98 protein-coding genes, 1 tRNA gene and 5 pseudogenes (1 of these 104 only partly in view) are annotated in these 114,387 nt (G+C 68.5%); 41 read left to right on the top strand and 63 right to left on the bottom strand.

Features of this window, described 5'->3' with window-relative positions:
- Positions 1–2,186, top strand: partial view of an RNaseH domain-containing protein gene (locus ACWD04_RS18970; RefSeq protein ID WP_451133276.1) — the 3' portion only. Its footprint begins 799 nt before the window's first position; only the last 2,186 of its 2,985 coding nucleotides appear in the window; its start codon lies beyond the left edge, outside the window; the stop codon is at positions 2,184–2,186.
- 198 nt (positions 2,187–2,384) lie between these two features.
- Here the strand turns inward: ACWD04_RS18970 and ACWD04_RS18965 are convergent, their stop codons facing one another.
- From ACWD04_RS18965 to ACWD04_RS18925, 9 genes are all read right to left on the bottom strand, one after another.
- Positions 2,385–3,206 (bottom strand): DUF317 domain-containing protein, encoded by an 822-nt coding sequence (locus ACWD04_RS18965; protein WP_451133520.1) that lies wholly within the window; start codon positions 3,204–3,206, stop codon positions 2,385–2,387.
- A 357-nt stretch (positions 3,207–3,563) separates the two neighbouring features.
- Positions 3,564–4,085, bottom strand: a complete 522-nt coding sequence (locus ACWD04_RS18960) for a hypothetical protein (RefSeq protein ID WP_451133274.1) — start codon at positions 4,083–4,085, stop codon at positions 3,564–3,566.
- A 479-nt stretch (positions 4,086–4,564) separates the two neighbouring features.
- Positions 4,565–5,587, bottom strand: a complete 1,023-nt coding sequence (locus ACWD04_RS18955) for a glycosyltransferase family protein (protein ID WP_201104473.1) — start codon at positions 5,585–5,587, stop codon at positions 4,565–4,567.
- Between the two features lies 1 nt (position 5,588).
- A complete protein-coding gene (gene serS, locus ACWD04_RS18950; RefSeq protein ID WP_201104471.1) occupies positions 5,589–6,881 on the bottom strand; it encodes a serine--tRNA ligase in 1,293 nt (430 codons plus the stop codon).
- Positions 6,874–7,584: a histidine phosphatase family protein gene (locus ACWD04_RS18945; protein ID WP_356532329.1), complete on the bottom strand. Its 711-nt coding sequence runs from the start codon at positions 7,582–7,584 to the stop codon at positions 6,874–6,876. The genes serS and ACWD04_RS18945 overlap by 8 nt, the downstream gene beginning before the upstream one ends.
- Positions 7,581–8,417, bottom strand: a complete 837-nt coding sequence (locus ACWD04_RS18940) for an aminoglycoside phosphotransferase family protein (protein ID WP_307823863.1) — start codon at positions 8,415–8,417, stop codon at positions 7,581–7,583. Before ACWD04_RS18940 ends, ACWD04_RS18945 begins: the two co-directional genes overlap by 4 nt.
- 89 nt (positions 8,418–8,506) lie before the next feature.
- Positions 8,507–9,757: a methionine adenosyltransferase gene (locus ACWD04_RS18935; RefSeq protein WP_201104511.1), complete on the bottom strand. Its 1,251-nt coding sequence runs from the start codon at positions 9,755–9,757 to the stop codon at positions 8,507–8,509.
- A 77-nt stretch (positions 9,758–9,834) separates the two neighbouring features.
- Positions 9,835–10,101, bottom strand: coding sequence for a hypothetical protein (locus ACWD04_RS18930; protein ID WP_451133539.1), 267 nt, complete (start codon positions 10,099–10,101; stop codon positions 9,835–9,837).
- The gene (locus ACWD04_RS18925; protein WP_451133518.1) at positions 10,029–10,712 is read right to left on the bottom strand and encodes a phosphotransferase; all 684 of its coding nucleotides are present in this window, start codon (positions 10,710–10,712) and stop codon (positions 10,029–10,031) included. The genes ACWD04_RS18930 and ACWD04_RS18925 overlap by 73 nt, the downstream gene beginning before the upstream one ends.
- Positions 10,713–10,998: 286 nt before the next feature.
- Between ACWD04_RS18925 and ACWD04_RS18920 the strand changes: the two genes are divergently transcribed.
- Entirely contained in the window at positions 10,999–12,273 is a 1,275-nt protein-coding gene (locus tag ACWD04_RS18920; protein WP_327390257.1) for a transcriptional regulator, read from the top strand.
- Here the strand turns inward: ACWD04_RS18920 and ACWD04_RS18915 are convergent.
- Complete coding sequence (locus ACWD04_RS18915) at positions 12,254–12,913, bottom strand: HAD family hydrolase (protein ID WP_201104459.1); 660 nt, start codon at positions 12,911–12,913, stop codon at positions 12,254–12,256. The genes ACWD04_RS18920 and ACWD04_RS18915 overlap by 20 nt on opposite strands.
- 325 nt (positions 12,914–13,238) lie before the next feature.
- Between ACWD04_RS18915 and ACWD04_RS18910 the strand changes: the two genes are divergently transcribed.
- The 6 genes from ACWD04_RS18910 to ACWD04_RS18885 all read left to right on the top strand — a co-directional run bounded on the left by ACWD04_RS18910 (position 13,239) and on the right by ACWD04_RS18885 (position 21,309).
- Positions 13,239–14,714 (top strand): ATP-binding protein, encoded by a 1,476-nt coding sequence (locus ACWD04_RS18910; protein WP_451133516.1) that lies wholly within the window; start codon positions 13,239–13,241, stop codon positions 14,712–14,714.
- A 63-nt stretch (positions 14,715–14,777) separates the two neighbouring features.
- Positions 14,778–17,549 carry a Z1 domain-containing protein gene (locus ACWD04_RS18905; RefSeq protein WP_327390258.1) on the top strand — a complete coding sequence of 924 codons (2,772 nt, stop codon included), beginning with the start codon at positions 14,778–14,780 and terminating at the stop codon, positions 17,547–17,549.
- On the top strand, positions 17,546–18,556 hold the full coding sequence (locus ACWD04_RS18900) for a PD-(D/E)XK motif protein (RefSeq protein WP_201104453.1): 1,011 nt from the start codon (positions 17,546–17,548) through the stop codon (positions 18,554–18,556). The genes ACWD04_RS18905 and ACWD04_RS18900 overlap by 4 nt, the downstream gene beginning before the upstream one ends.
- Positions 18,549–20,558, top strand: coding sequence for an AIPR family protein (locus tag ACWD04_RS18895; protein ID WP_201104451.1), 2,010 nt, complete (start codon positions 18,549–18,551; stop codon positions 20,556–20,558). Before ACWD04_RS18900 ends, ACWD04_RS18895 begins: the two co-directional genes overlap by 8 nt.
- 36 nt (positions 20,559–20,594) lie before the next feature.
- Complete coding sequence (locus tag ACWD04_RS18890) at positions 20,595–20,924, top strand: hypothetical protein (RefSeq protein WP_201104530.1); 330 nt, start codon at positions 20,595–20,597, stop codon at positions 20,922–20,924.
- Positions 20,842–21,309, top strand: a complete 468-nt coding sequence (locus ACWD04_RS18885) for a very short patch repair endonuclease (RefSeq protein ID WP_451133514.1) — start codon at positions 20,842–20,844, stop codon at positions 21,307–21,309. Before ACWD04_RS18890 ends, ACWD04_RS18885 begins: the two co-directional genes overlap by 83 nt.
- On the opposite strand, the gene ACWD04_RS18880 is transcribed toward ACWD04_RS18885, so the two are convergent.
- Positions 21,306–23,243, bottom strand: a complete 1,938-nt coding sequence (locus ACWD04_RS18880) for a DNA cytosine methyltransferase (RefSeq protein ID WP_307823861.1) — start codon at positions 23,241–23,243, stop codon at positions 21,306–21,308. The genes ACWD04_RS18885 and ACWD04_RS18880 overlap by 4 nt on opposite strands.
- A gap of 607 nt (positions 23,244–23,850) precedes the next feature.
- Here ACWD04_RS18880 and ACWD04_RS18875 point away from each other — a divergent pair.
- The 7 genes from ACWD04_RS18875 (at position 23,851) to ACWD04_RS18845 (ending at position 35,150) form a co-directional block, all read left to right on the top strand.
- Positions 23,851–24,477, top strand: coding sequence for a hypothetical protein (locus tag ACWD04_RS18875; protein ID WP_201104447.1), 627 nt, complete (start codon positions 23,851–23,853; stop codon positions 24,475–24,477).
- Positions 24,478–24,776: 299 nt separating this feature from the next.
- Positions 24,777–24,953: a hypothetical protein gene (locus ACWD04_RS18870; protein ID WP_451133269.1), complete on the top strand. Its 177-nt coding sequence runs from the start codon at positions 24,777–24,779 to the stop codon at positions 24,951–24,953.
- Between the two features lie 330 nt (positions 24,954–25,283).
- Positions 25,284–25,994 carry a hypothetical protein gene (locus tag ACWD04_RS18865; protein ID WP_327390262.1) on the top strand — a complete coding sequence of 237 codons (711 nt, stop codon included), beginning with the start codon at positions 25,284–25,286 and terminating at the stop codon, positions 25,992–25,994.
- A gap of 624 nt (positions 25,995–26,618) precedes the next feature.
- Positions 26,619–28,322 carry a TIGR02677 family protein gene (locus ACWD04_RS18860; RefSeq protein ID WP_451133267.1) on the top strand — a complete coding sequence of 568 codons (1,704 nt, stop codon included), beginning with the start codon at positions 26,619–26,621 and terminating at the stop codon, positions 28,320–28,322.
- Positions 28,319–29,647 (top strand): TIGR02678 family protein, encoded by a 1,329-nt coding sequence (locus ACWD04_RS18855; RefSeq protein WP_451133265.1) that lies wholly within the window; start codon positions 28,319–28,321, stop codon positions 29,645–29,647. Before ACWD04_RS18860 ends, ACWD04_RS18855 begins: the two co-directional genes overlap by 4 nt.
- On the top strand, positions 29,644–33,891 hold the full coding sequence (locus tag ACWD04_RS18850; RefSeq protein ID WP_451133263.1) for a TIGR02680 family protein: 4,248 nt from the start codon (positions 29,644–29,646) through the stop codon (positions 33,889–33,891). The genes ACWD04_RS18855 and ACWD04_RS18850 overlap by 4 nt, the downstream gene beginning before the upstream one ends.
- Positions 33,888–35,150, top strand: a complete 1,263-nt coding sequence (locus tag ACWD04_RS18845) for a TIGR02679 family protein (protein WP_451133261.1) — start codon at positions 33,888–33,890, stop codon at positions 35,148–35,150. The genes ACWD04_RS18850 and ACWD04_RS18845 overlap by 4 nt, the downstream gene beginning before the upstream one ends.
- Positions 35,151–35,286: 136 nt before the next feature.
- Here the strand turns inward: ACWD04_RS18845 and ACWD04_RS18840 are convergent, their stop codons facing one another.
- From ACWD04_RS18840 to ACWD04_RS18830, 3 genes are read right to left on the bottom strand one after another with little or no spacing between them, the layout of a single operon-like run.
- A complete protein-coding gene (locus ACWD04_RS18840) occupies positions 35,287–36,447 on the bottom strand; it encodes a hypothetical protein (RefSeq protein WP_451133259.1) in 1,161 nt (386 codons plus the stop codon).
- A 38-nt stretch (positions 36,448–36,485) separates the two neighbouring features.
- Positions 36,486–37,931: an N-6 DNA methylase gene (locus tag ACWD04_RS18835; protein ID WP_451133257.1), complete on the bottom strand. Its 1,446-nt coding sequence runs from the start codon at positions 37,929–37,931 to the stop codon at positions 36,486–36,488.
- Between the two features lie 53 nt (positions 37,932–37,984).
- Positions 37,985–38,197, bottom strand: coding sequence for a hypothetical protein (locus ACWD04_RS18830; RefSeq protein WP_451133255.1), 213 nt, complete (start codon positions 38,195–38,197; stop codon positions 37,985–37,987).
- Between the two features lie 1,206 nt (positions 38,198–39,403).
- On the opposite strand from ACWD04_RS18830, the gene ACWD04_RS18825 reads away from it, so the two are divergent.
- Complete coding sequence (locus tag ACWD04_RS18825; RefSeq protein ID WP_451133253.1) at positions 39,404–39,742, top strand: MerR family transcriptional regulator; 339 nt, start codon at positions 39,404–39,406, stop codon at positions 39,740–39,742.
- A gap of 435 nt (positions 39,743–40,177) precedes the next feature.
- Here ACWD04_RS18825 and ACWD04_RS18820 read toward each other — a convergent pair whose 3' ends face one another.
- From ACWD04_RS18820 to ACWD04_RS18810, 3 genes and pseudogenes are all read right to left on the bottom strand, one after another.
- Entirely contained in the window at positions 40,178–40,537 is a 360-nt protein-coding gene (locus ACWD04_RS18820; RefSeq protein WP_451133251.1) for a hypothetical protein, read from the bottom strand.
- Between the two features lie 135 nt (positions 40,538–40,672).
- Positions 40,673–40,801: pseudogene (locus tag ACWD04_RS18815) on the bottom strand (4-oxalomesaconate tautomerase); the annotation flags it as partial.
- 348 nt (positions 40,802–41,149) lie between these two features.
- Positions 41,150–41,707, bottom strand: coding sequence for an NAD(P)H-dependent oxidoreductase (locus tag ACWD04_RS18810; RefSeq protein WP_451133249.1), 558 nt, complete (start codon positions 41,705–41,707; stop codon positions 41,150–41,152).
- Between the two features lie 117 nt (positions 41,708–41,824).
- Between ACWD04_RS18810 and ACWD04_RS18805 the strand changes: the two genes are divergently transcribed.
- Complete coding sequence (locus ACWD04_RS18805) at positions 41,825–42,478, top strand: TetR/AcrR family transcriptional regulator (protein ID WP_451133247.1); 654 nt, start codon at positions 41,825–41,827, stop codon at positions 42,476–42,478.
- On the opposite strand, the gene ACWD04_RS18800 is transcribed toward ACWD04_RS18805, so the two are convergent.
- Positions 42,453–43,700: a damage-control phosphatase ARMT1 family protein gene (locus tag ACWD04_RS18800; protein ID WP_451133245.1), complete on the bottom strand. Its 1,248-nt coding sequence runs from the start codon at positions 43,698–43,700 to the stop codon at positions 42,453–42,455. The two genes, ACWD04_RS18805 and ACWD04_RS18800, sit on opposite strands and share 26 nt — an antisense overlap.
- A 182-nt stretch (positions 43,701–43,882) precedes the next feature.
- Here ACWD04_RS18800 and htpG point away from each other — a divergent pair, with 182 nt between their 5' ends.
- Both htpG and ACWD04_RS18790 read left to right on the top strand, forming a co-directional pair.
- Entirely contained in the window at positions 43,883–45,796 is a 1,914-nt protein-coding gene (htpG, locus tag ACWD04_RS18795) for a molecular chaperone HtpG (RefSeq protein WP_451133243.1), read from the top strand.
- A gap of 358 nt (positions 45,797–46,154) precedes the next feature.
- Complete coding sequence (locus ACWD04_RS18790) at positions 46,155–46,949, top strand: SGNH/GDSL hydrolase family protein (RefSeq protein WP_451133241.1); 795 nt, start codon at positions 46,155–46,157, stop codon at positions 46,947–46,949.
- A 43-nt stretch (positions 46,950–46,992) separates the two neighbouring features.
- On the opposite strand, the gene ACWD04_RS18785 is transcribed toward ACWD04_RS18790, so the two are convergent.
- Positions 46,993–47,829, bottom strand: coding sequence for a class I SAM-dependent methyltransferase (locus tag ACWD04_RS18785; protein ID WP_451133239.1), 837 nt, complete (start codon positions 47,827–47,829; stop codon positions 46,993–46,995).
- 90 nt (positions 47,830–47,919) lie between these two features.
- Here ACWD04_RS18785 and ACWD04_RS18780 point away from each other — a divergent pair, with 90 nt between their 5' ends.
- Entirely contained in the window at positions 47,920–49,788 is a 1,869-nt protein-coding gene (locus ACWD04_RS18780; protein ID WP_451133237.1) for a S9 family peptidase, read from the top strand.
- 62 nt (positions 49,789–49,850) lie between these two features.
- On the top strand, positions 49,851–50,633 hold the full coding sequence (locus ACWD04_RS18775; RefSeq protein WP_451133235.1) for an SURF1 family protein: 783 nt from the start codon (positions 49,851–49,853) through the stop codon (positions 50,631–50,633).
- 117 nt (positions 50,634–50,750) lie between these two features.
- Here the strand turns inward: ACWD04_RS18775 and ACWD04_RS18770 are convergent, their stop codons facing one another.
- The 7 genes from ACWD04_RS18770 to ACWD04_RS18740 form a co-directional block, all read right to left on the bottom strand.
- Entirely contained in the window at positions 50,751–52,169 is a 1,419-nt protein-coding gene (locus tag ACWD04_RS18770) for a hypothetical protein (RefSeq protein ID WP_451133233.1), read from the bottom strand.
- Complete coding sequence (locus tag ACWD04_RS18765) at positions 52,166–52,741, bottom strand: SigE family RNA polymerase sigma factor (RefSeq protein ID WP_451133512.1); 576 nt, start codon at positions 52,739–52,741, stop codon at positions 52,166–52,168. The genes ACWD04_RS18770 and ACWD04_RS18765 overlap by 4 nt, the downstream gene beginning before the upstream one ends.
- A 359-nt stretch (positions 52,742–53,100) precedes the next feature.
- Positions 53,101–54,165, bottom strand: coding sequence for an aspartate-semialdehyde dehydrogenase (locus tag ACWD04_RS18760; protein ID WP_451133231.1), 1,065 nt, complete (start codon positions 54,163–54,165; stop codon positions 53,101–53,103).
- Positions 54,162–55,433: an aspartate kinase gene (locus ACWD04_RS18755; RefSeq protein WP_451133229.1), complete on the bottom strand. Its 1,272-nt coding sequence runs from the start codon at positions 55,431–55,433 to the stop codon at positions 54,162–54,164. The genes ACWD04_RS18760 and ACWD04_RS18755 overlap by 4 nt, the downstream gene beginning before the upstream one ends.
- Positions 55,434–55,672: 239 nt before the next feature.
- Positions 55,673–56,332, bottom strand: coding sequence for a DUF5063 domain-containing protein (locus tag ACWD04_RS18750; RefSeq protein ID WP_451133227.1), 660 nt, complete (start codon positions 56,330–56,332; stop codon positions 55,673–55,675).
- Positions 56,333–56,415: 83 nt separating this feature from the next.
- On the bottom strand, positions 56,416–57,015 hold the full coding sequence (recR, locus tag ACWD04_RS18745; RefSeq protein ID WP_383574365.1) for a recombination mediator RecR: 600 nt from the start codon (positions 57,013–57,015) through the stop codon (positions 56,416–56,418).
- Positions 57,016–57,075: 60 nt separating this feature from the next.
- Complete coding sequence (locus ACWD04_RS18740) at positions 57,076–57,414, bottom strand: YbaB/EbfC family nucleoid-associated protein (RefSeq protein WP_359476962.1); 339 nt, start codon at positions 57,412–57,414, stop codon at positions 57,076–57,078.
- A 361-nt stretch (positions 57,415–57,775) separates the two neighbouring features.
- On the opposite strand from ACWD04_RS18740, the gene ACWD04_RS18735 reads away from it, so the two are divergent.
- On the top strand, positions 57,776–58,558 hold the full coding sequence (locus tag ACWD04_RS18735) for an SLATT domain-containing protein (RefSeq protein WP_451133225.1): 783 nt from the start codon (positions 57,776–57,778) through the stop codon (positions 58,556–58,558).
- Between the two features lie 64 nt (positions 58,559–58,622).
- Here ACWD04_RS18735 and ACWD04_RS18730 read toward each other — a convergent pair whose 3' ends face one another.
- The 7 genes from ACWD04_RS18730 to ACWD04_RS18700 all read right to left on the bottom strand — a co-directional run bounded on the left by ACWD04_RS18730 (position 58,623) and on the right by ACWD04_RS18700 (position 66,879).
- Complete coding sequence (locus ACWD04_RS18730; RefSeq protein ID WP_451133223.1) at positions 58,623–59,273, bottom strand: hypothetical protein; 651 nt, start codon at positions 59,271–59,273, stop codon at positions 58,623–58,625.
- A 110-nt stretch (positions 59,274–59,383) separates the two neighbouring features.
- Positions 59,384–60,100 (bottom strand): GntR family transcriptional regulator, encoded by a 717-nt coding sequence (locus ACWD04_RS18725; protein ID WP_451133221.1) that lies wholly within the window; start codon positions 60,098–60,100, stop codon positions 59,384–59,386.
- A 92-nt stretch (positions 60,101–60,192) separates the two neighbouring features.
- The gene (locus tag ACWD04_RS18720) at positions 60,193–61,566 is read right to left on the bottom strand and encodes an aminotransferase class III-fold pyridoxal phosphate-dependent enzyme (protein WP_451133219.1); all 1,374 of its coding nucleotides are present in this window, start codon (positions 61,564–61,566) and stop codon (positions 60,193–60,195) included.
- Between the two features lie 398 nt (positions 61,567–61,964).
- Positions 61,965–63,422 carry a helix-turn-helix domain-containing protein gene (locus tag ACWD04_RS18715; RefSeq protein WP_451133509.1) on the bottom strand — a complete coding sequence of 486 codons (1,458 nt, stop codon included), beginning with the start codon at positions 63,420–63,422 and terminating at the stop codon, positions 61,965–61,967.
- 584 nt (positions 63,423–64,006) lie between these two features.
- Positions 64,007–64,198 carry a hypothetical protein gene (locus ACWD04_RS18710; protein WP_451133217.1) on the bottom strand — a complete coding sequence of 64 codons (192 nt, stop codon included), beginning with the start codon at positions 64,196–64,198 and terminating at the stop codon, positions 64,007–64,009.
- Positions 64,199–64,284: 86 nt separating this feature from the next.
- The gene (locus tag ACWD04_RS18705; protein ID WP_451133215.1) at positions 64,285–65,178 is read right to left on the bottom strand and encodes a glycoside hydrolase family 19 protein; all 894 of its coding nucleotides are present in this window, start codon (positions 65,176–65,178) and stop codon (positions 64,285–64,287) included.
- Between the two features lie 417 nt (positions 65,179–65,595).
- The gene (locus ACWD04_RS18700) at positions 65,596–66,879 is read right to left on the bottom strand and encodes an adenylosuccinate synthase (protein ID WP_359476878.1); all 1,284 of its coding nucleotides are present in this window, start codon (positions 66,877–66,879) and stop codon (positions 65,596–65,598) included.
- Positions 66,880–67,065: 186 nt separating this feature from the next.
- On the opposite strand from ACWD04_RS18700, the gene ACWD04_RS18695 reads away from it, so the two are divergent.
- The gene (locus ACWD04_RS18695; RefSeq protein ID WP_451133213.1) at positions 67,066–67,902 is read left to right on the top strand and encodes a diacylglycerol kinase; all 837 of its coding nucleotides are present in this window, start codon (positions 67,066–67,068) and stop codon (positions 67,900–67,902) included.
- Positions 67,903–68,345: 443 nt separating this feature from the next.
- Here the strand turns inward: ACWD04_RS18695 and ACWD04_RS18690 are convergent, their stop codons facing one another.
- The 14 genes from ACWD04_RS18690 to ACWD04_RS18625 all read right to left on the bottom strand — a co-directional run bounded on the left by ACWD04_RS18690 (position 68,346) and on the right by ACWD04_RS18625 (position 82,675).
- Positions 68,346–69,551 (bottom strand): cytochrome P450, encoded by a 1,206-nt coding sequence (locus tag ACWD04_RS18690; protein ID WP_451133211.1) that lies wholly within the window; start codon positions 69,549–69,551, stop codon positions 68,346–68,348.
- A gap of 9 nt (positions 69,552–69,560) precedes the next feature.
- On the bottom strand, positions 69,561–70,229 hold the full coding sequence (locus ACWD04_RS18685) for a response regulator (RefSeq protein WP_451133209.1): 669 nt from the start codon (positions 70,227–70,229) through the stop codon (positions 69,561–69,563).
- A complete protein-coding gene (locus tag ACWD04_RS18680) occupies positions 70,226–71,545 on the bottom strand; it encodes a histidine kinase (protein ID WP_451133207.1) in 1,320 nt (439 codons plus the stop codon). The genes ACWD04_RS18685 and ACWD04_RS18680 overlap by 4 nt, the downstream gene beginning before the upstream one ends.
- Before the next feature lie 74 nt (positions 71,546–71,619).
- Positions 71,620–72,495 (bottom strand): alpha/beta hydrolase, encoded by an 876-nt coding sequence (locus ACWD04_RS18675; RefSeq protein ID WP_451133205.1) that lies wholly within the window; start codon positions 72,493–72,495, stop codon positions 71,620–71,622.
- A gap of 115 nt (positions 72,496–72,610) precedes the next feature.
- Entirely contained in the window at positions 72,611–73,807 is a 1,197-nt protein-coding gene (gene kynU, locus ACWD04_RS18670; RefSeq protein WP_451133203.1) for a kynureninase, read from the bottom strand.
- The gene (locus tag ACWD04_RS18665; protein WP_451133201.1) at positions 73,800–74,648 is read right to left on the bottom strand and encodes a tryptophan 2,3-dioxygenase family protein; all 849 of its coding nucleotides are present in this window, start codon (positions 74,646–74,648) and stop codon (positions 73,800–73,802) included. Before ACWD04_RS18665 ends, kynU begins: the two co-directional genes overlap by 8 nt.
- Before the next feature lie 154 nt (positions 74,649–74,802).
- Entirely contained in the window at positions 74,803–75,216 is a 414-nt protein-coding gene (locus ACWD04_RS18660) for a DUF3151 domain-containing protein (protein ID WP_451133199.1), read from the bottom strand.
- A gap of 3 nt (positions 75,217–75,219) precedes the next feature.
- Positions 75,220–76,728: an MFS transporter gene (locus ACWD04_RS18655; protein WP_451133197.1), complete on the bottom strand. Its 1,509-nt coding sequence runs from the start codon at positions 76,726–76,728 to the stop codon at positions 75,220–75,222.
- 241 nt (positions 76,729–76,969) lie between these two features.
- Positions 76,970–78,001 carry a class II fructose-bisphosphate aldolase gene (gene fbaA / locus ACWD04_RS18650; RefSeq protein ID WP_387391552.1) on the bottom strand — a complete coding sequence of 344 codons (1,032 nt, stop codon included), beginning with the start codon at positions 77,999–78,001 and terminating at the stop codon, positions 76,970–76,972.
- 166 nt (positions 78,002–78,167) lie between these two features.
- Positions 78,168–78,707, bottom strand: a complete 540-nt coding sequence (gene pyrE, locus ACWD04_RS18645; protein WP_147958720.1) for an orotate phosphoribosyltransferase — start codon at positions 78,705–78,707, stop codon at positions 78,168–78,170.
- Between the two features lie 30 nt (positions 78,708–78,737).
- Positions 78,738–79,532 (bottom strand): aldose epimerase family protein, encoded by a 795-nt coding sequence (locus ACWD04_RS18640; protein WP_451133194.1) that lies wholly within the window; start codon positions 79,530–79,532, stop codon positions 78,738–78,740.
- Positions 79,533–79,562: 30 nt separating this feature from the next.
- Positions 79,563–80,351 (bottom strand): SRPBCC domain-containing protein, encoded by a 789-nt coding sequence (locus ACWD04_RS18635; RefSeq protein ID WP_451133192.1) that lies wholly within the window; start codon positions 80,349–80,351, stop codon positions 79,563–79,565.
- Between the two features lie 84 nt (positions 80,352–80,435).
- Positions 80,436–82,034, bottom strand: coding sequence for a polyamine aminopropyltransferase (locus ACWD04_RS18630; RefSeq protein ID WP_451133190.1), 1,599 nt, complete (start codon positions 82,032–82,034; stop codon positions 80,436–80,438).
- 119 nt (positions 82,035–82,153) lie between these two features.
- Positions 82,154–82,675 carry a DUF2617 family protein gene (locus tag ACWD04_RS18625; protein WP_451133188.1) on the bottom strand — a complete coding sequence of 174 codons (522 nt, stop codon included), beginning with the start codon at positions 82,673–82,675 and terminating at the stop codon, positions 82,154–82,156.
- Positions 82,676–83,379: 704 nt separating this feature from the next.
- On the opposite strand from ACWD04_RS18625, the gene ACWD04_RS18620 reads away from it, so the two are divergent.
- Positions 83,380–84,570: a pyridoxal phosphate-dependent aminotransferase gene (locus ACWD04_RS18620; protein WP_451133186.1), complete on the top strand. Its 1,191-nt coding sequence runs from the start codon at positions 83,380–83,382 to the stop codon at positions 84,568–84,570.
- Between the two features lie 72 nt (positions 84,571–84,642).
- On the opposite strand, the gene ACWD04_RS18615 is transcribed toward ACWD04_RS18620, so the two are convergent.
- The 3 genes from ACWD04_RS18615 to clpB all read right to left on the bottom strand — a co-directional run bounded on the left by ACWD04_RS18615 (position 84,643) and on the right by clpB (position 89,498).
- On the bottom strand, positions 84,643–85,209 hold the full coding sequence (locus tag ACWD04_RS18615; RefSeq protein ID WP_451133184.1) for a YbjN domain-containing protein: 567 nt from the start codon (positions 85,207–85,209) through the stop codon (positions 84,643–84,645).
- Between the two features lie 70 nt (positions 85,210–85,279).
- The gene (locus ACWD04_RS18610; RefSeq protein ID WP_451133182.1) at positions 85,280–86,548 is read right to left on the bottom strand and encodes an MFS transporter; all 1,269 of its coding nucleotides are present in this window, start codon (positions 86,546–86,548) and stop codon (positions 85,280–85,282) included.
- Between the two features lie 349 nt (positions 86,549–86,897).
- Positions 86,898–89,498 (bottom strand): ATP-dependent chaperone ClpB, encoded by a 2,601-nt coding sequence (clpB, locus tag ACWD04_RS18605; protein WP_451133507.1) that lies wholly within the window; start codon positions 89,496–89,498, stop codon positions 86,898–86,900.
- Positions 89,499–89,633: 135 nt separating this feature from the next.
- Here clpB and ACWD04_RS18600 point away from each other — a divergent pair, with 135 nt between their 5' ends.
- Positions 89,634–90,035, top strand: coding sequence for a pyridoxamine 5'-phosphate oxidase family protein (locus tag ACWD04_RS18600; RefSeq protein WP_451133180.1), 402 nt, complete (start codon positions 89,634–89,636; stop codon positions 90,033–90,035).
- A 143-nt stretch (positions 90,036–90,178) separates the two neighbouring features.
- On the opposite strand, the gene ACWD04_RS18595 is transcribed toward ACWD04_RS18600, so the two are convergent.
- On the bottom strand, positions 90,179–90,499 hold the full coding sequence (locus ACWD04_RS18595) for a Rieske (2Fe-2S) protein (protein WP_099173435.1): 321 nt from the start codon (positions 90,497–90,499) through the stop codon (positions 90,179–90,181).
- Positions 90,496–90,816: a hypothetical protein gene (locus ACWD04_RS18590; protein ID WP_451133178.1), complete on the bottom strand. Its 321-nt coding sequence runs from the start codon at positions 90,814–90,816 to the stop codon at positions 90,496–90,498. Before ACWD04_RS18590 ends, ACWD04_RS18595 begins: the two co-directional genes overlap by 4 nt.
- A 101-nt stretch (positions 90,817–90,917) precedes the next feature.
- Here ACWD04_RS18590 and ACWD04_RS18585 point away from each other — a divergent pair, with 101 nt between their 5' ends.
- Both ACWD04_RS18585 and ACWD04_RS18580 read left to right on the top strand, forming a co-directional pair.
- Positions 90,918–91,928 (top strand): helix-turn-helix transcriptional regulator, encoded by a 1,011-nt coding sequence (locus tag ACWD04_RS18585; protein ID WP_451133176.1) that lies wholly within the window; start codon positions 90,918–90,920, stop codon positions 91,926–91,928.
- A 188-nt stretch (positions 91,929–92,116) separates the two neighbouring features.
- Entirely contained in the window at positions 92,117–93,127 is a 1,011-nt protein-coding gene (locus ACWD04_RS18580) for a LuxR C-terminal-related transcriptional regulator (protein ID WP_451133505.1), read from the top strand.
- 53 nt (positions 93,128–93,180) lie between these two features.
- Here ACWD04_RS18580 and ACWD04_RS18575 read toward each other — a convergent pair whose 3' ends face one another.
- From ACWD04_RS18575 to dnaK, 4 genes are all read right to left on the bottom strand, one after another.
- Complete coding sequence (locus tag ACWD04_RS18575; RefSeq protein WP_451133174.1) at positions 93,181–93,627, bottom strand: heat shock protein transcriptional repressor HspR; 447 nt, start codon at positions 93,625–93,627, stop codon at positions 93,181–93,183.
- A 1-nt stretch (position 93,628) separates the two neighbouring features.
- Positions 93,629–94,819 carry a molecular chaperone DnaJ gene (gene dnaJ / locus ACWD04_RS18570; protein ID WP_451133172.1) on the bottom strand — a complete coding sequence of 397 codons (1,191 nt, stop codon included), beginning with the start codon at positions 94,817–94,819 and terminating at the stop codon, positions 93,629–93,631.
- Positions 94,820–94,912: 93 nt separating this feature from the next.
- Positions 94,913–95,566, bottom strand: coding sequence for a nucleotide exchange factor GrpE (grpE, locus tag ACWD04_RS18565; RefSeq protein ID WP_451133170.1), 654 nt, complete (start codon positions 95,564–95,566; stop codon positions 94,913–94,915).
- The gene (dnaK, locus tag ACWD04_RS18560; protein ID WP_451133168.1) at positions 95,563–97,410 is read right to left on the bottom strand and encodes a molecular chaperone DnaK; all 1,848 of its coding nucleotides are present in this window, start codon (positions 97,408–97,410) and stop codon (positions 95,563–95,565) included. Before dnaK ends, grpE begins: the two co-directional genes overlap by 4 nt.
- 294 nt (positions 97,411–97,704) lie before the next feature.
- On the opposite strand from dnaK, the gene ACWD04_RS18555 reads away from it, so the two are divergent.
- The 3 genes from ACWD04_RS18555 to ACWD04_RS18545 all read left to right on the top strand — a co-directional run bounded on the left by ACWD04_RS18555 (position 97,705) and on the right by ACWD04_RS18545 (position 101,860).
- The gene (locus tag ACWD04_RS18555) at positions 97,705–98,370 is read left to right on the top strand and encodes a sugar transferase (protein ID WP_451133166.1); all 666 of its coding nucleotides are present in this window, start codon (positions 97,705–97,707) and stop codon (positions 98,368–98,370) included.
- 92 nt (positions 98,371–98,462) lie between these two features.
- On the top strand, positions 98,463–100,730 hold the full coding sequence (locus tag ACWD04_RS18550; protein WP_451133164.1) for a heterodisulfide reductase-related iron-sulfur binding cluster: 2,268 nt from the start codon (positions 98,463–98,465) through the stop codon (positions 100,728–100,730).
- A 203-nt stretch (positions 100,731–100,933) separates the two neighbouring features.
- A complete protein-coding gene (locus tag ACWD04_RS18545) occupies positions 100,934–101,860 on the top strand; it encodes a Yip1 family protein (RefSeq protein ID WP_451133162.1) in 927 nt (308 codons plus the stop codon).
- An 83-nt stretch (positions 101,861–101,943) separates the two neighbouring features.
- Here ACWD04_RS18545 and ACWD04_RS18540 read toward each other — a convergent pair whose 3' ends face one another.
- Together ACWD04_RS18540 and dcd are read right to left on the bottom strand one after the other, a co-directional pair.
- Entirely contained in the window at positions 101,944–102,444 is a 501-nt protein-coding gene (locus tag ACWD04_RS18540) for a phosphoribosyltransferase (RefSeq protein WP_451133160.1), read from the bottom strand.
- Positions 102,445–102,450: 6 nt separating this feature from the next.
- Complete coding sequence (dcd, locus tag ACWD04_RS18535; protein WP_451133158.1) at positions 102,451–103,026, bottom strand: dCTP deaminase; 576 nt, start codon at positions 103,024–103,026, stop codon at positions 102,451–102,453.
- A 477-nt stretch (positions 103,027–103,503) separates the two neighbouring features.
- Here dcd and ACWD04_RS18530 point away from each other — a divergent pair.
- The 3 genes from ACWD04_RS18530 to ACWD04_RS18520 all read left to right on the top strand — a co-directional run bounded on the left by ACWD04_RS18530 (position 103,504) and on the right by ACWD04_RS18520 (position 106,219).
- Positions 103,504–103,574: transfer RNA gene (locus tag ACWD04_RS18530), tRNA-Gly, on the top strand.
- Between the two features lie 369 nt (positions 103,575–103,943).
- Positions 103,944–105,836 (top strand): hypothetical protein, encoded by a 1,893-nt coding sequence (locus tag ACWD04_RS18525; RefSeq protein ID WP_451133156.1) that lies wholly within the window; start codon positions 103,944–103,946, stop codon positions 105,834–105,836.
- Between the two features lie 2 nt (positions 105,837–105,838).
- Complete coding sequence (locus tag ACWD04_RS18520; protein ID WP_451133154.1) at positions 105,839–106,219, top strand: hypothetical protein; 381 nt, start codon at positions 105,839–105,841, stop codon at positions 106,217–106,219.
- Positions 106,220–106,318: 99 nt separating this feature from the next.
- Here ACWD04_RS18520 and ACWD04_RS18515 read toward each other — a convergent pair.
- Positions 106,319–106,936: pseudogene (locus ACWD04_RS18515) on the bottom strand (tyrosine-type recombinase/integrase); the annotation flags it as partial.
- A gap of 2 nt (positions 106,937–106,938) precedes the next feature.
- Between ACWD04_RS18515 and ACWD04_RS18510 the strand changes: the two are divergent.
- Positions 106,939–107,971: pseudogene (locus ACWD04_RS18510) on the top strand (helix-turn-helix domain-containing protein); the annotation flags it as partial.
- Between the two features lie 449 nt (positions 107,972–108,420).
- On the opposite strand, the gene ACWD04_RS18505 reads toward ACWD04_RS18510, so the two are convergent.
- The 4 genes from ACWD04_RS18505 to ACWD04_RS18490 form a co-directional block, all read right to left on the bottom strand.
- Positions 108,421–109,281 (bottom strand): hypothetical protein, encoded by an 861-nt coding sequence (locus ACWD04_RS18505; protein ID WP_451133152.1) that lies wholly within the window; start codon positions 109,279–109,281, stop codon positions 108,421–108,423.
- A 177-nt stretch (positions 109,282–109,458) separates the two neighbouring features.
- Positions 109,459–109,971: a hypothetical protein gene (locus tag ACWD04_RS18500; RefSeq protein ID WP_451133148.1), complete on the bottom strand. Its 513-nt coding sequence runs from the start codon at positions 109,969–109,971 to the stop codon at positions 109,459–109,461.
- Positions 109,972–110,048: 77 nt separating this feature from the next.
- A complete protein-coding gene (locus tag ACWD04_RS18495) occupies positions 110,049–110,789 on the bottom strand; it encodes a WXG100-like domain-containing protein (protein ID WP_451133146.1) in 741 nt (246 codons plus the stop codon).
- Entirely contained in the window at positions 110,786–111,139 is a 354-nt protein-coding gene (locus ACWD04_RS18490) for a hypothetical protein (protein ID WP_451133144.1), read from the bottom strand. The genes ACWD04_RS18495 and ACWD04_RS18490 overlap by 4 nt, the downstream gene beginning before the upstream one ends.
- 504 nt (positions 111,140–111,643) lie before the next feature.
- On the opposite strand from ACWD04_RS18490, the gene ACWD04_RS18485 reads away from it, so the two are divergent.
- The 7 genes and pseudogenes from ACWD04_RS18485 to ACWD04_RS18455 form a co-directional block, all read left to right on the top strand.
- Entirely contained in the window at positions 111,644–111,883 is a 240-nt protein-coding gene (locus tag ACWD04_RS18485; RefSeq protein ID WP_451133142.1) for a transposase domain-containing protein, read from the top strand.
- Positions 111,884–111,887: 4 nt separating this feature from the next.
- Entirely contained in the window at positions 111,888–112,643 is a 756-nt protein-coding gene (locus ACWD04_RS18480; RefSeq protein WP_451133140.1) for a hypothetical protein, read from the top strand.
- 120 nt (positions 112,644–112,763) lie between these two features.
- Positions 112,764–113,114: pseudogene (locus ACWD04_RS18475) on the top strand (transposase); the annotation flags it as partial.
- Between the two features lie 78 nt (positions 113,115–113,192).
- A complete protein-coding gene (locus ACWD04_RS18470) occupies positions 113,193–113,441 on the top strand; it encodes a hypothetical protein (protein ID WP_451133503.1) in 249 nt (82 codons plus the stop codon).
- The gene (locus ACWD04_RS18465; protein WP_451133138.1) at positions 113,438–113,839 is read left to right on the top strand and encodes a DNA-binding protein; all 402 of its coding nucleotides are present in this window, start codon (positions 113,438–113,440) and stop codon (positions 113,837–113,839) included. The genes ACWD04_RS18470 and ACWD04_RS18465 overlap by 4 nt, the downstream gene beginning before the upstream one ends.
- Before the next feature lie 168 nt (positions 113,840–114,007).
- Positions 114,008–114,196: a hypothetical protein gene (locus ACWD04_RS18460; RefSeq protein WP_451133136.1), complete on the top strand. Its 189-nt coding sequence runs from the start codon at positions 114,008–114,010 to the stop codon at positions 114,194–114,196.
- Positions 114,193–114,387: pseudogene (locus ACWD04_RS18455) on the top strand (IS3-like element ISRhosp1 family transposase); the annotation flags it as partial. The gene ACWD04_RS18460 and the pseudogene ACWD04_RS18455, both read left to right, overlap by 4 nt.

Below are 114,387 nucleotides of genomic sequence, written 5' to 3'. Positions count from 1 at the left end.
ACGCGATGTCTCGCCTGTCGGTGAAGATGGCCACCTACACGGCCGAGCCGAATCCCGTACTGAATCTCGACGCACACATCCGACGCGTCAACAACACGGTGATCCATGCCAGCACCGTCCTCGTGGACCAGGGAGCGGACAGGCCGCTCATGTCCGTGTCCCTGGACGGGCGCGGCCTGCGGCAGACGAACAAGCACGCGCTGGAAATCCTGGCGAAGATGAGCGCCGACCGGTCATCGCTCACTGCTATCGAGAAGCGCGTCGCCGACGAGCGCAACCGGCTGAATGCCAAGGACGAGAACGGCAAGCGGATCGACATCCTGACGCCGCCACCTGGTGCGATCAGGCCAACCATGCCCAAGACAGACTCCTTCGCCGTCGGAACCGGCGCCGGCATCTACCACCTCTCGCTGCTGCGGAACCACGTCCAGCGCGTTCTCGGCGACACAGCCTCCCTGCTCGACCTCAAGTCGAAGGGCAATGTCTTCGGCAAGCGTGCCCACGAGCCCGCCACCACCGCCCAGGCGAAAGAGAAGAAGCAGAAGAAGCAGGACGGCGAGTACGTCGATCTCATCGGCAAGCCCTCTCCCGAGGGCATCCACCGTTCCATTGAGGCGGCCGGGTACAAGAAGCTCCGCATCTTGTGCCTGTGGTACCGGGAAGCGACCCTCACCCGGATGATCCACGGCCTTGCCCACCCTTACGGCCTCGATCCCCACGACATCGACCCTGACCCCAGCGGAGAGAAGTCCTTTCCGCTCGCCGATGGCGTCGAAGCTGTCTTCTGCAACGCCGAGGCCCTGCTGGAGCACGGCCCCGGTACTCAGCGCACCGCCGACGTCCAAACGATCATCAGTAACTTCGCAGAACCCGGGGTTCTCCTCGCCGCGTGGTGCGAAACGGAGATCCCGGTGCGCGGCGAGGAGCACGAGGGCATGAAATCCGCCGAGGTGAAGGCCGCCCTTGCGGAGAACGATGCCAAGCACCAGGTCGTGCGAGAACTCGCCAAGGCCGCAGTGCCGTCTCAGTTCCTCGTCGGCCGCGAGTACGACTCCTTCACCAAGACCTTCAACATCATCAAGAAGCCCGCGAAAGCGTTTGAAGACCACCGCGTCTACATGGGTGTGCTGGACCTCTACCGTTCATGCGGCGTCGTGGACGACCGCTTCGAGCGTGCCCTCTATCCCGACGACGATCCCTACCCGCTGCCCCGCATGGCGTTCTGCGGCATCCACATCCGCAAACAGGCAACAGACCGCAAGTACAAGGGCGCACCCAAAAGGATCATCACCGCCAGTGCGATCGTCCCGTCTCCTGAACCGGGCGGCCCCTGGCGCATGATCGGTTGGAGCAACATCCACCCGCGCTGGGAGCACTACGCCCTCGCGCAGAGCAACTTCCACGCCGCCAACTACCCCCTTCACACAGAGAACGGGGACAGCGACTTCCAGCGCTGGGCGCAGGCCGGCGATGACGTCCGCACCGCCCTCCAAGAGCTCCACGACGAACTCGACGGTCTGCCCTATGCCCTGATGATCGACGGCCACGCGAGCCGCCGCGTATGGCCTGGCCTTCACAACAACAAGCAGGGCCTCGGGAAGGATCCCGACGACCCGCGCCTTTGGCTTCCCGCAAGCGGGCTACCTCAGTCCTGGAACCCGGCCAGCATCATCCGCATGAACTGCGCACAAGCAGAGATGCCCCGTCTGGTCGCCGTCACCGAGAAGCAGAAGAACGGCCAAACCGTCCCGCTCAAGACCTCCAGCGACCTGTACTACCCGGAGGACCGTCCCGAAGGTCACCCGTGGTTCCTGTTCACCGAACCACGCAACTACGGCAAGAAGCGCCACGGTCAGTGGAAGACCCGCTGGCGGGCCAAACCCGGAAAGGCATCGAAGAACGCCGACGAACGCAAGGAAAACGAACTCAACTCACCGTGGTACAGCATGACCACGCGGGAGATCACCCCCATGCACACGCGGGTCGGCTACGACAGAGAGACTCTCGCGGTCGCCGCGGCACGGCTCAGCCACCAGGCACTCTCCTGGGCAGACCGGACGCGATACCCCGCCCCGCTCCACGCCGCGCTCCAGATGGACCTTGGTCACCCCCAGTACCGACGCTCTGAGCCGAAGGACCCCGAGAGCATCGAGATTCTGAAGGAGGCCAGCGGCACTGGCCTGTAGAACATCAGCTTCAGCAAAGGGGCGGGCCCCCTTCGTGCTATGGCACGGCCGCATCGGTGGACCTCGACCCACTAGAGCTCGAGGATCAGCCGATATGCGCCCGAGTCACACTGATATGACCGCGATGGCGACCAGCACACACCGAACTCGAACGTAGGGTCACCCAACTGGCCCGGCTTCATGGCGCGGGAGTACGACTCAGCTGGCGGGGGCACGCAGGAGCCGGTCCCGTGTGCTCTCCGGCAGCACCCGGCGTAGAACCGGTGCTGTGGAGCTGAGCGAGGAGGCGAAGGCGGCAACAAGGCCGTGCGGCACGCTGGCACTGAACGACGCAGCCCACAAGCACGAGGCATCCATCCCGAGCTCAGCCCACGCCTGCCAGCCCGTCGCACCCGGCTCTTCCGCCTCGACCATCAGAGCGCGGGGGTCGGAGTCCTGGATGAGGGGCGGCACCTCGCCGAGGCTGAGGCGGGAAGTGAAGGTGGGATGCATCGCCGCCGCATGCGGTTGATCGGCGTCACGCAGCCAACCATGCGCAGCGACCGAATCGAGCACCACCTCGGGGCCGGCGGACACAGCGCTGGGCTGGCCGCATGCGTCGAGCGCCACGAGAAAGTCGGCGATGAACTCACCCGGGACGTCGCGGGTGAAGTAGGCGGACCAGTCCGCGAGCGGACTGCTCACATCCGAACGGGCCGACACCTGCCACGCGATCGGCAGCCCACCAAGATGGAATGGCTCGTCCGGCAGGACCCACTGAGCCCACCGAAGGCCGTCGGGACTGATGTGCAGGACCGTGCTGCGCAGCACCTGATGGTCCTCCAGCGGCTCGTCGAGCTCACGGCGCCCGCGAACGACGGTCAGGCTCGTCCAGCCGATGTCGGCGAGACGGTCCGCGACGGCATCGTAGGGACGTCCGTCATCGCCGGCCAAGTGCCGGGGACCGACCCAATACGCGGACGAAGCATCAATCGCAACGGATGGATCGAACGGGAAATCCGGACTCAGGAGCGCCTCCAAAGGCATGGGAGTAGATCTTCTGCCCGCAGAGGAAGCGGGCGGGGTGCCAGGGGGCGACACGGCAAAGTAATCGGCGGCGGGAATCCAGGGCTTACCGGAGCCACTGCCATTACTCCGAACCACGTGACCTGAAGATCTCCGGGAAGGTCGTTTACCTTGACATGCCTTGCCCCGCGTGGCCAGTCTTTCTGCGAATAATCCTGTCTGCCGCCGGCGAACTCCGCTTTTCCAGCGAGAGGTTCGGGTGTCGGTCGCGGTTCGGTGGTTAAGGTGCCAGTGGCTATTTGACGCCTGCTTTGCGGAACCGATCGGGGAAACTGCCCCAGGTGAGTGGCTCGATCCGCCAGGGATTTTCCGTCAGATGCCCAGTTCCTGCTCGATCGCCATGGTCACGGCTGGCCATGGAACATTCGGTTCACCGAACAGTCGCCAGTAGCGGTACGACGCGCGAACCAGGGAGCTGACGCCCAGCCTCGCCGCGTCGGGGTCGACCGTACCGATCACCCGGCGGGTGATTCCACCAGCCCCTCGCGCGGCAGGACGAACGCCGTGCGCGAGGAGAAGAGTGGCCGTGCGGACGGCATCCAGAGTCGGCGGTGGCGACAGGGACGCGAATCTACCGAAGACAAGGTCGTTCCACCCCTGCCTCGTCCGTGCCCAGGCCAGGCGTTCCAGCCCGGTGCCGAGGTCTACTGCCATGCGCGCGGGGTTGTCGACGTTCCAAAGGAGGACGATGTCGCCGAGTGGCAGGTCGAGGTGGTTGAAGCGAAGGGTGATGCCTTCGACTTGGCGGCGCCTCCATGCTGAAAGCTTGCCGTGGATGCTGATGTGGCGCGCGTGGAAGCCTAATTGCGACAGCACGCTGAGCCAGCCGTCCAAGATGGCTCCGTACTCGTCCAGGCGCTGAATCGGCTGGACACGGGAAACGTTGACGAACGAGGTCAGAAACCCTTCCCGGAGGGCACCCGATGTGTCCCGCTGCCCGGTGAATCGGACAACAGGCTGTGGCAGGAAGCCGCTACGGTATGTCAGCGGGCGCCCGTCCTTAAGGAGGGGGTCGAGAGCTTGGACGGCTGAGATCGTCAGCTCGGTCTCGCGGCCCCATCGAAGTGGCAGACAGGCGGCCTGTGGGACGCTCTGAGCCGCGAAGCCCGCCTTCAGCCCCGCCAGCAGCTCCTCCCACGACGGGGCGCGGCGAGGAGGGCAGTACGGAGATCCCCTGTGCGCGTGCTCGATCGTGATCCGCCCGTCGGAGGCAGAGAACTCCCATTGATTACCGAGGACTTGCCGTAGCACTGCAGGTAAGTCGTCCTCCGGAGGGGTTGACGCTCCGAGCGCGTGTTCCCTGGTCCAATGCGTCAGCATGACCGAGTCGACATCGCCGTGAAGTGGCGGGCCGGATCGAAGCGATGCATCCCGATCTCCTGGACCTCCGTGTGGTTGAGGTCCTCGGCCTGTTCGATCGCCAGGGCCAGAAGTTCCGATGCTGTCTCGTCGCTCTGGTCAGGGTGGGCCACCGCAATCACGCCCGTCTGATCGCACAGGGCCGCCTCGGCGCAGGTTCCCTCGCGCCACGTGAGCGCGGCCATGGGGGTGCCGGCACGGAGAGACTCCCCGAAGACTGCGGCGCCAGCCTCCACATACGTACGGGCGTAGGTGTAGACGAAGACGGAGGCGTCGCGGATAGCGGCGGTCTTGGCGGGGCCGCCGAGTTCGCCGACCCACTTCACGTGGCTGGCGCTGAAGAGGCGTTCGTGGCGTAGCACGTATGCCTCGTCGAAGACCGGGCCGACGATCTGTATTCGGCGGCCGAGCATCTGGGCGGCCCGGACTGCGATGTGCGGCGCCTTTTCCTCGTCTATGCGGCCGAGCCACACGAGGTCACTCCCTGCCACCGCCAGCGGCTCGTCCTCATCCAGGCCGAGGTGGACAGCGAGTTCAGGGATCGGCTGATGCTCTGCGTACCGCTCGATCATCTCGGGCGAGTAGCAGTAGAGCCGTGACCGCTTGCCGTCGAAGGCCGTGTCGGCGTGCCGGAAGACGGGTGAGTGCTGGAACGTGGCGACGTCGCAGTTCAGCTCGTTCCAGGTGCGCGTCCAGGCCGGCAGCGACGGGTATTCGTGCCCCCCGATCAGCAGGTCGTATCCGGCGCTTCGCAGATCGCGCGAGGCGAGCGATCCGGTGATGATGTCCTCTAGGCGGACCGGCTTGCGGACCCAGTCGTGCTCCAGGTCAGTGAGCCAGCCCGGCCCAAGAAGGTGTACGTCGGCGCCTGCGGCTCGGGCGCCTACGGCGACCGCCCACAGCCATCGTTCGATCCCGCCGTATCCGGCGGGTGGAAAGGCGTAGCTACCAGGGAAGTCGCAGACGCCGACGAGCACGTTATGCCTCCGGTGTTCCGTCCGCCGAGATACGGCGGAAGCCGAGGTACGGGAAGAGCGATTCGGGCAGGACGAGGGAGCCGTCCTCCTGCTGGGACTGTTCGAGAAGCGCGGCGACGGTTCGGCCGACGGGGAGGCCGGAGCCGTTGAGCGTGGCGACGAGCTTGGGCTTGCCGTCCTCACCGCGGGTGCGAATGTTCGCGCGGCGGGCCTGGAACGTGCCGAAGTTGGAGATCGAGGAGATCTCGCGGTACGTGTTCTGGCTCGGGATCCAGACCTCGATGTCGTACGTGAGCTGGGCGGAGAAGCCCGTGTCGCCGGCAGGGAGAGTGACGACCCGATAGGCGAGGCCGAGTTCCTTCAGGCACGCCTCGGCATGGCTGACCATCTTCTCCAGCTCGGCGTCAGCGTCCTTCGGGTCGACGATCCGGACCATCTCCACCTTGGAGAACTGGTGCTGGCGGATCAGGCCCCTGGTGTCGCGCCCGTACGATCCGGCCTCCGAACGGAAGCAAGGCGTGTGCGCGGTGAGCGCCAGTGGCAGCTCGGCGGGAGGGATGATCTCGTCGGCGTAGAGGTTGGTCAGCGGCACTTCGGCGGTCGGGATCAGGAACAGCTCTCGGTCGGCGACGCCCGTCTTGAACAGGTCCTCCTCGAACTTCGGCAGCTGCCCGGTGCCGGTCATGGTCTTGCGGGTGACCAGGTAGGGGACCGCGTACTCGATGTACCCGTGCCGGCGGGTGTGGAGGTCGAGGAAGAGCGTGGCCAGGGCGCGCTCCAGCGCTGCTCCGGCGCCGCGGGAGACCGCGAAACGGGGGCCTGAGAGCTTCGTCCCCCGTGCGAAGTCGAGGATGCCGGTGGTCTCGCCGAGGTCGACGTGGTCCTTCGGCTCGAACGGGAACGCGGGCGGTGTGCCGACGCGCCTGACCTCGACCGCGAACTCATCGGAGTCACCATCGGGTGCCGCATCGTCCGGCAGGTTCGGAATGCTGAGAAGGAGGTCGCGGAGCTGCTCCTGGACCTTCTCCTGCCCGGCCTCGATCTCGCGGATCTCGTCCTTCAGCTCGCGAGCGCGCTCCTTCAGTTTGGCGATGTCACCGCCCTGTTTGGCCGTCTGCTGGACCTCGCTCGCCACCCGCTTCGACTCCGCCCGCAGCTCGTCGGCCGAGCGGATGTTCTGGTTACGCCGGGACTGGAGGTCCTCCAGCGCGGGCAGGTCCAGTGTGTAACCGCGACGAGCGAGCCGACGAACCGCTTCGGCACCCATTTCAATCAGGGCGCGGGCATCATGCATGAGGAAGATCCTTCTGATCCGGCGAGTGGGATGCGGATTCGACGGTAGCAACCGCCGAGCCTCCATCGATCCGCAATATGGACGCGCCACCGTGGTCGTCGGCTTCTTGGTGCGCGTCTCGGTCGAGATCACTCAGCAGCGCCGTGATCCAGACGGGCAGCTCGTCGTCAGCTATGGCGATTGGCTCGACGTAGGGCGCCTCTGGAAAGAAGAGCGGCATGGCCTCGTTCGAGCAGCGGCTCTTGTGCCAGAGGAGCACGGAGATCAGCAGGCCATGCCCCACGAGGACACGGGGCCCCGGGTGCTCCAGGGCAGCGAGCACTCCCGTGAGCATTCTCCGGATGCCCTCTCGCTGAGATTCGGTTCCGCCCTCTGGGCGCTTGGCCGTGCCATGGCCGTCAAGCCAGACCGCGTATTCCAGGAACGGGCTGCCTTCGAAGATCCCGTAGTCGAGTTCGTTCAGGTGAGGGTCGATGACGAGCACCGCTGCGGGAACACCCATCAACAGAGACGCTGTCTGCTGAGCGCGTGGGAATTCGCTGGTCAGCCACGTCCGCACGGTGTGGAGAGGGAGGGTCGACCAACCTCGGCTCAGCGACTGCCGCCCCTCCTCAGTCAACTGGATGGGCTTGGACGGGTCGCCATTGACCAGATACCGCCTGCTGTAGTTCGTCTGCCCGTGGCGGAGGATGTAGGTGGTCACGAGTCCCTCCTTGGGATCGACGGTGAAAGTTTGGAGAGCACTCCCGACATGCGTTGTGCCCTCGGGTCTCCGGCCTCGATGTAGAAGAGGAGTCCGTCGACGGCCAGTGCTCTGCACCATGGCGCGAGTACCGGAACGGGGATTCGGGAGATGCGGGCGGCAGAGGCGAGCCGCCTGTCGGTTCCATGTCCGAGGTCGTAGTAGACGGTCCAGAAGGCCCAGTCGAACACCGCGTCGCCCACCATAGGCAGAGGATCGAGCAGGCGTGGGAGGCCCATCCAGTCGAAGGGCACGTTCTCGCGGTACAGGTCCGCGTGCAGGACGGTCGTGCGGCCTGCGTCTTCCTTCAGGTCGGCAAGTGACGGGCATACGGCGTCGATGAGGGGACGCCATGCACCGAGGCGGACTGTCTGTATCCGTTGCTCGATCCGGGGCAGCATTTCCGTTCGCAGATGGTCTGCGAGCAGAGGGAGGCCGGTGGGCCGGTTTCTGCGCCGACCAAGGGTGTGCAGCCCTTGGAGGGCGGCGGCAACCATCTGCATTTCGCGTGCTGGCCGCTCCGCACCACCGGGGCGGCCCCCCACCAGTTCCAGTGCGGCAACCCCAAGATCGTTAGCCATCTCGACAACGTCCGCAGTGGGGCCGCCGGCCCACAGTTGCAGCGCGCTGATCTCGTGCCGGTACCGAGCAGGGTCAGTCCATGCCTTGAGGAGCAGCGGACGGCCGTCGGAGGAGGTCGCCAACGCGATCACAGAGGCGTGTCCGGCGTCGTAGTAGCCGCCGAGGGAGAGCTTCCAGCGCTCTGCGGCCTGTTCCAGCAGACCAGGCGCCACGTCCAGCCAGGCTTGGACCCCTGGCCCGTAATGCGCGAGCAATCGCTGTCGGCACCCTGTGGGAATCTCTCCGAGCGTCCGCGTCCTCATCAGCTCAGCACGATCCCGTCAGAAACGAGCTCATCTGTGAGGGCCGGGAACTCGCCGAGAGCCTCCGTGACCAGCGCCTGCACCTTGTCGACCTCGGCGTCAGGCGAGGACAGGCGGACGAGGATGCGCCAGGGTTGATCGAGCCGCTGGCCTGTGGTGCTCACCAGATGAACTTCGGCGTGCCCTCCGGTTGCCTCGTGAAGCCGGCTGGCGAGTCGCTGCGCAGCCACGTTGTAGAGCTTGCCGACGTGGTAGACGGGATTCTTGCCATTGGCACCCTCCAGGTTCATCGGCCGTAATGGCGTGATCAGCCCGTTTACGCGGTTGCCGCGCCCCACCACGCCCTCGTCACCGGATTCGATCGAGCTGCCGGAGTAGGTCAGGTACAACTCGTCCTTCTCCGGGACATCGCGTGCGTTCAATCGGAAGCGGGCCTTGGAGCCGGGCAGTCGAAGGTCGGCAAGCCGGTAGCACTCAGCGAGGACACTCTCGGTGTTTCCGACGTACTCCGCACGGCTGCCGACGTGGCGCGACTTCTGGGGGACGCACAGCACGACGTCCGCCTGCTCGCCGTCCCAGTACCCCATGAGCTTGACGTCCGAGCCGCACCACGCGCGCGGGAGGGTGAACTCGCTCTCGCCGGAGAAGTGGTCCACCAGCTCACGGACGAAGGACTCGAAGGGGTTCTCCGGCGCCCAGCCAGTGCCGAGGGAGGTGTCGTTCGAGAGCCGCACACGCCGCTCGCGAAGATCGTCTATGGAGCGTGGGTTGAACCAACGGGTTCGGTCCGGCACCGCGTCGCCGGTGAGGACGGCGCCTGGACTCGAATTGCTGGTGATGTTGAAGGTGATGTCGAGGTGCTCCGAGACCTCGGCGAGCCGCTCGGCGAAGAACGCCCGAACCTCGGCTTCCACGATCTCCGTGACCGGGATGCGCTCTCCAGCGCAGGCTGGTGCCGCCCTCCCGTTGACCAGGACCCGCACCGGCGACGTCATCCCACCTCCCCCGTAGCGGACCTCGCTGGCCCCACCGAGGAGGGCGAGCTTGTCGAAGTTGTGGTGCAGCACGGCGCCGAAGCGCTCAACGGTGTAGCGGCTGTAGGCGCGCGACAGTCGCTCGGCAAGATGGTCGGCAAGGGTGTCCGGGTGGCCGAGTCCTTTGCGTTCCACGATGGTCGTCGCGTCCGGCTGGGCCATGCCGGTGTCGATGACGAGATGGCTGTTGTCGATGGTCGTGCTCGTACGAGGCATCACGAACTCCCGTTCAAGGGGGCAGAAGCGGATGAGTACAGGCGTCAGCACGCCTGGACGAGCGATGAAGCGTGGATTCAGCGAGGAACGCCGGCACTGCGGAGGCGGAGGATGGCGTGAGCTAGAGACTTGTACGCCGAGGCGGCCTGCTCTTCGGCCGCAAGTCGGTATACATGGTGGGCAGTGACGCGGCCGGTGTCGTCGGGACGACGCCGGTCGAGCCAGAGGAGCAGTCGCCAGGCGAGAACCGGCCCGCTGAACGGCAGTCGGGTCACGAGATCGATCGGGATACGTCCGGGTGGCACGCCCTCGTACAGCAGGTCGCGTATGAGGTGGAAGACCACGTCGGTGTAGTCCAGGACGGCCGGCCCACGGGCGCTCGCCTCCCAGTCGACGACGTGCAGGCGAGCGCCATCGACAGTAGGTGCTCGGCCTTGAGGTCACCGTGCAGGTGAACGACCGGGTGCGCATCAATAGCTTGAAGGGCCGTGCGCAGCACCACCCACCAGGGCAGTCGCTGACAGCGAGGAGAGAGCTGGTCCAGAAGGAACTGGCGGGGCGAATCAAGATCGGCATGCCTCGCTTCCCACCCGGATCCTGAAGTGAGACCAGCAGTGGACCGGTGCAGTCGTCCACTCACAGCCACGATGTGACCGATGTATTCCTCAATTGCCTCGTGCGTGCCTATCGAGCACGGCGTCCCAGCCACCGACCGGAAAGCTGTCCACGATCCGGCTTCACCCCTCCCCGTGGCCAGGACGGGTGGAACCGGGATTCCCCGTAGGATGGCGCGCTTGATCGTCGCGACCTCGCGCCGACGCCGGCCCTCGGGATCGACGCCCACGTAAACCTTCAGGAATGCACTGCCGTCCGTGGCGCGCCGCGTTTCGGAGTACGGCTTGAGGGCTGCCGGTCCGAACGGGCCGAGATCATGCTCGATCCACGGCTCCCCCATGTTTGCGCTGCCCATGTTTCTCACCTCCATCCTGCCGATGCCACTGTGAGTGAGCTGGTCGTCACCGCCGCCAACGTGGCTGTGCCGGGTAGTCGCTGTTCGCAGCCGCTTGCTGCTGGGCTTGCGGAAGTGCCATCATCCTGGTCCGCCAGGTCCTATTCGAGGGCCCTGACAGGTCATCAAGAGGACAACTACAGGGCTTTCTTGCTTGCCCTTGGATGATTTTGCGCCGTGGCGGGGACATCGCGTGTCACTCTCTGACGAGAGTTCATCCCCGAGGAGATCCATGTCCCGTCCCGCTGGCAACACCCGACTCAAGGCCGCCCGCATGGCCGCCGGATACAACTCCCAACAAGCCCTGGCTGACGCCATCACCAAGGCCGCACCCAAGCTCGGCATCCGAGGACTGGCCGTCGGCGTCCGACAGATCCGACGCTGGGAGTCCGCCACACCGCCCTGGCCCCAGCCCGACGTTCACCGAGTCCTGACCCACCTGTTGGGCCAGAGCATGGAGGACCTCGGCTTCACCCCGCCCTGGGGGGTTGAAGGGCGCCAGCCCGAAACGACAGCCAGCCATTCCTCACACCGACGCCTGCCCAGAGCGCGGCTGGCCTCAGTCCCCGCTCAGTCCACCACCGCGACGCAGCCGGTCACCGTTGGCAAGGACTTCGAGGCCGTCACCCGTTCCCACCGACACCTGTACTGGTCGGTGGCGCCGGCCACCCTGCACCCAGCAGTCATGGAACACGCCCGGCTCGGTTGTGCTCTGCTGCCCGAGACAGCGAACCCCACCCGCAGGATCCTCGCTGCTGCCCTGGCCGAGTCCTACCTGCTCGCCGGCCGCATCGAATTCTTCGACCTACGCCAGCCCGACCAGGCGTCCGACACCCTCCTGCGCGCACTCCAGGCCGCAGGCGAAGCAGACGACTCACTCCTCGGATCGGCAGTCCTCGCTCACATGGCCTTCATACCTGGGTGGGCAGGAGACAAGGATGCGGCGGTCGAGCGCATGGTCGCTGCCCGCACCTACGCACGCCGCGAAGACGCCTCCTCGGAACTCTGGGCCTGGCTGGATGCCGTTGAGGCCGAGTGCGAGACCCGCTGCGGGAATCCGCGGACCGCGCTACAACTGATCAGCCACGCGGAGGACACCCTCGCGGCAGGCTCCGATCACCCCACACCGATCTGGATGGACTGGTTCAGCCCCGTCCGCCTGGCTGCCTTCAAGGGAAATACACAGCTCAAGGCCGGCCACTTGCCCCAAGCGCGGGAAACCCTCGGCCAGGTCCTCGACGACCTGCCGCCTACATCCGACAAGCAACGCACCGTCATCCTCGGCGACCTCGCCGCGGTCGAAGCTGCGGACAACCGACCTGAGGAAGCATGCCGGTACGCAACCCAGGCGCTCGACCAACTCGCCGTCACCTGGTACGCCACCGGCATGGACCGCGTCCGCGAGGTCCGGCGCACGCTCACTCCCTGGCAGAACGAGCAATGCGTCCGTGACCTCGACGACCGCCTCTACGACTGGGGTACGACAGTCAGCGCTCTCCAGCGTTGAACTTAGCGATCTTCTCTGGCAGCTCCGACAACGAGTCGATCCGCATCGTCGTAATCGCGTCGGCGTCCGGATCACGCTGCTGGATCGTGCCCCAGGGCCCACGCCTGATCAGCGCGGTTAGCAGGCCCGCCTGCACCGCCGGGCGGATGTCGTTGTCGAGCCGGTCACCGACGTACAGAATCTCGCCCGGCTCGGCAGGCGTCGCATCGATGACGTGCTCGAAGAAGGCCACATCCGGCTTCGAGGCTCCCCAGTCATCGCTGGTTGCGATCAGATCAGAGGGCAGATCCAGGCCGCGCAGTAGTCCGCCGGCCCGGACGGTCTGATTCCCTGCGATGCCCACCCACAGGCCCGCGTCTCGCAACGCTGTCAGCGTGGGCCGCACATCCAGGTAGAGATCATCTTCACCAAACCACTCAGGCTTCCCTGCCGCCGCACGCTTCTCCCGTGCCTCAGCCAGATCGAACCCGGGCTGGAACTCCTGGAACGTCTCGCGGTAGTCCCGCCCCTGCGCGATGACCGCTCCGAACATCGCCGCGAAGGTATGCCGCGGCACCCCCAGCCAGTCCGCCCAGGTTCCGTATTCCCGGGTCTCATTGACGAGGCACTCACCGACGTCGAACACCACAGCACGAATCATGCTCGGAAGATTAGACGGTGCCGGCCGCGTAGAGGCGGACACGGAGACGGTCCTCCTGGCCGAGGTTACGCAGGCGCCTCCAGACCGAAGCCTGTCGAGTGTTCAGAGTCCGGGGTCAAGGTTCACGCTAACTCAGTCCGGAACCACCAGCATTCGCCCCATGTCTCCATTATCATCAGTCCGGGCGGGGAGTTGTCGTGTGCGTAAGCCGACAGAGCAGAGGGCATTCCCCGGTCTCTGCGGTGTTCGCTCGCTTGGTTCTCTGGATCACGGGGCTGCCGCACACCGTGAAGGGACCCTGTCGGGGAGCATGCTGGAACCACCCATGACGTACGACATCGCGGCCCCTGAACCCGCAGGCATGGTGGCCTCGCTCAGCTCTTTGGGTTACTCACTGCCCGCTGCCATCGCGGACCTCGTGGACAACTGCATCTCGGTGGACGCCCGCAACATCGACGTCGAGTTCACCTGGGCAGGACAGGACTCGTGGATCGCGGTCATCGATGATGGCTGGGGCATGGCTGTTGAGGAACTCGTCACGGCCATGACCGTCGCGGCTCGCGGGCCCGCGACGACGCGCTCCTCCACCGACTTGGGTCGCTTCGGTGTCGGTCTGAAGTCGGCCTCGTTCTCACAGGCGAGGCAGCTCACCGTGTCCACCGCCACCGCCGGGGAGTGGCACACCCGCACGTGGGACCTCGACATCGTCGAGCAGTTCGGCGAATGGCGACTGCTCCACGGAGCCGACGACGCCACCACAGCTGTGCTTGACAAGGTCCGAGGCGCCGCCGACCACGGCACCGTCGTGCTCTGGCGACGGCTCAACGGCTACCACGGCGGCGCTTTCAGCGAGGACGACGAGCACACCCAGAAGCAGTTCTACGCCGAGGCGGTCCGCGCGGAGTCTCACCTCGGCATGGTCTTCGCCCGATTCCTCACCGGGAGCCGACGCCGTAACCTCCGAGTCTCCGGGACCTCGGTTGAACCTTGGGATCCGTTCATGGGCAACCACCCTTCGGTTCAGCGACTCCCCACTGAGGAACTGCCGATCGGCGGCCGTTCTGTACGGGTCGAGGCGTTCATCCTCCCAAGCGCCCACCGGCTCACATCGGAGGAGTACGCCAGAGCCGCGGGACCACAGGGCTGGCTCGACCAGCAGGGGTTCTACGTCTACCGCCGGAACCGCCTGATCTTGGCGGGCGACTGGCTGGGGCAACGTGGGATGCGACGCGAGGAGAAGTACAACCTGGCTCGGATCGCCGTCGATATCCCGGCCGAGACGGACGCCGAGTGGGGCGTCGACGTGAAGAAGTCGAGCGTCATCCCGCCCGTCGGTCTCCGCCCGCATCTGAACCGCATCGCGCGGCAGGCGCGGACAAGAGCCGCGGACGTACTGCGGCACCGAGGGCAGGTCGCTGCGCGTACACACGGCGATCCCCTGTCGTACGCATGGACCGTGCGTCGGCCAGATGGCAGGGTCACGTGCAAGATCAACCGCAGCCACCCACTAGTTCAGGCAGCTCTGAGACCTGGCGGCAACACCGCGTCCGACGTGCGCGCGTTGATCCGTCTCTTGGAGGAGACGGTGCCCGTTGCCGCCCTCCGTGTGATGCACGAGACGGACACCAGCGACGACCCGGAGCCGTTCGGTGGACCGGGGCCCGCCGACGCCGCCGCTATCGAGGTCGCGCAGCGCATCTACGAGTCGTTGGTCTCCGGCGGCCGTTCACCGGCTGCCGCGCGCGACAGATTGCGCACCATGCCGCCCTTCGACCAACTACAGGGCTTCTGGAACAAGTAGTCCCGCTGACAGTGGTCGCCTCTACTCTCCTCGATACCGTTCTCGTCCAGCTGGAGGTCCCACGTGACAGTCGAACCCGACGACCCCATGGCCAAGGCCAAGCGCCTAGTTCTCGGATTCCTGCCGCAGGACCGTCAGCCCAAGCCGGAGGAGGTCCAGAACGCGGTCAACGCCATCTTTGGAATGCTGGCCGCCCAGGGTGAGGGCCTTGACCGGGACCAGCTGGCCAAGGAGATCGAGGCCATGACCGCCGTGTTCCAGGAGCGGTCCTCGGGCCTCATGGACCCCAAGGGGCACGAACCGTGGCTTCCCGAGGCGAAGAACGACCGTGACTGGGACTTCTGGGAACGCTACCGGCGCTACCTCGAGGACGTGGCGAACCTACCGCCATGGGTCGTGAGGCGACTCGACCAGAGCTCCGACGACGTGCTGAGCCAGCTGGAGGACCCGCGCCGCGCCGGTTCCTGGAGTCGTAAGGGCCTCGTGATCGGCCAGGTGCAGTCCGGCAAGACCGGGCAGTACATCGGGCTTGCAGCCAAGGCCGTGGACGCCGGCTATCGGCTCGTCGTGGTGCTCGCCGGCATCCACGACGACCTCCGCAGCCAGACCCAGCTACGGATCGACGAGGGACTTCTGGGTTTCGACACTCAGCACTACAGGCGGTCCAACGAGGTCGGCAAGTCCCGGCTCATCGGCGCGGGCCGGATGCCGGGCGCGAAGAAGCTCGACATCGCCTCGCCCACGAACAGTACCGCAAAGGGTGATTTCGGCAAGAAGACCGCCTCCCACACCAACTTCCCTCTCGGCAGCTTCCCTGTGGTACTCGTCGTCAAGAAACACTGGAAGCTTCTCGAGTACGTGCGCAACTGGGTGCTCGACGTTCACGGGGCCGAGGACGAGAACGGCAGGAAGGTCGTGAAGGACCTTCCCATGATCGTCATCGACGACGAGGCCGACAACGCCTCGATCGACACGACCAAGGACGACGACGCGGACCCGACGAAGACCAACGCCGCGATCCGTGATCTCGTCAACGTCTTCGACCAGTCCGCGTACGTTGGATACACGGCCACCCCATTCGCCAACATCTACATCAACCCTGAGGCGAACAACGAGAAGGTCGGGGAGGACCTCTTCCCGGCGAGCTTCATCCGCAGCCTGCCTTCTCCTTCCAACTACCTCGGTCCTGAGCGGGTCTTCGGTCTACAGGTAGACGATGACGACGAGGAGGACACACCGCCCCTGCCACTCGTGCGTCATGTGAAGGACGCTGAGCTCTGGCTTCCTGCCAGGCACAAGTCGGGCCACGTCCCCAGTGACAAACTCCCCCAGTCCCTGCGAGAGGCGATCCTCTCGTTCGTGCTGGCCTGTGCGGCCCGGCGGGCCCGCGCGCAGACGAAGGTGCACAACTCGATGCTGGTGCACGTCACCCGCTTCACTTCAGTACAGGGACTGGTACGGGATCAGGTCGACGACTACCGGCATCTCCTCATCGACACGCTCCGGGACAGGTACGGCAAGGGCCCCGCGCTCCGTGAGGAGCTCCAAGGGCTCTGGGAGCGGGACTTCGTGCCCACCACGGATCAGTTCCCAACCGACGAGGCCGAGCCCCTTACATGGGATCAGGTTTCGGTGGAACTCCTGGACGCTATCCGGAAGATCCAGGTCAAGGCCGTGAACGGCACGTCCAAGGACGCACTCGACTACTACGAAAGCCGCAGGAGTGGTCTTTCCGTGATCGCCGTCGGAGGGCAGAAACTCTCCCGCGGCCTCACCCTGGAAGGTCTGACCGTCAGCTACTACCTGCGCTGGTCAAAGTCGTACGACGCCCTCCTCCAGATGGGGCGGTGGTTCGGGTACCGGCCGAAGTACGAGGACCTGTGCCGTCTGTACACGACGCCCGAACTCCAGGATGCCTACGTGGAGGTCACGGCCGCCACTGACGAACTTCGCCGGGAGGTAGAGGAGATGGCCACACTCGGCCTCGAGCCAACGGCGTTCGGCCTGAAGGTTCGATCTTCGTCACTGGGGCTGACAGTGACCACACCAAACAAGATGCGCAAGGGCACGAAGATCCTTCTCAGTTACTCCGGCGAAGGGCCGGAAACCGTGATCTTCAAGCTCGCCGACCGGACCGTCGCTCACAACTTCAAGGTACTTGAGGACTTCGTCCGACGACTCGACAGCACTGCCGAGCCGGAGGTGACACCAAAGGGCGACAACCTTCAGTGGAAGGGCATTGCCCCTGAGTTGGTCTCCGATTTCCTCTCCGACTATGAGACCGACCCCATGGCACAGCGGGTCCGACCGAGGCTCATCGCGAAGTACATCAACCAGTGCGCAAGGGTGGGAGAGCTGACCGACTGGACGGTCGTTCTGATTAACAGCACGACGTCGAAGTCACGGCAGGATATCGCCGGACACACCGTTGGCACCGTGACCCGCGCATCGCTCAAGGACGACTTCGAGAGCGAGGGCAGGTACACGGTCCGCCGAGTCATCAGTCCTCAGGACGAGTTGCTTGGCCTCAACGAGGCCCAGGAGAACAGGGCACGCGAAGCTGCGCAGAAGGCTGCGGAGGAGGCGGAGAAGGCTGCGGCGCCTCAGAACCCGTCGGGCAAATACATCCGACGCCAGCGCCGTCCCGATCAGGGCCTGCTGCTGATCTACCCCATCAAGCCCGTCACTACCACTGGCGTCGCGTCAACGACACCTCTCGTGGGCTTCCAGGTGAGCCTCCCTTACTCGAAGCACCAGTCCAAGACCGAGTACGTTGCCAACTCCGTCTGGCTCCAGGACGACATCTACTCGATCGTCGAGGAGGACGAGGCGTGACCGTCACCGAGGACGAGTGGCGTGAACTGGAGAGTCCCCAGAACGCGCCAGGGCGGTCCCGACTCCGCCTGTACCCGGATTCCCCGCTCGACATCTTCCTCACCGTGTCTCATCCCGGCCGACAGCGCATGCTGGTCCTGAGGGCCGATGCCCGCTCCGTCGACCCGATCGTTCGGTCGGTGGGGCGTCTCCCCCGGGCTGCCGGAATCGAGATGAGCCTCAGTGCAGTGTCCCGTGTCGAGTACGAGCTCCAGGTGATCCTTACCGCGAACGAGCTGCGTGAGGTGTTCAACCCTCTCGTCAGCGACGTCGCAGACACGGCGAAGGCTGCTCCGGCAGCCACCGAGGCCCTGGCAGCCGCCGTGGACCGATTCGGGAGGTGGCAGGACCTCCTGCGTGCCGTCGGCAGGGACGGGCTGAGCGTCGAGGCGCGTCGCGGGCTTTACGGCGAACTCCTCGTACTGGGCGACGTCCTGTTGGCCTCACTGGCTCAGTCCGAGGCTGTCGAGGCTTGGACTGGGCCCACGGGGACCAACCAGGACTTCCAGCTGCCCGATGTGGCGATCGAAACCAAGGCCAGCGCAGCGAAGCGCCCCCGCAGCATTCGCATCGCGAGTGAGCGGCAGCTGGACGGGACCGGAACCCCCGCCCTCCTTCTCTCGCTCGTGGCGATCGATGAACGACGCGGTGGGTCGGGGGAGAGTCTGAACAGGAGGGTGGACGGAATACGTCAGCAGCTCACGAATCCCTCTGCCCGGGCCCGTCTCGATGGTCTGCTCATCCAGGCTGGCTACCTCCCCGGGCACCGCGACCTCTACGACGAGCCCCGGTACACCCTCCGGGACATGCGCTTCTGGCATGTACGGGAGGACTTCCCGAAACTGGTCGAGTCGGATCTTCGTGAGGGCGTCAGCGACTGTGCGTACCACTTGAGCACCTCAGGTCTGGACGCTTACCGCGCGACGGCCGACGAAGTGAAGGAACTGATCGGGGGATCCCATGGCTGAACTCGACTTGGCCGAGTTCTCGAGGAGCCTCGTCGCCGACGTCCAGGCGACCGCCGACGCCGAGGGCACGACCACCCCGGAGGCGTTCACACGTCAGGTCTTCGAGGACCTGGAGCAGGCCGGCGTCGTGTCCAACACCTTCACCGCGTACCACAAGGCGCGGGGCCACGAAGTGCACGGTTACGGCATCGGTGAGTCCGGCGAGTCCCTGGACCTGTTCGTGACGGACTTCCAGCTGACGCCGCTGGAGACCAAGCTCACCAAAGCACAGACCGAGACGGCCTTCAGGCGGCTTCTTACGTTCGTGCTGCGTTGCCGGGACGGACTACAGCAGGACATCGACGAGTCGTTCGACGTGTATGACATGTGCTCGGCGGTCGAGAAGGCACTCACCGAGGTGCAGCGAATCAGACTCTTCCTGCTCAGCAACCGGGTGAGCACTTCGGCCGAAGTCCCGGCCTCGGACTTCGACGGCCTCCCGGTGGACCATGAGGTATGGGACCTGGCACGGCTGCACCGTCATGCGACGTCGGGCGCCCTCGGGGAGCCAATTGTGGTGCCGTTCGACCCGCCACTCGCCTGCGTCTCAGCTCCCAGCTCGGAGGAGGACCACTCCGTAGTCCTGGCGGTCATACCCGGGCAGTTGCTCGCTGAGCTGTACTCCGACTACGGCACCCGGCTCCTCGAGCTCAACGTCCGTTCCTTCCTCCAGACCCGCGGTGCGGTCAACCGCGGTATCCGCGAGACGTTGCTGCACTCACCGGGCCGGTTCCTGGCCTACAACAACGGGATCACAGCGACGGCATCCCAGGTCGACTTCGTGAGGGGACCGGACGGCGAGCCCACCCATATCTCAGGTGTCCACGGCCTTCAGATCGTCAACGGCGGTCAGACAACGGCCTCGCTCCACTACGCGCTGAGTCGCGACAAGGCCGATCTGTCCCACGCCCGAGTCCAGATGAAGCTGACGGAGGTATCGCCCCAACGGCTCGGGGAGATCGTTCCGAAGATCTCGGAGTACTCCAACACACAGAACAGGGTGACCCAGGTCGACTTCAGCTCCAACCATGACTATCACGTGGAGATCCAGCGGATCACCCGCTCTCTGTGGGCCCCTGCGACGGACGGCAGTGGCCAGGAGACCCACTGGTTCTACGAGCGGGCGCGAGGCCAGTACACGGACGAGGTATCGAAGGCCCGCACCCCGGCCAGACAGCGACAGTTCAAGCAGCTGAACCCCGTGAGGCAGAAGTTCACGAAGTCGGAACTCGCCAACTTCGTCCACTCGTGGAACCAGTTGCCGTACCTCGTGAGCCGGGCAGCGCAGAAGAACTTCGTTGAGTTCATGCTCCGCATCGAGGAGGCTCCGCCCCGCGTTGACGTCCAGTACTGCCAGCGCGTGATCGCGATGGCCATCCTGTTCAAGGCGGTGGACCGGGTCGCTGCCATCCACGGAGCGGGCAGCCACAAGAGAGCCATCACCACCTACACCACGGCCCGGTTGTCCCTGGCAACGGAACGGCGGGTCGATCTCGACCGGATCTGGCGGGAGCAGGGCGTATCGGCGGTGCTGGAGGCCGCGATCCACGACCTGTGTCCACGCGTCATGCGTGCTGTGACGAGCCCCTTGGAGGGCAACCACGTGGGTGAGTGGGCCAAAAAGGCGGCGTGCTGGGACGCAGTGTCCAGGGTGTCCTGGAAGGCACCACGCGCGCTGTCTGCGGAGCTGTTGGACCATTCGTTGGACGAGGCTGCACTCGCCGGCGGTACCGGCACCGACGAGGGAGCGGGAGAGGAAGCGGCCCTGGTTCCTGCTGACGAGTGGTACGCGATCGAGCGCTGGGCCAAGGAGACCCGCAACCTCGAGCCCTGGCAGCGGCAGCTGGCCCAGTTTGTCGGAAGGCGACTCGAGCTGGACCAGGAAGTTCCCGAGACGCAGGCTGTCCAAGCCCTGCACGCTCGCAGCGAGGCGCTGCGCCTGGGGTTCAATCCCGGCCAGTAACTGGTGGGTTCGTGTCTGAGGCACGAACCCACCGACATGTCAGAGAGTTCCCTGCTTGATCAGGTCCTTCATGGCGTCTTCGGCTCGCCTGAGGACGATCCTCCCGTCACCGTCACTGAACGCGACAAGGTCGGCACCTTGCGAGATGCCGGCCTCGGCGAGCAACCCGAGGGGAAGATCGACACGGCCGTGGTCGTCTACGTGAAGCTCAGCTGGTTCCCGAAGCATGGAGGAGAGTGTGGCATCTTCGCTGCAGAGCTTGGAACGGGCTGGAGCAACGGATATGTCAGACGCGAGCAACACGCCAGGTGGACGATGGGTCCGCACGGAGAAAGGCGATCACCTGCGCGGACGACGCGCCCGTGACACCGCGCCCGAGGTGGCGCTTCGGAGAGCTGTGCACCGGCTCGGGCTCCGCTTCCGGCTTCAGCGCAAGGTTGCGACTCGCTGCACGGCAGATTTTGTCCTGCCGCGGTATGGCATCGCCGTTTTCGTCGACGGATGCTTCTGGCACGGTTGCCCCACCCACGGACCTGCGGTCTTCAGGGGACCGAATGCCACCCTGTGGGAGGAGAAGATCGCGACGAACAAGACGCGGGACCTCCGCAACACCAAGGCAGCGGAGGCAGCCGGGTGGACCGTGGTGCGGATCTGGGAGTGCGAGATCCGACGCGACGCTGAGGGGGCTGCTCAGCGGGTGGTGGCGATTGCGGACTCACAAGGGCGCGGAGGATCGCCGCCGATCCACTAGTTCTGGGTGACGGCCAGCGTCAGCAGGTCGTCAGACAGCTCCTCGCGGCGGGCGCAGCTGGCGACGAGTGGACACTCCGAACACACCGGTTGGTCCTCCCTGCACAGGTCCTTACCGATGAGTCGAATCGCCCCCATGCGAAGTGGTGCGTCCTTGCCCGCGCCCACGAGCTTGACCAGGTTGACTCGGCCGTCGCTGAGACGGTTCGCGTGATCCGTCTCGACACCGTTCATCCGAGCTGCGACCCGTAGCGTCCCCTGGCCGACCAACATGAGGTCCTCGCCGATCAGGAGCCGGTAAAGAGAAACCTCAGCTGGCTTCATGGCCAGCTTGGCGGGGACGTCGAACCGCTTGTTCCACTGCCAGTCGTAGGGCTTCTCCACCAGCGGTTCCAAGCGGTCCACGCGGGCACGGATGGTCGTCGTGGGAGCCGCATCGACCAGTTTCTTGAACAATGCCGCGGTGAGCGTCTTCGACTTTTTGACGACGGTCATCAACTCCGCCATCGCGACCGGTTTGATCTTCGCTCCGGACAGAATAGCCACCACAGCGGCATGAAGCGGCACCGGTGTCTCGCTGGGAAGCTGATACCAGTCCCCGCCGTCGCGCCTCTGTTCCGCCCACTCCGTGAGGCCAGTCCTCACCTCCCGCCAATGGGGCTTCAGCCCGGCGGACTCCGCGGTGACCTCACCAACAGGCTTCAGTACCGAAGCGGCGGCCTCACCCAGCAGAGGGGGTACGGCGTTCCCGATCTGCCGGAAGGCGTCGCTCCGAGTACCGGCGAACCGGAACCGGTCCGGGAAGGTCTGAACGCGCGCTGCTTCGCGTACCGTGAGGGTCCGCCACTGCTCCGGATGGATGTACCAGTAGCCATCCTTGGCGATGTGCGCGGTGATCGTACGGCTGAGTTTGTCCCAAGCCAGCTTCTTGTACTTGTCCGTGTACTTGTCCGGGCTGTACCGCTGGTACTTCCGCTCCTTCTCGGTCAGCTTCTCCTGAAGCTCCGAGTACTTGGTGTCGGAGTCCATAACCTGGAAGATCCGGTAGTCGTCCTCGCGGACCCTCCGGGTCATGTGATCCCAGACCATCCCGCGAGGCGCCTCTTCGCGCATCTTTCTGGCAAAGCCGGACAGGTTGCGAGGCTTCCGATACTTCAGCTCCCGCTGTCCGATCCGCTCAGTGGGAACGACCTCCAGCTCGGGCAGGTCCCCGATCGCGTCGTGCAGGGTGGTGCGTTCCGGGTCGGGCTTCCGCCAGGTGAAGTCGTCGACGTCCTTCCTGGCCAGGAGGATGAGACGCTTTCGGTGCTGTGGAACGCCGTAGTTCCACGCGTCAACGAGCCGCACCTGCGTCGCGTAGCCGAGCTCCTCCAGCTCCTCCTCGATAGTCCGGATGACGAAGAAGTCGTCGTGAAGCCCCATGTCGGGGACGTTCTCCATGAGTACCACCCGGGGGCCGATCCGCTTGACCATGTCCAGGTAGGCGCTCCACAGCTCCTTCCGGCGGTCCTCTGGGTCGCGGCCGTGGAACTTAACGAGGTCCCGAATCTTGTTACGCCCGGCCCTGCTGAAGGGCTGGCAGGGAGGGCCTCCCGCCACAAGGTCGATCTTGGCGGGCTTGAGGATTTCCTCGAGCCTGTCGCGCTCCGCGGGGTCACCGAGATCTATCTTCAGGCTGAGGCCCGGAAAGTTCGCCCTGTGGGTGTCCAGCGCGCGTTCATCGAGGTCTACAGCTGCTGCGGTGGTCCATCCCGCCAGCTCGATGCCGGAGCTGAGGCCGCCGGCTCCCGAGAAGAGGTCGACAGCCAGCCTCTTGCCCTTACCGAAGTCTCCCAGCCAGTCCTGGAAACCCTCCGGGACGCAGCTACCCGGGTGCGGATTCAGCTTGAGGTGGTCACTGCGTTCAAGAGGTACGCCGTAGTGCCCCTTCTTCACAGCACAACCCTCCATACGCATGACATGAACGAGCACCAGGACATCACAGACGCACTGGTAGAAGCAAGGATTTCAACGAAGTGGACATCTGCGAAACCTGCTGCTCACTTGCCACGCTTCCCCAGGCAACGACGCGAATCCTCAAGATCCCCATGCCCTGCTCCCGAACTGGACGGTCCGGAGCGCTCCGAGGCGACCAATCGTAAACGACCGTGAGGTCACGGGCCGAATCTGTTCAACGAGGCGACCGCAGGGGCGACACGGTCATGCGTTCCCCTTGCTCGGCTAGCCAGCACAGATAGCCGTGGTCTGGGGGTGTAATGCGCAAGCTCTGATCCGTGCTGGAGCAGCTCGGAACGTGAGGCAAAGCACCGAGCCGCTCCCTCGCTGACGGCGTTCGCTCTCACGGTAGCGACTCCAGCCCTCGAAGCACGCAGGGACAACAATCGAGCACACTGAGTGATGCCCTGTTCGCGCGCGCCGCCCCGCACAGTCACGACAGTTAACGCTCACGGCAGTGGATCCTTGGCCCGCCGTCTCGGTCGAAATTCCCAGCAAGGGGACCCGAAGCAACCTGCACCGCCAGCCATTCCGACATGATTGGCGAATGATCCCTGAGTTCGAGGTAGAGATCGGCTACGACTACGAACTAGTCGAACTGCGGACCGATTTGACCGCTGAGGACGTGGCTGCTGGCTTCGTTGAGCACCACGACTATGAGTGCCTCGGCCTGCCCAGCTGGGAAGAAGCTGCGGAGTGCCTTGCCAGGGAGGCCGAGATCCTGGAGCAAGCTGCCCGTTCCAGCGCCCCGGACGGCATCGATACGATCCTGGTCGCGGTCCAGGAAGAGGATGACGTGGGCTTCGCCGAACTCATGTCGGAATTCCGCTGGAACGATGTCGGAGTGGCCGGCGTGAGCCTTGCCCTCAGTGCAGCTCGGACCGCCACTTTCTACTCCTGCGCCAGCGGGCTCGGCCATCACCATGCCAAGTACCCGACGGTAGGCGTCGTCCCGGACGCAGAGCGCGCGGCCCTGCTAGCCGAACTCGCGGAACGCGCAGGCTGTGGAATCGGCCAACAACGGGGCCGCTGGTACCTGTACGCCAGGTCTGTGACCGCCTTTCACGCTCTGGGCCAGTCGATCTTGAAGCACCGAGAAGCTTTTGACACCCTTCCGCAACCAGGTTGGGCTGATGGGCTCGAGGAAGAACTCGAGCGGATCAACGACTTCTGAGCGGCGGTTGGATCGACGCAGATGTGCCTGGCGCGGCTCTCACCAGCAGCCAGCGTCGCGTGGGCCGAACATAACGGTCAGGCTGGGGTGATGTCCTCGCCGATCAGGTCGCCAGTCTCCGGTAGCAGGCTCTGTTCCGTAATCGGTGGCGACGAGCGGGTGTGATAGCCGCGAGGTTGCAAAGATAGAACCGCAGGTCAATTGGGGGTTGCTCCGCTAACCCACTGCTGGTCCAAGGTATCCCCGCCTTCGGGCAGACCACACGACGACCGTGTGGCGAAAGGGCAAAGGATCAGTTCATGGCCAACCACCGAACCGACAACAGAACACCGGCGAGCAAGCGGCGGCCACCCTATGTGGAGATCCGTGTCGGCGGCTTCCGGCTCACCGTTCAACGCCTGCCCGCGCGGCTGTTGGCGACTCTCGGGCTCGTCATCATCACGTACCTGGTCGGCGGGCACCCCTGGATGCTTTGACCAGGGGGAGGTTGGCCCCGCGCACGCGTGAGCGCGGGGACATACTGGCGCGTGCCCCTCGGGCTTGACGGCGCCCCCGTCGTTTGAGCAGCAGGTGACGGGGGCGCCTGGGGTGACCAGTGCTGCGAGGAGGGGCCTCCCAACGACGCAGGGCGCCTAAAGTCCAGTCATCGGTCCGAGTCGGCATCGGAGCCGACCGAAGTAGATCCGGGCCGACAGGCTTACGGCTCCCACCGTGCGATCAGAACGTCACCAGTAAGCCTTCGCGCTCCACGGTCAGTGCCCTCTGTCACTCTGAGGCACCCCATACCGTCGTCGCTGGAGGAGAACGTGATCCCTGATCTCGGTCCGCTGGTCATCAGTCGCCGAAGCGGCGACGAGCCGATACGAGTCGACGGCGAGACCGTGGCCACCCTCGGTGACTTCTGGCGCTGGGCATGCTCCGACCTGGCCAACAACACCATGCGCGGTGTTCTGGCTGAGTACCTCGTCGCCACGGCACTGGGCGCTGCCGCCGGCACCAGAACCGAATGGGACACGGTCGACATCCGGACCGCCGAGCAGTGGCGGATCGAAGTGAAGTCGGCGGCCTACTTGCAGTCGTGGAGACAGTCCAAACCATCCGAGATTTCCTTCTCCATCGCGCCGGCCACAGGTTGGGACGCGCAGACCGACGCGACATCGGACGACGTACTTCGCCGCTCGGACGTGTACGTCTTCTGCCTGCTGCACCACCAGGACAAGCAGACCCTCGACCCTCTCGACCTTGGCCAGTGGACCTTCTACGTGCTGTCCACCCGAGTTCTGGACGACCGGTGTCCAGACCAGAAGACGATCAGGCTCTCCAGCCTCCAGCGACTACATCCCGTGCACACTGATTTCTCCGGCCTGAGCAAGGCAGTGGCCGACTGCGCTGACAATCACAGGCCATGCCCCGAAGGCCCGCCCGCCGCCACCTTGGCCCTGGGAGCCATTTGGGAGCCAACCCACTCCCCAAGCCCCTGCCACACCGCGCAAGACCAATCGGGACCACGCTTCTGACCAGGGCAAACGGCATACGCGCTGGCTAGATCAGTAACCGACCCTCATTCGGGACGAAGAGGTCGTGGGTTCAAATCCCGCCACCCCGACAGCTGAAACACCAGGTCAGGGGCCTGATCCACTTAGTGGGTCGGGCCCCTCGCGCGTTCCCGGGGCCGTCTTGGGAACGTACCTCAGGACCCGGCTCCCGGGAAGCCGCCGATGAGCTGCCGAGCAGAAGCTCGTCGATACGCCTACGGGGCGGACGCCCAGCAGAGCCGGCTCGCGGTCAAGCAGCGGACTCCACCCCCGCGGGGCAGAATCCTCCGGCGGGTCGAGGAGCGTGAAAGCGCAGTCTCCCGGACGCCGCCCCCAAGCGCTGGACCATCAGAGCGCCAAGGAGCGCAGACCCCGCCTCGACGAGGTAGGGCCAGACCGCAGCGTCGCCCCGTCCAGCAGTCTGGCCAGCGAGGCACAGCACGAGTAGGGCCCGAAGTCGGCCATTGGCTGGAACCGGCCTGCCGCGAGCAGGTTCATGCTTCCAGAGGGAGGGTGGACGAGCGCTGAGCCACCCTTGAACTGCCTCCCCGACCAATTCCGGCCACCCCGCATCGCCCGTCGGACCCTCCACGTAACCTCGCAGACATGGAGGAACCCGCACCCGGCACACCGCCGGAACCCGGCGACGCGCCCTCGGCACCCGACGCCGACGAGACGCGCCGTCGCCTCGACGCATACGCGTACCTCAGCGCGCCGGAGCGGCTGGAGTACCTCGCGATCATGCGGGTCTTCTGCGGCACGCTCCTGGCTGACCTGGCCGTCCCGGACGTGATGGCGAAGCTGCGCGAGGGCGGCGGGCCCGCCGCCGGACTCGACGCCGACCCCCTCACGGCGCGGCTGGAACAGCTGGTGAAGTGGGGGAACCTGCTGCGCGGCAGCCACACCGTGAAGGCATCCAGCATCACGGAGTACCAGCGTTCGCGGGCCCGCTACCAGCTGTCGCGGCTGGGCGAGCGCGTCCAGCGGGACGCCGACGGTGTGCTGGCCGAGGCCGACGCCGCCCGTGAGGTGAGCAACGAACTGCTCGCCCTGGTCGAGCGGGGGCTCCGGGAGCTGGCCGAGCTGGTCGCCGCACCGGGCGGACTCGCCCCGCAGGACGGGCTGGAGCGGGTCAGCACGTTGTTCGTACAGTTCGCCGGGTTCGCGGACTCTGTCCGGGACTTCTACGCCTACCTCGGCCAGGTGCTCGCCCGGTACGACCTGGACAGCGGCGAGTACCAGGGCTTCAAGGAACTCCTCCTGGACTACGTCGAGGCCATCACGGAGGACGTGTCCTTCCGCGCCCCCCGCATCTCGGCAGCGTTGGACGCGCTCTGGCCCCACCTCCCTGGCCTGTTGGAGCAACTGAACGCTCACGCGCAGGGGCTCGCCGGGCTGCCGACGCAGAGCGAGAGCCGTACAGAGACCCGCGTACAGCGCAGCCGGGGTCGCGAGCTCGCGGACTGGGAGGGGCTGCGGGGCTGGTTCAGGGACACCGACGGGCAGGGCAGCCAGGTCGACCAGCTGCGCGACGCCACCCTGCGGGCCCTTCAGTCGCTGCTGGCCAACGCCAAGCGGATGCTGCGCTCGGCCACCGGCGAGATGTCGCGGCGCCGGGACCTGTTGCGGCTGGCCCGGTGGTTCGACGAGGCCGCGCCGCAGGACGCGCACGACATCGCCGTCGCCGCCTTCGGGCTGTACGGCGCGCGCCACCTGGGCATACCGCCCGCCGCGGACGAGGTAGTGCCCGCCTACACCAGCTGGTGGACCGGCCCGGTGGTCGAGGTACCGGTCGCGCTGCGCGAGAGGGGCAGCCGCGCCCAGCGAGGCCGGACGGCGTCGGTGGAGGACCATTCCGCGCAGAAGGAACGGCTGCGGGAGGCGGCGCGTCAGCGGGCCGCTGACAGAAGCGCTGCGGCGGACGAGCTGTGCAGTGCGTCCGCCCGTTTCGACGGCGTACGGCTCACTTCGGCGGCGCTCAGCCTGCTCCTGGAGCTGCTGGCCACGGCGCTCGGGAACGCGCAGCTCAGGCGGCGCGCCGAGGCGGACGAGCGGGAGGAGCGGGGCTTCGGGCTGGACGCCGCGTGGAGCGAGGACGCCGATCTGGGCATCCGGCTCACGGTGCACCGTACGGCGGGAGCGCGCACGCTTCTCCGCTCGGCCGACGGGGATCTGCTGCTGGACGACCTGGAGCTGGTGGTCCACAGGACGGCCGTCTCGGCGGAAGGAGCGGAGCCGACCGGCAGCGAGACTCCTCCCCCTCGGTCGCACAGCGCGCCCGTCGGCGGTGCGGAGATGAGCGTGTCATGACGCTTCCCTCCGCCCACGACGTGGCTCTGGCCACCGAACGCCGTACCGCGGCAAGGCTGTTGCTCGCCCACCCGCTGGTCACATCGGACGGCCCGCACGCCGACCTCTTTCCGCTGGTCCGCAGGCACGCCGACTGGCTGGGCGGCCGGTTCCAGCAAGTGCTCGGCTACCGCCTCCTGGTCGACAGCTCCTACGCCCGGCTGTTCAAGGCCGGGCTCGGAGCCCGGTCGGGGCACCGGCTCGTGCGGTCCACCGGCACACCCTTCACACCGCATACCTACGCCTGCCTGGCGCTGGCCCTGTCGGTGCTGGTCACCGCGCCGGAGCAGCTGCTGTTGTCTCAGCTCGTCGCCGACATCCGGGCCGCGGCGGCCGATGCGGACGTCGAGCTGGAAGAGACCGGACGGGTGGCCGGGAAGCGGACGCTGGTCGCGGCTCTGCGGCAGCTCGTCGAGTGGGGTGTCCTGATCGAGACCCACGGCCACGTGGGCGTCATCGCCCAGGAGGCCGACGGGGAGGCGTTGATCACGGTCGACCGGGAGCTCGCCCGCGTCATCGTGGCCGGACCCCTCGCCCAGTCGCGGGACGGCGCCGACCTGGTCCGCCAGGCGGCGGACCCGGGGTTCGGAGGACCGCGCACCTACGTGCGCCGGATGCTCGTCGAGACCCCTGTCGTCCACCTCGATGAACTGACCGACACCGAACGTGACTGGCTCCGCACCCGCCAGCGCCGGGAGGCCCAGGCGTTCCTCGAACTCCTGGGCCTGGAGACGGAGATCCGCGCCGAGGGAGTGGCCTTGGTCGACCCCGAGGAGGAGCTGACCGACATCCACCTGCCTGGGACGGGGACCGTCGCCCAGGCCGCGTTGCTGCTGGTGGAACGACTGGTGGAGCGGCTCCGACCGGCGGAGCCCGGACATCCCGCGACCGGCGGTGTTCTCGTCGTCGGGGTCGCCGTTCCGGACGGTGCGGTGGATGAGCTTCTGGCCGAACTGGTCGCCGAGTACGGGCAGCGCAGCAACTGGCAGCGCGGCTACCTCGAAGACCCCGATGCCCTGCGTGAAGCCGTGCTGGACCTGCTCTCCCGTATGCGCTTGATCACCCCTGCCGGCCCGCTTCGATCCGAGGGCGAGGGGCTGCCGGAGGCGTACGCCGGCGAGCTGCCGGAAGGCCGCCAGGTCACCGACGTCCGCGCGGCCAGGCCCGGTGGCAGCGAGGGCTGGATCCTGCTGGCCTCAGCAGCCCGATACGCCACCCGCGTCACCGTGCGGACGGCCGGTGAGTGGCCCGGTTCCACCGACACACAGCAGGAGTTGCCGCTATGACCGCCGATGCCCGTGGTCTCGTTCCACTTCCGCGTTCAGGTCACGCGCCGACGGCGAGCACCCGCTTCCGGCTGCACCGGGCGGGCATCCAGAACGTCTGGCAGTACGACGAGCAGGAGTTCGCCTTCGGCGACGGGCGGCTGCTGCTGCGCGGCAAGAACGGGGCGGGCAAGTCCAAGGCCCTGGAGATGCTGCTCCCGTACCTCCTGGACGGCGACTCCCGGGCCCTCGATGCCACCGGCACCGGGCGGACGACGCTCGCCTGGCTGATGCTGGACGGCTTCGAGCAGACCAACCGCCTCGGCTATCTGTGGGTGGAGTTCCGAGGGACGGACGAGGCCGGCGACCACCGCTATCTGACGCTCGGCGCCGCGATCCGTGCCTCGAAGTCGGCGCAGAAGGCGGTGCCGACCTTCTTCGTCACCCCGCTGCGCGTCGGCGAGGACCTGCACCTGGTCGAGGCGGGCAAACCCCTTGCCGTCGACCGGCTCAAGGAGATCGTCGGCTCCGGCAACACGACGGACCGAGCGGTCGAACACCGTGCCCGCGTGGCCCGGGACCTCTTCGGGATCACGGACGCGACGCGCTACCGCAACCTCACCCAGCTCCTGCACCGGCTACGGCGGCCCACGGTCGGGGACCGCATCGAGCACGGCGGTCTGGCCGTCCTGCTGAGTGAGACCCTGCCCGGACTCGACGAGGACGTGGTCGAGAAGGTGGCGCGCAACCTCCACGATCTGGACACCGTGCGGGCCGAACTGGGGCGCCTGGAACGTACCGACGCGGCCTTGCGCACCTTCCTCTCCGACTACCGCCGCTACCTCGCCGGGGTCCTGCGCTCCGCGGCGCGGGACGTGAGCCGGGAACTGGACACTCTCTCCGAGCGCCGCCGGAACGCCGGGGACGCCGCGCAGCACACGAGCGTCCTGAAGGAGCGCGAGAAGGAATCGGAGGAGGGGCTGAGGACACTCCGCGAGGAGGAGGAGTCCGCCCGGACGGAACTCGCCGCTCTGCACGACAGCCACGCCTACCGCAGCCTGCGCGAGCTGTCGGAGCGCCGCAGCACGGTGGAGGCCCTGCACATCACGGCCATGACCGCCTTCGCCGCGTTGCGCGGCGCGCACGAGGCGGAGGAGAGCGCGGCCGAACGGCTGGACGAGGGCGGCGAGGAGTTGGGCACCCGACTCACCGAACTGGCCACGGAGCACCGGGAACTACTGGTCCAGGCGGAGCGGGCGGTACTTCCCGCCGCGCATCTCGGCGAGGCGGTCGCTCTGCCGCGCATCGTCCGTTCCTCGTCGACACAGACGGAGCTGACCAGCCCGGACGGGGAACCGCAGACCGTACGGCACCGACCGGTGGTGCGCGTGGACACGGCGACGGCCGAGGCCGGGCTGCGGTCCTGGCAGGGACAGCTGGGAGCCGCCGAGACCGTCGTACGGAACCGGCAGCGGATGGTACAGGAGGTGGTCCGCCTCTCCTCGCGGGCCGACGATGCGCGTAGTGGCGCGGTGCGGGCCGACGAGACGCGGGAACGGCTAGAGGGCGAGGCGGAGGAGGCCGCTGACCGTCTCGAAGCCAGCCGTCAGAAGGTCGCTGAGGAGAGCCGGGAGTACGCCGGCGAGGTCGCCGTGTGGGTGCGCGAGACGCGGACCGCAGCGGGGCCCGAGTGCCCGCCGCTGGATGCCGTCCGCTCGGAAGTGGCCTGCGCGGCCGACTCCGACGCGTCGTTTTCCTCCCGCACGCTCCCGGCCGGCATCGACACCCACGCGCGACGGACGGCACACCTCGCTCTGGAGCCGTACGCGGACGCCCTCACCCGGCACCGCGACACCCTGGCGGTCGGCGCCAGCCGACTCGGCGAGGCGATCGACCGCCTAACGGAGGAGAGGCGGGCCTGGGAACTCCGTACGGACCCGGAGCCTCCGGCCCCGTACCACCGCAGCGCGGCAAGAGACCCGGCCGGCGGCACACCCTTCTACCGGCTGGTGGACTTCGCCGAGCACCTGACGTCCGCCGACCGGTCCGGTCTGGAGGCGGCACTGGAGGCGAGTGGCATTCTCGACGCGTGGGTCAGCACGGGCGGCGCCCTTCTCGACCCGCTCTCCGGGGACGCCCTTCTCGACGCGGCTCCGGCCCACGACCCGCTGCCGGTGGCGCAGACCCTCGCCTCGGCCCTGCGACCGGTCGCGCAGCCGGAGGGCGGCATCACATCCCAGCAGGTGGAGCACCTGCTGTCAGCCATCATGCTCGCACCGGTCGCGGGGACGACGGCCGCGACTACGGTCCACTTCGACGGTAGCTGGCGGCTGGGAGCCCTCCGAGGGCAGTACCACAAGAGCGCCGCCGAGTACGTGGGCGCGGCGGTGCGGGCCGAGACCCGGCGACGGGCACTGGCCGAGCTGGAAGACCGGCTCGGGCAGACGGAACGACAGTTGGCCGAAGCCCGTACCGGGCTCGCCGCGGCCGATTCCCGGCGACGGGCCCTCACGCAAGCGGAACACGATTTCCCTCGGGCGCAGCGGCTCTCCGACTCCTGGAACACGCATGCTTCGGAGGAGAGGACGGCGCAAGCACTCGCGGCCAAGGCGGCCGAGGCGGCGCGCCAGGCGGAGGAGGCCCGCGCTCTGGCCGTTTCGACGCGCTCCGAGGCGGACGCCACCGCGACCGCCCATGACCTGCCCACCGACAGCGCCGCCCTGGACCGCGTGCGCACCGCCTTGGCCTCGCTGCTCACCGGCGTCGGCCACCTGCGCAGGGCGGTCAACGGTACGGTCGCCCGGCTCGGCGGAAGTCAGGCGGACGACCGGCGGTACGCGGGGGCCCGCGAGAAGCGAACGGAGGCGGAAGAGAGCTACCGGCTTCGCCACCGGCAACTACTCACCGCGCAACAGGATCTGCGGACCCGGGAGGCCGCTGTCGGATCGTCCGAGGAGAAGATCCTCGCCGACGAACAGGCGGCCAAGGACCGTATCGCGAACGCCGTGAGGGCCATCCCGGCGAGAGAGCGCGACCACAACGGATTGCGCGACCGACGTGTGCGGGCGGAGGAGAAGGAGGAGCGCCTACGCGAGGAACTGGCGGACCAGGAAGCAGCCGTGATCGATACCGGCCGCGCACTGCGCGGTGCTCTCAGCCGTCCGGAAGTCGTCATCGGAGCGGGGTTGGATCGTACGTCCCTCCCCGATCAGGTACCGGACGACCCGGGCTCCAACGCACGCGACCGCCTGCGCGCACTGCGAGCGCTGGCGGAAGCGGTGGATCGGAGTCTCGGCCGCAACCGGGAAGAGGTGTCCGACAGCCTTCTCCTCAAACGGCACACAACGCTGCGTGATCAACTGGCGGGCGGCTACGACGCACAGCTCGACGAACACGACGGCATCAAGGTGTGCCGCCTGCTCGACGACCACGGTTCGCACGACGTCGCGGTCGTGGGCGAGCGGATCGCCGTGGAGGCCGCCGAGGCGCGAGGACGGCTCACCGAACGCGAGAGTGAGGTGTTCCAGCGCTTCCTGACCGGCGAGCTCGGCGACCACCTCTCCACGCAGGTCATCACGGCGGCCAACCTGGTCGCGGCCCTCAACGACACGCTGAAGACCGTACGGACCTCACACGGCCTCGGCGTGGAACTCCTCTGGAAACTCAACGATGACGCCGACGCCGACGTGCGGGTGGCCGTCGAACTGCTGCGCAGCCCGTCGAGCCTCCGGACGCGCGAGCAGACCGAGCAACTGCGCGACGTACTGCAACGCCGCATCGAGGACGCCCGCCGCGCCGAACTGTCGGCCGGCTACACCGCCCACCTCCGCACCGCGCTCGACTACCGCGCCTGGTTCACCTTCCACACCTTCGTGGTCGAGGACGCCGCCCCCGGACGCAGAAGGAAGCTGACCGGCCGCACCGGCTTGAGCCAGGGAGAGCAGCGGGTGCTCTCATACCTTGTGCTCTTCGCCGCCGCAGCCGCCCACTTCACCAGCCTCGCCGACTCGGCCCCGCACGCGCCACGGCTGATCCTCCTGGACGACGCCTTCGCCAAGGTCGACGAACCCACGCACGGGCGGCTGGGCCGCATCCTCGTCGATCTGGACCTCGACTTCGTCCTCACGAGCGAGCGGCTGATGGGCAATTGGGCCGAGGTCCCGTCCCTGCACATCTACGAGTGCCTGCGCGACCCTCATGTGCGCGGGGTGGCCACGTTGCACTACACGTGGAACGGCCGCCACCGGCGTCTGGAATCGGTATGAGCGGACTTCCACCCGCCACACGCGACTGGCTGGCAGGCCCCGGTCTCGTCCGGCTCTGGAGCGCGGCACGTAAACGCCTGGAGGGCAACGGCGTGCGGTCCACCGGCTCCCTCCGGCTGACAGCGGTAAGCGCCCAGGAACGGAACGACCTGTCACTCCTGCTGGGCAAGCCCCTCACGGGTACGGCTGTGCCCGTGAGACTCGACGCGCTCGACGAACGCCTGCGGACCTCGGCCGCCGGGCTCGGGCTCAGGGAGGTCCTGGAGGAACTCGGTCCTCCGCTCACCGATCGCCGCACGGCCCGCGAGGAGAACGCGGCGCAACGGCAGCACCTCTGGTCATCGTTCGCCGCGTCCCTCGACGCCTCTCCGCTCGGCGGGCAGGAATGGACCCGGCAGTGGTCCGACGTGCTGCGCCGCACCGGTGTTCCGAGAGGCGTCATGCCCGAAGCGGCGATACGGACGCTTCAGCAGGCGGTCCGGGTCCTCACCGTGCTGCTCGATCCGGAACACGCCGGTACACGGGGCCGCGGCGAGCTGGCCGCGGCGGTGACCGGTTCGGCGCACGGCCTGGACGACGGCACCTGGCTCGCCCGCCTCGTCCAGCGCGGCATCGCCTTGGCCCACAGCACGGACCTGCCGAGCAACGCAGCCGGCCGTCGCGCGTTGTGGCGGCTCGTCTCGGTCACGCCGGACGAGGTCTCCAGCACCGTGCTGACGTACGGCCTCCGCCCCATCGGCGAGGACTGGCGTGCGAGATCACTACGGGAGCGGGCCGATCACCACGCCGAGACCCACCTGACACCCCGAGATCTGCTCGACCTGCGGCTTCATCTACCTGCCGGAACCGTCGTCCACATCTGCGAGAACCCACGCGTGGTGGAGGCCGCAGCGGATGCAGGCTGTTCCAAAGCCTTGGTCTGCACCTCCGGCAGCGCCGCGACGGTGGTCCTTACTCTTCTCGACGCCCTCACTTTCACCGACTGCCGCTTCGCCTACCACGGCGACTTCGATTGGCCGGGCATCGCGCTGGCCAACCGGATCATCCGCCGCTACCAAACCCTGCCGTGGCGCATGGCCGCTGACGACTACGAACGCCTCGCCGCTGCCGGCCAGGAGCGGGATGCTCCTCAACTACCTCTCAGCGGCAACCCGGTGGGTGCAGACTGGGACCCGGGACTCGCTCCTGCCATGAGCGCCCTGGGCGTCGCTCTCCATGAGGAGGCCACGCTCGACCTGCTGGTGGAGGACCTCGCTTGAAGCGGCACCCGACGGCCTGAGCGGTCACTCACGCGTGGCAGCGCCTCCACCCGTACGGCCTGCGCGCAATCTCCTCCCGCCCAGCTGAGGTACTGCTCCGAAGACCACGGGACGCGACCGAGAAGACGTCACGCGGTCATCGGCTGCCACTCGTCTCCTCGTGGCCGCAGGGTGGCTGGACAACCGCGCCTGAGGAAATCTCCCGCAGCAGCGTACCCAGAAGTCCGTCCAAGGACTTGTTCTCATCGAGCACCTGCTGGGCCACCTTGTGCAGGGGTTCCGCAACACGGTGGAATCGCTCTCTTACATCCAGGTCCGGCCAGGAGACAGGGAGTCGACCGAAGGCACGCTGAGTGATTTCGCGCGCAAGCCGGCCTTGAGCCGCATCGGCGAGCTCCGCGCCGCGGGAGCGCAGTTCGTGCAGGAGCCACCATCGGTCCACGGGATCGGCGGGACATACCGAGAGCACACTTCGCCCAGCTGCGGTGGGCAATGACGTGACGACGGCCCGCCCACCCGCCGCCCGAGTGGCGATCAAAATCGTGCCCGGGTCGCATACGACGCCGGGTTCGGCAGGGCCTTGCTGATCTGTGGCTCCGATGTACGGCAGAGGGGCGTTGAAAATGTCGGAGGGTGCGACCCAGGTGGCGTGGACGCCGTCGTCACCGACGTGGGCCGGAGCTGGTCTTCCGGTCCGCGCGCGGGCGATCTTGCCGAATTCGGTGACAGGCCAGGACGGACGGTGTCGTGTCCAGACCCCGTGATAGGCATCGGCGAGTTCCATCGCGTCAGCGGCGATGCTCAGATTGAGGGCGGTCTTACCCTCGATGAGGGTGACCAGTTCGTCGATCCGTTCACTCTGGTCCCGTGGCGGCAACAGGACGGGCATCTTCCTCAACGCGTCCAGACTCAGCGTCGGTTCGACGTGTGCGCTGACGTGGCGGTCGATCCACGCCCTGGCTCGTGGCGTCCGCAACCAGATTCTCAGCCACCGTGTCACAAAGGGGCTTTGGGACCTGATGATGCCGACGCTCCGGGTCGCGACCCACCCCTCATGCTCCTCGGTGACCAGAGCCGCATCACCTGCCCGCCGAACAAGCACGACGACCAAGTCGTCCCGCCGAAGCGCTGCCCGGGTCTTCCCTGACTCGGCCGTGCCCGCTCGACCGGGTTGCTGGGTGGTGATACGACCGTGCCGGATGTCGCCTGTCCGGACGACTCCCTGGTGGTCCGGCAAGTCACGGTCACTGATGCCGTAAGTGACGTACAGGTCCTCGGCAGCGTCGGCGAGCGGCATGCTCCTCCACCTGCCGGCCCGGGTCACGGAGTCAGGTTTCACAGCTCATCCAGAACACGTCGGAGGTCAAGCTCCAGCGCGTGGGCCCGGCCGAACTTCTCGTACAGCCCCTCTCTGAGTGCCTCTACGCGGTACAGCCCCGTCGGATCACCGTTGTCCAGCTCGGAGGTGTACAGAGGAGGCAGCAGATCATGGTCCCGTGCAGCGACCTCCTTGACCGACCTGGAGACACACCAGCCCGGCTCGTCCTGGTAACCAGGCCGCGTCGTGCCTTCCGGCAGCGACGGGCCTCGCCACGCGGCCAAGGTGTCGAGGATCTTCCTCACGCTCTCAGGAGCTAGTCGCCACTGGCGGCTGCCCGGTACCAGTTCCTTGGCCTTTCGGGCATCGATGAACAAGAACTGGCCCCGCCGGTCTTCGCTCCCCCAGCCCCTGTGCGGGCTCTTGTCACGATTTAGCAGCCACAGACAACTGGAGTTGCGTGTGTGGGGAAAGATTCCGGGCGGTAGCGTCACAACGCTCTCGACGAGATCTCTGCGTACGAGCAGCTCACGAATCCTCCGCTCGGCAGGCCGCAACCCGGTAGCCGCACCGTCAGCCATCAGAAATGCGGCCCTGCCCTGTGGGGCAAGAGCATGCACGAAGTGCAGAATCCACGCGAAGTTGGCGTTGTCTCGCGGCGGCGGCGCCTCCTCCGGCCAGCGCGGATCGTTCCGGATCGGGTCACGGGGCAGCCAAGGATTTATGTTGAACGGTGGATTGGCCAGCACGATGTCGTACTGAGCTTCGGCGGGTAGCGCGAGGCTGTCGACGGGCAGCCCCAGATCCGCCTGGATGCCCCGCGCAGCGAGGTTCAACCGCGCAATCTGGAGCGTGCTCGCGTGCAGGTCGCGGCCCGTCAACGCCACGTTCGTACGCAGTCCCGTCTGCTCGCGCACCTGCCGTTCGACTTCGACCAGCAACCCGGCGGACCCGCACACCGGATCAAGGACCCTTTGCCCGTCGTGCGGAGCTACCGCCGCAACCAGCAGACGCGCGATGTCGTTGGGAGTGAAGTAGTGACCGCCCTTGGCCTGAGCCGCCGACAGATCCTCCAGGCACTGTTCGAGCAGGTCGCCTACTCGTTCCACGCGGTCGACGGCCCCGATCAACTTCCTCAGGTCGCTGTCGACCGTAGCCGGGAGAGACGGCACGAAGTCCCGGCGCATGTCCACCCCATCCGCACCGAGCCCCGCCGGCAGCCATACGGACAGACACTCCTGCACGTAGGGGCCCAGAGGTTGAGGCTTGCGCGTCTGCGCGACAAGCCAGGGCCAGGAGGGTCCGCCGCCCCCGCCCCAGATGTCCTTGGACTGCTCCCTCGCCCGGTTGCGTAGGTAGATCAGACCAATAACGGTCCTGCACGCGTCCTGCGCGTTCAGGCGATCGGCCAGACCACGCGTCAGGCGCCGTACTTCGAGCCGCGCCCCGCCCTCTGCTCCCATGCCCGCTCCTCCCCTCGGCCGTACTCCGCTCTCGCCCTGGCGTTCGCCCACGACTACATCAGTCCAATCGTGGACATGGCCATCAGACCAAGAGTCAGCGTGGCTGCGAAAGTTGCCGCCCCCGCACGAATCGCGCCCGCCATGGCCGCGCCGCCGATCTTCGACACAATCCCACCCAGCAGTGCGGTGATCACCGCAGATTGCGCCACAAGTGTCATGAGCAGCAACTTGTACCCCATGCCAGAATCCCCGTTCTCGATGCCCATCACAGGACCAACAGACGCGGTTGACCGCCTGTTGGGGCCGACTTCGCTTAGCCGACTGACAGGAACCGTAGCGACCCAGCACCACTCCACGCACGAAGCACACGGTTTGGGTTTTCTCTAGGCGCGCGCCCAGAAGACAGGCTGGTTCGACTAGAGCACGCCATTTGGGTATTACGCCATATCCGATGAACCCCGGCAGATGCCAGAGGTCCGCGCGAGGCGAGGGAGGGGGCGGGTCGTTCGGGAGAAATCCGGGAGCAGACCTTGGCCGGGGTCGCCCGGCCGGATGGGGCTCGACTGCTCCGCCCACGGCCTCACACGGATGCGAACCTGTCGGCGCCTGACCGGCACGGGCGTCCCGCCGCTCCCCTCACATATGAGGTGGGGTCCGGCGGCCTGCGGTGCGCCGCCGGCGTAACGACGCCTTGTCGGTGCGGGCCTCCCTGGCCGGCCTGGGAGCGCCGCGCACCTGTTCAGTGGTCGGGGTCGACTATCTCCCTGCCTGATTCCGGAAAATCTATGGCGGTCGAGGTAGACATTGCGCGGCGGCGTGGCTATGGTTTCTCTTGTAGCCGAGATCGAGCAAGGCCCGGCAGAGATGAACTGCCGGGCAGCAGTACCGCAGTTGCAGTGCGCAGGACGGTGCGGTGGTGGAGTTTCGAAGCCAGGGTTGTTGCAGGACGGCGACGGGACTGACGACCGGACCGGGAGGCCCGCAGTGATCAGGGGCCGCCATGAGCAGTACCGCAGTTCACGTAGTAGCAGCACCTCGGTGAAGGCGTCGGCTACGGACGCGCGCACCAGGAAGTTCGGCAGTGGGGTTCCAAGCCAGAGCAGACGCAGGACGGGCGACGGGGCTGGCTGCCGAAGAGTGGCGCTGTCACAGGCACCACCGGTTGGTTCGCATCACCAGCAGTACGCAGTACCCCGCTAGGTAAGTGATTGTCCAGAGGGAAGAACGGAGGAGCCAGGCACCATCAGGATCGCCCGGGCGGAAGCCTAGAGCCCGGGTACCGCAGGACATCGATAGTGAGGTGGTCTCCGGTCAAGCAACCGCGATCCCCGCATCCCCGACCGCAGCTTGGTCGGGTCAGCGGAAACAGAAGGCCGGCGCGATAGCAGGGCCGGCAGATGGTGAAGCGTTTCCTTCGGGGCCCTGGTGCCATTGGCGCCAGGGCCCCTCCACGCGTTCCACAGAGAGGTGCAATGACAGCAGACGACTCGTTCGGCCGTCTCGATGACGACGACTACCCCGCCTACACCATGGGCCGGGCCGCGGACATGCTCGGGACCACCCAGGGCTTCCTGCGTGCCATAGGCGAGGCCCGCCTGATCACCCCACTCCGCTCGCAGGGCGGCCACCGCCGCTACTCCCGCTACCAGCTGCGCATCGCCGCGCGCGCCCGGGAACTCGTCGACCAGGGCACACCTATCGAGGCCGCCTGCCGCATCATCATCCTCGAGGACCAGCTCGAGGAGGCCCAGCGGATCAACGCCGACTACCGCCGTGACGCCGCCGCGGGGAACGCGTCACCCGCCGGCTGAGGTGGTGCGTGCCCTCCGGATACCGCACCGGCATCAACTCCACCTGAACCTTTCGTCCGCGCTCGGGGCGTACGGCTGCCCGGCGCAGGCCCTGCTGTCCACCCCGTTCGCACGAAGAGGGGGGCGTCTGCCTTCAGACGAAGCCGAAGGACCCGGGGCACAACGCGATCCGGGCCGCGCGGCAGCGCTGCGCGGCCCTCCTCCGAACCGTTCAGCGCCCGCCCCGCCTGAAACGCTATCGCTCCCGTCTGATGCTGACGCGTACCTCGTAGCACGGGCCCGCATCCCTCGGGGTGCGGGCCCTGCTACGGACATTCCAGGCCTGTTTTCATCGCCTGCGTCCGCACCGGATCCGCCGCGACAGATCTGCTTCCGCGTTCGTCGGTCCGCTCTCGCACTTTCCCGCGCCGCTACACTTCTGCGCGCCGCATGGGGTCAGTGATCGGAGTAGCTGAAGTCGCCCATGGTCCAGGCACTGACGTCGCTGATCGCCACGCGATACATCCCGCCCGTCTCCGGAATCCCCACCGTGCCCTGCAGAATCCGCGCCACATGGAAGTGCAGATACGTGGGCGGCTCGTTCTCGCGTGTCGCGGCGGTGAAAACGGCCGAGAAATCGCTCAGCCGGGCGGAGTCCGCAAGGACCTCCGACACCCGCTGCCTCCAGGCTGCTTCAGGAGCCAGCCGTCCCGTGATGACAGCGCCACCGGCGACCACGGTCAGGGACATCTGATTGCTGTGCCCGGACTCGACCAGGGTGGCGACGTCAACGAGCAGTTCGTCAGGCTTCGACATGAGAGACGATTCTAATCATCACCCGTCCGGTCGGCTTGATGCAGCCGTCCTCGGGCAGCCGGCAGCGAGCGGCCCCGGCTGAGCGGAGCGACGCAGGGCAGCTGCTGAGCTCGGGACCCGCCCTGCGTCGTCGCGCAGGGGGCTGGTTCCCCGCGCGCATTCGATCACCACCGGCGCGGCGGTTCCGGGCACCCCGGAGATCTGCGCCACCCAGGTGTGGTCGACGCGCCCGCCGGGGGTGGGGAAGGTAGCCGTGGCCAGGTCGCGCCTACTTCCCGGCCGACGACCAAGGTCGCGGTCGTCGCCCTTCGACGTGCTGCCCCGCATCAGGATGCAGCGGGCCTCCGCCGGTTCGCCGGTCACGCCCCTGCCTCCCGCGTGTGGTCCTCGTACGAGGTGTACCGCACACCCAGGGCTTCGAGCTTCTCGCGCAGTCCGAGGGGTCCCGCCCGCGTCGGGCCTCCAGGAAGGCCGAACGCGCCTCGGCCTCCTTGGCCTTCCCCTGCTGCACAGGGCTTCGAACCCACCAGCGCAGAGAGTTCAGCCATGACAACCGACTCGGCGGTACGAGGACGGCTGCGCGGCACCTGGGCACGCCGCCGCACGGGTGGATCAGGCGGCCGCCACGGTGCCCTGCGCGACCTGGCGGAGCACCTCGGTCAGCGAGGCGACGACCTCGGCGTCGTCCGCGGGGTGGAGCTCGGCGAAGCGGGTCACGGAGCCGGGGATGGAGAGCTTGGCATCCGCGAGGACTGCTCCACCCGCGAGTCCTGCCGCCTTGCGGGCCTCGTCCTGGGCCCATGCGCCACCGAACTGGCCGAAGGCGGTGCCGACCACGGCGACCGGCTTGGCGGTCAGGGCGCCGGCACCGTACGGGCGGGACAGCCAGTCGATGGCGTTCTTCAGGACGGCCGGCATGGTGCCGTTGTACTCGGGCGAGAACAGCAGGAACGCGTCGGCCCGGCCGGCCGCTTCGCGCAGCTGTGCGGCGGCAGCGGGAACGCCGCCCTCGACGTCGATGTCCTCGTTGTAGAAGGGGACGTCCACGAGGCCCTCGTAGAGCTCCACCTCGACGCCCTCGGGCGCGTGCTTGACGGCGGCCTCGGCGAGCTGACGGTTGTGGGAACCGGCGCGGAGACTGCCGACGAGGGCGAGGATGCGTACAGACATGAGGGAAGCTCCCGGGAGACGGAGACTGCAGAAGTAAGCGGACCACGGTCCGTTTAAAGTTGTACCACCTAAACGGACCGTGGTCCACTTACGACTGCCCAGGGCTACCCTGAAGCCATGACCGCTCCCCTCCCCCCGCTGCCCAGGCCGCCCGACCCCGGCGAGGCGCGCACGAATCTCACGCTTGCCGCCGCCGGCGAACCGGAGCTGCTGCGGGCGGACGCGGCGCGCAATCGAGCGCTCCTGCTGGACGCCGCCTCCCGCCTGCTGACCTGCTGCGGGCCGGCGAACCTCACCATGGAATCGGTGGCCACCGCCGCCGGGGTCGGCAAGGGCACCGTCTTCCGGCGCTTCAAGGACCGCACAGGTCTGCTCATCGCGCTCCTCGACCACCGCGAGGCGCTGTTGCAGGCCGCCTTCCTCTCCGGGCCGCCTCCCCTGGGCCCCGACGCTCCGGCGGCCGAGCGGCTGCACGCGTTCGGTCCCGCCCTGATGCGCCATGAACGCGATCACCATGAGCTGATCCTGGCCTCGCGCACGGACCCGCTGCGGACCTTCACCGTCCCCGCGCAGCGGCTGAGGCTCAGCCATGTCACCCTCCTGCTGCGCCAGGCGGGGGCGGCGGGCGAGCCCGATCTGCTCGCGTACACCCTGCTCGGGTCGATCGACACCTCCCTCGTCCATCACCTGACGTGCGAACGCGGCCGGAGCATCGACCAGTTGGAACAGGGCTGGCACGAACTCCTCACTCGGTACGGGGTGCCGCGCTGAGCGTGGCCCCACCGCCCTGCTGTGCTCGCACCTGGATCAGGGCGTGCGTGCCGCTGGTACGCCATGCCCGGCCGGACCGTTCCAGACCTTCCAGGGTCCACGGGTCCAGGCCCACGACGACATCGGACTTCAGCGTACGGAGCGCCGCGACGGCCCCGGGGAAGTACGCCGTGAGGCGAGCGAACGGTGTGGTCGCCGGCCACAGCCGGTCACCCACCAGGCGCCGGTAGTTGAGGTCGCCCTTCAGGATGGTCAGCGCGGCGGTTCCGAGCTCCGCCCGGAGGTCCTCGGGCATCCGCTCGTACGGGAACGGGGCGCAGAAGAACGGGTGCGTACGCACCTCGATCCGGCCGGTGCCCATGGCTTCCCGGACCCGTCCGCCGATCGTGCCCGCCTCACCGGGGGCCCGCCGCAGCCGGCGCACGCAGTCGACGACGTCGGCCGTCATCGCGTCGGAGACGTAGTACGGGCCCGGCTTCACATGGAGCACCACCCGCCCGGCGTGGCCGTGCTCGAGCAGGTGATCGATGAGGACGAGGTCGGGGATCAGCTCGCGTCCGGTGTTGTCCGCGATGACGGCGACGGTGGCCGGGGACCCGGACGGCAGGAGCGACCACAGCGCCGCACTGTCGTCGGCGACCAGGCCGGGGACGGGCTCGCCGGGAGCGGATTCGCCCGTCGGGCCACGGAAACCGAGATCGGCGCGGTTGCCCCAGAGCGAGGCCTGAAGAAGCGCAGTCGCCCGATCGGCTGCGGGGGCTGCGGCCAGGTCGTCCAGGGAGCGGAGCTCCTCCTCGACCGTGCCGCCGCGGAGTTCGGCACGCTTGAAGGGGGCGAAGGGGTCGATGCCCCGCCACGGGCCCTCGCCGAAGTAGCCGACGGCCTCCAGGAGCCTGCGGTAGAAGTAGCTCTCACCCCAGAGGAACGGCGCGTCGAACCACGAGCGCCCGAAGTGCTCCCGCCCCCACGCCGACCAGAGCTCCCGGTCCGCGCTCCCCGGACCGGGCGGTTCGACGACGCCGTGCACGATCTCGTGCAGCAGAGCGTCCAGGGCGCGGTGCTGGCGGGGACCGTAGGGGAAGGCTGCACGCACCTCTTCGACCAGCGCCGGATGGCGCTCGGCCATGACGCCCCGGGCGAAACTGCCCGGCTCCCGGCACGTGATCACAGGGGGGAGGCCGAGGCCCTCCACGGCCTGGGAAGTCGCTCGCGTATCGCCCATGCGTCCAGTCTGCCCGGTGGGCGAGCCGTGCGTCCTGGTGCGGGTGCGGGTGCGCGTGCCGCCGCCCGCGGCGGGCATGGAGCCGGCAACGGCCTTGTCCGAACCGGCACATGGGTGGCCCGGCGCCTGGTTACGATATGCAGCGGTTCAGACTACTAACCCAGGAAAGGGAACCCGCACCCATGCCGGCCGAGACGTTCGAGTTTCAGGTAGAAGCGCGCCAACTCCTGCAGATGATGATCCATTCGATTTATTCGAACAAGGATGTATTCCTGCGTGAGCTCATTTCCAATTCTTCGGATGCGCTGGACAAGCTGCGACTGGAAACTCTCCGGGACGACACGCTCCAGGCAGACTCGTCCGACCTCCATATCGCCATCGAGGCCGATCAGGACACCCGCACACTGACCGTGCGCGACAACGGCGTCGGAATGTCGCACGACGAGGTCGTGCAGCTGATCGGGACCATTGCCAATTCCGGTACTGCGAAATTCCTCCAGGAACTGAAGGAAGCCAAGGACGTCACCGCATCCGAGGATCTCATCGGGCAGTTCGGCGTCGGGTTCTATTCGAGCTTCATGGTCGCCGACGAGGTCACCCTGCTGACCCGGCGCGCGGGCGAGGACACCGGCACGCGCTGGCAGTCCAGCGGCGAGGGCACCTACACCGTCGAGTCCGTCGACGACGCCCCGCAGGGCACCTCGGTCACGCTGCGGCTCAAGCCCGAGGACACCGAGGACAAGCTCTTCGACTACACGTCGCCCTGGAAGATCCGGGAAATCGTCAAGCGCTACTCGGACTTCATCACCTGGCCCATCCGCATGGCGGCCGCCGGGGGCGAGGAGGGCGCCGAGCCCGAGGTCGAGACGGTCAACTCGATGAAGGCCCTGTGGGCCAGGTCGAAGGACTCCGTGACCGATGAGGAGTACAGCGAGCTGTACAAGCACATCAGCCACGACTGGACCGAGCCTCTCGAGACCATCCGCATGCAGGCGGAGGGAACCTTTGAATACCAGGCTCTGCTCTTCCTGCCGTCCCACGCGCCGCAGGACCTGTTCATGCAGGACCACAAGCGTGGAGTGCAGCTCTATGTGAAGCGCGTATTCATCATGGATGACTGCGAAGCGCTGATGCCGACGTATCTCCGCTTCGTGAAGGGCGTGGTCGACGCACAGGACCTTTCGCTCAACGTGTCGCGCGAGATCCTTCAGCAGGACCGCCAGATCGAGATGATGCGGCGCCGTCTGGTCAAGAAGGTGCTGTCGACGGTGAAGGACATGAGGGCCGGCACCCCCGAAAAGTACGGGACGTTCTGGAAGGAATTCGGCCGGGTCCTCAAGGAGGGCCTGTTCCAGGACTTCGAGAACCGCGACGCGATCCTGGAGATCTCCTCCTTCTCCTCCACCCAGGACGAGCAGGAGCTGACCACCCTGCGCTCGTACGTGGAGCGGATGAAGGAAGGCCAGGAGCAGATCTACTACATGACGGGCGAGTCGCGTGCGGCCATGGAGAGCTCGCCCCACATGGAGGCCTTCCGCGCCAAGGGCTTCGAGGTTCTCCTGCTGACCGACCCGGTCGACGAGGTCTGGGTCCAGTCCGTTCCCGAGTTCGACGGCAAACCGCTCCAGTCCATCTCCAAGGGCGAGGTCGACCTGGACACCGACGAGGAGAAGAAGGAGGTCGAGGCCGAGCGTGAGAAGCAGCAGCAGGACTACGCCGGTCTGCTGACCTGGATGACGGAGCAGCTCGGCGACACCGTGAAGGAGGTGCGCCTCTCCTCGCGGCTCACCGTCTCGCCGGCCTGCATCGTCTCGGACACGCACGATGTCACTCCGGCTCTGGAGAACATGTACCGCGCGATGGGCCAGGAGGTGCCGCAGATCAAGCGAATCCTCGAACTCAACCCCTCGCACGCGCTGATCAGCGGGCTGAAGAAGGCGCACGCCGAGCAGAGCGGCGAGGAGGGAGCCGGCACCGAACTGAGCGAGACGGCCGAGCTCGTCCATGGGCTGGCGCTCCTCTCGGACGGTGGCGAGCTGAGCGACCCCTCGCGCTTCAGCAGGCTGATGGCGGACCGCCTGGAGCGCACGCTGTAACGCTTCGCCCCGCCCCTCGCACTGCGGCCGCCAGGTTTCCTGGCGGCCGCAGCCGTGAGCGGTGCGCGGGCAGTTGTGACGGCAAGACGACGACGGGAAGAGGCTGCCGTTTCGAACAGATGGCGCCACCGAGGTGACTCAGAGGAGTCGCGAGAGGTGTCGGGGACTCCGTAACTTCACCTTTTCCAGGGGCCGTCAGAGGTTTATCTACGCGCGGAGCGTCGCCTACCGAACGATCCTTCGGGCATATCAGACGACTTTCCCTCGAGCCATTACCGCCGAGTACCGAGAGCTGCTAGAAACGTGCTCGCCCCACGAACTCCCCACTCGTCCCCCACGTTTCGAAGGGCTGGCAGCCATGTCAGTACGAACCTTCCGGGCATCCCTCTCCGCTCTCGCGCTCGCCGCCGTGGTCACCCTCGGCTTCGCGCAACCGGCGTCCGCAGCCGGCGAGAGCTACGTCGCTCTCGGTGACTCCTACTCCTCCGGAGTGGGCGCCGGTAACTACACCTCGGAGAGCGGCGACTGCAAGCGCAGCACCAACGCCTACCCCTACCTCTGGAGGAACGCGAACGCGCCGTCGTCGTTCGCGTTCGTCGCCTGCTCGGGTGCGACGACGGCCTCCGTCTCCAGCGGCCAGCTGGGCGCACTGAGCTCGTCGACCACGCTCGTGAGCGTCACAGCCGGCGGCAACGACGTCGGGTTCGCGGACGTCATGCAGACATGCGTCCTGCAGAGCGAGGCCAACTGCGTGAACCGCGTGAACACAGCCGTCTCCCAGATGCAGAACTCACTGCCGGGCGGTCTCGACTCCCTCTACAGGGGCATCCGTACACGTGCTCCGCAGGCCCAGGTGGTGGTGCTGGGGTACCCGCGCTTCTACAAGCTGTCGGGCACCTGCGTCGCCGGCCTCACGGAGACCGAACGCGGAGTGATCAACAACGCGTCGGACGTGCTGAACGGGGTACTCGCCAAGCGGGCTGCCGACGCGGGGTTCACGTATTCCAGCGTGGTGGACGAGTTCACGGGGCACGAGCTCTGCTCGGGTGCCGCGTGGATCCACAGCGTGACCGTCCCGGTCGCCAACTCGTACCATCCCAAGGCCATCGGCCAGTCCAACGGCTATCTGCCGGCCTTCGACTCCGTGGCGTAACGCGCGTGGAGCGGCCCCGCCCGGCGGGCGGGGCCGCTTGCCGTCAGCCGCCGATCGGCCGCGTCGCCTTGATCGAGTACATCATCGGAATGCGCGGGCGATCGGCCGGGAAGCGGTAGTAGCCGTCCGCATGCCGCACCAGCGCCGGGTAACGGGCGAAGAGCGAGGCATCGTGTTCGTGCAGGAACTCGATCCGCAGCCCGGCAGCCGCCAGTGCCGAAACGACCTCGCCCACGGGGTGCTGCCACTCGACGCTGCGGTTGTGCACGGTGGCGGCGTCGACGTCGGCGTACGTGCCTGGCGACTCGTCCACCCAGGGATCGGGGCTGAAGTAGTCGTACGCGATCGTCGAGCCGGTCTCGTCGTCCAGACAGTCGGTCAGGGGATGGAACTCCGCCAGGTAGAGGAAACCGCCGGGCGCGACCAGCGAAGCCACGACTTCCGCCCAACGGGGCACGTCCGGCAGCCAGTTCAGCGCACCCAGTCCGGTGTAGACGATGTCGTACGCGGAGTCCGGCACGGCCTGGACGGCGTCGTACACATCGGATGCGACGAAGACGGCCCGCTCCGGCGGCAGGCCCAGCGAACGGGCCAGGCCTCGGGCGGCCTCGACGGCGGGCTCGGAGAAGTCGAGGCCCACGACCTGGGCGGCACCGTGGCGGGCCCAGGACAGGGTGTCGAGGCCGATGTGGCACTGCAGATGCAGCAGCGTCCGGCCCGTCACGTCACCGACCTCCGCGAGCTCGAAGCCGCGCAGTGCGTCCTTGCCCGCCCTGAAGGCATCCAGGTCGTAGAAGTCGCCGGCCGCGTGGATGGCCACGCGTTCGTCCCAGCGTGCGCGGTTGGCCTCGTGCCAGTCCTCGGGCATCGGTGAGTACATGCCGGGAAAGTTACCCACAGGCCGGGGGTGCGTGCGAACAGTTATCCACAGGCCACCCGGGGGTAGGGCCGCATCGGGTTTGATGGGGTCATGAGCGACACACAGAACGACGCGTCCGTACCGGAGCGGGAGCAGGAGCCGCCGCAGTGGGAGCAGCGCTTCCGCGCCGCGCGGGTGTCCCTGCCCGACTGGGCCGAGGACGCTCCCGACCGCGCACTCTTCGTCTCCAACGCCACCGGCACGTACGAGCTGTACGCGTGGGACCGGAGGACCGGGAAGCAGCGCCAGGTCACGGACCGGCCCAACGGCACGACCGACGGGGTGCTGACGCCGGACGGCCGGGCCGTCTGGTGGTTCGCCGACACCGACGGCGACGAGTTCGGGGTGTGGATGCGGCAGCCCTTCGACGGCGGTGCGGACGAGCCGGCCACGCCCGGACTGGAAGCCTCCTACCCGGCCGGGCTCGCGATCGGCCGTGACGGCTCGGCGGTGGTCGGCCGCTCGACGGACGAGGACGGCACGACCGTCCACCTGGTGCGCGCCGGAGCCGAGCCGGTCGAGATCTACCGGCACCGGGAGTCCGCCGGGGTCGGTGACCTCTCCCACGACGGGACGTTGATCGCCCTGGAACACACGGAGCACGGCGACGCGATGCACTCCGCTCTGCGCGTGGTGCACCCCGACGGATCGACGGTCGCCGAGCTGGACGACACCGAGGGCGGCACGAAGGAGCTGGGCCTGTCGGTGCTGGGCTTCGCGCCGGTGGCCGGTGACACCCGGCTGCTGGTCGGGCATCAGCGGCGCGGGCGGTGGGAGCCGATGATCTGGGACCCGGTGGCGGGGACGCAGACGGATCTGCCGGTCGATCTGCCCGGCGACGTGGGCGCGGAGTGGTATCCGGACGGGTCCGCTCTGCTGATCGAGCACAGCTTCGAGGCCCGCAGCGAGCTGTGGCGGTACGAGCCGGGCGCCGCGGGGCCGGTGCGGGTCGAGACCCCTTCCGGGACGGTCTCGGGCGCCACGGCCCGTCCGGACGGCGCTGTGGAGTATCTGTGGTCGTCTGCCGCCCAGCCGCCGGCCGTGCGGTCCACGACGGGCTCCGTCGTGCTCGACCCGCCTGGTGCGAAGGCTCCGGCCTCGGTGCCGGTGCGGGACGCCTGGGTCGACGGCCCCGGCGGGCGTATCCACGCCCTTGTGCAGACTCCGGCCACCGGTGACGGCCCGTTCCCCACGGTCTTCGAGATACACGGTGGGCCCACCTGGCACGACAGCGACGCCTTCTCATCGGGACCCGCCGCATGGGTGGACCACGGTTTCGCCGTCGTGCGGGTCAACTACCGCGGATCCACGGGCTACGGCCGCGCCTGGACGGACGCACTCAAGCACCGGGTCGGGCTGATCGAGCTCGAGGACATCGCGGCCGTCCGGGAGTGGGCGGTGAAGTCAGGGGTCGCGGACCCCGAGCGGCTGGTGCTGGCCGGCGGTTCGTGGGGCGGCTATCTGACCCTGCTCGGGCTCGGTACGCAGCCGGATGTCTGGGCCCTCGGGCTGGCAGCTGTTCCGGTCGCCGACTACGTGACCGCCTATCACGACGAGATGGAAGCGCTGAAGGCGATGGACCGCACACTGCTGGGCGGGACACCGGAGGAGGTGCCCGAGCGCTTCGAGGCCTCGTCCCCGCTGACCTATGTGAACGCCGTGCGCGCGCCGGTTTACATCTCCGCCGGCGTCAACGATCCGCGCTGCCCGATCCGTCAGGTGGAGAACTACGTGGACCGCCTCGCGGCCCGTGGAGCGGTCCACGAGGTGTACCGCTATGACGCGGGGCACGGCTCGCTCGTCGTGGAGGAGCGGATCAAGCAGGTACGGCTGGAGCTGGACTTCACGCTGCGCCACCTCGGACGTGCACAGGCCGAGGGCCAGGAGGAAGGGCGGGTGGAAGACCGGCCGACGGCATAAGGTCCGGATAAATGGTGCACCCCGCCCCGGGGGCCCGGAGCGGGGAACCGTACCGTAGAGGGGTGTACCGGTTCCTGCTGACCCCGCGGTGGTGGGGGATCAACCTCTTCGTCGTGCTGGCCATCCCGTTCTGCGTGTTCATGGGCACGTGGCAGCTCGGCCGTTTCGAGGACCGCGTGCGGACGCACGAGGAGGCCGAGGAGCGCCCCGATCCGGGTACCCGCTCCCCGAAGCCGCTCGACGAGCTGCTCCCCGTGAGCACGGAGACCTCCGGCCGCCCCGCCGTGGCGACGGGGACGTACGCCGACCAGTTCCTGGTCCCCGGCCGCAAGCTGGACGACCGCCACGGCTTCTACGTGCTGGATCTGCTGCGCACCGACAGCGGCAAGGCACTGCCGGTCGTGCGGGGCTGGCTGGCGGGTACCCCGGGAAGCACCGAGATTCCCTCTGCGCCTGTCGGCGAGGTCACCGTGACCGGCGATCTGCAGGCCTCCGAGAACAGCGGCACCACCGGCGTCGACCTCAGCGGCGGGCTTCCCGAGGGCCAGCTCGGCATGATCAGCGCCGCGTCCCTCGTGAACCTCGTCCCGTACGACGTGTACGACGCCTGGGTGACCCTGGCCGAGCCGCATGCGGGTGGCACGGGCAGCAGCGGGATGAAGCCTGTTCCCGCGGCCGCGGCGCAGGGCAGCGGTCTCGACCTGAAGGCCTTTCAGAACCTCGGCTACACCGGCGAGTGGTTCGTCTTCGGCGGCTTCGTGCTCTTCATGTGGTTCCGGCTGGTGCGCCGCGAGGCGGAGGCCGCGCGCGACGTGCAGCTGGGGCTGGCGGCCGACGCCGACTGACGGAGCGGTGCCCCGCGACCGGAACGGATGCGCATACGTGCAGGGGCCCTCCGGAATTCGGGAGTTCAGGAGGGCCCTTACCCGTGACGGGGGCCAGGCTACGCACCCGTGACCCGGCTACGAGGCGTCCAGTACGCCCGTGCGGTAGATCGTGCCGGCGCACGCGTTGGCGATCGTGGTCTCCGCGGTCGGCGCCCCCGCCTCCGGGGTATGCGTGACCGCGATGCTGCCGTCCGCCGGGCCCTCTTCCGCACTGCCGGAGTGCGCCTCGGTGTCCGTCGTCCCCACGGCAGTATCTGTGCCCTCGCCGGGGCCGCCTGCACCGCCGGCACCGCCGCCCCCGCCCCCGTCGCCGTCCGTAGGCGTAGGGCTGGGCGAACTGCCTACGGTCGGACAGGTGTCCGACGGCACCCAGGCGAAGCGCACCTCATACGTCATCGTCGGCTTCAGGAGCACGGTCCCCGGCTCCAGCGACGGATCGGGCAGCCCGGCCGCGGGGTCGCCCGCGGTGTGCTGCACCACAGTGATCTTCAGCGGGTCGGCAGCGCCCACCGCCTGGAAGTCGACCGTGCCGTTACTGGTGACCGAGCAGGCGTCGCCGGACGTGTTGGCGATCCTGAAGGTCCCGTACACCGTGCCGTCTGCGTCGGCCGCGCCCGCATCGGCGGAGGCGACCCCGAGCTGGTCGGGCTCGCAGACCGCGCTGGCGGCCGCGGGGAGTCCCGGCGGGGCGCCCGGGTCCGCGGTCCCGCTCTTCTCAGTATCCGGGTCCGACCCCCGTGTCGGGGCCGTGGGGTTGCCGGTCTCGCCCTCGACACCCTCGGTCTGCCGGTCCGCCGGGCCTGCCGTCTTTCCGGCGTCGGATTCGGCGCCCGCGTCCTCGCCGCTGCCTCCCTGGGCCTGCTGGCCGTGGCCGGCGATGGCTGGGTTGGCGGTGGCCGATCCATCCGAATTCGCCACATGGACGAAAGCGGGTACCGCGGTCCCGATCAGCAGCGCCGCAGCCGCTGCACCCACCACACCCTGCCGCCGCCGGGCGCGCCGGGCGGGCACCGCGCGGTACAGATGACCGAGGGTGCCGTCGGAGGGCTCAAGACCCTGGACGGCGCCGTGCAGCATGCGGCGCAGCGCGTCCTCGTCCATGCCCCCGCCGCCTGAGCCGTCGAGACCGCCGGAGCCTCCGCAGACACCGTCTCCGCCGCCTTCGCCGCCGAAGAGCTCGGTCAGCGTGCCGCCACCGTCGGATCCGGCGTCATGACCGGCCGCGTCATGACCGGCCGCGTCGTCACCGGCCGCGTCGTCACCGTCCGCGTCGTCACCGGCAGAGTCGTCACCGGCAGAGTCGTCACTGCCCGAGTCCGCACCTGAGGCGGCGGGTCCTGAGGCGGCTTCCGCGCCGTCGGCTGCGTCGGTTTCAGCGTCGTGCTTCCGTTCACCGTCCCGCTCCGCATCGGTGTTCGGGATGTCCTCCGGTCCTTGGTTCACAATTCCGTTTCCAGTCCGGTCATCGTCGTGCCTGTGCTCGCGCCCGCTCATGCCTGCGCCTCCATCACGACACGCAGTGCCGCGATGCCTCGGGAGCCGTACGCCTTCACCGAGCCGAGCGATATCCCCAGTGTCTCCGCGACCTGGGCCTCCGTCATGTCCGAGAAATAGCGCAGCACCAGAACCTCGCGCTGGCGGCGCTGCAGCCCTTTCATCGCCTTGATCAGCGCGTCCCGCTCCAGCTGGTCGTATGCGCCCTCCTCCGCGCTCGCCATGTCGGGCATCGGCTTCGAGAGGAGCTTCAGGCCGAGGATGCGCCGACGCAGTGCCGAGCGGGACAGGTTGACCACGGTCTGGCGGAGATACGCGAGCGTCTTCTCCGGATCGCGCACCCGGTTCCGCGCCGAGTGCACCCGGATGAACGCCTCCTGCACCACGTCCTCGCAGGACGCGGTGTCGTCCAGCAGGAGTGCCGCGAGGCCCAGCAGCGAGCGGTAGTGGGCGCGATAGGTCTCGGTGAGATGGTCGACCGTCGTTCCTGCCGCCACCGTCTCCTCAGCGCCCTCGCGCTGCGAAGGCAGCTGGGCGGGTCGCGCAGCGGGCATGGGCGCTATCACCGGCATACCGCCGGGTGCGCGGGGCCTCCGGAGCGGACGCACCGAAGCGCCACGCAACGGGCCCACCACTGTGATGTCGAGAACCTCTGCCACGCCAGTTGGACACGCTTCCCCCCGTCAGGGTTGTACGCGTACGGCACCGCGTTCGATGCTGTGCGACATGCCCTCATTCGTACCTGCTCTTCCCCAAATGCCCCGAAAACGCATCCAGTCACGCAAGAAGTGACGACGTAGACGCGTCACATCCGCGTAGCGGTTGCGGAGTACCAGGAGATCATCGTCGGATATGACAACGCCCCAGCTCAAAAGATTGAGACCAGCAACTTACCCACAGGGCGTACACAGATCCTACAAAACAGGTTCGATCAAGTACGAGGAAATTCCCCGGCCACCGACTCGGCGATCTGGGCCACATTGAGAGCCGCGCCTTTTCGGAGATTATCGCCGCAGATGAACATTTCGATGGCCTGGGGATCGTCCATCGACTGCCGCACCCGGCCCACCCAGGCCGGGTCGGTGCCCACGACATCGGACGGGGTGGGGAAGTCGCCGGCCGCCGGGCTGTCGAAGAGCACCACCCCTGGCGCGGTCGCCAGGACCTCGTGCGCCCGGGCCACGGACACCTCGTTCTCGAAGCGGGCGTGCACGGACATGGAGTGCGTCGCCACGACTGGTACGTACACACAGGTCGCCGTCACCTTCAGGTCCGGCAGGCCCAGGACCTTCCGGCACTCCTCGCGGATCGCCAGCTCCTCGGACGACCAGCCGCCCCCGGCGTCGGTCCCGGCCCATGGCACCACGTTCAGTGCCACCGGGGCGGCGAACGGGCTCTTGTCCCCGTCGCCCAGTGCCCGCCGTACGTCGCCGGGGCGGGTACCCAGCTCCGTGCCCGCCACCAGGGCGAGCTGTTCGCGGAGCACGGCGACGCCGTCCCGGCCCGCGCCGCTCGCCGCCTGGTAGGACGAGACGATCAGCTCAAGCAGCCCGAACTCGGCGTGCAGCGCGCCGACCGCGACGATCAGCGTCAGCGTCGTGCAGTGAGGAGACGCGACGATGCCGCGAGGCCTCAGCCGCGCGGCGTAGGGGTTGATCTCGGGGACGACCAGGGGAACGTCGTCGTCCAGCCGGAAGGCCGCCGAGTCGTCCACGACCACGGCGCCCCTGGCGGCGGCGACCGGCCCCCACTGTGCGGAGACCTCGTCCGGTACCAGGAACAGGGCGACGTCCACCCCGTCGAACACGTCCTCGGAAAGCGCGAGGACCTCGCTCTCCTCACCGCGTACGACCAGCTTGGTGCCGGCCGCACGCGGAGAGGCGATCAGTCTGACCTCGCCCCAGACATCCTCGTGCTGCGAGAGGATCTGGAGCATGACACCGCCGATCGCCCCGGTCGCGCCGACGACCGCGAGCGAAGGGCGGCGTCCCGTCATCGGCCGGTGCCCCCGTAGACGACGGCCTCGTCGGAGTCGCTGTCGAGACCGAAGGCGGTGTGCACGGCACGCACGGCCTCGTTGACGTCGTCGACACGGGTGACCACCGAGATGCGGATCTCGGACGTCGAGATCAGCTCGATGTTCACTCCGACGTTCGACAGCGCCTCGAAGAAGCCGGCGGTGACCCCGGGGTTGGTCTTCATGCCGGCGCCGACCAGGGAGATCTTCGCGATCTGGTCGTCGTAGCGCAGCGACTCGAAGCCTATGCCTGCGCGGTTGCGCTCCAGGGCGTCGATGGCCTTGCGGCCCTCCGCCTTGGGCAGGGTGAACGTGATGTCCGTGAGACCGGTCGAGGCGGCGGAGACGTTCTGCACCACCATGTCCATGTTGATCTCGGCGTCCGCGACGGCGCGGAAGATCGCGGCGGCCTCGCCCGGCTTGTCGGGTACGCCGACGACCGTGACCTTGGCCTCGGAGACGTCGTGGGCGACTCCGGAGATGATGGCGTGCTCCACCTGCTGGTCCCCTTGCGGCTCGTTGCTGACCCAGGTGCCGCGCAGTCCGGAGAAGGACGAGCGGACGTGGATCGGAATGTTGTAACGACGTGCGTACTCGACGCATCGGTGCAGCAGCACCTTGGAGCCGGACGCCGCCAGCTCCAGCATGTCCTCGAAGGAGATCCAGTCGATCTTCTGGGCTTTCTTCACGACCCGGGGGTCGGCGGTGAAGACACCGTCCACATCGGTATAGATCTCACAGACCTCCGCGTCCAGCGCGGCGGCCAGCGCGACGGCGGTCGTGTCGGAGCCGCCGCGACCGAGGGTCGTGATGTTCTTGCCCTCCTGGCTCACACCCTGGAACCCGGCGACGATGGCGATGTTGCCCTCGTCGATCGAGGTCCGGATACGGCCGGGCGTGACATCGATGATGCGCGCTTTGTTGTGGACCGAGTCGGTGATGACACCGGCCTGGCTGCCCGTGAACGACTGGGCCTCGTGGCCCAGGTTTTTGATCGCCATCGCCAGCAGGGCCATGGAGATCCGCTCCCCGGCGGTCAGCAGCATGTCGAACTCACGCCCGGCAGGCATCGGGGATACCTGCTCGGCGAGATCGATCAACTCGTCCGTCGTGTCGCCCATCGCGGACACCACGACAACCACCTGGTTGCCGTTCTTCTTGGCGTCGACGACTCGCTTGGCAACACGCTTGATGCCTTCGGCATCGGCTACGGAGGAGCCTCCGTACTTCTGCACGACAAGGCCCACGTGCGCTCCTCGCTCAATAATGGTGCGGTCGACTCAGTTTAACGAGCAGTCCGGAATCGACCCATCGATACCGGATGGTGAGATGTCCCGCCCACCACCTGGTACGGCCTGACGCTCCGAACTGCTCGTACCGTGCTGCTGCCCGCTCCCTCGTCCCGCACGCCTCTTTGTGTCCCAGGACACAGCAGGCGCAGAGGTCACAGAAGGCCACAGAGGTCGCAGAAGCCCCCGAGCCGCTGCTACAGGACCGGCCGCAGACCCAGCGGTCCCGCGATCTCCTCGGCCATCACACGCCCCGCCTCCTCGGCCAGGTCCCCGTCACCCGGATCCTGGTCCGTGTCCAGGCCGTCGAGCTCCTGGAGCGGCTGGTTCAGCCGGATGTGTGCGATCAGCGACTGGAGCGCACGCAGGGCCGCCGACGCGGTGGAGCCCCAGTTGGAGAAGTACGAGAACTGCCACCACCACATGGCCTCCGCCGTGCGGTCCGCCTCGTAGTGCGCGAGGCCGTGGCCGAGGTCCGTGACCAGGTCGGCCAGGTCGTCGGAGATGCGGTGGGGCACGGGGGCCTTGCGCGGCTCGTACGGGTCGAAGACCTCGGAGTAGATGTCGATGGGCTCCAGGAGCTCCGCGAAGCGCTCACGCAGCCCGTCGGCGTCCGGCTCGGCGCCCAGGTCCGGCTCGTAGCGCTCGTCCGGGAGGATGTCCTCGTACGCACCGAGTCTCCCGCCGGCCAGCAGGAGCTGGGAGACCTGGAGGAGCAGGACCGGGACGGCTTCCTCGGGCTCCTCGGCCTTGGACACCTCGGTGACCGCGACGATGAAGGTCTTGATCTGGTCCGCGATCTGGACGGCGAAGTCGTCCGGATCCTGCGTGACGGAGTTCAGCGTGGCGTCAGACATCGAGGGGACCTCCCGTGGGCACGGTCGCGAACGGTGGGTAGAACATAGCGCCGCCGCGCATAAAGCCGCAGTCAGATGCCGGGTCACACATCGAGCAGCCGCCTTCCCTCGAAGGCACGGCCGAGGGTGACCTCGTCCGCGTACTCCAGGTCGCCGCCCACGGGCAGTCCACTGGCCAGCCGCGTGACCCGCAGGCCCATCGGCTTGACCATCCGGGCGAGGTACGTCGCGGTGGCCTCGCCCTCCAGATTGGGGTCCGTCGCCAGGATCAGCTCCGTGATGGAGCCGTCCGCGAGCCGGGCCAGCAGTTCCCTGATGCGCAGATCGTCGGGGCCGACGCCCTCGATCGGGCTGATCGCGCCGCCGAGCACGTGGTAGCGGCCCCGGAATTCACGGGTCCGCTCGACCGCCACGACATCCTTGGGCTCCTCGACCACGCAGATGACCGTCCGGTCACGGCGCGCGTCCCGGCAGATCCCGCACTGCTCCTGCTGTGCGACGTTGCCGCAGATCTCGCAGAAGCGGACCTTGTCCTTGACCTCGAGAAGGGCGTGGGCGAGACGGCGTACGTCGGTGGGCTCGGCCTGCAGGACGTGGAAGGCGATCCGCTGCGCGCTCTTGGGACCGACGCCCGGCAGCCTGCCCAGCTCGTCGATCAGCTCCTGAACCACGCCTTCGTACAACGGAACGCCTTTCTTTCTCCTGCTCGAACCGTATCCGGTACGCCTGGGTAGCTACAGAGGTCAGAACGGGAGACCTGGCATGCCGCCGCCCAGACCCTGGGCCAGCGGGCCCAGCTTCTGCTGCTGGAGCTGCTGCGCGTTCTCGTTCGCCGCCTGGACCGCGGCGACCACGAGATCGGCGAGCGTCTCGGTGTCCTCCGGGTCCACCGCGCCGGGGTCGATCACCAGGCCGCGGAGCTCTCCGGACCCGGTCACCGTGGCCTTCACGAGCCCACCGCCCGCCTGCCCCTCGACCTCGGTCCTCGCCAGCTCCTCCTGGGCCACGGCTAGATCCTGCTGCATCTTCTGGGCCTGCTGGAGCAGCTGCTGCATGTTGGGCTGGCCACCACCGGGAATCACGGTCACTCCTGGCATTTCGACGACGAATTGTTTCGGTACGCCGAGCCTACGTGTTCGCCGGACGCCACGCCTCACCCGCCAGGACCAACTCTTTCGGGTGAGTTCTGAAAAGTCCCTGCCGTGCTCCTATACCTGACCAGAGGCCGTACCTAACCGGGAATCCCGCGATTTCGACCCCGCGGCCCACCATTCGGCGGTAGGAAGGGCATGCGTATCCGTACCCCTGCGCACCGCAGGGGTAACGCAGAGTTACACGGGTGGGGGGGCTCCGGCGTTGTGCCGGTACCCGCCCCCTCCGTGACCGAAACCATGCCGATCCGCGTCGATACGCGCCGAACGCAGAGTGCAGAGGAGTGCCCCGGTGAGTCAGCCGGAGATGCAGCCCGAAGGGCCGCCCCGCAAGGAGTCCGGCGCGGGATCCGGTGCAGGCACCGGAACCGAGCGGTCCGGTTCGCGCAACGGATCGAGCCCTCGGGACCTGACCGGCCGCGCCTTCCCCCTCGGCGACTGGGGCGAACCCGCCGAACGGCTCGACGAGCTGTACCGCTGGGTCGAGGCCGGCGCCCTGGGAACCGCCGACTGGTATCTGCGTGACCGGGTCCGCAAGCGGCGCACGGCCAGGCTGCTCCGGCTCGGCACGGCGGCAGGGGTGGTCGCGGGCGCGGCCCTCCCGCTGCTCGATCTGACCGGGGAACTGCACGGGTCGGCCGGCTGGGGCTATCTGTCGCTGCTGCTGGGCGCCGCGTGCATGGCGTGCGACCGGTACTTCGGCCTGACCTCCGGCTGGATAAGGAATCTCGCGACGGCACAGGCCGTGCAGCGGCGCCTGCAGGTGCTCCAGTTCGACTGGTCCTCCGAGTGCGTCCGGGAGGTGCTCGGGCCCACGGAGGGCACCGCCAGTGAGGCCGCGGAGCGGTGTCTGGGGGTGCTGCGCCGGTTCTCGGAGGACATCACCGAGCTCGTCCGCATGGAGACGGCGGACTGGATGGTGGAGTTCCGGGCCGGGCCCGCGCCCATGGGGATGCAGTCGCTGGTCTCGGGCGGGCCCGGCGGCCGGCCCGAGCCCGCACCCGGCCGGCTCACCATGCCTGCGGTGGCCCGGCCGAACATGCCGCGCCAGCGCCCGCCGGAGCCGCCCCGCTGAAGCCGCCGGGAGCCGGTGACCGACCCGCTGAATGAGCGGGACGGCCACCGGCACCCGATGCGGGTCAGCTGAAAATGATCATCGACCCCTGCGCGAGGCTGCGGGTGGCCGCAGCGTGCAGACCCAGCCAGACGTGCCGCTCCCGGGCGAAGGGGTTCTCGTCGTACGGAACCGGGGCGGCCGGCTCCTCCAGCGAGGTCGGGCCGGCGGGCGGGAGCGGGGCGGCCGGCGGGTTGGCCGGGTCGATACCGAGGGCCGGGGCGACGAACTCCAGTTCCCGCAGCAGGCCGTGGGAGGAGCCCAGCGGGCCGCCGCCTTCCAGGAGCTGGTCGCCGGAGAGCGGGCGGGGAAAGTCCACCGGGACGTACGCTCCGGCATGGTCGTAGTGCCAGACCAGGTGCGACTCCTGCGCGCTCTGCTCGAACATCTCCAGCACCTGCTCGTAGTCCCCGCCCAGTTCGTCGACGGGCGTGACGGCGAGGCCGCTCAGCTGGAGCAGGTAGGCGCGGCGCAGGAAGTGCAGGGCGGTGTAGTCGAAACCGGCCACCGGGGCGACGTCCCCGGTGAGTCCCGGCATGTAGGCGTAGACGGGAACGGGCGGCAGCCCCGCTTCGGTCAACGCCTTGTCGTAGACGGCGATCTCTTCGGCGAACGGATTGTCGGGGCTGTGGCACAGCACATCGACGAGGGGGACCAGCCACAGGTCACAGGCCACGAAGTCTCGCTCTCCAACGGGTTCGTGCAATGGTCGGAACAGCGTAATGCGGCCGGGACCCCGCGCACAGTGCGCGGGCCGGACCGCGATCGGGCACGGCGGGCCCGCGCTCAGCCGTGGCCCGGGTGCGGGGGGTCGCCGGCGGCCAGCCGGTCAGCCCAGCTCAGCCCGTGCGCGTAGTAGTCGTCCAGCACCGCGCGTACGGCGGGCCCGTCGGCGGCCGTGATCGCGGCCACCAGCTCCGGGTGGCCGTTCCACAGCCAGTCGCACACGTCGGCGTCCCCTCGCAGGTACGGGACGGCGAAGGCCCAGGCCTGCATGCGCAGCCGCTGCAGGAAGTCGGTGATGTAGGTGTTGCCGATGACCACTCCGAGCTCCCGCCAGAACCGCAGGTCGTAGCCGATGAGGATGTCGAGGTCGCCGCTGCGCGCGGCCCGTGCGGCCTCCTCCGCCCGGCGGCGTACGGAGACGAGGGCGGCCTGATGGGCACCGATCACGGCGGGCGCCGAGCCGGTCCCGTCGAAGATCTCCCGGAACACCCCGTCGATGACCAGGGCGCGCGCCTCCACCATCGACCGGTAGTCGGCGACGGTGTACTCGCGAACCCGGAAACCGCGGTGCTGGTCGGATTCGAGCAGTCCCTGCGCGGAGAGGTCGAAGAGCGCCTCCCGGACGGGTGTCGCGGACACCCCGTACTGCTCGGCGATCTGCTTGACGGTGAATTCCACCCGGGGCCGCAGACGCCCCGCGAGCACCTCGTCCCGCAGCGCATCGGCGATCTGCTGCCGCAGCGTACTGCGCGTCACACCTCCGCCCGCACCACCCATGACGCCCCCTCCCGTTCTCGGCTCCGGTCACCATAAGCCAGGGCATGTGCCCTGTTCCGGGCACGGGGGAGGGCGTCGCGTCCTGTGCCCGCCTACACGGTGTGCTCGTCGGCGACCGAGAGGGCCGCGTCCAGGGCGGCGAGACCGTCCTTCGCCTCGGCCTCGCTGAGGTTGCAGGCGGGGACGACGTGGGTGCGGTTCATGTTGATGAAGGGCCAGAGGCCGTTCTTCCTGCACGCCGCGCCGAAGGCCACCATCGGGGCGTTGGCCTCACCGGTCGCGTTGTACGGGACCAGGGGCTCGCGGGTCTCCCGGTCGCGGACCAGTTCCAGCGCCCAGAACGCGCCGAGTCCCCGCACCTCGCCGACGGACGGGTGGCGCTCGGCGAGCTCGCGCAGGCCGGGGCCGAGCAGGTGCTCGCCGAGGTGTGCGGCGTTCTCGACGGTCCGCTCCTCCTCCATGACCTTGATCGTGGCGACGGCGGCGGCGCAGGCCAGCGGGTGACCGGAGTAGGTGAGTCCGCCGGGGTAGGGGCGGGTCTCGAACGTGGCGGCGATCTCGGCGCTGATGGCGACGCCGCCGAGCGGCACGTAACCGGAGTTGACGCCCTTCGCGAACGTCATGAGGTCCGGGACGACGTCGTGGTGGTCGGCGGCGAACCACTTACCGGTGCGCCCGAAGCCGGCCATCACCTCGTCGAGGACGAACACGATCCCGTACCGGTCGCAGATCTCGCGGACGCCCGCGAGATAGCCCGGAGGCGGCGTCATGATGCCCGCCGTGCCGGGGATCGTCTCCAGGATGACCGCGGCGACGGTCGCCGGGCCCTCGAAGGCGAGTGTGTCCTCCAGGTGCTGGAGCGCGCGGGCGCACTCCTCGGCCTCGGTCTGCGCGTAGAACGGCGAGCGGTAGAGGAACGGCGCCCAGAAGCGGACGACACCCGCGGAACCGTTGTCGGAGGCCCAGCGGCGGGGGTCCCCGGTGAGGTTGATCGCGGTGGCGGTGGCTCCGTGGTACGAGCGGTAGGCGGAGAGCACCTTCTGGCGTCCGGTGTGCACCCGGGCCATGCGGACCGCGTTCTCGACGGCCTCGGCGCCGCCGTTGGTGAAGAAGATCTTGTCCAGGTCGCCGGGGGTGCGCTCGGCGATCAGGCGGGCGGCCTCGGAGCGCGACTCGATGGCGAACGCGGGCGCGAAGGTGGTGAGTTTCGCGGCCTGTTCCTGGATCGCGGCGACGACGGTGGGGTGCTGGTAGCCGATGTTGGTGAAGACGAGACCGCTGGTGAAGTCCAGATAGCGGTTGCCGTCGTAGTCCCAGAAATACGCCCCCTCGGCGCCGGCGACGGCGAGCGGGTCGATCAGGCCCTGGGCGGACCAGGAGTGGAACACGTGCGCGCGGTCGGCGGCCTTCACGGCCGCGCCCGCCGCGGGGTCGGCGTACGGGGGGCGAGGGGCATCGGGGCTCATGCGGCGAGCGTATGCGGCGGGCCCGCCGTCCTCCATGGCCACTGTGTACAGCGTGGGCCGCCCTGCTCGGCAGGGTGTCGGGTCACCGCGCGGAACCGGCGGCCCTCCGTGGGTCCGGGACCGTCTCCGGAGCACGCATCGGCACATGCCTCCTGTGGGGACGCCTCGGCGCCGCCGGGACGGGCCAGGTGTTTTCTGGCCCGCTCGGAGCGGGGCCGCGCCGGGGCGATGATCGGCTCCGGGCTCGTGGCTCGTGGCTCGTGGCTCCCGAGCATCCCTCGGGGAGCACACCGTCCTCACGCTGCTGCCCGACGGCACCCTTTGCACCGCAGGATCACGGCCACCGGCACGAGTCTGACGTACACGAAGACGGGCTGAGCGGCACGGGCCGGTTCGGCTCACTCCGCGAGGTCCGTCGCCCGGAAGGCGAGCCACAGGTCGTACCGCGCGCTCGGCGTCCGGAGCAGCGAACGGCACAGCAGGGCCTCGAGCCGGATGAGCCGCTTGCGCGCGCCGGGCACGGAGATGCCCAGTTCGGCGGCGGCCGGGCTCAGTTGGGCCTCGCAGCGCAGCCAGGTCCGCAGGGTCTTCTCGCCCATCGGTCCGGCCTGGGCGAGGAGCCGGAGCTGCTGGACGGCCCAGTCCTGGACGCCCGGGGCCCGCAGGACGGCGTCGAGGTCCTCCGACGGCGCGGAACCCTCGGGCTGGGAGCGGTGGAGCGCCGGGGTGTCCCTGATCCGGAGGGCCAGATCGACGGCCGCCTGGTCCGCGACGCGGTTCAGGTCCAGGCCGAGGAGTTCGCCGACGAGCTTCAGCCGGGCGGCCAGGGTGTTGCGGTGGATCTTGAGGTGCCGGGTGGCGTGGGAGGAGAACGCCAGCCAGGACGCGACCGTCGCCGACAGCTCCTGGCTGCCCGGGTCCTGCGAGCGACGCGGCAGGTGCGAGAGGAGGGGCGCGAGAAAAGCTTCCGCCCACCGCGCCCCGGCGGCGCCTACGAGCAGCGCGGGCTCCGGGGCGGCGCCGAAACTGGCATGCCGCCCGGGAAGGCCACGGGCGACGGCGAGGGCGTGGAAGGCCTGCTGGTAGGCGGTCGCCGTGTCGCAGAGCCGCACTTCCTCGCTGATGCCCACGACACAGTCGTCCACGAGTCCGGCGACGGCCGGGCCGAGCGTGCGGCCGGCCGAAGGGCCTTCCGTCTCCGCTTCTTCGTCCGCGGGCACGATCAGGATCAGATGACGGGCGTAGACCGGGCAGCGCACGATCCAGGTCCTGCCGCCGGAGGCGTCCGTACAGATCCGGGCCACCTCGTCCCGCTGTCCGCCGGAGCACTCGACGACACAGACGCGTACGGGGTCGGGAAGCTTCGGCCGCAGGGCGCCCGCCACCTGATGGGCGATGGAGAGCTGGCCCGTCATCAGCAGATGCAGCACGGCCTCGCGGCCTCGGGACTCCGCGAGGTCCACCCGCCGCCGCTTGCGTTCGACGCTCTCCGACGCCCAGGCCAGGGCCAGCGGCATCACCGCGTCGGCCATCAGCGTGCTCAGCCCGCCGGGCAGCGGCTTGGGTGCGACGAGTGCGAGGACCGGGCCGGGTCTCCCGGGTGCCCGGTCGAGGGGGAGCAGCAGCACGGCGCACTCGCCGGTGTCGAGGGAGTACGAGTCGGCGCCCCGGGCCGTCAGCTCCCGGGCTGCCCGGGCGGCGGTCCCGGCCGCCTCGTGGCCCGGCCACCGGATGTTCCCTGCCGCGGCCTGGAGCACCGTGCCGTTGCCGTCCAGGATCCCGACCCAGCCCTCCGCCCGCTGGGCCAGCCTGCGCAGCAGTTCCGGTGCACCACCGGTCCGCGCCAGCCGGTACATCAGCAGTACGTCGTCGGCCCGTTCCCGCGCACGCACGTGTCCCCCGTCCCCGTCCCTCCCGAAACCGGGGTGCAGAGTACCGGTCCGGCTGTGCGGATTGATACCCGCGGGAGGCCACACCGTGCGAATTGCACCTCCCGGCCCGCCGCCCCGCACCTCTAGAGTCCGCAGCGTGCTCCGGGATGTTCGGGGAACGTCGGAACATCCCGGATCCGGGGGCCTGAGGACGTCGGGTGACGTCCGCACGGCACGGCGGCAGCGGCTCACGGGGGTGGTCGCTGTCGTCGGCCCACCGGCGCACGGGACCCGTTCCGCGGAGCATGGAGCAGCTCCTCGCCGCACGGAGCCCGGTCCGCGGCGTAGGGAGCCCGGCCCCCGACGCAGGTGGCGTTGGGCATTCTCACCCCGAAAGCGTCGTCGTCTCCCCCACAGCGGGGAGCAGCCAGATGGGGAATTCCGGATCGGCCTGCCCCACAGCGAGACCCAGCCACCGCGTGCCCCCGGGCACCCGCCGGACCTGCATGCTGCCCGCCAGACTGCAGAGCTGCCCCATCGGTTCCGGAACGACGCCCGCGCCCTCCTCGTCACGCCCCAGGTACGGCCAGAGATCGACGGTCTCCGGTTCGCCCCAGCTCGCTCACCGCGGTGGCCAGGACGCTGAACTCGGCTTCGGTCTCCTGCTCCGCGGGCTCGACGAGTTCAGGGGGCCGGTCGTCCCAGAAGTCCCGGCTCGCCCGGAGGATCAGCAGGTGATGTCCGGGGCCGCTGCTGCGCACGCCGCTGTCCTCGCTCTCCTCCCCTAATCGGGGGCGCGGCCGGCCGTGGCCGGGCGCGCCCCCTACGCCCCGGGGTGGGGCCGGGTTCAGCAGCTCAGGTTCGAGCCGGGTGTGGTACCGAGGATCTGGACGAACGCCCGGTACTTGTCGATGCGGCTCTGGACCTGGGCGGGGTTGCCGCCGTTGCACTCGATGCTGCCGTTGATGGACCGGATGGTCTCGCCGAAGCCCGCGCCGTTGACGATGGCGTTGTGGGGCGTCATCGTGCCGGGGCCCGACTGGGTGTTCCAGTACCAGAGGCCGGTCTTCCAGGCCACGGACGCGTTCCGCTCCACCTGCCAAGGGTTGCCGAGCAGATCGATACCGAGGGCTTCACCGGCGGCCTTGTAGTTGAAGTTCCAGCTGAGCTGGATCGGGCCGCGGCCGTAGTAGGCAGCCTGTCCGGCCGGGCAGCCGTAGGACTGACTGGTGTCGCAGTAGTGCGGGTAGTTCGCGGTGTTCTGCTCCACGATGTGCACCAGGCCGCCGGTCTCATGGCTGACGTTGGCGAGGAACGCCGCCGCCTCCTGCTTCTTGACCGTGTCGCTGCCGGTGCCGGCGAAGCCGGGATAGGCGCTCAGGGCCGCGGTGAGGCCGCTGTATGTGTAGAAGGAATTCCGGCTCGGGAACATCTGGTTGAACTGGGACTCACTTACGACGAAGCCCGAAGGGTCCGGCTCCCCCGGTTCCGTTTCGCCGCCGGATCCGCAGCTGCCCTGGTCGGCCCAGACGTCCGTCGTACCGGGCCGCTCGTTCTGGGTCCACCACTTCGCGGACCAGTTGTGCCCGCCGTACGAGGCGGATCCGCCGCCCGTGTAGACGGAGGAGGCGCTCCAGGCCGGGGCGCAGGCGGCGGCCGATGCCGTGGAGGCGGGGAGAAAGACGAACGTAGCAATGACCGCGCCCAGCGCGGCGATCAGGCTCATGACACGTTTGGCCATGTGATCACTCCTTCGGCGCGGCGCTCGCGCCGAGCGTGCGCCGCCATGGGGGTGCGACCACTCAAGCGTCGCTGGTCTGAACCTGTCAAGGTCTAGACCAGAAGTCGGCCACCGGAGCCCGGCCCGCAACTCCGGTCACTCAGAGGCTTGTTGAGTGCACGACGAACCTCACCGGAAGAAATCCGGAGGCTTTCCCAACCCCTCGTTCCCCCGGCCGTACGGTCGGACCGTCCGCGGCACGCCGTGACCCATTCGTCGTACGCCGACCACCTGAGGGATCACTCCACCCCTGCGGCCGGGCTCCGGACGGGCAGGCCGGGCTTCGCCCGCCGCGCCCCTCGCCGAAACGAGGCGGCCGGACCTTCCACGGGGAAGGTCCGGCCGTCGTCGCTCTGATCCTGCGGGAAGGGAAGGCTCCTACAGGAATGAGTTGATCTCGATGGTCTCGGTACGGCCGGGGCCGACACCGATCGCGGAGATCGGGGCGCCGGACATCTCCTCCAGCGCCTTCACGTACGCCTGCGCGTTCTTCGGCAGGTCGCCGAAGGTCTTGGCCTTCGTGATGTCCTCGGACCAGCCCGGCAGCATCTCGTAGACCGGCTTCGCGTGGTGGAAGTCGGTCTGGCTGTACGGGAGCTCCTCGACGCGCTTGCCGTCGATCTCGTACGCCACGCACACCGGGATCTGCTCCCAGCCGGTCAGCACGTCCAGCTTGGTGAGGAAGAAGTCGGTGAGGCCGTTGACCCGGGTCGCGTACCGCGCGATCGGGGCGTCGAACCAGCCGCAGCGCCGGTCGCGGCCGGTGGTGACACCGCGCTCGCCGCCGATCCGGCGCAGCGCCTCGCCGTCCTCGTCGAGAAGTTCCGTCGGGAAGGGTCCGGCACCGACGCGCGTGGTGTAGGCCTTGAGAATGCCGATGACCCGGCTGATCTTCGTCGGTCCCACGCCGGAACCGGTGCAGGCGCCGCCCGCGGTCGGGTTCGACGAGGTGACGAAGGGGTACGTGCCGTGGTCGACGTCCAGGAGGGTGCCCTGACCGCCCTCGAAGAGGACGACCTTGCCCTCGTCGATGGCGTCGTTGAGGATCAACGTCGTGTCGGCGACGTACGGCTTGATCTGCTCCGCGTACTGGAGCATCTCCTCGACGATCTTGCCGGATTCGATCGCGCGCCGGTTGAAGACCTTGGCGAGGAGCTGGTTCTTCTGCTCCAGCGCCGCTTCGACCTTCTGCTCCAGGATCGACTCGTCGTAGAGGTCCTGGACGCGGATGCCGACCCGGTTGATCTTGTCGGCGTAGGTCGGGCCGATGCCGCGCCCGGTGGTGCCGATCTTGCGCTTACCGAGGAAGCGTTCCGTCACCTTGTCGACGGTGACGTTGTACGGAGTGATCAAATGAGCGTTGCCGCTGATCAGGAGCTTGGACGTGTCGACGCCTCGCTCGTTCAGACCACTCAGCTCGGAGAGCAGGACCGCCGGGTCCACCACGACACCGTTACCGATGACCGGGGTACACCCCGGCGACAGGATTCCGGAGGGGAGAAGATGCAGTGCGTACTTCTGGTCGCCTACGACAACCGTGTGGCCGGCATTGTTGCCGCCCTGGTAACGCACCACATAGTCAACGGATCCACCGAGGAGGTCGGTGGCCTTCCCCTTGCCCTCGTCACCCCACTGAGCACCGAGCAGCACAAGTGCGGGCACAGGCGTACACCCCTTCCGGGCGGGGCATGTCCAAGGTCAGGGGGCGTACGTAAAGGTCGTACCTGCCGTACGACGATGTACGGCAAAGCCTGAGCCGTCGAACCGGGTGCCCCGGAATAGACGAAGCCCCTGGCGCAATAGCGCAAGGGGCTCTTGCACCAAGATGCTACCCGAGGAAGGACCGAGGTGTCGGCTGCAGAGCCCCCCGGCGACGGCGACCACCAGCTACTCGTGCTCATCGACCCCCTTGCCCGCCGCTACGACGGCGAATCCGTGCGCATCGCGAAGGATGTGCTGAGCGCCGGCGCACACGCGAAAATCTGTTTCGCGGACGGCCCCGACGATTTCGCCAGAGCCCTGTCCCGGCGAGGCTCCAGGCGTCCGGTCGTGGTCGGTGACGACCACGCGCTGCTGCGCGCCGTGTCCCAGCTCCACCGGGAGCGGGAGCTTGCCGACAGCGCTCTCTCCCTGATCCCGGTCGGCGCGGCGCACACCCTGGAACTCGCTCACGCGCTCGGCGTGCCCCGGGGCGCGGTCGCTGCGGCGCGCACGGCACTCGACGGGGTCACGCGCAGGCTGGACCTCCTGGTCGACGACAGTGACGGCGTCGTCCTCGGCGAGCTGCGCATCCCGGCGGCCACGCCCGCTCAGGGCCCGCCCCACACGGTCTGGGACGCCTGCCGCACCCTGGTGGCCTCGCTGGTCCGCCCCGCCCCGCCCTTCCCGTCGGGGCCCTCCCGCGCCCACCGGCTGCGGGTGGAGGCGGACGGGGTCCTGCTGAACGACCTGGACCGGCCGGTCGAGGGCGTCTCGGTGACCGCGCAGGGAGACGGAGGCCTGGCCGACGTGGTGATCCACATGACCTCCGGCGAGACGCACACGGCAGAGGCCAAGGCGGTCACCATCTCCGGCCCGGACTTCCGCTACCGCGCGGACATACAGGTCGCGGGCCCCGTCAGGACCCGTACATGGGCGGTACGGGCGGGCGCCTGGGGGCTGGTGCTCCCTGCAGCGGACGCCTGACATCCGGCCGTCGGAGCGTCACCCGGATGTCCTGCGGCTCTCGCGCCACCACTCCAGGACACCCGGCAGTTCCCTCCGCATGAACGCGAAGAACTCCGCGGTCTCCGAGGCGGGCGCTGGACGGCCTCGGGCTCACCCGGTGCGCCGACGTCCTGGCGCTCATGGAGCAACGGGGCGCGGCAGGGTACGGCGGCTTCGAGGGCAGGGCCGGGACCTCTCCGTCCTGTGGACGGAGCTGCCCCTCGTCCTGTTCGCCGGGGCCGCGATCCCCACGGGCGCCTGGCTGCTGACCCTGCGCCTGCTGCGCGGCCACGGTCCCCGAGGTTCCGGTTCCTCGTCGCGGCCGTGTGCACCGCGGGCGTCCTCGCGGCGTCCGCGTGGGGCCCGCACACCTGGCGAACCCTCACGACCCGGACCGGGTACGGCTCTCCGGCGCGCTCCCCTCAGATCTCGACCAGTAGCTCCCGCAGCCCCCGGATCACGTAACCGGGATTCCACTCCGGCTCCGCCGTCAGCCGCATACCGGGCGCCTGGCGGAGCAACTCCCCGAACGAGGCGCCAAGTTCGAGGCGGGCGAGCGGGGCGCCCAGGCAGTAGTGGATGCCCGCGCCGAACGAGATGTGCGGGTTGTCCTGCCGGGACAGGTCCAGCGTCTCCGCGTCGGCGAAGCGTGCCGGATCCCGGTTGGCCGACGCGAAGAGCAGCGCGACCTGCGAACCTCTCGGGATGACGGTGCCGTCGATCTCGATGTCGTCCAGGACCCACCGCGCGAACATGGGCACCGGGGTGTCGTAACGCAGCAGTTCCTCTACCGCGGTCGGCAGCAGGCTGTGGTCGCCGCGCAGGGTCGCCAGTTGCTCCGGGTGCCGGAAGAGCATCCACCAGCCGTTGACGGTGGCGTTGACGGTCGCCTCGTGTCCTGCGTTGAGCAGCAGCACGCAGGTGGAGATGATCTCCTGCTCGGTCAGCCGGTCCTCGTCGTCGTGGGCGGCGATGAGCCCGGAGATCAGATCGGCTCCCGGGTCCGCGCGCCGTGCCCCGATCAGTTCACGCAGATAGCCGGAGAACTCGGCCGACGCCTGCACGGCGGCCCGTGCGGTCTCCTCAGGCGGGTTCAGCTCGAACATCCCGCAGATCGCCGCCGACCACGGCCGCAGGAGCCCCCGGTCGGCCTCCGGGACGCCCAGCATCTCGGCGATGACGGCGACCGGCAGCGGCTCGGCGACCTCGCTCAGCAGATCGCCACCGCCCCCCTCGACGAAGTCGCCGACGAGCCCGGCGGCAAGCCGCTCCACCGTCGGGGCGAGCGCCTCGACCCTGCGGGGCGTGAACGCCTTGGCGACCAGCCGCCGGATCCGGGTGTGGTCGGGGGCTTCCAGGTCGAGGATCCCGTGCCCGTTGAGCGTGTGGAACGGCTCGTGGGCGGCGGGCGGAGCGGTGACACCGAACTCGTCGTGGCTGAAGCGGTGCAGGTAGGTCCGCCCCAGCCGCCGGTCGCGCAGCAGCCCGGACACATCGGAGTAGTGCGGGACGAGCCACTGCCGCGTCGGCTCGAAGTAGTGCGCCCGGCCGGTGGCGCGCAGCGCGGCGTAGGCGGGGTACGGATCGGCGACGAACGCCGGGGACCAGGGGTCGAAGGACACGTGCATGAGCCGACGCTATCCGGGCGTGACCAGCCGCGCCTCGTACGCGAACACGGCCGCCTGGGTGCGGTCCCGCAGCCCCAGCTTCACCAGGACGCGGCTGACGTGCGTCTTGATCGTCGACTCGGCGACCACCAGGTGCGAGGCGATCTCCAGGTTCGACAGCCCCTGCGCGATCAGCACCAGCACCTCTGTCTCCCGCTCGGTGAGGTCGCCGATCCTGGCCATGGCGGGCGCCCGGGGCGCCTCGGCGATCTTCGAGAACTCGGTGATCAGCCGCCGGGTCACCGTCGGAGCCAGCAGCGCCTCGCCGGACGCCACCACCCGCACGCCTTCGGCGAGCTGCCGGGCCGAGGCGTCTTTCAGCAGGAAGCCCGAGGCGCCGGCCCGCAGGGCCTGGTACACGTACTCGTCGAGATCGAACGTGGTCAGGACGAGCACCTTGGCGTCCGCGTCGGCGGCGACGATCTCACGGGTCGCCTCGATGCCGTTGAGCTCCGGCATGCGGATGTCCATCAGCACCACGTCGGGCCGCAGCGCGGCGACCTGTGACACGGCCTGCCGTCCGTTGACGGCCTCGCCGACCACCTCGATGCCGGGCATCGCGTTGAGCAGCACGGAGAAGCCCTCGCGGACCATCATCTGGTCGTCGACGATCAGGACCCGGATGGGCGTGTCGTTCACGCTCCCTCACCGTCCGCCACGCCGTCGCGCACCACCGGTACGGGGAGGAACACGGCGACCTCGTACCCGCCGTCGTCCGTGGCCCCCGCGGTCATCTCCCCGTTCAGCATCGCGACCCGCTCCCGCATCCCCGTGATTCCGTGCCCGGCACCCGGCGACGGCTTGACCAGTCCGCGCGCGGGACCGTTGACGACGCGCAGCGCGAGCCCGCCGAGCACATAGCCGATCTCCACCCTGGCAGTGGCGCCCGGCGCGTGCCGGAGCGTGTTGCTCAGCGCTTCCTGGACGATCCGGTACGCCGAGAGCTCTACGCCCTGCGGAAGCTCCCGGACCGCCCCGGTGACGGTCTTCTCCGTCTCCTGCCCGGCCTCCCGGACGTTGTCCAGGAGCCGGTCGATCTCTGCGAGGGTGGGCTGCGGCGCGTCCGGCGCCTCGTAGTCCTCCGCCCGTACGACACCGAGGACGCGACGCAGCTCGGTGAGCGCGGCCACGGCGTTCTCCCGGATGGTGACGAACGCCTGCTCCAGCTCGGGCGGCGGGTTCTCCACCCGGTACGGTGCCGCCTCGGCCTGGATGGCGACGACGGACATGTGGTGGGCGACGACGTCGTGCAGCTCACGGGCGATGGTGGTGCGCTCCTCCAGGAGCGTGCGCCGGTCGCGCTCCACGGCGGTGACGGTGCGCTGCACGGTCACCTCCCGCTGGGCCTCGCGGCGGGTCTGCACGACCGTCACGACGAGCAGGGCGAGCGCGGACGTGAAGGCCATGCCGCCATTGGTCGAGGAGGGGTTGTAGGGGCCGAGGGCGGCCATGAAGGAGCCCGGGAGCAGGGTGATCACCCACATCCAGGCCGCCGTACGCGGCCTGGTCCGCGCCGCGACGACGATCAGGACGCCCAGGTGGCACACGAAGGTGTGAGGCGTCCACGGCCAGTCCCCGCTGCCCACGACGGCCGTCACCGGGACCAGAGCGATCGACGCCCAGAAGGCGAGGACGGGGCGGAGCAGCGTCATCAGCAACGTGGCGGCCGGCAGGAAGGCGGTGACGACGGTCGCGATCCCGAACGGGGAGTAGGTGTTCGCCGAGAAGACGCCTCCCAGCAGGGCCATCAGCGCGACCGCGGCCACCACCGCGTGCGGGAACCAGACGGCCCTCGTCCGGATCGATGTCGGGAGCCGGCGGATCACCGGGCCGTCCGTGCCCAGTGGCCCCATCGGACGGTACTCGAACACTTGGTGGAAGAGGTCCTGCCGCAGGCCGCCTATCGCCCCTGCGGCCAGCCGGATTTCCGGGCTTCTGGTCTTCGTCTCGGTCACGCTCACACGGTAGGCGCGGCTCTGCGCTCCGGTCGTCAGCAGTGATACGGATCCTTCGCCGTCCGTCGCAAGTACTACCAGGCCAGCTGGGCGATCTCCTCGGCCACCACGGCGCACGCGTCCGCCGACGGATCGATGAGCGGAAAGTGCCCCACCCCGTCCAGCAGCGTGAGCCCCACCATCTCCCCGGCCTTCGCCGCCGCGTCCACGAACGCATCCGTGACGGCCTGCGGCACGGTGATGTCGTCCACGCCCTGGACGACAGCCGTCGCGATCCCGGTCGGCAGCAGCAGGGCCGGATCGACGTGCGCGCTCCGGGCCTCGAAGTTCTCCTCGCCGCCCAGGAGCTGGTGCAGCGCACCCGCGCAGACGTCCAGCTCCACCGCGCTCGCGAAGTCCCCGATGGGTGCCAGCGCGACGACCCCGCGCAGCGGCGGCGCCACGGGCAGCCGCCACGGCGAACCCTCCGGGAGCACATGCCGCGCGGCCGCCCACAGGGCGAGCTGCCCGCCCGCCGAGTGCCCGGTGACCACGGTCCTACGGAGGTCCGCCCCCGGCAGCTCCCGGGCCGCCAGCGCCGGCAGGGCATCCATCGCAGCGGATACGTCGTCGAAGGTCTCGGGCCAGCGCCCCGCGACCGGACCCGCCGTCCCCTGCTGCGGGATCTCACCGCCACGCCGGTACTCGACGCTGGCCACGGCGAAGCCCCGGCGCGCGAGGAAGTCCGCGAACGGCGACATGTGCTGCCGGTCGTAGGGCGCCCGCCAGGCCCCGCCGTGCAGCAGGACCACGAGCGGCACCCCGGCCCGGCCGTCCCTCGGCGCGAAGAAGTCGATCACCTGGTCGGGGTGGTCCCCATAGGCCGCGGACCCGTCAGGGGCGACGACCGGATGCGCGAACGCCGACTCCGTCTCGGCGGCGTCGCGTTCACGCGCGGCAGAATCCGACATGCTGCTCCAACCGTCCTGGGCCCGTGCCCAACTGGACTGACCTGCGGGGACGGTACCAGTACGACGAACCGCCGCCGTACGGGCCCGGAGTGTGGGCCCGCACGGCGACTGACGCTCAGTCCGCCAGTACCTCGGCGAGGATCCGCGCCGCCCGTTCCGCGTCGGCGAAACCGACGTACAGCGGGGTGAAACCGAAGCGCAGGACGTCCGGGCGGCGCAGATCGCCGACCACGCCACGCTCGATGAGCGCGCGCATGACCGCTTCCGTCTCCGCAGCGTCCTCGCACCGCAGCGAGACCTGGCTGCCGCGCTCCGCGTGGGCGGACGGGGTGACGGATGCGACCCTGCCGTCGGGCACGTAGGCGGCGACGCACTCCAGGAAGAAGTCCGTCAGCGCCAGCGACTTGGCCCGTACGGCGTCCACCGACACGCCGTCCCACACGTCCAGCGCCGCCTCCAGGGCCAGCATGGACAGGATGTCCGGCGTACCGACCCGGCCGCGTACGGAACCGTCCGCGGGGGCGTATCCGGGAGTCATCCCGAACGGATCGGCGTGCGAGGTCCACCCGGGCAGGGGCGAGTCGAAAGCCGCCTGGTGACGCTCGGCCACGTACAGGTAGGCCGGCGAGCCGGGACCGCCGTTCAGGTACTTGTACGTACAGCCGACGGCCAGGTCCACGCCGTGTGCGTCGAGGCCCACCGGCAGGGCACCCGCACTGTGGCACAGGTCCCAGACGGCGAGGGCGCCCGCCTCGTGGGCGGCGGCGGTGAGGCCGGGCAGGTCGTGGAGCCTGCCGGTGCGGTAGTCGACGTGATTCAGGAGAACGGCCGCCGTGCGCGGTCCGAGTGCGGCCGGCACGTCGGACGGGGCGACCGGGACGACGCGGTGGCCCGTCATGCGCGCCGCCGACCCGGCGATGTATCCGTCGGTCGGGAAGGTCGTGGAATCGACGAGGATCTCGTCGCGCCCGTCGCCCGCGAGACGGTTCGCCGCGACGACCGCCTTGAAGACGTTCACGCTGGTGGAATCGCCCACCACGACCTGTCCGGCGGCCGCCCCGACCAGCGGGGCGATCCGGTCGCCGATCCGCTCGGGCGCGGTCCACCAGCCGCGCTCGTCCCAGGAGCGGATGCGCAGCGCGCCCCACTCACGCGTGATGACGTCCTGCATACGCGCGGGGACGTGGCGGGGCAGCGCGCCCAGCGAGTTGCCGTCGAGGTAGACGATGTCGTCGAGGGTGAACAGCTCGCGCAGTGCGAGCAGTCCGTCGGCGGTGTCGAGCGCCTCGGCGCGCTCCTTGAAGTCAGACATGGCTACGCGCCGTCCACAGCTCGGGGAACACGCTCTTGGTCGCCCGCTTCTCCAGCCAGGCCACCCCGGCCGACCCGCCGGTTCCGGTCTTCGACCCCATCGCCCGCCGGGTGGCGGTCAGGTGGTCGTTGCGCCAGCGCCACACCAGCTCGCCGACATCGGTGAGCACCTCGCCGAGCCGTACGAGCTCGTCGTTCTGGTCCGCGTTGGCATAGATCTCCGCCCAGACCGCCTCGACGGCGGGGGACGGCTCGTACTTCTGCGCCAGGTCCCTCTCGAGCACCGACTCAGGCACGGCGTATCCCCGACGGGCGAGCAGGGCGAGCGCCTCGTCGTACAGGCCGGGATCGTGGAGCGCCTTCTCCAGCTCGGCGTGTACACGGGGCGCGCCCCGGTGCGGCACGAGCATGGAGGCGGACTTGTCGCCCAGCAGGAATTCCATCCGGCGGTACATCGCCGACTGGAAGCCGGATCCCTCGCCGAGGGAGCCTCGGTAGGAGTTGAACTGGGCGGGGGTGAGGCCGGCCAGCGGCTTCCAGGAGGCGTTCAGCGCCTCCAGCTCCCGCAGCGAGCGCTTCAGGGCGTCGCGCGCGGCCGGGACGCGGTCCTCGCGCAGGGCGTGCGCCGCCGTCTCCCACTCATGGACGATGACCGTGAACCACAGCTCCATGACCTGGGTGGTGACCAGGAAGACCATCTCGCCGGGATCGTCCGAGCGCAGGTGCTGGAGGTGGGTCAGTACATCCGCCTGGACGTAGTCCTCGTACGGAGTCGTTCCCGCGAAATCCAGGTACGGGTTGTCCGCACCGGTGGCTTCGGGGTCGGGGTGAATCGTCGACATTTCTGTCTCCTCGACACGAGCTTCCGGGTAGCGGTCCGCCCCTTCCTCTGAGGTGGTGGAGCTCCGGTCCCCTGCCGGCATCCTAACGGCCTCGCGCGGCATGCGCCGGGCCCCGCAGGCGTGCGGCCTGCGGGGCCCGGGGGAAGCGGGGTACTCAGCCCAGGGTGTCGGCCGCCGTCTGCGAGGAGTCCCGCAGGAAGGCCGAGCAGCGCTCGTACTCGTCCTGCTCACCGATCGCCTGCGAGGCGCGCGCGAGGGCGTGCAGGGCACGCAGGAAGCCGCGGTTCGGCTCGTGCTCGAACGGGACGGGGCCGTGGCCCTTCCAGCCCGCGCGGCGCAGGGCGTCGAGACCACGGTGATAGCCGGTGCGCGCGTACGCGTACGACTCGATGACCCGGCCGCCCTCGTACGCCTCGTCGGCGAGCTGGGCCCAGGCCAGCGACCACTTGGGGTACTTGGCCGCGACGTCGGCGGGTGCCGCGCCTCCGGCGAGCAGCTCGCGCGGCTCCGGGTCGTCGGGCAGATGGGTCGGGGGAGGGCCCCCGAGCAGGTTCTCGTGGATGGACATGGCTCAAGTGTGCCTGGGTCCGGGGTCCGGCTCCAAAGGCGGGGCGGTGACGCCGCAGTGCGTCGCGCACTGCGGCTGCCGCTCGCGTCCGGGCTCCGGAGCCTTCCGCAGGGCCCACCAGGCGATCACCGAACCCGCCACCAGCAGCCCGGCGCACATCGGCATGGCCCTCCGGAACGTCGAGGCGAACTCCCCCGCGTCGCGGTAGGCCTCCGGTCCCATCCCGGCCAGCAGCGGGAGCGCGGCCACCGCGAGCAGCCCGGCGGCCCGCGCCGCCGCGTTGTTGATGCCGCTCGCGAGCCCGGCCCGGCCGGTGTCCACGGCGGCCAGGACGCTCGCCGTGAGAGGCGCCACGAGGGTGACCATGCCGAGGCCGAGCACCAGCACAGCGGGCAGGACGTCCGCCAGGTAGGAGGCGCCGGTGCCGACCCTCAGCATCAGGAGCATCCCGGCTGCCGCAAGCAGCGGGCCGACGGTGAGCGGGATCCTCGGCCCGAGGCGCCGGCCGAGGTCGCCCGCGGACGCGGAGAAGAGCAGCATCAGCACCGTCGTGGGCAGGAGCGCGGTGCCCGCGCCCAGCGCCGAGTAACCGGCGACCACCTGGAGCTGGATCGCGGACAGGAAGAAGAACCCGCCGAGGGCCGCGTACACACAGAGGGTGACGAGGTTGACCGCCGTGAACTGCCGGGACGCGAAGACCGACGGCGGCACCATGGGGTCGGCCCGGCGCCGCTCCACCCGTACGAAGGCCGCCCCCAGCACCACGCCGCCGACCGCCGCGCCGATGACCATGACGGACGCGCCCTGGTCCGGTACCTCGATCAGCGCATAGGTGACGAAGGCGAGCGCGAGCGCGGCCAGCGCGGCACCGAGCACGTCGAAGCGTCCGTGGGTATCCGGGTCCCGCGACTCCGGTACGTGGCGCAGGGCCACGGGCACACAGACGGCGGCGAGCGGCAGATTGAGCAGAAAGACCCATCGCCACCCCGGCCCGTCCACCAGCCACCCTCCGAGGAACGGTCCGACGGCCGCCCCGACCCCGCCGAGCCCCGACCAGAGCCCCACGGCACGGGCTCGGTCGTCGGGGTGGAAGCTCGCCTGGATGATCGCCAGCGAACCGGGGGTGAGCAGCGCGCCGCCGACACCCTGCAACGCCCGCGCGACGACCAGAACCTCCGCGGTCGGCGCGATCCCGCACCCCAGCGAAGCCAGGGCGAACCAGACGACGCCGACGACGAACACCCGCCGCCTGCCGTACCGGTCACCGAGCGCGCCGCCGAGCAGGATCAGCCCGGCGAGCGTCAGCATGTAGGCGTTGACGGTCCACTGGAGCGCGGCCAGGTCGGTGTCGAGGTCCTCGCCGATGCGGGGCAGGGCCACATTGATGACCGTGGAGTCGAGCAGAGCCATGCTGGACCCGAGCACGGTGGTCAGGACGACCCATCGCCCCACGGGCGAGGCAACCCGGATCCCGCCCTCGTCCGCTGTGTACGCATGGTCCACGTCAGTCATACGAGCAGGATCACCGCTGCCCGACCGCTCGGCCACAGATGCACCCCCAGCCGCACGCCGGCCCTTCCGGTGTTCCGCCTCAGCCCGCCGGCCCTTCCGGCGTTCATGGGCCGGAGGCCGGGGTGGAGCCCCGGTTTCGGGGAAGGGGCGGGCAGGGACGAGCCCCGCGCAGCAGCGGACACGCAGCAGGCCCGGCCCCCGAAGGGCCGAAGGGAAACCGGGCCCGCCCGTTCAACCGTGCCTACTTCAGCTTGGTGCCCGAGGAACGCAGGTTGGCACAGGCCTCGGTGACCCGCTTGGCCATGCCGCCCTCGGCGGACTTGCCCCAGCTACGCGGGTCGTAGACCTTCTTGTTGCCCACCTCGCCGTCGACCTTCAGCACGCCGTCGTAGTTGCGGAACACGTGGTCCACGATCGGGCGGGTGAAGGCGTACTGCGTGTCGGTGTCGAGGTTCATCTTGACGACGCCGTTCTCCAGCGCGGTGGCGATCTCCTCAGCCGTGGAGCCCGACCCGCCGTGGAAGACGAAGTCGAACGGCTGGCTTCCGGCGGGCTTGCCGTACTTGGCCGCGACACCCTGCTGAAGGTCCTTGAGGAGCTCCGGACGCAGGACGACGTTGCCCGGCTTGTACACACCGTGGACGTTGCCGAAGGACGCGGCCAGCAGGTAGCGGCCCTTCTCGCCCAGGCCGAGCGCCTCCGCCGTACGCAGCGCGTCGTCGACGGTCGTGTACAGCTCGTCGTTGATCTCGTGCGTGACGCCGTCCTCCTCGCCGCCGGTCGGGGTGATCTCGACCTCGAGGATGATCTTGGCGGCGGCGGCCTTGGCCAGCAGCTCCTGGCCGATGGCCAGGTTGTCGGCGAGGGTCTCGGCCGAGCCGTCCCACATGTGGGACTGGAACAGCGGGTTCAGACCCTTGGCGACGCGCTCCGCGGAGACGTCGAGGAGCGGACGTACATAACCGTCCAGCTTGTCCTTGGGGCAGTGGTCGGTGTGCAGCGCGACCGTGATGTCGTACTTGGCGGCGACGATGTGCGCGAACTCGGCCAGGGCTACGGCGCCCGTCACCATGTCCTTGTTGTACTGGCCGCCCAGGAATTCGGCGCCACCGGTGGAGATCTGGACGATGCCGTCGCTCTCCGCCTCCGCGAAGCCGCGCAGTGCAGCGTGCAGGGTCTGGGTCGACGTCACATTGATGGCCGGGTAGGCGAACTTGCCTGCCTTCGCCCGGTCGAGCATCTCGGCGTAGACCTCGGGGGTTGCGATGGGCATCTGTCCGCTCCTTGGGATGTGCGGGTGTGCAGTGCTTGGTCCCTGACCTGGGGGCGACGTCATCGTCGCCCTCATCTTCCCAGACTCTCGCTTCGGCTCCACGCTGCCCGTCGAGTTGTGCTCCCCGTTTCACGTGAAACGGGGAGCGCAACGAGGAAGCCCGAGGTCAGGCCAGGTCGAGGTCCGCCACCGAGTAGACGTGGACGTACGGCAGACCGGCCTCGGCGATCGCCGGGGCGGCGCCGCGCTCGACGATCACGGCGACGGCCACGACCTCGCCGCCGGCCTCCCGCACCGCTTCGACCGCGGTCAGCGGCGAGCCCCCGGTCGTCGAGGTGTCCTCGACGACGAGGCAGCGACGGCCCTTGACGTCCGTACCCTCGATGCGGCGCTGCATCCCATGGGCCTTCTGCGCCTTGCGGACGACGAATGCGTCCAGGCTCTTCCCGCGCGCCGCGGAGGCGTGCAGCATCGAGGTGGCCACCGGGTCGGCGCCCAGCGTCAGGCCGCCGACGCAGTCGTAGTCCAGCTCGGCGGTCGCGTCGAGCATCACCTGGCCGACCAGCGGCGCGGCCTTGCCGTCCAGCGTGATCCGGCGCAGGTCGATGTACCAGTCGGCTTCCAGACCCGAGGAGAGGGTCACTTTGCCGTGTACCACGGCCTTGTCCTTGATCTGCTGGAGCAGCTCAGCGCGTACGTCAGTCATGTCAACGAGGGTAAGCGCTGCCGTGCGGGGTCAGAGCCGTACCCAGCTCCACGTCGATGTGATCTCCAGGGGCTCGATCGGGGTGACCAGCCGGGGGGCCGTGTTCAGTCCGTTCGGCGGCCCGGACTGCGGCTCGACGCAGACCGCCTCGGCCTGTTCGTCGTAGATCACCACCCACTCGTCGCGGCTCTTGACCCTCAGCTCCAGCTGCTCGGGCCAGGTGAGCTTCACGTCGACGCCGGCGGGCATCGCGAAGCAGTCGTCCCAGGGGCCGGGCAGGGGCTCGATCCGGCGGCCGGTCGGCAGGTGGTTGTCGCCACGCTCCTCCTGCCAGGCCGCGTCGAAGGCGATCCGCACGTCCTGGCCTCCGAGGTTCCGGAGGAACCAGGGGTGCCACCCGGCCTGCGCGGGGAACGAGTCCCCGTACGTCTCGATGCCGAGGCTCAGCGTCAGCGATTCCTCGGTCAGCTCGAAGGACTGCGTCACCCGGCCCTCGTACGGCCACGGGTCGGCCAGGTCGTAGAAGAAGGCCGCCTCGGCCTCGTCCTGCCGGGCAAGCTTCCAGGCGAGGTCGCGGCCGGTGCCGTGAATGGCGTGCGGCGGGGAGTTCAGCGGCAACCGGTGCGGCTCGCCACCGTTGCGGAACAGGCCGTTCTCGGTGCGGCCGCACCAGGGCACCATGGGGAAACAGCCGTACCGCTCGCCTTGGCGCAGCAGTTCGGTGCCCCCGATCCGCAGGCTGCTGATCCGGCAGCCATGAACGGGGTCAACGGTCAATTCGACGTCGCCGGCGGTCAGCCGGGCGTTCTTCACAACTCTGCTCACCCCCCGACACTACTGGCGCGGGGCGGCTCTTCACGGCCTCCTGCGCCGCAGTGCCCTGCCCACCACCACGGCCGAGGCGATCGCCAGGGCGGCTGCCGGGGCGGCCCAGCGCAGCGTGATGCCGACGGCGCCCGACTCGGGCGACGGCACGGGGGCGTACCGGCCGCGTGGCGGGGCGTGGTCGACCTCCTCCGTACTCCGGCCGATCATCGTGCGGCGGGCGTGCGCGGCCTCGGCGGGCGGCTCGTCCGGCACGATGAATTCCAGCTCCGCGGACGGGTCGAGCGGCGGCGGCACGGGCGCGTCGGCCCCGGGCTCCGGCTCGGCAGACGCATCCGGCGCGGGAGACGACGCCTCGGACGGCTCCGGCGCACCGTCCCGCGTCGCCAGGGACTCCGTCACCAGCTGCTGCGTGAAACGGTCCAGCAGCCGCTGAGCCGCAGCGAGTGCCGCAGAAGCGTCCAGGTCCACGATGCGGCCGTCACCGCTCGCCGTGCCGGTGAAGGCGATCGTCGTTCCACCGTCCGTCTTCGTGAGGCTTACGGTCAGTTCCAACTTCGCCGAGCCCGCGCCCCGGGCCTCCGCCCCTTCCCCGGTCACGGAGAAGGAGTCACCCCCGACGGAGGGGCGCAGCGTCAGCGCGCCGCGGTACGTGATCGTGTGGCCGTCGGCCCGGAATTTCAGCCGGCCCGCCAGCGGGCCCGCCGACGCGTCGGCATCCTGCTGAAGTCCTGGCACACAGCGCGCGACGCGGGCGGGATCACCCAGCGTCCGACGCAGGGCCGAGACCGGAACCGGAACGAACACCTCATGCTCCATACCGACCGAGCCTACTCAGCCCCGGCCGTCCCGTCAGCGCTTCCGCCCCCCGGACACCGTGCGGACCGCGCCGCGCCGCCGTGCTCAGGGTGCTTCCCGGTACCGCGGGTGGACGAGTGTCGACGGCAGCACCCCGTGCTGCCGTACCCGCTCCGCCGAGCGCCGGCCGGCCAGCAGCTCCCGCTCCGCCAGGGTCCGCAGGGCGGGCGCCCCGGGGGCCATGCCGAGCCGGCCCACCGACTGCCGGGCGGCCAGCACGAATCCCCAGTCCCGCGGCGCCTCCGCCCCCTTCGCAGGCCGGCCCGGGCGGGCCGCGAAACCGGTGGGTCGCCCGTCGACGCGGTACGGCCGGGTCTCCAGGCCGCCCGCCCGTACCGACGCCTCCACCGTCCAGAACGTCGTCGGTCTGCTGCTCGGCGGCCCCGCGTGCACCACCAGTCGGCCGCCGGGGTCCAGCGCACCGGCGACCAGCCCGTAGAACTCGGCGGCGTAGAGCTTCGTTCTCTCCGTGATCCCGGGATCCGGAAGGTCCGAGATCACCACGTCGTAGCGGTCGCGCGTGGCCCGCAGCCAGGTGAAGGCATCCCCGGCGACCGTCGTCAGCCGGGGGTCCTCGAACGCCTGCCCGTTCAACCCGGAGAGCGCGGGGTCCGTGCGGGCCAGCCGGGTGACGGCCGGATCGAGTTCGACCACCACGACGGACGTGACATCCGGATAACGCAGCACCTCACGGGCGGCCAGTCCGTCGCCCCCGCCCAGGATGAGCACCCGCCGGTGCTTCCCGTTCATCGCCGGATGGACGAGCGCCTCGTGGTAGCGGTGTCCGTCCCGGGAGCTGACCTGGAGCCGGCCGTCCAGATAGAGGTCGAGCGTGCCGCGCCCCGAACCGGTGAGGACGATCTCCTGTACCTCGGTCTGCTGGGCGACGCGCACCTCGTCGCCGTACACCGCGCGCCGCGCCGCCCGCTCGAAGTCGTCGACCAGGGCGGAGGCGGTGGCCAGCAGGACGATCACCGCGACGTCGACGACGACGAGAAGCCGGCGTGACCGCGGGCTCAGATCGCGCCGGAACACCCACAGCACCAGCGCGCCGCCCGCCGCCACATTCACCGCGCCGGTGAACAGCGCCCCGGTCAGCTGGCCCATCATCGGCAGCAGCACGAACGGGAAGGCGAGACCGCCGACCAGCGCGCCCACGTAGTCGGCGGCGAAGAGGTCCGCGACGGCCCCGCCCGCGTCCTGCCGGTCGACACGCTGGATCAGCGTCATCAGTAACGGGATCTCCGCGCCGATCAGGATCCCGATCGCGAGCGAGAAGCCGACCAGCGCGTAGCGCGACTCCCCGAACCAGGCGAAGGACGCGTACAGGACGAGCGCCGAGGCGCCGCCGACGAGCGCGAGCGCGGCCTCGAGCAGCCCGAATGCCACGGCGGCCCGGCTGCGTAAACGTTTCGCGAGAAGCGACCCGATGCCCATCGCGAACACCATCACGGACAGCACCACGGAGGCCTGCGTGACCGAGTCACCGAGCAGATACGAGGCCAGCGCGACCAGTTCCAGCTCGTACACCAGACCACACGCGGCGCAGATGAAGACTACGGCCAGCACGAGGAACCGGCCGGTCCTCGGCAGTACGGGAAGCGCCGTCGCTTCCGCTCGCAGTGGTATCCGCTGGTCGATCATGAAACGAACGCTACGTGACGGGAAGGTCGCTGCTTGTCACCCACGCGGGTGCAGGTGACGCGCGCCGGACGCACACCGAGCCCGCCGCACCGCCGTCCCCGGCCGACCGGTGCACGCCTTCACGCAACCGGCGCCGGCACCCGCACCCCCACCCGCGTCCGGGTCACCACCAGCTGCCCCTCCTGCGGATACGCGTGCCAGGTCCGCCAGCGCACCTGACCCTCCGTCCGCTGCGCCAGCATCGCGGTGAAGGCGTAGGGGTCGCCGGGAAACGTCCCCGCCAGTCCATGCGGGTGGTCACTCACCAGGGCGAGCAACTCCTGTGCGCGCCCGGCGAACGAGCACTCGGAGAGGGTCTCGACGCGCGCCGCGAATTCGTAGTCCCAGTCGCCGAGGCTCTTGGCGACACCCAGCGGCAGCGGTGTGCTGCTGCCCGGCAGACAGGCGACGGTCTCGGAGCACCTACGGCGCCCCTCCTCCAACAGGACCTGATGAGAGGCGCCGAGCAGCCTCAATTGCACTTTCGCGCCCGCCAGTTCGAGATCGAGTACGGCGAGGGCGGGCAGCGGCTCCCGCCCGAGCGTCCATGCCAGGTCGGCGGCTCGGGTATCGGAGTAGGTGGTCTGGAGGGTGGTGAGCATGGATCGGCTCCGCAAAACGCAAAAAACACACGGACAGGAGGTACCCCCGTCGGCGCACTCGGGGGAGGGGAGCCCGATCCTGCCCAACTGGGGCACGGGGGCTGAATGTTCTCCACATCGATGCAATCACGAAGTACGTCGCACTCACAGCGTTTTTGCCCAACTTGCCGGGGTTTCCATCCCTCAGGGGGCAAGACGGTTCACCCGTTCCAGGCCCAACAAAAAGGTGTCCAGCGGGAGTTCACTCCCACTGGACACCTCAGGCACAACCGTCACGCCCCCGTCCGGGGGGGCGGACCCGTCTCAGTTGCCGCCACCACCACCGCAGCCGCCGCCTCCGCCTCCGCCTCCGCAGCTGCTGCCGCCTCCGCAGGAATGCCCGCCGCCGCTGTCTCCGGCCCACCAGCTGCCGCCGTGGGAGTCGCTTCCCCCGCCACCGCCTGAGCCACCGCGCCCGCTGCGCCCCGCCATCGGCTTCTTCCTCGCGCCCCGGCCAGAGGCCAGGGCAGCGATCCCCACCACCACGATCAACAGGAACACGATGAAGAAGAACAATTCCACCGACCTCACATCCCTCTGTCCCCCGAAACCCCCGAAGCCCCCGAAGCGAGGTCCCCGCTTCTTGCTGACCGTTCGATTCCCGCGCCCCGCCGAAGCCAAAGCAGACTTGAGCAACTCCAGAGCTTCGGCACAGGATGGCGCCCATGACACAGGGACGACCGCTGCTCAACCGCCGCCTCACCGAGTTCGGCACGACGATCTTCGCGGAGATGTCGGCGCTGGCCGTACGCACCGGATCGATCAATCTCGGTCAGGGATTCCCCGACACCGACGGTCCGGAGGAGATCCTCGAGGCCGCGGTCCGCGCTCTGCGCGCCGGCCACGGCAACCAGTACCCACCGGGCCCCGGCGTCCCCGAGCTGCGCTCCGCGATCGCGGAGCATCAGCAGCGGCGCTACGGACTGGAGCACGACCCCGACGCCGAGGTCCTGGTCACCACGGGCGCGACCGAAGCGGTCGCCGCCTCCCTGCTGGCCCTCCTGGAGCCCGGCGACGAGGTCATCGCCCTGGAGCCGTACTACGACTCGTACGCCGCCTGCATCGCCATGGCCGGCGGTACCCGCGTCCCCGTCACGCTCCGGCCTCACGACGGCGCCTACCGGCTCGACCTCGACGAGCTGCGCGCCGCCGTCACCCCCCGCACCCGGCTGATCCTGCTCAACACCCCGCACAACCCGACCGGCACCGTCCTGACCCGGGACGAACTGGCGGCCGTCGCCGCACTCGCCTGCGAGCGGGACCTCCTGGTCGTCACCGACGAGGTCTACGAGCACCTCGTCTTCGAGGGCGAGCACATCCCCCTCGCGTCCTTCCCCGGCATGCGGGAGCGCACGGTCACCATCAGCAGTGCGGGCAAGACCTTCTCGCTGACGGGCTGGAAGATCGGCTGGATCACCGCGAGCCCGGAGCTGGTCACCGCGGTCCGCTCCGCGAAGCAGTTCCTGACATACGTCTCCGGGGGCCCCTTCCAATACGCCGTCGCCGAGGCCCTGCGGCTTCCCGACAGCTATTTCGACGGGCTGCGCGCGGATATGCGCACCAAGCGCGACCTGCTGAGCGCGGGCCTCGCCGAGGCCGGCTTCGAGGTCTACAAGCCCGCCGGGACGTACTTCGTCACCACCGACATCCGCCCGCTCGGCGGCGGGAGCGACGGCTTCGCCTTCTGCCGGGCGCTCCCCGGACGCTGCGGGGTCGTCGCCGTCCCGAACGCGGTCTTCTACGACCACCGCGAGCAGGGCGCGCCCTTCGTACGCTTCGCGTTCTGCAAGCGTACGGACGTACTCACCGAGGCGGTCACCCGGTTGAAGAGCCTCCGGGCGTCCGGACGCGCATGACAGAGGCCCGGCGCGGGGCACCGGCCGTACTGGCCGCGCCCCGGGCCGGGCCTCCGCCCTCCGTCGGCCGGATCAGGCCTCCGGGGCCTGATCCGTGGCCGTGTCGCCGGCCTCGCCCTCGGCCTTCTTCTCGTCGGGCTCCAGGCCCAGACGGTCGACGAGCCACTTGTCGAACTCGATCGAGGCCCGCACCCAGCTGACCGTCGAGGAGACGAAGTGCTCCAGGCTGACGCCGGTGCCGATGAGCATCTGCGCCTCACCGACGAGCCGTACGGAGGCCGCGACGCCCTCCTCGCCCTCATGGGCGTGCGTATAGACCTTGGGCCACAGGGTCCGGCGGTTCCAGTCGTCGATCGCGTCGAGCAGGACGGCGCGCTGGTCCAGGTCGTGGGGGCGGTCGTAGAAGGTCCGGACCGAGAAGATCTGCTGCTCGTCCTCGCCGCGGAACATGAAGTACGTCCGGAAGTCTTCCCACGGCGCGGCGAGGTCGCCCTCGTCGTCGACGACGAACTTCAGCTCCATCTGCTCGAGAAGCTGCTTGACGAGGTCCTGGTCGGGGACCACGGGGCCCTCGGGTCCTGCCGCCTGCGGTTCGGGCTGACCCCCGAAGTTAGGGATCGAGGACGGGTCGATAGACATCGCTGGGTACTCCTGTGGATCGCACGTGGTTTCCTGGCTTCGACCCTAGCCGCGATCGCGGCCGGTAGTCCTACGCGCTCAGGGGAATCGTCCCCGCACTCGTTCCCCTGGCCCGCGACCAGGAAACCGCGACCAGGACCGCGCAGAGCGTACCGACGAGCCCCGCCCCTCCGATCGTCCGGGCCGAGGAGGAGGACAGCTCCGCCGCCAGGCCGCCCGCCGCGACGCCGATCCCCTGCATGGCGGTCAGCCCCGACCTGGCCAGCCCCAGTGCCTGACCGCGCTGGCCGGACGGGGTGAGCAGGACGAAGGTCGCACCTGCGGTGATCTGGTAGGCGGAGAAGACACCCGACACCAGGAGCACCAGCAGGGCCACCCCCACGCCGGGGCCCGCCCAGTAGACGACCAGCGGAAGGTTCGCACCCACCGCCAGGGGCCCGAGCAGCCTCCGGCGCCGCTCGACGCCGAAGCCCGCCCGTCCCAGGAGGGACGCGCCCAGGATCATTCCGGCGGGATGCGCGGCGAGCAGCAGCCCCACCGACGCGGCGCTCCCGCCGGCCTCCTCCGCGAAGGGGGCGGCCAGGCCTTCCGGCAGCACGATGAACCCCGCCAGCCAGCCGAGCGCGACCAGCGACCGCAGCCGGGGGTCCGACCAGATCAGTGCGACGGCCCTCCTCACCCGGGTGTGCATCCGCTTCGGCCGCGCGTCGGTTCCGGTCTCCACCGGCCGCGCCTTCACACCCAGCCTGATCAGGGCCGCGGAGATCAGGAACGTCGCCGCGTTCAGCCCCAGGGAGAGATTGCTGCCCAGCCATACGACGACGACCCCGCCGACTGCGAAGCCGACCAGCTGTCCGGCCTGGTGGGTGATCAGCATGACCCGCTGCCCCTGCTCGTACAGGCGCTCACCCAGGACGGCCGGCATCAGGGCTCCCTGCGACGCCCCGAACGGCGCCTCGGTGAGCTGCGCCAGCACCAGCAGCCCGGCCAGTAGCGGCAAGGGCGTGCCGGGCAGGGCCATCAGTCCGACGAGGACGGCGCGCACCAGGTCGCACCCGATCATGACCGTACGCCGGGGGAAACGGTCGGCGAGACCGGAGAGGAGCACCCCGGACAGCAGGGCGGGCAGGGTCGTCAACGCATAGGTCGCCGCGGTCCAGCCGGCCGACTCGGTGCGTTCGAACACCAGCAGCGACAGCGCCACCCGCGCCAGCTGATCGCCCAGCACCGACTGGGCGGAAGCCGCCCACAGGGTACGGAATTCGCTGAGGCGAATGAGACTGTCACTTCTGCGATCATTCGGCTCCGCGCTCACCTCGCCGAGAATCCGCTCCGTCATGCGCGTACCTTAGCGGTTTCCCCATTCGGGACGACCACCGTCGCCGCCGCGAAAAGAACGGAGTGTCTCCGTATCGCGCGCGACACGATCACTCGTACACCGGCCGTCTCGGCTCCCCCCGAGGACACGAATATGTATCGACCCGGTACCAGAACAATGGTCCGGATTGGATCACACCTGTCATTCAGCCACGGAATAAAAAATCGGCGCAATTTCGTGGGCGATTCCACCAACGATGCGTGCCGGATGCACCCTTGCAGAGGGAACGAGCCGTGCACACACGTGTGTCCCCGGCCGGGACTCAAGGTCTTCCGGCCGGGGACACAGGGCACCGCGCCACCGTAGGCGTCTAGAGGGTCTTCGCCTCCGGGGCGGTTCCCACGATCAGTCCGTCACCGGCCCGTTCCACCCGGACCGTGTCGCCGTCCTTGACCTCGCCCGCGAGGATCTCCTTCGCGAGCCGGTCGCCGATCGCGGTCTGGATGAGCCGGCGCAGCGGCCGGGCGCCGTACGCCGGGTCGTTGCCCTCCTCGGCCAGCCAGGCCAGGGCGTCCGGGGTGACGTCGAGGTGGATCCGGCGGTCGGCCAGCCGGCCGGCGAGACGGGCCACCTGGAGCCCCGCGATGTGGGCCAGCTCGTCACCGGACAGGGCGGAGAAGACGACCAGGTCGTCGAGCCGGTTGAGGAACTCCGGCTTGAACGAGGCCCGCACGACCCCCAGGACCCGCTCCTTCTTCGCCTCGGGCTCGGTCAGGGGATCGACCAGGAACTGGCTGCCCAGGTTCGACGTGAGGATCAGGATGGTGTTGCGGAAGTCCACCGTCCGGCCCTGCCCGTCGGTGAGCCGGCCGTCGTCGAGCACCTGGAGCAGGATGTCGAAGACCTCGGGGTGGGCCTTCTCGACCTCGTCCAGCAGCACGACGCTGTACGGGCGGCGGCGGACCGCCTCCGTGAGCTGGCCGCCCTCTTCGTAGCCGACGTAGCCGGGCGGGGCCCCGACGAGCCGGGCGACACTGTGCTTCTCGCTGTACTCGCTCATGTCGATGCGGATCATGGCCCGCTCGTCGTCGAACAGGAAGTCCGCGAGCGCCTTGGCCAGCTCCGTCTTGCCGACCCCGGTCGGACCGAGGAAGAGGAACGAACCGGTGGGCCGGTCGGGGTCGGCGATCCCCGCACGCGTGCGGCGTACGGCGTCCGACACGGACCGCACGGCCTCGGTCTGGCCGATCAGCCGCCTGCCCAGCTCGGACTCCATCCGCAGCAGTTTCTGGGTCTCGCCCTCCAGGAGGCGTCCGGCCGGGATGCCGGTCCAGGCGCCGACGACGTCGGCGATGTCGTCCGGGCCGACCTCCTCCTTCACCATGGTGTCCTTGGCGGCCTCCTGCTCGGCCTCGTCCGCTTCGGCCAGCTCACGCTCCAAGCCGGGGATCTCCCCGTACAGCAGCTTGGACGCGGTGTCGAAGTCACCGTCTCGCTGGGCGCGTTCGGCCTGGCCGCGCAGCTCGTCGAGGCGTTCCTTGAGCTCACCGACGCGGTTCAGGCCCTGCTTCTCCTTCTCCCAGCGGGCGGTGAGACCGCGCAGCTCCTCCTCCTTGTCGGCGAGGTCGCGGCGGATCTTCTCCAGGCGCTGCCTGGAACCCGCGTCGGTCTCGTTCTTGAGCGCCAGCTCCTCCATGTGCAGCCGGTCGACGGACCGCTGGAGCTCGTCGATCTCCAGGGGTGAGGAGTCGATCTCCATACGGAGCCGGGAGGCAGCCTCGTCGACGAGGTCGATGGCTTTGTCGGGAAGGAACCGGGAGGTGATGTAGCGGTCGGAGAGCGTCGCGGCGGCCACCAGTGAGGAGTCGGCGATCTGGACCTTGTGGTGCGCCTCGTAGCGGCCCTTGAGGCCACGCAGGATCGCGATGGTGTCCTCGACGGACGGCTCGGCGACCATGACCTGCTGGAAGCGGCGCTCCAGGGCGGGGTCCTTCTCGATGCGCTCGCGGTACTCGTCGAGCGTCGTGGCGCCGACCATGCGGAGTTCACCACGGGCGAGCATCGGCTTGAGCATGTTGCCCGCGTCCATCGCGGAGTCGCCGCCGGCGCCCGCGCCGACGACGGTGTGCAGCTCGTCGATGAAGGTGATGATCTGCCCGTCGCTCTCCTTGATCTCGGAGAGGACCGTCTTGAGGCGTTCCTCGAACTCACCGCGGTACTTGGCGCCGGCGACCATCGCGCCGAGGTCCAGGGAGACGAGCCGCTTGTTCCGCAGGGACTCGGGGACGTCGCCCTTGACGATGCGCTGGGCGAGCCCTTCGACGACGGCCGTCTTGCCGACGCCGGGCTCACCGATGAGCACCGGGTTGTTCTTCGTACGGCGCGACAGCACCTGTACGACGCGACGGATCTCCTGGTCCCGGCCGATGACCGGGTCCAGCTTGCCCTCGCGCGCGGCGGCCGTGAAGTCGGTGCCGAATTTCTCCAGGGCCTTGTACTGGCCCTCGGGGTCGGGAGTGGTCACCCGGCGCCCTCCCCTGCTCTTCTCGAACGCGTCCAGCAGCTTCTCGGCACTGGCTCCCTGTCCGTCGAGGATCTCACCGGCACGGCCACCCGTCGCCGCGACCGCGATCAGCAGGTGCTCGGTGGAGAGGTAGTCGTCGCCGAGCTCCTTGGCCCGCTGGTCGGCGTCGGCGAGGACGGAGAGCAGGTCCCGGCTCGGCTGCGGCGGCGCGACGGTCGACCCGGTGACGCTGGGCAGCGCGCCCAGAAGCCGCTCGGTCTCCTCGCGTACGGCGACCTGATCGGCCTCGGCCGCCGCCAGCAGGTCGATGATGTTCGCGTTGTCCTCGCCCGCGAGCAGTGCAAGCAGCAGATGCCCGGGGGTCAGGTCCGGATGTCCGTCCTTGACGGCCCTGCTGGTGGCCGCGTTGAGGGCGTCCCGGCTCTTGTTGGTCAGCTCGGCGTCCACGGGCGCTGTCTCCTCCTCGTGCTGGTACTTCACGGACTTTGACCCTGACAACGGGTACAAAGTTGAGTCTATTCCACTCAAGGCTGAAACGGTGCCACCTCGGAACCCGGGCCACCCTGGATCTAGGCTGGCCCCATGCCTGACGTACGCGACCCCGGCCCCGAGTACCTCGCCTTCTGGCGGGAACGCCATGTGTGCACCTTGACCACACTCCGCCCTGACGGCACACCGCATGTGGTACCCGTGGGGGTGACGTACGACCCGGAGACGCGCACCGCCCGCGTCATCACCGGCAGGAACACACGAAAAGCCGCCCATGTCCTGGCGGCGGGCCCGGAAGGGGCACGGGTCGCGGTCTGCCAGATGCAGGGGCGCCGCTGGGCGACCCTGGAGGGCCGGGCGGTGGTCCGTACGGAGCCCGACGAGGTCCAGGACGCGGTACGCCGCTACGCGGAGCGCTACGAGCGCACCCCGCGGCACAACCCCGAGCGCATCGTCATCGAGATCGCCGTCGACAGGGCTCTCGGAAAGGCCTGAGGGCTGAGGACTGGGACTGAGGGCTGAGGGCTGAGCAATTCAAGCTGTTTCCGGGCAGCACAACGGCGCCATCGTGTTCAGGTCACGATGGCGCCGCTGTGTGGGGGAAGTGCCGGAACGATATGGAACGACGGGGGAATCGTTCAGGCACTGCGGGGGGTGGCGGAAATGGCTTCTTGTTCGAACAGCTCGTGGTCGCGCTGATCGAGATTCACGAAAATCATGCCGTACCTCACGGCACAGCGAACAGGTTGTGGCGCTCCGCGAGGCCGGCGAAGACAGCGATAGGCACGAATATCGTCATCCGTTTCCATCACGACCAGAATCGGCTCTCCGAACAGGGTGACCATCAACGAATCGCCCTGGCGGGTAAGTGCCGTGAGCAGATCGATGAAATGCCACCCTGACCGATAGGCCGTGGCCATCTCCCGCCGGAAGGTGCGGTCGTCCGGGGGCGTGGTCATGCGCTCGCTACGCCTGCCGGCGCGCTCCAGCTGATCTCGCCGGAAGCAGCGACCGCTTCCACGGACCAGCTGATCTCACCGGACACGGGCACACCCCAGCTGATCTCACCCGGATCGGACGCAGGCACACCCCAGCTGATCTCACCCGGATCGGACGCGGGCATACCCCAGCTGATCTCACCCGGAGCAGACGCCTGCTCCGACCAGCTGACCTGACCGGGCCCGGACGCGCCGCCGGCCAGGCCGCCTGCCACGCCGAAGCCCAGGGCCGCGACGAAAGCGGCGGCAAGCACTGAGCGAAGCTTTCGCTTATCCATAGTCGGCTTCGTCCTCACTTGTGGATTCCTCTCCCCCGCATCCACGACGATGTCTCACCCGGGCCACACAACGCCACCAGGACGATGCATCATGTTCCTGCATGTTCAGGAACCTGGGGGGTGGAGATATGGGTACAAGCGACGCAACAGGGACACATCCCCACGGGGTCACCGAGCTGTGCGACGAGGGAAAACGTCTCTATGCCAGCGCTCTTCGTTCCGGTCGGATCTCCCGCGCCGAAGTCGACCCGGCCCCCTGCCTGATGGATTTCGCGCTCCTGCACCCGGATCCGGACGACACGGCCTGGCTCCGCCCGGTTCCTCCGTCCGCGGCCCTGGCCCAGCGCCTGCATCCCATAGAGCGCGAGATCAAGGAACGCAGGCGGCGTTCCGTCGCGCTGACCGAGTCCTTCGAGCCCTTCATGGACATCAGCGCCCAGGACCCGCCGACCACCCACGCCATCACGGTGCTGGAGGGTGTCAACAGGATCAACGCCGCACTCGACCTGGCCACCGCCGAGTGCCGCACGGAGGTACTCACCGTCCAGCCGGGTGGAGACCGCGGCGAGGACCGCCTCAGCGAAGGCCTGGAACGCGCCCTGTCGGTGGTCGACCGGGGCGTCAGCATGCGCACGCTCTACCAGCACACCGTCCGGCACAGCCAGGGGACACTCGCCTACGCGGCGCGCCTGTCCCAGGACAAGGTGGAGATCCGCACCCTGGAGGAACTCATCGAGCGCCTCCTCGTCTTCGACCGGACCGTGGCCTTCATCCCCGCCCAGAACGACGACGGGGTCGCCCTCGAACTCCGGCACCCGGGCCTGGTCAACTACCTGGTGAAGGTCTTCGAACAGCTCTGGAGCCGCGCGTCACCGCTGCTCGGGGAGGTCCGGTACGATCCACCGCCCAAGGGCATCAGCGGTGTTCAGCGTTCCATAGCCCAACTCCTCGTCGAGGGACACGTGGACGATTCCATAGCCCGCCGTCTCGGCATGAACGTCCGCACCTGCCGGGCGCACGTCGCCAAGCTGTCCGCCACACTCGGCAGCACCAGCCGCGCCCAACTCGGCTACCTCATCGCCAGGTCAGGAATCCTGGACCAGGACTCCTGACCTGACGGTTTCCCCGGACATCCCCACCCCCGGGCCGGCAGGCGCAGTCGCGCAACGGAAGGGAGCGCGGCCACGCCCCACACCGAAGGGGAAGATCGGCGACCCCCGCAACACCACCCACACTCCCCCCACCGCCGAGCTTCCACCACCGTCATCTTGTTGCACTGCACAAAGTGAGGGGTCACCAAATCACCACGGATGAGGCAAACCAAGCGCATCCGCACGGTTCGAGGACACTCTGCGCCCCGGCCGTCCGGCTGTACGAGGAGGCGGTGCGCGCCGGGCGTATCCCCAGGGCCGCGCTCGCCGCGGTGCCGTGTCTGATCGACATGGCCGTCGTGCACCCCGATCCGCGGGACGACACATATATGCGTCCCGTGCCCCCGTCCGCCGCCCTGGCCCACCTGCTCCAGCCCCTCACCCGCGAGCTGGACGAGCGCGTGCAGCTCGCCGCCGCGCTCAGCCGATCGCTGGCGCCCCTGGCCGGTGTCGCCAGCGCCGACCCCGACCTGGCGATCACGGTGCTCGAAGGGCGGCCCGCGATCGAGGCGGCTCTGCGCGAGGCGAGTGCCTCCGCCACCGAACAGGTCCTCACCGCCCAGCCGGGAAGCAACCGGCCGCTGAACGGGATGCGGTGGGCGATCGCCAACGCCAGGGCCGCCATCGGGCACGGCGCCCGGCTCCGGCACATCTACCAGCACCCGGCCCGCTACAGCACCAACATCAGGGACTACCTGGGCCAGATATCCACCGACCACCTGCAGGTGCGGACCACCGAGCAGACGGTGGAAAGGCTGATCATCTTCGACCGCGACGTCGCGTTCATCCCCGCGACGCCGGATCGAGCCACGGCACTGCAACTCCGCCATCCCGCCCTGGTCGCCTACCTCGTGCAGGTCTACGAGGTGCTCTGGGCCCAGGCCGTCCCCTTCGCGCAGCAACTGCCCTCGGCCGCGCCCGGCGCCCAGGTCACGGCCGTCCAGCAGAGCATCGCCCGCCTGCTGGTCGAGGGTCACGTCGACGACGTCGTGGCCCGGAAGCTGGGCATCAGCGTCCGTACCTGCCGCTCCCACATCTCCAAGCTCACGCAGACGCTCGGCGCCCACAGCCGCACCCACCTCGGAGCGCTCCTGGTGCGGTCGGGCATCGCCGACGGTGGCACCGGGGCGGCAGAGCAACGGCCCGCCCCCGGAGCCTGAACTCCGGGAGCGGGCCGCGACGGACTGCGGACACCGACAGCGGGCGGAACGCCTCAGTCCTTCGGCCGCTTGGGCCGCCAGACCACCAGTGCGCTGGTCTGCTGTACGTCCTGGTACGGCACGAGGTCCCGACGGTAGGAAGCGTGCACCTGGGCCTCGCGCTGCTGCATGGCCACGGCCGCGCCGTCCACCGCTGCCGAGAGCTCGGCGACGTGCTGCTGGAGCGCGGCGACCTGGTTCTCCAACTCGATGATGCGCTTGATTCCCGCGAGGTTGATGCCCTCGTCCTGTGACAACTGCTGCACGGTGCGCAGCAGTTCGATGTCACGTGCCGAATAGCGCCGGCCGCGCCCGGCCGTACGGTCGGGCGAGACCAGGCCGAGGCGGTCGTACTGGCGCAGTGTCTGCGGGTGCAGGCCCGAGAGCTGGGCCGCAATCGAGATCACGTAGACCGGTGATTCGTCGGTCAGCTGGTACGGATTGCGTCGACGGCCGTCCATCTCAAGCTCCCTTCGCAGCCTGGAACAGCTCCGCCCGCGGGTCCTCCCCCGCGGTCGCCTTCCGGTAGGCCTCCAGCGCGTCCTGGGCGTCCGCGCCGAGGTCCGTGGGTACGAACACCTCCACGGTGACCAGGAGGTCACCCCGAGTGCCGTCCTTGCGAACGGCGCCCTTGCCCCGGGCCCGCATCGTACGTCCGTTGGACGTGCCGGGCGGAAGTTTCAGGGTGACCGGAGGACCGCCGAGCGTGGGGACCTTCACCTCGCCGCCGAGCGCCGCCTCCGGGAAGGTGACGGGCACGGTGACGGTGAGATTGTCGCCCTTGCGGCCGAAGACCGGGTGGGCGTCGACATGGACGACGACGTAGAGGTCGCCGGCCGGGCCGCCGCGCTCGCCCGGGCCGCCCTTGCCGCGCAGCCGGATCCGCTGGCCGTCCAGCACCCCTGCGGGGATCCTGACCTGCATCGTGCGGGCCGACTTCGCCCGGCCGCTGCCCTTGCAGACGTCGCAGGGGTCCTGGGCGATGAGGCCCCTGCCCTTGCAGTCCACGCAGGGATCGGTCAGCGAGAATCCGCCGCCGGTGCCGCGCGACACCTGGCCGGTGCCGACGCAGGTCGGACAGACCCTCGGGGTGCCGTTCTTGTCGCCGGTGCCCGAACACGCCTTGCAGGGAGCCTGGCTGGACATCCGCAGCGGGACCGTGGCCCCGTCGACCGCCTCGGTGAAGCTGAGCGTCACCTCGGACTCGATGTCCTGGCCGCGCTTCGGCTGGACCCGTGTGCCCGCGCCGCCGCGGTTGAACAGTCCGCCGAAGACATCGCCCAGACCGCCGCCGCCTCCGCCGAAGCCGCCGGCGCCCGGACTCTGGCCGCTGCCCGGGGCGCCCCCGAAGAGGTCGCCCAGGTCGAAGTTGAAGTTGCCGCCCGCACCGCCGGGGCCCGCTCGGAAGCCTCCGCTGCCGAAGAGGGCGCGCGCCTCGTCGTACTCCTTGCGCTTCTTGGGATCACCGAGGATGTCGTTCGCCTCTGAGATCTCCTTGAAGCGCTCCTCGGCCTTGGCGTCACCCTTGTTGGCGTCCGGGTGGTTCTCGCGGGCGAGTTTCCGGTACGCCTTCTTGACCTCGGCGTCGGTGGCGTCCTTGGGGACGCCGAGAACCTTGTAGTAGTCCTTCTCGACGAAGTCCTTCGTGCTCATCGACGTCCCTCCTTCCGGACGACAGGCCGTGCGGCCGGCCCTGTGGCCGGCCGCACGCCCCGTGGGTGTTCACCGCAGTGGTCGGACGGAATGTCAGACCTCTTCGGTGCCACCGCTCTCCTCGTCGTCTGCCTTCTCTTCCTTCGCCGCCGCGGGCGTGGCGCCCGGCTGCGGCTCGGCCACGGCCACCCGCGCGGGGCGGATGGTGCGCTCCCCGATGCGGTACCCGGGCTGCAGGATCGCCACGCAGGTCGTCTCGGTGACGTCCGGCGCGTACGAGTGCATCAGGGCCTCGTGGATCGTCGGGTCGAAGGGCTCGCCCTCCTTGCCGAACTGCTGGAGGCCCAGCTTCGCGACGACCATCTCCAGGGATTCGGCCACCGACTTGAAGCCGCCGACGAGCTCGCCGTGCTCCCGTGCCCGGCCGACGTCGTCGAGCACGGGCAGGAGCTCGGACAGCAGGCCCGCGGCCGCGACCTCCTTGACCGTGACCCGGTCGCGCTCGACGCGGCGACGGTAGTTCTGGTACTCGGCCTGGAGCCGCTGGAGGTCGCCCGTGCGCTCGCTGAGCGCGGTACGGACCTGGTCCAGCTGTGCCGTCAGAGCCGCTGTCTGCTGTACGTCCCCGGCCGGGGCCGACGCCGCCTCCTCCTCGGAGGCGGTGGCGGCCTTCGGCTCGGCGTCGTCGGCATCGGCGCCGGAGGGGACGTCAGGCTTCTCGTCGAAGCCCGGAGTCTCCTCGGTCACGCCGCACCGCCCTTCGTGTCCTTCTCGTCGTCCACGATCTCGGCGTCGACGACGTCGTCGTCGGCCTTGGTCTGACCGTTACCCGGCGCCTCGGCGCCCGGCGCCGCGCTCTCGGCGTTGGCGTACATCGCCTGGCCGAGCTTCTGGGAGACGGCCGCGACCTTCTCGGTGGCGGTACGGATCTCGGCGGTGTCCTCGCCCTTGAGCTTCTCCTTCAGCTCGGTGAGCGCGGTCTCCACCTCCGTCCTGACGTCGCCGGGGACCTTGTCCTCGTTGTCCTTGAGGAACTTCTCCGTCTGGTAGACGAGCTGCTCGCCCTGGTTGCGGGACTCGGCGGCCTCGCGACGGCGGTGGTCCTCGTCGGCGTACTGCTCGGCCTCTTCGCGCATCCGGTTGACTTCGTCCTTCGGCAGCGAGGAGCCACCGGTGACGGTCATCTTCTGCTCCTTGCCGGTGCCGAGGTCCTTGGCAGCGACGTGCATGATGCCGTTGGCGTCGATGTCGAACGCGACCTCGATCTGCGGCACACCGCGCGGGGCCGGCGGCAGACCGGTGAGCTCGAACATCCCGAGCTTCTTGTTGTACGCCGCGATCTCGCGCTCGCCCTGGTAGACCTGGATCTGCACGGACGGCTGGTTGTCCTCGGCCGTCGTGAAGATCTCGGAGCGCTTGGTCGGGATCGTGGTGTTGCGCTCGATGAGCTTCGTCATGATCCCTCCCTTGGTCTCGATGCCGAGGGACAGCGGGGTCACGTCGAGGAGCAGGACGTCCTTGACCTCACCCTTGAGGACACCGGCCTGGAGCGAGGCGCCGATGGCGACGACCTCGTCCGGGTTCACACCCTTGTTGGCGTCCTGACCGCCCGTGAGCTCCTTGACGAGCTCGGCGACGGCCGGCATACGGGTCGAGCCACCGACGAGAACGACGTGGTCGATCTCGGAGAGCTGGATGCCCGCGTCCTTGATGACGTTGTGGAACGGGTTCTTGCAGCGGTCCAGGAGGTCCGCGGTCAGCTGCTGGAACTGAGAGCGCGTGAGCTTCTCGTCCAGGTGCAGCGGGCCCTCGGCGGATGCCGTGATGTAGGGCAGGTTGATCGTGGTCTCGGTCGAGGACGAGAGCTCGATCTTCGCCTTCTCCGCGGCCTCACGGAGACGCTGGAGAGCCATCTTGTCCTTGGACAGGTCCACGCCGTGCCCGTTGGCGAACTGCTTCACCAGGTAGTCGACGACCCGCTGGTCCCAGTCGTCACCACCGAGGTGGTTGTCACCGTTGGTGGCCTTCACCTCGACGACGCCGTCGCCGATCTCCAGGAGGGACACGTCGAAGGTGCCGCCACCGAGGTCGAAGACGAGGATCGTCTGGTCGTCCTTGTCGAGCCCGTACGCCAGCGCGGCCGCGGTGGGCTCGTTGACGATACGAAGGACGTTCAGGCCCGCGATCTCGCCGGCCTCCTTGGTCGCCTGGCGCTCCGAGTCGTTGAAGTACGCCGGAACGGTGATCACCGCGTCGGCGACCTTCTCGCCCAGGTACGCCTCGGCGTCGCGCTTCAGCTTCTGCAGGATGAAGGCACTCATCTGCTGCGGGTTGAAGCTCTTCCCGTCGAGGTCGATCTTCCAGTCAGTGCCCATGTGGCGCTTGACCGAACGGATCGTCCTGTCGACGTTCGTGACCGCCTGGCGCTTGGCGACCTCGCCGACGAGCACCTCGCCGTTCTTCGCGAAGGCGACGACGGACGGCGTGGTCCTGGCGCCTTCGGCGTTGGTGATGACGGTGGGCTCGCCGCCTTCGAGAACGCTGACGACGGAGTTAGTCGTGCCCAGGTCGATGCCGACCGCACGTGCCATTTCAATTCCTCCAACTGACTACTTGAGTGGATCTGGCTCAAGGATGCATGACACCCACCCTGGAGTCAAAGGACCTGAGCCACTTACGCTCAACTTATGTGCTCACAAGGGCGCTGAACAGGCGTTTTCAAAGTTCAGGCCGCGACGAAGACCTGCCGGGACTTCCGCGATCCGCGACACCCGGCATGCGCCGCACGTCGCACACGCACCCCCACCATCGCACCGTGGGATCGTTCTGTCACAAAATGCGTCGAGACGGTCATACCGTCACGTCACCGAGCCCAGGCAGGTGCAATGCGGAACGTGAAGCAGAGTGCGGCACGAAGGACACGGCATGCCGCCGTGTCGGCGGCGGCCAGGGCGGCGGGCGCGGCGGCCGACCGCGTGGCCGGCACACTGGCGGCCGTGACCGCGAAGCGGTCCCTGGACCTGGCGCTCGGTTCCGCCCTCCTGCTCCTGGCGGCCCCCGCGCTGGCCTTCGCCGCCCTGACCCTCGCCCTGCGGACCCGGAGGACCGGCGTAGTGAGGCGCGAGACCCGGATCGGACTCGGCGGCCGCCCCTTCGTGCTCCGCTCGCTGCGCACCCGGCGGCTCCGGCTCGACCTGCTGTCCCGACTGCCCCACGTCGTAGGAGGAGAACTCTCCCTCGTCGGCCCGGCCCCCCTCACCCCGGAAGAAACCGCCCTCCTGGGACCGGCCACCGGGCGTCGCCGGCAGAGCCTGCGGCCCGGTCTGACCGGCCTGGCCCAGGTGCGTGCCCGCTCAGGAATGCCCTGGGACGAACCCGCCCTCCTCGACGCGCACTACGCAGAGCATCATGGGACTGGGCTCGACCTGGCGATCCTGATGCAATCCGCAGGCATCACGCTGTACGCGGCACTGCGCCGGCTGCACCGCCCAGGGAAGGCCCGCCTGAGCGACACAGATCACCGCCCGCCCGGCTACAGCGTGGCGGAATAAGTGGATAGTGTCAGCACAGACTGATTAAGTTACTGCTTAGTAATCGCTTGTACGCGCTGGATCCCACCCTCGCAGGCCCGAGGAGCCCCCACATGCAACTCGCCGCGATCATCGTGTCGCTGGTGCTGACTGTCGTCGGCGTTGCGCTCATCGCCCGAGCCGTCGCGCAGATCTACCGGTTCGTCCGTCTCGGACAGCCGGTGCCGGCAGGCAGCCGCACCGACGACCCCAAGCAGCGCACGATCACCCTGGTCAAGGAATTCCTCGGCCACACCCGGATGAACCGGTGGGGGATCGTGGGCTTCGCCCACTGGTTCGTCGCGATCGGCTTCCTGACCCTGCCGCCGACGCTGCTCCAGGCATACGGACAGCTCTTCCAGGCCGACTGGGTGCTGCCGATCGTCGGTGGCTGGCTGCCGTTCGAGATGTACATCGAGTTCATCGGCATCATGACCGTGCTCGGCATCGTCACCCTGATGGCCATCCGACTGCTGAACCTGCCCTCGCGAGCCGGCCGCAAGTCCCGCTTCGCGGGCTCGAAGGCCTGGCAGGCGTACTTCGTCGAGTACGTCATCCTCGTCATCGGCCTGGCGATCCTGGCCCTGCGCGGGCTGGAAGGCGCGATCCACCACGTCGAGGGCTACGAGGCCGCCTACTTCGTCTCGTATCCCCTGGTGCTCGCCTTCAAGGGCCTCGCGCTCGGCACGCTGCAGAACCTGATCTACTTCACCGCGATGATCAAGATCGGCACCTCGCTGATCTGGGTGATCACGGTCTCGCTCAACACCAACATGGGTGTCGCCTGGCACCGCTTCCTCGGCTTCCCGAACATCTGGTTCAAGCGCGACGCCGACGGCGCCGTCGCTCTGGGCGCGCTGCAGCCGATGACCAGCGGCGGCAAGGAGATCGACTGGGAGGACCCGGGCGAGGACGACACCTTCGGTGTCTCCCAGGTCGAACAGTTCTCCTGGAAGGGCATCCTCGACTTCTCCACGTGCACCGAGTGCGGCCGCTGCCAGTCGCAGTGTCCCGCCTGGAACACCGGCAAGCCGCTCTCCCCGAAGCTCCTGATCATGTCCCTGCGCGACCACGCGCACGCCAAGGCGCCGTATCTGCTGGCCGGCGGCGGCAAGGACATGGAGGGGAACGAGAAGGCCACCGAGGAGCAGCTCAAGGACGTGCCCGCGGCCGCTCTCGCGGAGGCCGAGCGCCCCCTCATCGGCACCGTCGAGGAGAACGGCGTCATCGACCCGGACGTGCTGTGGTCCTGCACCACCTGCGGTGCGTGCGTGGAGCAGTGCCCGGTCGACATCGAGCACATCGACCACATCGTCGACATGCGCCGCTACCAGGTGATGATCGAGTCCGCGTTCCCGTCCGAGGCGGGCACGATGCTCAAGAACCTGGAGAAGAAGGGCAACCCCTGGGGGCTTGCCAAGAAGCAGCGCGTCGAGTGGACCAAGGAGGTCGACTTCGAGGTCCCGATCGTCGGCAAGGACGTCGAGGACCTCAGCGAGATCGACTACCTGTACTGGGTCGGGTGTGCCGGCGCCCTCGAGGACCGCGCCAAGAAGACGACGAAGGCCTTCGCGGAGCTCCTGCACATCGCGGGCGTCAAGTTCGCGATCATGGGCGGCGACGAGAAGTGCACCGGTGACTCCGCCCGCCGCCTCGGCAACGAGCCGCTGTTCCAGCAGCTCGGCCAGGAGAACGTCGCGATGCTGAACATGGCGTTCGGCGAAGATGACGACGAGCCGGAGACGAAGAAGCCCAAGTCGTCGAAGAAGATCGTCGCGACCTGCCCGCACTGCTTCAACACCATCGCGAACGAGTACCCGCAGCTCGGCGGCGAGTACGAGGTCATCCACCACACGCAACTGCTCCAGCACCTGGTGGACGAGGGCAAGCTGATCCCGGTGACGCCGGTCGAGGGTCTGATCACTTACCACGACCCCTGTTACCTGGGCCGTCACAACAAGATCTACACGCCCCCGCGCGAGATCATCGCGAAGGTCCCGGGTCTGCGGAACGAGGAGATGCACCGCCACAAGGAGCGCGGCTTCTGCTGCGGCGCCGGTGGTGCCCGGATGTGGATGGAGGAGCGGATCGGCAAGCGCGTCAACAACGAGCGTGTCGACGAAGCCCTCTCCCTCAATCCCGACATCGTCTCCACCGCCTGCCCGTTCTGCCTCGTCATGCTGACCGACTCGGTCAACGGCAAGAAGAACGAGGGCAAGGCCAAGGAATCCATCCAGGTCGTCGACGTCTCCCAGTTGCTCCTGGAGTCGGTGAAGACACCCGCGGACCCGGCGGGCGAGACGGACACCGCCGACCAGCCCGAACCGGAACCCGTTCAGTAGCTGTCTCCCACCGCGGAAGCGGCCGGACCTGCCAGGGGGCAGTGTCGGCCGCTTCCGCGTGTCCCGGGGTGCGGCTGAGGCCCTCTCCGGGGTAGCGCAGGCCCCCCAGGGTCCCCCTAGGGGATGTCACAGCTAGGCCGCAATGGGCCCTGTGATCCCCCGGCCCTCACACCGCGCCCACACGGACCAGGTACGTTCGATGTGTGGCTGGATTCAGGATCGGACGCGGCCGGGACAACCGCACACCGCAACAACACCCGCAGCAGCAACAGCCGTACGGCGCGCAGGCATCACCGCCGCCGCACGGCGGGCAGTCGTGGCCCCCGCAAGGAGGCAACGGCGCACCGTACGGAGGCCCCCAGGGCGCCCCGTACAGCGGCGGGCACAGCGGCAACGGACACGGGGGTGGGAACGGGCACGCAGGCGGGCACGGCGAACCGGAGTACTTCGGCGACGCATACCACCAGCCCTCGCAGCAGGACCCGTATGCCAACGCCCCGGGGCACACCCAGGCGTTCAGCATCAACGAGGACCCGTACGGCGACGGGAACACCTACCAGGCCGGTCAGGCCCCCGCACAGCCCTCGGGGCCCAGACTGCACTGGAAGCAGCTGCTGCGCGGCATCGTGACGCGGCCGGGACCGACGTTCTGGCAGATGCGCGACTTCCCCGTCTGGGGCACCGCGCTCACGGTCACGTTCATCTACGGCCTGCTCGCGCTCTTCGGCTTCGACCAGGCGCGCGACGAGGCGATCCACGCGGAGGTCTCCACGGTCGCCCCGTACGTGATCTTCACGGGCATCGGCTTCGTGATCGGCGGGCTGGTCCTCGGCGCGGTCACCCACACCCTGGCCCGCCAGCTCGGCGGCACGGGCTCCTGGCAGCCGACCGTGGGCCTGTCGATGCTCATCATGTCGATCACGGACGCCCCGCGCCTGGTCTTCGCCCTCTTCCTCGGCGGCGAGAACTCCCTGGTGCAGATCCTCGGCTGGATCACCTGGCTGGCCGCCGGCGCGCTGTTCACCTCGATGGTGAGCAAGTCGCACGACCTGCCGTGGCCGAAGGCCCTGGGGGCCTCGGCGATCCAGCTGATCGCACTGCTCGCGATCATCAAGCTCGGCACCATCTGATTCTGGACGGACATGTGGGAGGGCCCCGGTGCATGGCACCGGGGCCCTCCCACATGTCCGTCCCGCGTCGCGTTGCGTATGCCCTAGGAGTCGAGAACCTGACCCTCACGACGCACGACGGGCTTCTCCACGCTCCACGGGAAGTTGATCCACTGATCGGTCTTCTTCCACACGTACTCACATTGCACGAGGGAATGCGGCTTCTCGTAGATGACCGCGCTGCGCACCTCGGCCACATGGTCGATGCAGAAGTCGCGGACCAGCTTCAGCGTCTTGCCGGTGTCAGCGACATCGTCGGCGATGAGGACCTTCTTCTGCGTGAAATCGATGGCGTTGGGGACGGGTGCCAGCATGACCGGCATCTCCAGCGTGGTCCCGACCCCTGTATAGAACTCGACGTTCACCAGATGAATGTTCTTGCAGTCCAGGGCGTACGCCAGGCCACCCGCGACGAAGACCCCGCCCCGCGCGATGCTCAGTACGACATCCGGCTCGTAACCGTCGTCGGCCACCGACTGCGCAAGCTCGCGTACGGCGTGCCCGAAGGTCTCGTACGTCAGGTTCTCCCGCTCGTCACCAGCCATGCCGCATCACACCTGTGTCCGATGGAAATTCATGAAAGAACGCGAGGCGGTCGGCCCTCGCTGACCCTGATAACGCGATCCGTAACGATCGGATCCGTACGGGAATTCAGAGGGAGAAGTCAGCCGGAACATACACAGCTGCCCGATCTTCATTCCCGGCCAGAGCTTGATCGGCAACGTCGCCAGATTGGACAGTTCGAGCGTCACATGACCCGAGAAACCGGGGTCGATGAACCCGGCCGTGGAATGCGTCACCAGCCCGAGCCGTCCCAGCGAGCTCTTTCCCTCGAGCCGCGACGCCAGGTCGTCGGGAAGGGAGATGACCTCGTAGGTCGACGCCAGGACGAACTCGCCGGGGTGGAGGATGAACGCCTCGTCGCCGTCCGGCTCGACCTGACGGGTCAGGTCCGCCTGCTCGACGGCGGGATCGATATGCGGATAGCGGTGGTTCTCGAACACCCGGAAGTAGCGGTCCAGCCGCACATCGATGCTCGAGGGCTGCACCATCGAGGCGTCGAACGGGTCAATGCGAACCCGCCCGGCATCGATCTCGGCCCGGAGGTCCTTATCTGAGAGAAGCACGCACCGAGGATACGCAGAACGCGCGAGCCGGCCCCAACCGGACCGCCCCGCGCGCGCCTGCCTCGGACCTACGAAACCCTCTACCGCTGCTCGAACACCACGGGAACCGCCTGCCTCAACCGCGCACAGCGCGGACAGCGGATGAGCCTCCCGGGACCGATCCGCCCGGATCCGAGCTGCTGCATCGGAAACGACGAGGTAGCAAAAACGTGCCCTTCGGCACAGCGTACGACGGTGCGCTCCATCGACTCCATCAAGTCCCTTCCCCAACCAGCCATGGACGAGACCGCCACATTAGGGGATGAACAGGACGCCACTCCACGCGGCACTCCGGCTACCCACGCTACGCCCCCAACTCCCGCCAGCCGCACCCGCATCCACACTCCGAAACGACACCCGGGCCCCGCGGCGGACACGCCGGGGGCCTGCGATGGGGTAGAGTGTGCGACGATGCGGCGCTGATCACCGGCACGCTTCGCGGGTGTAGTTTAATGGTAGAACATGAGCTTCCCAAGCTCAGAGCGCGAGTTCGATTCTCGTCACCCGCTCTTCGACGAAGGCCCTGGTCAGCGACCGGGGCCTTTCTTGTTGTCCAGACCTCTTGAGGGGCGGCGTGCCCTCCAGGTGCCCCATCTCCCGCCGGTACGGATGCCTCGGCGCCGCCCTCGATCCATGGGAGCCACGCCGAGCAAGGCGCCAGGCAACAACAGGAGTGACTTGGGCCACTCCGCCGGGTCGACTGTGTCAGCCGCATGCGGCAGCACGTTTACCGCCCGCTTTCAAGGCGCCGAGGAATCGCTGCGTGTCGGCCGACGCTGAGGTGCTTCTGAGGCAGACACAGTCATTCACCAGCGAAGTACGGACCACGTGCCACAAGGTGTGGTCCTCATAAGAAGCGTCCTCGGGGGAGGTGGCAGATGCCGCTGCTGTCGTGGAAAGCGGTGGCGTCCAACAGAAGCAGCCAGCACCCCACCGGCCCGCAGAAGCCGGACACCATCCCCGGAGTCCCCGTGGACACCGTGACCGGAAAGCCCATCGCTTACGTGCCCGGACAGCGCCCCGCCCGGACCGAGTACGCGGAACGGGACGACGTGCCGAGAAGTAACTCGGTCATCCGAGGGTTGGCCGGCTCCGTACATGAGCGGGTCAACCGGATCCGGCAAGCACAGGACTGGCTCGGACGTTGGCAGGACAAGATCCAGGGGAGGCCCCCGCGTCCTATCCGGACACTGGATGAATTCACCGGCGAGTCCCTCGCGCAGTGGGCCTTGACGAACGTGTTGTACGCGCGAAAGCGGCCGGCACCGTCCTTCGGATTCGGGCTGGCGCCAGTGCTCACACACAGCGTTGCAGCACGACGGCAGCGTCGACTCCGGGGCGCGCTGTTGTTGGCAACGCTGGTCTACCTGGGGGGCTCCCATCCACGAGGGCTGGCAGCGATTGTCGCCACCGTGTTGCTGTGGCAGTTCTTCACCGGGCGGGCCTGCCGGGCGATTCTGCGCTGGGGTTTCAACGCACTCGTACCGGCTGTCCTTCTCGCTGCGGCACTATTCGCCCTCTGGACTCTCGTCAAACCACATCTCCCACTGCTGCGCGATGCCGCCCTGGAAGGATCGCATGTCGCGCCGCATCTACTGATCGCTATCACTGCGGTTCACTTGCTTGACCGCTGGGCGTGCCACGCCTACGTGCAGTCGCTGCGTCTCGGCCGCGAACACATCGCAACGCGTCCCTTCCTCGCGCCGTTCGCCGCCAAGAGAATCACGGCGCACAAGGTCACTGAGCAGTGGCAAAGCATCGCGTACCGCAGGGAAGGCAGGGTGGACCGCTTCGTCGGAGCCGGCCTCGACTCGTGGCCGAAAGGGGCTACCCGTATCCAGCTCACGTCAGCCCGCACCAGTGAGGACGAGGAAGACAACCCGCCCCTGGCTACAGCCGACTTGTCCGACCTCGACACGAGTCAGAAATTCGAGGCGGACGAGCTGCTCGACAAGGTGCGCGACGAACTGGAGGAGCTTCGAGGAGCTCTCGTCGAAACCCATGCCCTGCCCAACTGTGATGTGGCCGAGTTCCTCAGTATCCCCGAGGGTCGGTGGAAGAGCTTGGGCCAGAGCAGTGGAGGCGGCGGCCGTAAGTCGGAGTGGCCGGAGGCCACTGAGATGTGCACCGAAGCCCGGGATGCGCCCACCGGTCACTTCTCGCGGAGATACCTCGCCGCGCAGGTCGTCGCCTGGGACGGCCAAATCGTCGTCACGGTCTTCGCGCACGCCGCCCTGGAAGGCAACACGCTGCACTTCGTCACCCGCCCCCACGTCCTGGCACCGCTGCTTCCCTCGGCAAACGTAACGCCCGCCAGGGGCTGGGATCTCGCCAGGAAACTGGCAGAAACACCGCTCCACGCATGCGGAGATACCGTGGCGCTCGCGTTCCGGGTGTACACGACCATCGGCCGCGGACTCGGGCTGCTGACCGCTGTGACCACGGCAGCTGCCGCTGTCCGCGAGAAAGACGACGGCCGGCCGGTGAGCCTGAGAGAACACTGCGGTCGGGAGACAACTGAGGACATGCACCAGACCGAGGACGTGCAGCGCTACGTGTCGATCCTGCAATCGCGGATGTTCAGCACGGTGAGCACTTTTCTCGCCGACCATGGTCTGGCGACCGGCGAGTTCAAACGTCAGGCCATCGCCATCACCCAGAACTTCATCAGCGGCGACAACAACCAGGTCAACACCGGCAATATGGGCGGCGGCATGCAACAAGGCCCCATGCCTGGCGGTCCGGCAAACAGAACCGAGAAGGCAGGTTGATCATGAGATTCGGTCGAGCAACCGCTGGTGGTGGCACCAACGTCACCGGCAGCGGCAACCAGGTCAACACCGGCAGAGTCGGTGGTGACATGCGCCAAGTCCAAGTCTCGGGGACTGCGGCAGACGATCCCAGGCTGTTGGCTGCACAGACCAGACTCGCCGAGCTGGTAGCCGCCCTCGACACCCACGCTGACGAAGTGCACAGCATCGACAGTTGCCGCCAGGCCGTAGCCAGAATTGACGAGGAGCTACGCGGGCCGGCGCCGGACGGCCGCCGCCTCACCGAGACCCTGGAGATGCTGAGCCTCGCGCTCGGGTCCGCCACGTCCCTGACCTCGCTCGCCGGATCACTGCGAAGTGCGATCGAGGCACTTCTCAGCTGAAGAACGATCGCCCCTTTCTGCTGCGAGAATTCAAAAGCCAGCTGGAGGCCAGTCGTCACGGCTACGTGGGCAGGGCCGACCGGCCCTGCCCACGTCCGCCTAATTCTCTCGTGCAGCCGAGCGGCGCGCTTCCTCCATCTTCCGGCGTCCCTCCTGCACCAGGGCGTCGATGCCCGACGCAACCTCCCGCTGCCGCTCACCATCGGAGTGCTGGTAAATCAGCGCCGCCTTCTCCGAGGACTGGCCGGCGCGGACCATCGTGTCCTTGAGCGTGGCGCCGGACTGGGTGGACAGGGTATGGCCGGTGTGCCGGAGGTCGTAGAAGCGGAAGCCCTCCGGCAGGCCGACCTGGCCGCGGGCACTGCGCCACTTGCGGCCGAAGGTGGACCGGCGGAAGGGAGCGCCCCTCTCTCCGGCGAACAGGAGCCCGTCGGGTTCCTTCTCGGCGTACCAGTCGAGGTGGCGCTTCACCTCGATGTGCAGGAAGGCCGGTAGGAAGACGGTTCGCCTTCCGGCCGCCGACTTCGTGTCGCCTTCGACGCGACGGCCGGTGGTCAGCTCGGGTGCCGCGTCACGGGTCTTGACCCCGAGGGGTTCGAGGGTGACGTCGGGGCGACTGAGGGCGGCCTGTTCTTCCGGCCGCATGGGCCCGTAGGCGCCGAAGTAGACCATCAGCCGCCACCTCGGCCCCATGGCGTCGGCAAGCGCGTCGACTTGGTCCGAACGACCTGATCGGGCGCCCGTACAGCAGCTCCCCCGACGACAGCCAGTGGCAGGTTGCCGCCTCGTCGATCCTGCGCGAGCTGCGCCGCTACGACCTCGTCCCGTCTTCGACGGAGCTCCGCGGCCCGCATCACAGCTGTGGCGTGAGGTGACCCGGCTGCACCGCCTGCGGGACACCGCCTCCAACGTGGCGATTCTCCGGGTTCTCCCGGACCTGTTCCGCGAGGCGCGTGCCCTGGCGGAGGAGTCGGAGGGGCACGAACGGGAGGAGGTGTATGCCATCTACGCCGTGTGCTGCAAGTTCGCACACACCGCCGCCCGCTCCCTCGGACACCCCGAACTGGTCGCCATGGCCTGCGAGCGGGCCGCATGGTCAGCCAGGTTGTCGGGAGATCCGGTGCTGCCCGCCGTCGCCGACTGGATGAGGGTCTGGGACATGTGGGCGACGGCTGACTGGGCCGACGCTCTGACGCTCTCGGACAAGGCGATCACCTCGGTGGAGCAGGAGTACGACCGTGGCGAGCCGCTGGCCGTGCGGGCCTTGGGCACGCTGCAGCTGCGGTCTCCGCCGCCCGAGCCGGCCGCGCCTCGGAGGCCGAGGACCGGATCGGACACGCGAAGGCTGCTGCCAAACGCATGGACGCGTACGTCGGGGCACCGGTGTACGACCGGCATTCGCTGACGTTCTTCCGCCGGGAACGTGCAGATCCACGCGATCAGCGTGGCTCTGGAAATGGGCAAGCAGGGCAAGGCGCTGGAGATAAACCGCCGTATCAGCCCAGTACTGGTCGGGTCACTGCCCAACTCCCGGCAGGCTCACCACCACATGGACGTCGCGCGAGCCTGGTTGTGGGACGGGAACCGGGAAAGGCCCTGGCCGAGCTGGAGACAGCCGAGCGGATCGCGCCCCAGCTCGTACGGAACCACCCCATCGCCCGTTCGACGCTTCGCAGCATCGTCTACGCGGAACGAGCAGCCACACGGGAGAAGCTGCGGCGCATGTCCGACCGCTTCCACCTGGACGGGTAGAGGTCGTATTCCTCGAGAGGGTGGTCATCCCTGCGGTGTGAGGAGCGTCAGACTCAGGATTGCCGCGAGGGCCATCGCCATCGGAACGACGAACCACCACCAGCGCAACCACTCGGCCTTCACGAACAACAGCGTCAGCAGCGAGGTGATGGCGGCGAAGACCCAACGCCAGACCGGAGGCGAAGCCGGAATGGCCGGAGGTCTCGGAAGTGTTCGGCTCTTCCATGGCGGCAATGAGGATGAAGTAGCCAGTGACGAGGCGCCCCAGGCCGAGCACGGTCGCACACACCACGGATCCGCCAGCGTCCGTCTTCCTGAAACGCGCTGACTCCGGACTGTCGATCGTGCGCCGGGTCCCATCGCTCACAGCCGCGCCTCCTTTACCTTGTCCACGTGTCTGCGGAGGTGCCCGCAGAGCGGTGTCTCCCCGTCGCAGGCACGTCCAGTCGTTACGGACGACCCGCGTCCCCCGGGCTCTTACTGAAGACCGTGAGGTCTCCGTACGAAGTGCGTGACATGTTGCCGAACGCGGAGGGCTGGATGAAGCGTGTCGCATCGACGGCGATGCTGTCGGGCAGCGGAGGGGTCGGTGATGCGCCCTCACAGACCACTGCGTCCCAGGCGGCGCGTGGGCTGAGCCCTGCGCGGTCGAGCACGAACCCCCGGCAGTGGTCGCGGAGTTGGTCGAGGGCTCGGACCAGGGTTGCTACGACCTGCTCACGCTCCGGCTCCTGCAGGGCGCCGAGCTCGTGGACGACAACCGTCGTCGCGTCATCCAGCCGACGCACCCTGACCACCGTGAACGTGTCCGAGGCGAACCAGAGATGGAGTGCGATCTCGCCGTCACCCGGATCCAGGATGTCGGCCGGGTCTTCTGCGCCTTGTGCAGGCCGGGTAACCTCCCCGCCGCTTCCGGTGCGGGACAGGGAGATGTCCCCGGTGAGCGGATGGCGGGTCCTCAGACCAACGCTGTCCAGGCTCCTCAGCATCCGGCTGGAGATCTGCGGGTTGAGCTCCGACAGATACCAGGAGAAGAAGCCCTCCGTGCCTGCTGCGCCACTCACCCTCGCCGCGAATGAGGACCGGCCAAAGACTTCCCGGACGATTTCTTCGGTTCGGCTTGGCGAGACCGGCGAAGCGGTGTAGCGAGCGGCGCGGACAGCCGCCAGAAAGTCCTCCGGCAATTGAGTGTGGTAGCGCTCCACATAGTGGCGCAGTTCGACCGGCCACATCCATGTGCCCTCGGTGACGAGTGACCCGGCGCCAGGAATCCACTCGTCACCGGTGATCACATCGCGTTCCGCGCCCATGACGCTGAAGATCTCGGTTCCCGAGGCGAGGAAAGCGAGAAGACCAGACTCGTCGTTCAGTCCATTCGGTCGAATGGCGTCATGGATCGACGGAGCGGAGAGGTCAGTGTCCTGTGGTGCGAATTCGCGAAAGAACCCTACTCGCTTGATCATGGTTTATCTCCGTTGTGAGTTCCGCTATTCGGCCATCGGCAAGAAGGTTCGCCAGTAGCCGCCGTTGCCAATCTGCGGCGTCTGTCCAGGTCCCAGGTTGGGCGATGTTCCCACCTTGTTGGTCGGCGCCTGCACCGGCACGCCAAGGTCGTTGGCCACTCGCTGGGCGAGCGGCAGCTCCACGGAGTTCGGCGCTGCATAGCCGGAGTGGCACGAGATGAGCCGCACCGGGCCACCGTCGTAGTTCGGGTTGCTACGGATTGCGTCCGAGACGTGAGTCGGGTGCACCTCGAAGTCCATGAGGGTCTTGCCATGACTGTTCACTCGGCCGGGCAGGAACACACCCTGATTCGTGCCATGAACGATGACGTCGTGCTTCCCTGGTTCGCGTGCGACGCGTTGCGCGTTTCCCAACGTGCGCTCGTCGTATCCGATGGTAGTGGTCCGCTTACCGAAGTAAACCGGATCACCTGATATGAGTGCGTGGTCCCCAGGAACCCTTGGGGGCACGGGAATCTTCGAGTCCTCGGTCTGCAAGAGCTTCCACGTGCGCCGCTTCCCCATGTCGTCGAGTGCCGTGGGCAGTCGCCCGGCTTCCGCGAGATTCGGGTTCGCTACGCCAATGGGTATGTCCTGAACAAAGAGGTTACGGAATCCTCCCACGTCTCCTGCGGCACGGGTCGCTCCTGCGGCACCTCCGAATGCACCTCCGAACGCTCCGCCGTACAGGGCGGCCTGCTCCACGGAGTTGAGGCTGAAGCCGTTTGCTGGCCGGTCGCCATCCTGAGCGGCTGCGCGACAGCCAGGTCGATCGTGATGCCCTCGATCGCGCCGAAAGCGATGCCGGTCAGAGTGGTCGCGGCGATGGTGGCGACGGTCGTGGACACAGTGACACCGAGCCCGGCGGCGATCTCGATGACGGCCGCCGTCGCGGCGGCCGAAGCCGCAGTCGAAGCACCGAACGTAAAGACAGCCAGGCCAACACCCGCAGCGATGATCGTGGCTGCGATGGCGATTTCGGTCCAGAGCTGTTCGATCGCGTCATCGACGGCGTCGGCAAACTCGTCGAGCGCCTTGGCCATGGCTCGCGCGGCCTCAGCCGTGTCGTCCAGCCATCCGACGCCCTCGCGCTTGTGGTATCGGCCCCAGAACGTTTCGAAGGCGTCGATCGCCTCACCCTTATTGTTCAGGATGATCGAGCCGGCCTTGTTGTTGACCGGTCCGATGATGTCGTCGACCGCTCCGGCGAAGGTCCGCCAAGCCTTCGCTTTCGACCTGAGGGTGCCGGAGTTCGCGTCCGGCCACCACATGCCGGCTTCCATGAGGAGGTCTTTGGCGACGTCTTCGACGCTCACCGATCGCCTCGGTCGCGGCCGTCACCGGTCGCGATCTTCGTAAACATGCCCTCGATCAGCTTCTCGTTGGCTATGTGACCATCAGCCATGTCAGTCATGGCCGCGTTGATGCTCTTCAGACCTAGAACGAGAATTTCGACCGCTCGCTCGATCTGCCTGCGCTTCGGGTTGTAGGCGTCACCGAACTTCTGCCCTTGCTCGTCGTCTCCCCACGGCGAACCCAGCCCGTCCAATGACTCCTTGAGCGCCTTCGCTGCATTGGCAAGCGCTGTACTTTGCTGCTGGAACGTCGGCGCTGCCTTCTTCAGATCCTGGGTGGAAATATTGAGGATCTTGCCGGTATCACTCATGTCGTTCTTCCCCCGTGCTTGTGCAACAGCAGTGCGACGTTACCGGAGCCCCCTCTGCCAGCTGCGCGAGGAGTCCAGGTGCCAGACTTTGTCGATCGGAACGGCAGGACCGCGAGGTAAAGAGTCGACGCTCCCCGTTACCTTTTCTGTGGCCCCGCAATGGGGCGCCTGGCCCCCGGGCCCGGTATGGCTGTGTGCCCCCTGTCGAAGTCGATGACCTGGGGGGTGTTGCCGCCGGGCTTCGGGGCACCGCTTGACCGCTGATGAGGGGGCCTTGACCCAAGGCCGGGTAGTCAACGTTTTTGCAGGTCACGCAAGTCAGTTGAAGGATTTCCAACGCAGAGCAACGGAGCTCGTTGATACAGGCAGTCGTCCAAGACAGCTTGTTTGAGGAGCTCCGTTGCCGTTTCATCATGTCCTGCCGGCCCCGGTGATGGCCATCACCCGTACGGTCACAGTGGCTGCTGGCCGGTTCGCGCCCGGGCATCTGGGCGAGCCCGCTCGGTGCAGAGACGACTGCGTGATCTTCCTTCGCGGGTCGGGATCTACTTCCTGCTCGCGATGTGTCTGTTCCCTGAAGTCGGCTACCGGCTGGTCCAGAGGGGAAAGCGGCGCCAAGGCGTTCGGCGGCTCACCCGACGACCCCGGTCTGCCAGTGACCCACGACGACATCGTAAACGGCAACAGTCCGGACAGCCGGGGCGGCACGATGGCGCCCGCCGAGCAGATCCGGTGAGGTGGTAAACCTGTGGAAATCGCCCTGAACACCCTTCGCGCCATGGTGACGAACACCCCGCTCACGTCCATTCCACGCCTCGCCCTCGACATTCCCCAGTTGGTCTCGGGTGAGTTCACCGACCGGGCGGGGTTCGAGCGGCTGCTCCCCGGCACCTTCGGAAGCCAGGAATGGCTGGGCTCGGAGAATGACGACCTCCTGTTCGACAACAGCAGCCGCCAGATGGTCGCCGTAGGGCTCCACCTGCCCGCCGCGTCCGCTCCGGTACAGGCCCACATCCGTCTGGCCGCCGAGCCCCGAGCCGTCCAGGGCGGCCTCCTCGCAGAGGAGGTACGCGATTTCGCCCTCGCACAGACGAAGACGCTGTGCTGCGATCCCGAAGCAACGGAGTTGACCTGCCTGCGAGACCTCGCGGTCCTCGACACCCCGCTGGATGCCCGGGTCGAGATCGCCCCCGGTCTGACGCTCCTGATCCAGACCGGGGCGGTCGCCGGCTGGAGCCTGGCCGACCCGGCCCGATACCTGGCGACCGGGTACAGCGCTCCCGACCCCGCGCCTCCCGCCCCGGCCACCAGGCTGCGACTGGCCGAGTGCCTGGCACTGATCACCCGGCCTTCGGTCGACGCAGTGATGGACAAGGAGCCGGGCGCCTGGCACCAGCTCCGTACGACCGAGCAGGCCCTGCGCGAACAACGGGAGGACCCGCAAAGGGCAGCGGCCCTCCACCAGCTGGTGGCCCGCCTCATCGAGGATTATGAAAGCTGGTGAGCGAGGTAGGAAAAGCGCCTCCGCCGAGCCGGTTCAGCAAGGTCATCGCCCGACCAAGAGGGCAATGACGGCTCTGACGCTGATGAGGTCGTCGGCACGGTAAAGGACGGGGCCCGGGGTGTGGACCTGGCCGCAGACGACGGAGCACGGCCTCTGGCCTTCACCATCACAGCAGGCCAAGCTGGTGACGCACCTGCCTTCGAGGCCGTCATGTCCCGCATCCGCGTTCCGCGCAGCGGCCCCGGCAGACCGCGAACCCGGCCCCTCGCCGTGCTGGCCGACCGGGCCTACTCCTCCCGCGCCATCCGCGGCCACCTCCGGCGCCGGGGAATCCAGGCGGTGATCCCGCAGCCTTCCGACCAGACCAGCCACCGCCTGCGGCGGGGCCGCCGAGGCGGCTGCCCACCCAGCTTCGACCGCAAGGTCTACAAGCAGCGGAACACCGTCGAGCGGTGCATCAGACCCCACCGGTTCCATCATGCGACCTCGACTGTGGAGCGTCAGGGGAAGCCACAAGCCCTTCTATGCATACTCCAGTATGCTTGCCGTATGTCCTCAACGACTCGCATCACCGTCACGCTACCCAGCGACCAGGTGGCGGAGCTCCGCAAGCTCACGGACAACGTCTCCGGCTATGTGGCGGAAGCCGTGGCCCGCCAGATTCGGCACCAGTTGCTGGGCGACGACCTTCGCCGCCACGAGGAAGAACACGGTCACTTCAGCGACGAGGAACTCGCGGAGGCCCGTTCGAAGATCTTCGGTGCCGCCGGCTCCTCCAAGGACGCGGACGCCGCGTGAGCGAGCGCGTCGAAACCGTTGTCCTGGACTCGGAAGGGCTCTCTGCCTGGATCGCGCAGGACCGCAAGCTCCTCGCGATGCTGCAGGTCTTCCACGACATGGGAGCCGACCTGGTGATCGGGGCGAACACCATCGTGGAAGTCAGCCACTCCCGCACCAACATGCCTCGCCTGAACTGGGCCCTGTCCCGCATCAAGGTGGAGCCGGTCACCGAGCAGGCGGCGAAAGCGGCGGCTGAGCTCCTCAAGGGCGCCGGACTGCACGGGCACAAGTACGCCATCGACGCCACGGTCGCCGAGGTCGCCCTACGTCAGCCGAAACCCGTCGCCCTGCTGACGTCCGACAGCGATGACATGACCAAGCTCTGCGGCAACCAAGTCCGCAGCGTCCCCCTCTGACCAGTCGGCCCGCCCGGAGCACACGTCGCACTGCCAGCTCTCATGCCCCATCCGCGCCCAGCAGAGCGGACATCAGCGGTCAGATACGGCTCCCAGAGACCGGGAGCCATCCACCTTCCCATTCCGAAATCGCAGGTCAGAGCCCCTAGCGAGACGCTGCGGAGCTGGGTGCGCCAGGCCGACGAGCACGCGGGCCCGGATCACGGCCGCGAGGACCAGACCGCGCAGAGCCGGGATGAGGAACTGGCCCGGCTGCGCGCGGAGAACGGCCGACTGCGCAAAGCGGAGAAGGAGTGGGAACTCGAGCGGGAGATCCTGCGTCGGGCGGCGGCCTATTTCGCGAAGGAGATGAAGTGAAGACCCGCCGCTGGGACTTCGTCTCCGCCCACGCCTCATTCTTCGGCGTCCAGCGGATATGCCGGGTTCTTCAGGTCTCGCGCTCGGGCTACTACTGGTGGCTTGCCGGCGCGAAGGCCCGCGAGGTCCGGCAGGCTGCCGAGGATGCCCTGGTCGCGGAGATCCGCGAGGTCCATACCGTGCACAAGGGC

Source organism: Streptomyces sp. NPDC002911 (assembly GCF_053591835.1).
Note: the sequence above shows the minus strand (reverse complement) of the source record. Positions and strands in the feature narration are given on the sequence as shown.

Excerpts from the sequence above, each read along its gene's own strand:
- ACWD04_RS18505 (WP_451133152.1), bottom strand. The coding sequence starts at position 109,281 with ATGGGCGCGGAACGCGATGTGATCACCGGTGACGAGTGGATTCCTGGC.
- htpG (WP_451133243.1), top strand. The coding sequence starts at position 43,883 with ATGCCGGCCGAGACGTTCGAGTTTCAGGTAGAAGCGCGCCAACTCCTG.
- ACWD04_RS18760 (WP_451133231.1), bottom strand. The coding sequence starts at position 54,165 with ATGACGGGACGCCGCCCTTCGCTCGCGGTCGTCGGCGCGACCGGGGCG.
- ACWD04_RS18800 (WP_451133245.1), bottom strand. The coding sequence starts at position 43,700 with ATGGGCGATACGCGAGCGACTTCCCAGGCCGTGGAGGGCCTCGGCCTC.
- ACWD04_RS18490 (WP_451133144.1), bottom strand. The coding sequence starts at position 111,139 with ATGAGTGATACCGGCAAGATCCTCAATATTTCCACCCAGGATCTGAAG.
- ACWD04_RS18705 (WP_451133215.1), bottom strand. The coding sequence starts at position 65,178 with ATGGCCAAACGTGTCATGAGCCTGATCGCCGCGCTGGGCGCGGTCATT.
- ACWD04_RS18785 (WP_451133239.1), bottom strand. The coding sequence starts at position 47,829 with ATGTACTCACCGATGCCCGAGGACTGGCACGAGGCCAACCGCGCACGC.
- ACWD04_RS18925 (WP_451133518.1), bottom strand. The coding sequence starts at position 10,712 with ATGGGGGAGCCGTGGATCGAGCATGATCTCGGCCCGTTCGGACCGGCA.
- ACWD04_RS18665 (WP_451133201.1), bottom strand. The coding sequence starts at position 74,648 with ATGTCGACGATTCACCCCGACCCCGAAGCCACCGGTGCGGACAACCCG.
- ACWD04_RS18910 (WP_451133516.1), top strand. The coding sequence starts at position 13,239 with ATGACGTACGACATCGCGGCCCCTGAACCCGCAGGCATGGTGGCCTCG.
- ACWD04_RS18625 (WP_451133188.1), bottom strand. The coding sequence starts at position 82,675 with ATGCTCACCACCCTCCAGACCACCTACTCCGATACCCGAGCCGCCGAC.
- pyrE (WP_147958720.1), bottom strand. The coding sequence starts at position 78,707 with ATGACTGACGTACGCGCTGAGCTGCTCCAGCAGATCAAGGACAAGGCC.
- ACWD04_RS18600 (WP_451133180.1), top strand. The coding sequence starts at position 89,634 with ATGCCTGACGTACGCGACCCCGGCCCCGAGTACCTCGCCTTCTGGCGG.
- ACWD04_RS18810 (WP_451133249.1), bottom strand. The coding sequence starts at position 41,707 with ATGTCTGTACGCATCCTCGCCCTCGTCGGCAGTCTCCGCGCCGGTTCC.
- ACWD04_RS18525 (WP_451133156.1), top strand. The coding sequence starts at position 103,944 with ATGCCGCTGCTGTCGTGGAAAGCGGTGGCGTCCAACAGAAGCAGCCAG.
- ACWD04_RS18870 (WP_451133269.1), top strand. The coding sequence starts at position 24,777 with ATGGCCAACCACCGAACCGACAACAGAACACCGGCGAGCAAGCGGCGG.
- ACWD04_RS18470 (WP_451133503.1), top strand. The coding sequence starts at position 113,193 with ATGTCCTCAACGACTCGCATCACCGTCACGCTACCCAGCGACCAGGTG.
- ACWD04_RS18630 (WP_451133190.1), bottom strand. The coding sequence starts at position 82,034 with ATGATCGACCAGCGGATACCACTGCGAGCGGAAGCGACGGCGCTTCCC.
- ACWD04_RS18590 (WP_451133178.1), bottom strand. The coding sequence starts at position 90,816 with ATGGATAAGCGAAAGCTTCGCTCAGTGCTTGCCGCCGCTTTCGTCGCG.
- fbaA (WP_387391552.1), bottom strand. The coding sequence starts at position 78,001 with ATGCCCATCGCAACCCCCGAGGTCTACGCCGAGATGCTCGACCGGGCG.
- ACWD04_RS18675 (WP_451133205.1), bottom strand. The coding sequence starts at position 72,495 with ATGTCGGATTCTGCCGCGCGTGAACGCGACGCCGCCGAGACGGAGTCG.
- ACWD04_RS18920 (WP_327390257.1), top strand. The coding sequence starts at position 10,999 with ATGTCCCGTCCCGCTGGCAACACCCGACTCAAGGCCGCCCGCATGGCC.
- ACWD04_RS18540 (WP_451133160.1), bottom strand. The coding sequence starts at position 102,444 with ATGGCTGGTGACGAGCGGGAGAACCTGACGTACGAGACCTTCGGGCAC.
- dnaK (WP_451133168.1), bottom strand. The coding sequence starts at position 97,410 with ATGGCACGTGCGGTCGGCATCGACCTGGGCACGACTAACTCCGTCGTC.
- ACWD04_RS18595 (WP_099173435.1), bottom strand. The coding sequence starts at position 90,499 with ATGACCACGCCCCCGGACGACCGCACCTTCCGGCGGGAGATGGCCACG.
- ACWD04_RS18890 (WP_201104530.1), top strand. The coding sequence starts at position 20,595 with ATGTCAGAGAGTTCCCTGCTTGATCAGGTCCTTCATGGCGTCTTCGGC.
- ACWD04_RS18780 (WP_451133237.1), top strand. The coding sequence starts at position 47,920 with ATGAGCGACACACAGAACGACGCGTCCGTACCGGAGCGGGAGCAGGAG.
- ACWD04_RS18770 (WP_451133233.1), bottom strand. The coding sequence starts at position 52,169 with ATGAGCGGGCGCGAGCACAGGCACGACGATGACCGGACTGGAAACGGA.
- ACWD04_RS18520 (WP_451133154.1), top strand. The coding sequence starts at position 105,839 with ATGAGATTCGGTCGAGCAACCGCTGGTGGTGGCACCAACGTCACCGGC.
- ACWD04_RS18615 (WP_451133184.1), bottom strand. The coding sequence starts at position 85,209 with ATGTCTATCGACCCGTCCTCGATCCCTAACTTCGGGGGTCAGCCCGAA.
- serS (WP_201104471.1), bottom strand. The coding sequence starts at position 6,881 with ATGCATGATGCCCGCGCCCTGATTGAAATGGGTGCCGAAGCGGTTCGT.
- ACWD04_RS18850 (WP_451133263.1), top strand. The coding sequence starts at position 29,644 with ATGACCGCCGATGCCCGTGGTCTCGTTCCACTTCCGCGTTCAGGTCAC.
- ACWD04_RS18855 (WP_451133265.1), top strand. The coding sequence starts at position 28,319 with ATGACGCTTCCCTCCGCCCACGACGTGGCTCTGGCCACCGAACGCCGT.
- ACWD04_RS18790 (WP_451133241.1), top strand. The coding sequence starts at position 46,155 with ATGTCAGTACGAACCTTCCGGGCATCCCTCTCCGCTCTCGCGCTCGCC.
- ACWD04_RS18585 (WP_451133176.1), top strand. The coding sequence starts at position 90,918 with ATGTTCAGGAACCTGGGGGGTGGAGATATGGGTACAAGCGACGCAACA.
- ACWD04_RS18895 (WP_201104451.1), top strand. The coding sequence starts at position 18,549 with ATGGCTGAACTCGACTTGGCCGAGTTCTCGAGGAGCCTCGTCGCCGAC.
- ACWD04_RS18915 (WP_201104459.1), bottom strand. The coding sequence starts at position 12,913 with ATGATTCGTGCTGTGGTGTTCGACGTCGGTGAGTGCCTCGTCAATGAG.
- ACWD04_RS18690 (WP_451133211.1), bottom strand. The coding sequence starts at position 69,551 with ATGCACGTGTCCTTCGACCCCTGGTCCCCGGCGTTCGTCGCCGATCCG.
- kynU (WP_451133203.1), bottom strand. The coding sequence starts at position 73,807 with ATGTCTGACTTCAAGGAGCGCGCCGAGGCGCTCGACACCGCCGACGGA.
- ACWD04_RS18875 (WP_201104447.1), top strand. The coding sequence starts at position 23,851 with ATGATCCCTGAGTTCGAGGTAGAGATCGGCTACGACTACGAACTAGTC.
- ACWD04_RS18715 (WP_451133509.1), bottom strand. The coding sequence starts at position 63,422 with ATGTACCGGCTGGCGCGGACCGGTGGTGCACCGGAACTGCTGCGCAGG.
- ACWD04_RS18830 (WP_451133255.1), bottom strand. The coding sequence starts at position 38,197 with ATGGGCATCGAGAACGGGGATTCTGGCATGGGGTACAAGTTGCTGCTC.
- ACWD04_RS18750 (WP_451133227.1), bottom strand. The coding sequence starts at position 56,332 with ATGTCTGACGCCACGCTGAACTCCGTCACGCAGGATCCGGACGACTTC.
- ACWD04_RS18555 (WP_451133166.1), top strand. The coding sequence starts at position 97,705 with ATGCGGAACGTGAAGCAGAGTGCGGCACGAAGGACACGGCATGCCGCC.
- ACWD04_RS18935 (WP_201104511.1), bottom strand. The coding sequence starts at position 9,757 with ATGCCTCGTACGAGCACGACCATCGACAACAGCCATCTCGTCATCGAC.
- ACWD04_RS18885 (WP_451133514.1), top strand. The coding sequence starts at position 20,842 with ATGTCAGACGCGAGCAACACGCCAGGTGGACGATGGGTCCGCACGGAG.
- ACWD04_RS18805 (WP_451133247.1), top strand. The coding sequence starts at position 41,825 with ATGACCGCTCCCCTCCCCCCGCTGCCCAGGCCGCCCGACCCCGGCGAG.
- dnaJ (WP_451133172.1), bottom strand. The coding sequence starts at position 94,819 with ATGAGCACGAAGGACTTCGTCGAGAAGGACTACTACAAGGTTCTCGGC.
- ACWD04_RS18655 (WP_451133197.1), bottom strand. The coding sequence starts at position 76,728 with ATGACTGACGTGGACCATGCGTACACAGCGGACGAGGGCGGGATCCGG.
- ACWD04_RS18635 (WP_451133192.1), bottom strand. The coding sequence starts at position 80,351 with ATGGAGCATGAGGTGTTCGTTCCGGTTCCGGTCTCGGCCCTGCGTCGG.
- ACWD04_RS18720 (WP_451133219.1), bottom strand. The coding sequence starts at position 61,566 with ATGAGCCCCGATGCCCCTCGCCCCCCGTACGCCGACCCCGCGGCGGGC.
- ACWD04_RS18550 (WP_451133164.1), top strand. The coding sequence starts at position 98,463 with ATGCAACTCGCCGCGATCATCGTGTCGCTGGTGCTGACTGTCGTCGGC.
- ACWD04_RS18825 (WP_451133253.1), top strand. The coding sequence starts at position 39,404 with ATGACAGCAGACGACTCGTTCGGCCGTCTCGATGACGACGACTACCCC.
- ACWD04_RS18860 (WP_451133267.1), top strand. The coding sequence starts at position 26,619 with ATGGAGGAACCCGCACCCGGCACACCGCCGGAACCCGGCGACGCGCCC.
- ACWD04_RS18575 (WP_451133174.1), bottom strand. The coding sequence starts at position 93,627 with ATGGACGGCCGTCGACGCAATCCGTACCAGCTGACCGACGAATCACCG.
- ACWD04_RS18610 (WP_451133182.1), bottom strand. The coding sequence starts at position 86,548 with ATGACGGAGCGGATTCTCGGCGAGGTGAGCGCGGAGCCGAATGATCGC.
- ACWD04_RS18725 (WP_451133221.1), bottom strand. The coding sequence starts at position 60,100 with ATGGGTGGTGCGGGCGGAGGTGTGACGCGCAGTACGCTGCGGCAGCAG.
- ACWD04_RS18820 (WP_451133251.1), bottom strand. The coding sequence starts at position 40,537 with ATGTCGAAGCCTGACGAACTGCTCGTTGACGTCGCCACCCTGGTCGAG.
- ACWD04_RS18660 (WP_451133199.1), bottom strand. The coding sequence starts at position 75,216 with ATGTCCATCCACGAGAACCTGCTCGGGGGCCCTCCCCCGACCCATCTG.
- ACWD04_RS18845 (WP_451133261.1), top strand. The coding sequence starts at position 33,888 with ATGAGCGGACTTCCACCCGCCACACGCGACTGGCTGGCAGGCCCCGGT.
- ACWD04_RS18765 (WP_451133512.1), bottom strand. The coding sequence starts at position 52,741 with ATGCCGGTGATAGCGCCCATGCCCGCTGCGCGACCCGCCCAGCTGCCT.
- ACWD04_RS18840 (WP_451133259.1), bottom strand. The coding sequence starts at position 36,447 with ATGCCGCTCGCCGACGCTGCCGAGGACCTGTACGTCACTTACGGCATC.
- ACWD04_RS18620 (WP_451133186.1), top strand. The coding sequence starts at position 83,380 with ATGACACAGGGACGACCGCTGCTCAACCGCCGCCTCACCGAGTTCGGC.
- ACWD04_RS18835 (WP_451133257.1), bottom strand. The coding sequence starts at position 37,931 with ATGGGAGCAGAGGGCGGGGCGCGGCTCGAAGTACGGCGCCTGACGCGT.